Annotated in this window: 68 protein-coding genes, 11 tRNA genes, 1 rRNA gene and 1 riboswitch; of the genes, 18 read left to right on the top strand and 62 right to left on the bottom strand. The window is 48.9% G+C overall.

The genetic code is table 11. From position 1 onward, the window contains the following. Positions 1 to 83: 83 nt before the first annotated feature. The 10 genes from CXK86_RS22400 to CXK86_RS22355 form a co-directional block, all read right to left on the bottom strand. Positions 84 to 485: a MerR family transcriptional regulator gene (locus tag CXK86_RS22400; RefSeq protein ID WP_076253544.1), complete on the bottom strand. Its 402-nt coding sequence runs from the start codon at positions 483 to 485 to the stop codon at positions 84 to 86. Positions 486 to 511: 26 nt separating this feature from the next. Beyond that, positions 512 to 1,996: an alpha/beta hydrolase family protein gene (locus CXK86_RS22395; RefSeq protein WP_076253543.1), complete on the bottom strand. Its 1,485-nt coding sequence runs from the start codon at positions 1,994 to 1,996 to the stop codon at positions 512 to 514. An 84-nt stretch (positions 1,997 to 2,080) separates the two neighbouring features. Continuing rightward, on the bottom strand, positions 2,081 to 3,643 hold the full coding sequence (locus CXK86_RS22390) for a glycoside hydrolase family 32 protein (protein WP_083684894.1): 1,563 nt from the start codon (positions 3,641 to 3,643) through the stop codon (positions 2,081 to 2,083). Positions 3,644 to 3,685: 42 nt separating this feature from the next. Then, positions 3,686 to 4,513 (bottom strand): carbohydrate ABC transporter permease, encoded by an 828-nt coding sequence (locus CXK86_RS22385; RefSeq protein ID WP_036607075.1) that lies wholly within the window; start codon positions 4,511 to 4,513, stop codon positions 3,686 to 3,688. After that, positions 4,513 to 5,397 carry a carbohydrate ABC transporter permease gene (locus CXK86_RS22380; RefSeq protein ID WP_036606829.1) on the bottom strand — a complete coding sequence of 295 codons (885 nt, stop codon included), beginning with the start codon at positions 5,395 to 5,397 and terminating at the stop codon, positions 4,513 to 4,515. Before CXK86_RS22380 ends, CXK86_RS22385 begins: the two co-directional genes overlap by 1 nt. Positions 5,398 to 5,544: 147 nt before the next feature. Next, positions 5,545 to 6,870, bottom strand: a complete 1,326-nt coding sequence (locus CXK86_RS22375; protein WP_083684891.1) for an ABC transporter substrate-binding protein — start codon at positions 6,868 to 6,870, stop codon at positions 5,545 to 5,547. Positions 6,871 to 7,031: 161 nt separating this feature from the next. Beyond that, a complete protein-coding gene (locus CXK86_RS22370; RefSeq protein ID WP_076253542.1) occupies positions 7,032 to 8,012 on the bottom strand; it encodes a LacI family DNA-binding transcriptional regulator in 981 nt (326 codons plus the stop codon). Between the two features lie 92 nt (positions 8,013 to 8,104). Further along, positions 8,105 to 8,548: a FixH family protein gene (locus CXK86_RS22365; protein WP_076253541.1), complete on the bottom strand. Its 444-nt coding sequence runs from the start codon at positions 8,546 to 8,548 to the stop codon at positions 8,105 to 8,107. Between the two features lie 19 nt (positions 8,549 to 8,567). Continuing rightward, positions 8,568 to 9,017 carry a disulfide oxidoreductase gene (locus tag CXK86_RS22360; RefSeq protein WP_047841622.1) on the bottom strand — a complete coding sequence of 150 codons (450 nt, stop codon included), beginning with the start codon at positions 9,015 to 9,017 and terminating at the stop codon, positions 8,568 to 8,570. Positions 9,018 to 9,204: 187 nt separating this feature from the next. Then, complete coding sequence (locus CXK86_RS22355) at positions 9,205 to 10,827, bottom strand: copper amine oxidase N-terminal domain-containing protein (protein WP_076253609.1); 1,623 nt, start codon at positions 10,825 to 10,827, stop codon at positions 9,205 to 9,207. A 336-nt stretch (positions 10,828 to 11,163) separates the two neighbouring features. Between CXK86_RS22355 and CXK86_RS22350 the strand changes: the two genes are divergently transcribed. Continuing rightward, on the top strand, positions 11,164 to 11,370 hold the full coding sequence (locus tag CXK86_RS22350; protein ID WP_017692174.1) for a hypothetical protein: 207 nt from the start codon (positions 11,164 to 11,166) through the stop codon (positions 11,368 to 11,370). Between the two features lie 202 nt (positions 11,371 to 11,572). Next, positions 11,573 to 12,676 carry a stalk domain-containing protein gene (locus CXK86_RS22345; protein ID WP_076253540.1) on the top strand — a complete coding sequence of 368 codons (1,104 nt, stop codon included), beginning with the start codon at positions 11,573 to 11,575 and terminating at the stop codon, positions 12,674 to 12,676. A gap of 142 nt (positions 12,677 to 12,818) precedes the next feature. Here CXK86_RS22345 and CXK86_RS22340 read toward each other — a convergent pair whose 3' ends face one another. Together CXK86_RS22340 and CXK86_RS22335 are read right to left on the bottom strand one after the other, a co-directional pair. After that, positions 12,819 to 13,871: a hypothetical protein gene (locus CXK86_RS22340; protein ID WP_144029828.1), complete on the bottom strand. Its 1,053-nt coding sequence runs from the start codon at positions 13,869 to 13,871 to the stop codon at positions 12,819 to 12,821. Positions 13,872 to 13,961: 90 nt separating this feature from the next. Next, entirely contained in the window at positions 13,962 to 15,680 is a 1,719-nt protein-coding gene (locus CXK86_RS22335; protein ID WP_101314581.1) for a DUF6138 family protein, read from the bottom strand. Between the two features lie 297 nt (positions 15,681 to 15,977). Between CXK86_RS22335 and CXK86_RS22330 the strand changes: the two genes are divergently transcribed. Then, entirely contained in the window at positions 15,978 to 16,220 is a 243-nt protein-coding gene (locus CXK86_RS22330; protein WP_036606815.1) for a DUF7662 domain-containing protein, read from the top strand. A gap of 122 nt (positions 16,221 to 16,342) precedes the next feature. Here the strand turns inward: CXK86_RS22330 and CXK86_RS22325 are convergent, their stop codons facing one another. From CXK86_RS22325 to CXK86_RS22315, 3 genes are all read right to left on the bottom strand, one after another. Further along, positions 16,343 to 17,995, bottom strand: a complete 1,653-nt coding sequence (locus CXK86_RS22325) for an extracellular solute-binding protein (RefSeq protein ID WP_076328860.1) — start codon at positions 17,993 to 17,995, stop codon at positions 16,343 to 16,345. Positions 17,996 to 18,115: 120 nt separating this feature from the next. Continuing rightward, a complete protein-coding gene (locus tag CXK86_RS22320) occupies positions 18,116 to 19,708 on the bottom strand; it encodes a response regulator transcription factor (protein WP_101314580.1) in 1,593 nt (530 codons plus the stop codon). Next, a complete protein-coding gene (locus CXK86_RS22315) occupies positions 19,683 to 21,443 on the bottom strand; it encodes a sensor histidine kinase (RefSeq protein WP_101314579.1) in 1,761 nt (586 codons plus the stop codon). Before CXK86_RS22315 ends, CXK86_RS22320 begins: the two co-directional genes overlap by 26 nt. Positions 21,444 to 21,758: 315 nt before the next feature. Between CXK86_RS22315 and CXK86_RS22310 the strand changes: the two genes are divergently transcribed. Then, positions 21,759 to 22,679 (top strand): ABC transporter permease, encoded by a 921-nt coding sequence (locus CXK86_RS22310; RefSeq protein WP_101314588.1) that lies wholly within the window; start codon positions 21,759 to 21,761, stop codon positions 22,677 to 22,679. A 132-nt stretch (positions 22,680 to 22,811) separates the two neighbouring features. Then, positions 22,812 to 23,690, top strand: coding sequence for a carbohydrate ABC transporter permease (locus tag CXK86_RS22305; protein ID WP_036606808.1), 879 nt, complete (start codon positions 22,812 to 22,814; stop codon positions 23,688 to 23,690). 45 nt (positions 23,691 to 23,735) lie between these two features. On the opposite strand, the gene CXK86_RS22300 is transcribed toward CXK86_RS22305, so the two are convergent. The 6 genes from CXK86_RS22300 to CXK86_RS22275 form a co-directional block, all read right to left on the bottom strand. Then, positions 23,736 to 23,927, bottom strand: a complete 192-nt coding sequence (locus tag CXK86_RS22300) for an aspartyl-phosphate phosphatase Spo0E family protein (protein WP_036606805.1) — start codon at positions 23,925 to 23,927, stop codon at positions 23,736 to 23,738. A gap of 246 nt (positions 23,928 to 24,173) precedes the next feature. Then, positions 24,174 to 25,190, bottom strand: coding sequence for a hypothetical protein (locus tag CXK86_RS22295; protein WP_101314578.1), 1,017 nt, complete (start codon positions 25,188 to 25,190; stop codon positions 24,174 to 24,176). Positions 25,191 to 25,216: 26 nt separating this feature from the next. Continuing rightward, the gene (locus CXK86_RS22290; protein WP_257468050.1) at positions 25,217 to 26,215 is read right to left on the bottom strand and encodes a C39 family peptidase; all 999 of its coding nucleotides are present in this window, start codon (positions 26,213 to 26,215) and stop codon (positions 25,217 to 25,219) included. Between the two features lie 28 nt (positions 26,216 to 26,243). Further along, a complete protein-coding gene (locus CXK86_RS22285) occupies positions 26,244 to 27,164 on the bottom strand; it encodes a helix-turn-helix transcriptional regulator (RefSeq protein ID WP_036668108.1) in 921 nt (306 codons plus the stop codon). 83 nt (positions 27,165 to 27,247) lie between these two features. Beyond that, complete coding sequence (locus CXK86_RS32745; protein ID WP_076253532.1) at positions 27,248 to 27,436, bottom strand: hypothetical protein; 189 nt, start codon at positions 27,434 to 27,436, stop codon at positions 27,248 to 27,250. A gap of 142 nt (positions 27,437 to 27,578) precedes the next feature. Continuing rightward, a complete protein-coding gene (locus CXK86_RS22275; RefSeq protein ID WP_036606795.1) occupies positions 27,579 to 27,902 on the bottom strand; it encodes an ArsR/SmtB family transcription factor in 324 nt (107 codons plus the stop codon). A gap of 205 nt (positions 27,903 to 28,107) precedes the next feature. Here CXK86_RS22275 and CXK86_RS22270 point away from each other — a divergent pair, with 205 nt between their 5' ends. Further along, positions 28,108 to 29,487: an MFS transporter gene (locus tag CXK86_RS22270; protein ID WP_076253531.1), complete on the top strand. Its 1,380-nt coding sequence runs from the start codon at positions 28,108 to 28,110 to the stop codon at positions 29,485 to 29,487. 202 nt (positions 29,488 to 29,689) lie between these two features. Here CXK86_RS22270 and CXK86_RS22265 read toward each other — a convergent pair whose 3' ends face one another. From CXK86_RS22265 to CXK86_RS22255, 3 genes are all read right to left on the bottom strand, one after another. Continuing rightward, entirely contained in the window at positions 29,690 to 30,139 is a 450-nt protein-coding gene (locus CXK86_RS22265; protein ID WP_074096526.1) for a nuclear transport factor 2 family protein, read from the bottom strand. 165 nt (positions 30,140 to 30,304) lie between these two features. Beyond that, a complete protein-coding gene (locus CXK86_RS22260; RefSeq protein WP_017692155.1) occupies positions 30,305 to 30,712 on the bottom strand; it encodes an RrF2 family transcriptional regulator in 408 nt (135 codons plus the stop codon). A 106-nt stretch (positions 30,713 to 30,818) separates the two neighbouring features. Then, the gene (locus CXK86_RS22255; protein WP_091019159.1) at positions 30,819 to 31,658 is read right to left on the bottom strand and encodes an AraC family transcriptional regulator; all 840 of its coding nucleotides are present in this window, start codon (positions 31,656 to 31,658) and stop codon (positions 30,819 to 30,821) included. 118 nt (positions 31,659 to 31,776) lie between these two features. On the opposite strand from CXK86_RS22255, the gene CXK86_RS22250 reads away from it, so the two are divergent. Together CXK86_RS22250 and CXK86_RS22245 are read left to right on the top strand one after the other, a co-directional pair. After that, positions 31,777 to 32,781: a Gfo/Idh/MocA family protein gene (locus tag CXK86_RS22250; RefSeq protein ID WP_101314577.1), complete on the top strand. Its 1,005-nt coding sequence runs from the start codon at positions 31,777 to 31,779 to the stop codon at positions 32,779 to 32,781. 20 nt (positions 32,782 to 32,801) lie between these two features. Next, complete coding sequence (locus CXK86_RS22245) at positions 32,802 to 33,749, top strand: aldo/keto reductase (protein ID WP_101314576.1); 948 nt, start codon at positions 32,802 to 32,804, stop codon at positions 33,747 to 33,749. A gap of 271 nt (positions 33,750 to 34,020) precedes the next feature. On the opposite strand, the gene CXK86_RS22240 is transcribed toward CXK86_RS22245, so the two are convergent. Together CXK86_RS22240 and CXK86_RS22235 are read right to left on the bottom strand one after the other, a co-directional pair. Then, the gene (locus CXK86_RS22240; protein ID WP_036668128.1) at positions 34,021 to 35,040 is read right to left on the bottom strand and encodes a Gfo/Idh/MocA family protein; all 1,020 of its coding nucleotides are present in this window, start codon (positions 35,038 to 35,040) and stop codon (positions 34,021 to 34,023) included. Positions 35,041 to 35,095: 55 nt separating this feature from the next. Continuing rightward, positions 35,096 to 35,872: a sugar phosphate isomerase/epimerase family protein gene (locus CXK86_RS22235; RefSeq protein WP_101314575.1), complete on the bottom strand. Its 777-nt coding sequence runs from the start codon at positions 35,870 to 35,872 to the stop codon at positions 35,096 to 35,098. Between the two features lie 375 nt (positions 35,873 to 36,247). On the opposite strand from CXK86_RS22235, the gene CXK86_RS22230 reads away from it, so the two are divergent. The 5 genes from CXK86_RS22230 to CXK86_RS22210 all read left to right on the top strand — a co-directional run bounded on the left by CXK86_RS22230 (position 36,248) and on the right by CXK86_RS22210 (position 42,747). Further along, entirely contained in the window at positions 36,248 to 37,078 is an 831-nt protein-coding gene (locus CXK86_RS22230) for a helix-turn-helix domain-containing protein (RefSeq protein WP_036668130.1), read from the top strand. Positions 37,079 to 37,315: 237 nt separating this feature from the next. Continuing rightward, entirely contained in the window at positions 37,316 to 38,017 is a 702-nt protein-coding gene (locus tag CXK86_RS22225; protein WP_101314574.1) for a response regulator transcription factor, read from the top strand. Between the two features lie 20 nt (positions 38,018 to 38,037). Next, positions 38,038 to 39,480 (top strand): HAMP domain-containing sensor histidine kinase, encoded by a 1,443-nt coding sequence (locus CXK86_RS22220; protein WP_101314573.1) that lies wholly within the window; start codon positions 38,038 to 38,040, stop codon positions 39,478 to 39,480. A 103-nt stretch (positions 39,481 to 39,583) separates the two neighbouring features. After that, on the top strand, positions 39,584 to 40,342 hold the full coding sequence (locus CXK86_RS22215; protein WP_101314572.1) for an ABC transporter ATP-binding protein: 759 nt from the start codon (positions 39,584 to 39,586) through the stop codon (positions 40,340 to 40,342). Positions 40,343 to 40,344: 2 nt separating this feature from the next. Further along, a complete protein-coding gene (locus tag CXK86_RS22210; RefSeq protein ID WP_101314571.1) occupies positions 40,345 to 42,747 on the top strand; it encodes an ABC transporter permease in 2,403 nt (800 codons plus the stop codon). A gap of 83 nt (positions 42,748 to 42,830) precedes the next feature. On the opposite strand, the gene mmuM is transcribed toward CXK86_RS22210, so the two are convergent. From mmuM to CXK86_RS22170, 8 genes are all read right to left on the bottom strand, one after another. Beyond that, entirely contained in the window at positions 42,831 to 43,898 is a 1,068-nt protein-coding gene (mmuM, locus tag CXK86_RS22205; protein ID WP_101314570.1) for a homocysteine S-methyltransferase, read from the bottom strand. Next, on the bottom strand, positions 43,876 to 45,288 hold the full coding sequence (gene mmuP, locus CXK86_RS22200) for an S-methylmethionine permease (RefSeq protein ID WP_076253521.1): 1,413 nt from the start codon (positions 45,286 to 45,288) through the stop codon (positions 43,876 to 43,878). Before mmuP ends, mmuM begins: the two co-directional genes overlap by 23 nt. A 92-nt stretch (positions 45,289 to 45,380) precedes the next feature. Beyond that, positions 45,381 to 45,482: riboswitch (SAM riboswitch) on the bottom strand. Between the two features lie 70 nt (positions 45,483 to 45,552). Next, positions 45,553 to 46,755: a Ger(x)C family spore germination protein gene (locus CXK86_RS22195; protein WP_076253520.1), complete on the bottom strand. Its 1,203-nt coding sequence runs from the start codon at positions 46,753 to 46,755 to the stop codon at positions 45,553 to 45,555. Next, positions 46,752 to 47,852, bottom strand: a complete 1,101-nt coding sequence (locus CXK86_RS22190) for a spore germination protein (protein ID WP_076253519.1) — start codon at positions 47,850 to 47,852, stop codon at positions 46,752 to 46,754. The genes CXK86_RS22195 and CXK86_RS22190 overlap by 4 nt, the downstream gene beginning before the upstream one ends. A gap of 38 nt (positions 47,853 to 47,890) precedes the next feature. Then, the gene (locus tag CXK86_RS22185) at positions 47,891 to 49,603 is read right to left on the bottom strand and encodes a spore germination protein (RefSeq protein WP_047841651.1); all 1,713 of its coding nucleotides are present in this window, start codon (positions 49,601 to 49,603) and stop codon (positions 47,891 to 47,893) included. A gap of 149 nt (positions 49,604 to 49,752) precedes the next feature. Continuing rightward, positions 49,753 to 50,658, bottom strand: coding sequence for a methyl-accepting chemotaxis protein (locus CXK86_RS22180; protein WP_036607056.1), 906 nt, complete (start codon positions 50,656 to 50,658; stop codon positions 49,753 to 49,755). Positions 50,659 to 51,145: 487 nt separating this feature from the next. Then, entirely contained in the window at positions 51,146 to 51,670 is a 525-nt protein-coding gene (locus tag CXK86_RS22175) for a VOC family protein (RefSeq protein ID WP_180361849.1), read from the bottom strand. Between the two features lie 227 nt (positions 51,671 to 51,897). Then, a complete protein-coding gene (locus tag CXK86_RS22170) occupies positions 51,898 to 52,341 on the bottom strand; it encodes a VOC family protein (protein ID WP_101314569.1) in 444 nt (147 codons plus the stop codon). An 87-nt stretch (positions 52,342 to 52,428) separates the two neighbouring features. On the opposite strand from CXK86_RS22170, the gene CXK86_RS22165 reads away from it, so the two are divergent. Beyond that, entirely contained in the window at positions 52,429 to 53,397 is a 969-nt protein-coding gene (locus CXK86_RS22165; RefSeq protein ID WP_101314568.1) for a helix-turn-helix transcriptional regulator, read from the top strand. 38 nt (positions 53,398 to 53,435) lie between these two features. On the opposite strand, the gene CXK86_RS22160 is transcribed toward CXK86_RS22165, so the two are convergent. Beyond that, the gene (locus CXK86_RS22160; RefSeq protein WP_101314567.1) at positions 53,436 to 54,617 is read right to left on the bottom strand and encodes an MFS transporter; all 1,182 of its coding nucleotides are present in this window, start codon (positions 54,615 to 54,617) and stop codon (positions 53,436 to 53,438) included. A 168-nt stretch (positions 54,618 to 54,785) separates the two neighbouring features. Between CXK86_RS22160 and CXK86_RS22155 the strand changes: the two genes are divergently transcribed. Together CXK86_RS22155 and CXK86_RS22150 are read left to right on the top strand one after the other, a co-directional pair. After that, a complete protein-coding gene (locus CXK86_RS22155; RefSeq protein WP_101314566.1) occupies positions 54,786 to 55,667 on the top strand; it encodes a LysR family transcriptional regulator in 882 nt (293 codons plus the stop codon). Positions 55,668 to 55,688: 21 nt separating this feature from the next. Then, complete coding sequence (locus CXK86_RS22150; protein WP_101314565.1) at positions 55,689 to 56,363, top strand: VOC family protein; 675 nt, start codon at positions 55,689 to 55,691, stop codon at positions 56,361 to 56,363. 43 nt (positions 56,364 to 56,406) lie between these two features. Here CXK86_RS22150 and CXK86_RS22145 read toward each other — a convergent pair whose 3' ends face one another. After that, a complete protein-coding gene (locus tag CXK86_RS22145; RefSeq protein ID WP_164783186.1) occupies positions 56,407 to 56,772 on the bottom strand; it encodes a MerR family transcriptional regulator in 366 nt (121 codons plus the stop codon). A 129-nt stretch (positions 56,773 to 56,901) separates the two neighbouring features. Here CXK86_RS22145 and CXK86_RS22140 point away from each other — a divergent pair, with 129 nt between their 5' ends. Next, the gene (locus CXK86_RS22140) at positions 56,902 to 57,552 is read left to right on the top strand and encodes a nitroreductase family protein (protein ID WP_101314564.1); all 651 of its coding nucleotides are present in this window, start codon (positions 56,902 to 56,904) and stop codon (positions 57,550 to 57,552) included. 269 nt (positions 57,553 to 57,821) lie between these two features. Here the strand turns inward: CXK86_RS22140 and CXK86_RS22135 are convergent, their stop codons facing one another. The 14 genes from CXK86_RS22135 to ppc all read right to left on the bottom strand — a co-directional run bounded on the left by CXK86_RS22135 (position 57,822) and on the right by ppc (position 113,059). Then, on the bottom strand, positions 57,822 to 76,703 hold the full coding sequence (locus tag CXK86_RS22135) for a non-ribosomal peptide synthetase (protein ID WP_101314563.1): 18,882 nt from the start codon (positions 76,701 to 76,703) through the stop codon (positions 57,822 to 57,824). A gap of 85 nt (positions 76,704 to 76,788) precedes the next feature. Next, entirely contained in the window at positions 76,789 to 78,522 is a 1,734-nt protein-coding gene (locus CXK86_RS22130; protein ID WP_076254971.1) for an ABC transporter ATP-binding protein, read from the bottom strand. Continuing rightward, positions 78,519 to 80,345: an ABC transporter ATP-binding protein gene (locus CXK86_RS22125; RefSeq protein WP_101314562.1), complete on the bottom strand. Its 1,827-nt coding sequence runs from the start codon at positions 80,343 to 80,345 to the stop codon at positions 78,519 to 78,521. Before CXK86_RS22125 ends, CXK86_RS22130 begins: the two co-directional genes overlap by 4 nt. Next, positions 80,335 to 83,613 (bottom strand): non-ribosomal peptide synthetase, encoded by a 3,279-nt coding sequence (locus CXK86_RS22120; RefSeq protein ID WP_076254967.1) that lies wholly within the window; start codon positions 83,611 to 83,613, stop codon positions 80,335 to 80,337. The genes CXK86_RS22125 and CXK86_RS22120 overlap by 11 nt, the downstream gene beginning before the upstream one ends. A 165-nt stretch (positions 83,614 to 83,778) precedes the next feature. After that, positions 83,779 to 98,826 carry a non-ribosomal peptide synthetase gene (locus CXK86_RS22115; RefSeq protein ID WP_101314561.1) on the bottom strand — a complete coding sequence of 5,016 codons (15,048 nt, stop codon included), beginning with the start codon at positions 98,824 to 98,826 and terminating at the stop codon, positions 83,779 to 83,781. A gap of 125 nt (positions 98,827 to 98,951) precedes the next feature. Further along, positions 98,952 to 99,074, bottom strand: a complete 123-nt coding sequence (locus CXK86_RS32740) for a hypothetical protein (RefSeq protein ID WP_257468042.1) — start codon at positions 99,072 to 99,074, stop codon at positions 98,952 to 98,954. A 440-nt stretch (positions 99,075 to 99,514) separates the two neighbouring features. Beyond that, the gene (gene ectB, locus CXK86_RS22110) at positions 99,515 to 100,798 is read right to left on the bottom strand and encodes a diaminobutyrate--2-oxoglutarate transaminase (RefSeq protein ID WP_101314560.1); all 1,284 of its coding nucleotides are present in this window, start codon (positions 100,796 to 100,798) and stop codon (positions 99,515 to 99,517) included. A 1,306-nt stretch (positions 100,799 to 102,104) separates the two neighbouring features. Next, the gene (gene glmS / locus CXK86_RS22100) at positions 102,105 to 103,937 is read right to left on the bottom strand and encodes a glutamine--fructose-6-phosphate transaminase (isomerizing) (protein WP_036668148.1); all 1,833 of its coding nucleotides are present in this window, start codon (positions 103,935 to 103,937) and stop codon (positions 102,105 to 102,107) included. Positions 103,938 to 104,638: 701 nt separating this feature from the next. Further along, positions 104,639 to 105,979 (bottom strand): phosphoglucosamine mutase, encoded by a 1,341-nt coding sequence (gene glmM, locus CXK86_RS22095; RefSeq protein ID WP_017692121.1) that lies wholly within the window; start codon positions 105,977 to 105,979, stop codon positions 104,639 to 104,641. Between the two features lie 72 nt (positions 105,980 to 106,051). Continuing rightward, complete coding sequence (locus CXK86_RS22090; protein WP_180361848.1) at positions 106,052 to 107,545, bottom strand: CdaR family protein; 1,494 nt, start codon at positions 107,543 to 107,545, stop codon at positions 106,052 to 106,054. Next, on the bottom strand, positions 107,538 to 108,374 hold the full coding sequence (gene cdaA, locus CXK86_RS22085) for a diadenylate cyclase CdaA (RefSeq protein WP_047841664.1): 837 nt from the start codon (positions 108,372 to 108,374) through the stop codon (positions 107,538 to 107,540). The genes CXK86_RS22090 and cdaA overlap by 8 nt, the downstream gene beginning before the upstream one ends. A gap of 314 nt (positions 108,375 to 108,688) precedes the next feature. Continuing rightward, on the bottom strand, positions 108,689 to 109,303 hold the full coding sequence (locus CXK86_RS22080; protein ID WP_036614042.1) for a zf-HC2 domain-containing protein: 615 nt from the start codon (positions 109,301 to 109,303) through the stop codon (positions 108,689 to 108,691). Between the two features lie 136 nt (positions 109,304 to 109,439). After that, positions 109,440 to 110,006, bottom strand: coding sequence for an RNA polymerase sigma factor SigW (gene sigW / locus CXK86_RS22075; RefSeq protein ID WP_036614044.1), 567 nt, complete (start codon positions 110,004 to 110,006; stop codon positions 109,440 to 109,442). A 260-nt stretch (positions 110,007 to 110,266) separates the two neighbouring features. Next, complete coding sequence (gene ppc / locus CXK86_RS22070) at positions 110,267 to 113,059, bottom strand: phosphoenolpyruvate carboxylase (protein WP_101314558.1); 2,793 nt, start codon at positions 113,057 to 113,059, stop codon at positions 110,267 to 110,269. A gap of 577 nt (positions 113,060 to 113,636) precedes the next feature. On the opposite strand from ppc, the gene CXK86_RS22065 reads away from it, so the two are divergent. Next, the gene (locus tag CXK86_RS22065; RefSeq protein ID WP_076328832.1) at positions 113,637 to 113,984 is read left to right on the top strand and encodes a WGxxGxxG family protein; all 348 of its coding nucleotides are present in this window, start codon (positions 113,637 to 113,639) and stop codon (positions 113,982 to 113,984) included. Positions 113,985 to 114,218: 234 nt separating this feature from the next. On the opposite strand, the gene CXK86_RS22060 is transcribed toward CXK86_RS22065, so the two are convergent. The 12 genes from CXK86_RS22060 to rrf form a co-directional block, all read right to left on the bottom strand. After that, positions 114,219 to 114,289 (bottom strand) — tRNA-Gly (locus CXK86_RS22060). A 10-nt stretch (positions 114,290 to 114,299) separates the two neighbouring features. Continuing rightward, positions 114,300 to 114,373: transfer RNA gene (locus CXK86_RS22055), tRNA-Pro, on the bottom strand. A gap of 15 nt (positions 114,374 to 114,388) precedes the next feature. Beyond that, positions 114,389 to 114,465 (bottom strand) — tRNA-Arg (locus CXK86_RS22050). An 8-nt stretch (positions 114,466 to 114,473) separates the two neighbouring features. Then, positions 114,474 to 114,548, bottom strand: a tRNA-Gly gene (locus CXK86_RS22045). 10 nt (positions 114,549 to 114,558) lie between these two features. After that, positions 114,559 to 114,639, bottom strand: a tRNA-Leu gene (locus CXK86_RS22040). Positions 114,640 to 114,645: 6 nt separating this feature from the next. Then, a tRNA-Lys gene (locus tag CXK86_RS22035) sits at positions 114,646 to 114,721 on the bottom strand. 9 nt (positions 114,722 to 114,730) lie between these two features. Next, a tRNA-Gln gene (locus CXK86_RS22030) sits at positions 114,731 to 114,805 on the bottom strand. A gap of 9 nt (positions 114,806 to 114,814) precedes the next feature. Next, a tRNA-Val gene (locus tag CXK86_RS22025) sits at positions 114,815 to 114,890 on the bottom strand. Between the two features lie 7 nt (positions 114,891 to 114,897). Beyond that, positions 114,898 to 114,969, bottom strand: a tRNA-Glu gene (locus CXK86_RS22020). A 10-nt stretch (positions 114,970 to 114,979) separates the two neighbouring features. Then, positions 114,980 to 115,052 (bottom strand) — tRNA-Thr (locus tag CXK86_RS22015). 3 nt (positions 115,053 to 115,055) lie between these two features. Beyond that, positions 115,056 to 115,131: transfer RNA gene (locus tag CXK86_RS22010), tRNA-Asn, on the bottom strand. An 84-nt stretch (positions 115,132 to 115,215) separates the two neighbouring features. Next, positions 115,216 to 115,332: ribosomal RNA gene (gene rrf / locus CXK86_RS22005) — 5S ribosomal RNA — on the bottom strand. Between the last annotated feature and the right edge of the window lie 11 nt (positions 115,333 to 115,343).

Raw genomic sequence — 115,343 nt, 5'->3', positions numbered from 1 at the left:
TACACTATGTATTCTTTCTAAATCTCCGAATCCCTGCTCGTTAGTCAACTCCTGTTTTCTGCTAAACAGGGAAAGAGCCGCGATTACGGCTCTTTCTTTTGCACCCTGAACGATTGAATATAATTGTCGATATCGTCCTCCGGTGTATGCAACAGTCGTGCCAGATTAATCTGCAGCTGTTCCAGATGGTCAATATGCTTCTGAATGTCAGTGATGCGTTCGCGTACAAGGGTTTTTAACGTTTCCTTTTCCATGTCTTCCTGACTGAGTAACTGTAACGTATCCTGTATTTCCTTTAGAGAGTAACCCAGCGACTGGGCATCCTTAATAAATTTAATCTTCACCAAATAATCCTCAGTATACACCCGGTATCCGTTGGAGGAACGACGGGGAGCAGGAAGAATTCCACTATCTTCGTAATAACGGAGGGTTGCCATACTTACACCGGTACGCTTGGCCAACATTCCTCTTGTCATGGTTTCCATACCTACGCCTCCATCCTTCTGCAGATTTATTGTGTTTGTTCGTTGCGTATCTTAGTATATGTGGCATCATAGGTGGCCTCGGGAAATTGTGCTGAAGACCCTTGCAGCAATGGCTGCTCTTTCCCTTTCAGATAACGGTCAAAGAATGCCAGCGCATAGGATCTGGTTATATCCACATTATGTTCTGGCGTCATGCCTCTGGCAAACATTTTTGGTGAAATTAACGAAATATCCGTAAAGCTTTGATGAAATAAATTCTCCACTGTCAGATAATAGGTATCATTAAGACTGTTTGACATCACCCGATCCAAATCAGGCTCAAACTCGGGATAAAATACTTTATCCTTGGCAGTGGCGTCCGGGTCCAGACTTTTGGCTGTCCCACCCGACATGATATACATAAACGGCTGTTTCAAGGCTGTTGTGGATACTTTACCCCAGAAACCGCCTTCCAAACTAAGTCCTGCTTTGAAACGGTCATCCTGAGCCAGCGCTTCCGCCGTGGTTGCACCGCCGTAGGAGTGACCAAAGATACCGACAGAATCCAGATCAAGCTTGCCTTCGAGCAATTGATTCGGATCATGTGAATTCCACTGTGTGAGAGTGTCCAGTACAAAGCTTGCATCCTCTGCACGAATACCTATACCTTTTATATTATATTGATATAGTTCTTTGGAGGTTGGGAAGTCAGGGTCCGGCTGATAAGAAGCGACATCGCCATCCGAGAATGTAACTTGTGCAGATGTATACGGATGGTCGATACCAACCACAATGTAGCCGTTGCTCACAAGTTCCTCAATCGCGGTCATACTTTGAAAGCGAGTAGAACGTATCCCTGGTGAAAACAGTAAAACAGGATACTTGCTCTGTGCGGCAGATACCTCGGCACCTTTAACAACATGCGTCGGAATCGTGTCAAGGTAACTGAATACCACTGGTGGAATACCAAATACCAGGCTGATCGCCTCTCCCAATTCGGCAGGATAATGCTCTAGCGGCAATCCTTTGGCTGTTTCCTGATCTACAGGATACCAGACATTGATCATGAGTTCCCGCTTGTCGCCCGGTTCAACCGATTTCGTTTCTTCCCGGGAATCATCCGTTAACTGCTGCGAAAAGGTTCCTATGGCAAATGAACCCGTCGATTCGGGCATCGTGAATGCAGGGAATAACGACGTCAACACCATTGTACCTGCACTAAGAGCCAGCACCAGAATGGATGCCAGAATGATTTTGAACCACGATCGACGTTTCTGTTTCTGTTTCTGTGTATTCTGAATATTGCGCCGTGACTTCCATAATTGAACGGACAATACAATCAGTAAAACAAAGGCCACGATATAGGTAGGCAGCAACTGCAAACGAAAATGATCCATTCCCCCATGCAAAAGGATAGCCAGTGCCAGTGCCGACAACGTACCGCCCCCCACTACCCGATGTTTGGGAGCCACCCAAATAACCACTGCGCTAATAACTGTCACGATTACCAAAATCCATTCTAAAATTCTCATTATTCAGCCTCCAATATTTCTTGATAAAAAAAGAATAAACCTTGAAGTATACTTCAAGGTCAAGGCTGTATTTTAGAAAAGATTTTATCGACGAATTCGTAAATCCCATTTCCGAAGTTCGGTCAACGTGCACGTTCCGGACGAGAAAGCCTTAATACCTGTTGAGTTCGGCCCAGGATAGATCCGTCCTGTCATCACTTGCTCCCCCTGCTGAATGAACACCTCAATGGAGCTGACATCCATAAAGATATGAAGTTCCAGTTTCCCGTCAAGCAGTTCCACTGTTGCAGCTCGTTCTCCGCCCGGCCCTTGTCCGGCCTGCTCGCGATTCAAGCATAAACGACGCTGCTCTACATCATAGGAAATCACGGTTTCTTCATCCTCACCCGTGCGCAGCTTTAACCCAAAGTGTTGTGCCTGTTCCGCTTCGAATACAGCATACAGTTCGTAACGGTCTCCACTGATTCCAAGATCAAAATCATGTTCATCACCATTTAAATGTATACCATACTGCTCGGTGCCTTCCGACCTGTACTGTATAAGTTCGGAAAGAGGCTGGAATATCAATCGTTCTCCCCTACGAATCAATTGTCTTGGCAACGTCATCGCTCCAGCCCAGGCATGGGACTGTTGTGTCGGGATTTCCGTTTCCCACGTATCCATCCAAGCCACCATGATTCGTCGTCCCTGTGCATCCTCCATCGTCTGAGGTGCGTAAAAGTCGAAGCCACAGTCCAACGGAACGTACTGCTCGTACTTCAACACACCCTGGTCTTCATCCAGCGTTCCCATCATATAAACGGTCGAATGCAAGTTGCGATAGTTATCTCCCTGAGCAGGCATGCGTTGCGGAGACATGATCAGAATATCTCGGCCATCCAGTGTGAACAGATCGGGACATTCCCAATTGTCGCCAAGCGTCCCGTCACTCTGGGCCATAATGTTGACATAACTCCAATCCAGCAAGTCCGTTGAGCGGTATAACAGAATGACACCTTTGCCCGCAGCATCATTCGATCCAAGGACGCAATAGTACACACTGTTTCGTTCAAACACTTTCGGATCACGGAAGTCCTTCGTACTCGTATGCTCCGGAATCTGATCCAGCCGAATGACCGGATTCATCGTGCTTTTGACAAAATCAATCCCATTGTCCGAGACAGCGATATTCTGTGTCTGCAAGTAATCGTTATCCTTGTCAGGTCCAGTCACGACATGTCCCGTGTACATCAGCACCAACTTGCCATCCTGCACGATTGCACTTCCGGAGAAACAGCCTCCACTGTCGTAGCTCTGATCGGGCGCCAGTGCAACAGGCAGGTAAGACCACGTAACCAAATCACGGCTCACCGCATGGCCCCAGTGCATCGGCCCCCATACCGGTTCATAGGGATAATGCTGATAGAACAAATGATACATCCCACCGAAGTATATGAAGCCGTTGGGATCATTCATCCAGCCCACCTCTGGCATCAAATGATAGGCCATTCGATAGGTTGGATCAACCTGATGTCGATGCGCCTTGATATATGCGTTGGCCCGGGCGAGTGTATACCTCTCCTTTGTTTGAGCCGAAGAACTCGTCAGTCCAAGGTCTGTCTCTTGCCTTGTGTCTATTTCCTGCTTCTCGTGTCGTTCCTGGTTCATATGTCCTTCACTCCTGTCTCTCTCTATATCACCCGACTGAACTTATTTGATTGCCCCTTGCATGACCCCCTGAATAATGTACTTCTGCGCAAACAGATAAACGATCAGGACAGGTAGCAGGGTCAACACCAGACCAGCCATCAATGGACCGTAATCCACTGTATATGTCCCATAAAAATAAAACGTGGACAACGGCAGCGTACGCTGCTCGGATGAAGTCAGTACTAGAGAAGGCAGCAAAAAATCATTCCATATCCACAATACATTCAGCACGCTAATCGTTACGGTTGTTGGCAGTAACACTGGCAGTACGATACGGAAAAAGGTCTGCACTCTGCCGCAGCCATCCATTAGAGCCGCTTCTTCAAGCTCCAGGGGAATACTTTTGATAAAGCCATGGTAGATAAATACGGCGAGCGGACTGCCAAAGCCAATATACATGTAGATCAGCGACCACTTGTTATCCAGCAGGCTGAGCGAGCCGTATATTTTAACCAATGGAATCATAATGGCCTGGAACGGAATAATCATCGCAGCTACCATCAGGAAAAAGAGATACTGATTCACCTTGCTTTTGTGACGAACAAAGTAATGGGCTGTCATCGCCGCAAAAAGAGCAATCAGTAATACACCTGCAATGGTAATGAGCAACGAATTGCTGAATGCGGATACATATCCCATTTTGTCAAACGCATTGACGTAATTATCGAATTGAAAGGAGCTTGGCAAGCCCAGCGGATCGGAGGTAATTGCCTGGTTAGCCTTGAACGAATTGACGATTAGAAGCACAAACGGAAATACAAACAAAATCATCACAATGATTAATGCAATAAACTTCATCCAGTTGAGAATGCGCGATTGTCCAGCCATCATGCCTCGACCTCCAGTTTTTTGCTGAAATAGACCTGGAGCAATGTAATGGCGGCTACAAGGATAAACAGAACAAAGGCTTCTGCCTGACCCAATCCGTAGTCACGAGCAAGAAAGGCCTGCTCATAAACATGCATGGATACCATCTCTGTGCTCTTGAAGGGCCCGCCACTGGTCAAAGAGACGTTCAGATCATACACCATGAATCCCCGTTGCAGTGACAAAAAGATGCATACAATAAACGAAGGAACCATCAGTGGCAATACAATGCGCGCCAGCATTTTGCGATTACTTGCCCCATCAATACTGGCTGCCTCCATAACATCCTTCGGCACATTCATCAGTCCTGCAATGTAGATAACCATCATATAACCGGCATACTGCCAAACGGTCACCACAACGAGAGCCCAGAACGCTTTATCCGGATCAGCTAACCAAGAGGTGGAGAACAGCGTGAGATTCATTTTTTGTCCTGCAAAGACGAGTACCTGATTAAAAATAAACTGCCAGATGAAACCAAGCACGATTCCACCCACCAGATTTGGCAGGAAAAATCCAGCCCGAAACCAGCCCTGTGCCTTCATTCCCCGAGTTACAACGTAAGCGAGCAGGAAGGCAACCGCATTGGTCAGCACAACGGTAATAAATACGTACTCCAGCGTCATCCCAAATGATTTCCAGAACACGGTGTCCTTGAACACACCGATGTAATTATCCCAGCCAACAAAGTTTTGATCGATGGCAATGCCATCCCAGTTCGTAAACGTCAAATAAATACCATACAAAAATGGAATAATCATCACCGTAGCAAACGCAAATAATGTCGGGCCAGTAAAGATCAGGCGGGTGCGCAGACGTGTCCATAATCCTTTTTCGGTCAGCATTGTCAACCTCCACTCTATCCAAATGATTAGCCTGGCGGTTATACCGGAAACAAGTCGAACAGACCTCGTGTGGAAGCTGTATGTTCACCATCTCCGGCGTACCGCAAGTCTCTCTCTATGTGCTGCACAGGGCTATGATTAATTCCTTTATTTCACGTTGCTCCAGTATGCCTGAATTTCACTGGCAAGTCCGGCACGGTCAATGACGTCAGCCAAATATTTCTGCATGGATGCACCCAGTTTGGACCAGTGATCCGCAGGAAGTGTGCTCATTGATTCCTCGATTTTGCCTGCCTTGATGTATTCACTAATGGATTTGCCAAGTGGATCGGTTGGCTCCAATGTAATGTTGCTGAATGCCGGAATAATACTGGCTTGATTCACCAGGAAATCCTGACCTTTTTCGTTATAAACGATCCAGTCCAAAAATTTCTTCGCTGCTTCCTGCTGCGCTGGTGTGCTCTTTTCCTTATCCAGCAATATTCGTTTGGATACGGCAGCAGAGATTTGCGTATTACCGAAATCATCTGGATTATTGCTCACAGGTACCGGGAGGAAGCCATATTTTCCATCTGCTGTATCAAAGCTTGAAATTTGTGGCCATGCCCAGTTGCCCTGGAACCAGATACCTACCTCACCCTTGCCAAGCACTTCAGGTCCACGCTCATAGGTTCCGGACAGTGGAGAAGCCTTGTCAATATTGTAGGTTTTCATCAGATCAAATGTATCTAACAAGCCATTAAACACGGCATTGGAAGCAAGGTCCACTTGACCTGCCTTCAGATCAGTAATGAATTGATCCACCTTCGCACGGTCTGAAGACTGCCCACCATATGCAAGCCCCAGATAATGCGCACCAAGCGACCAATCCATCGGAGATACAATCAAAGGTGATTTTCCAGTAGCAGCGATCTTTTGGAACAACTCATCAAGCTGTGCAGTGGTCTGTACAGACTTTGGATCGAATGTCCCACCTACCGCCTGATCCAAGACATTCTGGTTATAGATGAATCCATATCCTTCAATAGAGAACGGGAAGGCATAATTTTTGCCATCAAACGTTGTAGCCGCTGTGCTATTCTCCACAGCATCCTTCATCCAAGACTCGGATGTGAGGTCCAGAACACGATCTTTGAATTTCTCGACATCCCCTGTATCCAGCATCATCATCGTTGTAGGGCTGCCAGAGGCATACAAAGCAGACGCTTTTTCAAACGGAGACTGTCCACTGCCTACAGGTACAATTTCAAGTGTTATATTTGGATTTTCGGCATGAAAGTCTTTAGCCGCTTGTTCCAACTGACTGTTAATTTCCGACTTTGAATTAAGCAAGGTGATTTTGACACTCTCACTGTTGCTACCCTCTGAGGAGGAGTTGGACTCCGTCGCTGCTTTACCTCCACATGCCGACAATACAAGCATCATAATCAATGACAATACCGATAATTTCATCCATCTCTGTTCTCTTTTCATCTTGTTATGGCCCCCGATCAATAGTTTAAAAGGAAACGCTTACAAATCGAATTATAATGTCAAAGGTTTGACATGTCAATCGTTTGACATACCATTCAAAAAAAATTTCTACGACTTCATTTTTCCGTTGCAAAAGGACGAATATGAAAAAACGACCTGTATCAGGTCGTCTCTCTCTCCACGATGGTAACCGGCAAAATATGCTCCATTCCGATCTTCTCTTCCGCGAGTTGGCGCCGAATCAGATCAATCGCCAGCTTAGCCATGGCCTCCACCGGCTGCCTGATCGTTGTTATGCCAGGCATCGTATACGCTGCCGCACGACTGTCATCATAACCTATAATAGCGATATCGTCGGGTACCTTGCGCCCACCTAACACGATCTGCTTCAGCGCATGCACCGCCATCAGATCACTCGTTACAAAGAGACCGTCCACCTCCGGGTGCTGTACAAGCAGCTTATCCACCAATTCTGTATACTGATGCTGATCAAACACATTCAGATCGGTTTCATGAATCATGACCGGTTTGACTCCATGAGCCTGCAAGGTATCAACGAAACCTGTCGTCCGGCGATTGGACAGCATTTGCAATTCCAAATTACCGCAGATATGTGCCAAATGTCGTCTGTTCTTCGAGAGCAGCAATTCAGCAGCCATAACCCCTCCCTGATAGTTATCAGATGAGATAAACGGGATGTCTTCACCGATCTTACGATCAAAGGTCACGATTGGGGAATGCAGATTCATATACTCATCAACTTCCAGTGTATGACTTCCCATAATAATGCCATCCACGCGATTACCCTTAAGCATTTCCACATATTCACGCTCTTTGGAAGGGTCCATGTGGGAATTGCATAACATAATTTTAAATCCATTCTGGTAAGCATGATACTCAACATAGCTAGCCAGTTCTCCAAAAAACGGATGGGATACATCGGGAATAATCAAGCCTATTACATTTGATTGCTTACGCAGAAGAGAACGGGCAATTTCATTGGGTCGATAGTTCAGTTCGTCCATGGTTTGATACACTTTGTCCCGAGTCTTCTGACTGATATATCCCCGGTTGTTTAATACACGCGAGACGGTAGTTACAGAAACTCCTGCCCTGAGTGCAACATCATGAATAGTTGCCATAACAGCCTCTTTTCCTACAACATTCTTCATACCTTTAACATTATAAACCTATTGCTAAACCTGAACCAAAGCCTTGGTACCCGCCTGCTGCTTCATTCCGCTACAATTCTCGCTCTCGGCATGCTATGCATAGCTCCGTGCGTAACATGGACCTGTACCACATACGTACCTGGTTCTTCAAAGGTATGCTGGATTTCATACTGCCCTTCCTCTGCCTCCTTGGCAGTTATAGCCCCCTGATTCTCCAGTTCGTCCGCTGTCATCATACCTTGCTCCGGAGATACAGAAGGCGGATCATCAAGCTCATTCCAGATCTGAAATTGCACATGGTCAGCATGACTTAACGGTGCATCTCCCTGTGTAAGCTTCACCTGCAACCGTGTTGGTTCATGAAGAGAAGCTTTCTCTGGAACGTCAAGTTTCACTTTGATCATCTCCGGCATCTCGCCCGATTGTGACTGTTCTTCATAAGAGCATCCCACCGTCAGGAGGAGCAGAATAACGAAGGGCATGAACCAACGAGCTTGTCCGCTCATCACCATCTATCCTTTCTTATTAAGAAGATTTTGGTGTTTTGCCGATACCCCATAGCATCACGATGATGATAATAAAGGCGATCAGTGCCAGTAATGGAATCGTGATGAAACCAAACCAGTTCAAATAGTCGGTATAACATGGAACCTTACCGCACGCGACGGCATTACCTGTAGCCGAAAAAATACGCTGGATCGTTACATGATACAACGAAATGCCACCACCGACGAAACTAAGTGGGAGTACGTATTTGGTGATACCCACGTCATCCTTAAAGTAGGCAATGCCCAGCAAAATCGTTAGTGGATACATGAATATGCGCTGGTACCAGCACAGATCACATGGAAGAAAGCCCTTGATCTCACTGAAATAGAGACTCCCCCCTGTTGCGATAACGGAAACGGCCCAAGCGACAAATAACCGGGTATCCACATTTCTCGCTGGGCGCTCCGATTTTGATGATGTACTCATTCCTCTGTCCCCCTCTTCATTTTGCTTATACCAAATTATCATACATCATTCTAGACTCCATCGGCTATTCAAGCTGTTATGTAGGTCATTACTCGATGATTATACCAAATATTTGAACTTTTGGGTGAATACAAAAAAGCTGCCGTATGGGGCAGCTCTTTTGTTTGATTCATATGAAAACTTTATATTACATCGATTTAGTCAGCGTAATGGAACCATCTTTTTGTGCCCATTTCACGTCCCAGTTCAGAAGTTCAGCAATGAAGCGCAGAGGAACTTGCGTACGTCCATCTTTGTTTACAAATACAGTTGCACCCACATTTTTCTTCACGCCGTTTACTTCCATAACGTTGTTGTTCACCCAGAATTCAAGGGTATCATCGCCAGCCATTACCGTTACTTGTTGTGCTTTTTTGTCCCATTTCACCGTTGCACCGATACCTTCACTCAGGAAACGCAATGGAATGTATGTTGTGTTTTTCCAAAGCACTGGTGTGGTATCCATGTTGGTTGTTTTATCGTTAATTTTCAGCATTTTGCTGTTCAGTTGCATCCACACCGTTGTCATATCTGGCGCTGGTGCTGGTGTTGCTGGCTCTTGGAATTTGTCGTTGAATTGAGTCACGATGGCGTTACCCAGAGCTTGACCTACACCAAACATCACTTTGAAGCCTTCACGATTTGTTGTGTAAGAAGCATCATAGTTACCTGCTGCATATTGATTCAATACGTTTTGTACTTGATTTTCATGCGTTGTCAGCGCTTGTTGTCCTGCTGCTTTTGGCAGATTGCCAGCTGTTGCTGAATCCAGGAATGTAGCAAATTCTGTTGTAAATCCATCAATACGTTTCTCTACTGCTGCACGAGCCGCAGCATCGTTGTTTTTAACAGCTTTTACATAGTCGCTTTGTGCGTTAACGTGGTTCGTTACCCAAATTTTCTCGAAAGCATTGGCACCATCGTTACCGTAAACGGAAGCAATTGCTGCTTTGAAGTCAGCTGTGTTTCCAGCTTCAGTTGTAATCAGTGCGTTGGAAGCGGCTGTACGTCCATCAAATTGCTCTTGCATTTGCAGAGCCGAAAGCGCAAAGTGTTCGGAAGCCAAGTGGTTGAGTGCAGATCTCAGATCAGCTGCTTTTGTATCTGCTTTGGTATTTTCGAATTTCTCAGGCATTTGTGTAGTAATCGCTGTGGAGAGTGCTTTACTTACGTCGAACATTTCTTTGAAGCCTTCACGGTAAGCCTTGTATGCATCAGCGTAATCTCCAGCTACATACTCATCAAATACTTTTTGCACGAGATCTTCATGCACTTGCAGAGCCTGTTTAGCTGCTGCTTTTGGCAACTTGCCTTCGGTTGCTGTGCTCAGGAATGTGGAGAACTCATCCACGAAACCGTTGATGTTTGCCTGTGCTTGTTTGATTCCAGCCTGGTTGCCCATTTTGGTTGCTTTCACCAGATCATCTGTGTATTTGTTATGAGCGCGGAAGATGCGTTCGAATTCTTTGGCACCTGCGTCACCATATAGGGAAGCGATTGCTGGTTGCATATCCAGTGCATTCTGGTCGAGTGCTTTGTAGGCTGCATCTGCATCTTTTGCTCCGTCATATGCTTTGGCCATTGCCGTTACGGCGAGTGCAAAGTGCTCGGACAACAGGTGGTCCAGGTTTGCTCTCAGGTCAGCCGCAGGTGTGTTCACGGATGCTTTCATCATGGTCATTGGTGTCTGTGGTGCGGCAGCTGCTCCAGCGATCCCCGGCATCAACAGTGTCAAGCTAAGTACAGGTGCGATAAACTTCTTCATTTTCATTTTCATTACGTGTTCACTCCTCGATTATGTTGTGTGTATAATTTCTTTCCTCGTCGTCGTCTTCATAGGGTGTAACGCAGGGTTCTCTATTCTGGATCACTCTGTGGGCAAAAAAAGTTCACAGCTTTCAGTGAAGAAAGCTGCGAACTCCTGTTGTATCAAGGTTTTTTTGAATTAAAAAAATATAAAATTGTAGTGATCTTTCCGATCCAAGACCACATACATACTGTAATATAGATACTTCATTTTCCTTTATTTCTCAACTAAAGCTTACATCAAAGGTTATCCTGAAGTACAATAAAGACATATCATATTATTCGCGAAGGAGGTCCATTCATGACCTGGTTGCCTTATGTTTTAATTGTGGGTATCGCCTTGTTTGGAGGTATTGCTACCATGATCATCGGAAATTCCAAAGCCAATCAGACCAGCAACCCCGAATATGACCGCCGCACAAAGCAAAACCTTAGCAAACTTTCCTATGTATACGTTGGTGCGATTGTACTTGGTTTTGGCGGACTAATCCTCTATCTTTTTAACTAAAATGTTTCGATTCGGCAAAGAATACGTTCAACACACCAAGCAGCTTCCGTTTTCGTTCTACATTCTCCGTTTATATACACATGTTTACAAGTTGGAGATAATTCAGAATTATTCTGGATATGTTCGGGGTTTAATATAAAGCCATAAGGGACAGCGAGCCCATTAAACAAAACTAACCCCCAACTTGAAGGAGAGATATATGATGAAAAAAAACATGAAGAAATCCGTAGCAACGATGATGGTACTGGGCATGACATTAACAGGAGCAACGGGTGTATTTGCCGGAACGCAACTGGAGAAAATCTCTGCATACCTTAACCATGGAATCAGCTTTAATGTCGATGGCGCGGCTTACTCACCAACGGATGGCAATGGCAACAAACTTGCGCCAATTACTTATAACAACTCTACTTATCTGCCCGTACGAGCGCTTGCCGATGCACTGCATGTGCCTGTATCCTATGACGGCAAAAAAGGACAGGTCATTATCGGCCAAGCAACAAGCAATCCATCAGCTTTGACAAATGTAACGTATAGCGCAGCACAAAAAGAGGCGATCCAAAAAGCTTTTTCACAATTCGATGGGTTCGAGACCGCTTATGCACCTCAGCAGATGATCGCAGGTGACACGTTCAAAAGCGTAGGTGCGGGTGGCGACGGCGTCAGTTTTGTTTTCAACCATATGAAAGTGGATGTGTCTCCAAGAGATTATTCGGACGGTTATACGAGCAAAGACGTGAAACTGCCCAATGGTGTTATTGCCAAATGGTACACACCAGATCAAACGGGCATGCTCACATTCCAACTGGATGATCGCTACGTTACCCTTAGCTCCCCGGATCATAAGCTGAGCCAAGCTCAGTTGCAACAAGTCGCTGTCTCTGTTCAAAAAGCCAACAGCAACAATGAAGGGATCACTGCATTTGCAGATGTGAACTATAGCAAAAAACAATTGGATAACATTCGCAAAGCATTTGCGAAGTTTGACGGGTTCACAACAGCCTATGCCCCACAACATATGGTTGCTGGAGATACGTTCAAAAGCGTAGGTGCAGGCGGTGATGGTGTAAACTTTGTTTTCAATCGTATGAATGTAACGGTATCCCCTAAAGATTACTCGTTCAGCTATGATGGTAAAACGGTAAAACTGCCTAATGGCGTATCAGCCAAATGGTATACACCGGACCAAACGGATATGCTCACGTTCAAGCTGGACGATCGTTATGTAACCATCAGCTCGCCGAATAACCAATTGACTCACGCTCAACTGGAGCAAATGGCGGTATCTGTACAAAAAGTGAAATAAACAAAAATAAACACATCATTTCGGTCCCACTCTATGAGCTAGGGCTGATTTGATGTGTGTTTTGTATGCTCAAGCTTTGCAACAAAGGGCTCTTCCCCATCTGTATATGCAACTATAGCTTGATAGATACGTTTCGTCATAATTACAGTGTCATTTCCGTTAAACGAATAACCCTGCGATACATCATCGCATCCATCAAATCCTCCCAGTCAAGTTCACTGGCATTAACGTCTTGATAATAGACCGCAGCAGCAGGCATGAAACCAACCAGCGGCCCTGTACCACCACATATCAGGCTCCCGCCGTCTCCGCCTTTGGGCATCACATCTCCAACCGAATCCAGTGTAAGCTCATTCTTGTAGGGATCACCGGCAAATTGCACTCCGAAGAAATTTGGCAGTTCCAGATCATAAGGACGATCATCCTTTTCTTCAACCCGTGAAGAGGCCGTCTCTGCCAATCCATCCACAATTTCATCCACGCCTTCCAGACTTCCAAAGTGCTTCAATCTCATCGTATAGTCGAAGCTGTCACCCCAGGGAAATAACGTGCGACAACCGCCGCCATAGATATACTCCCATTCGTCTTCGGTTAATAAACCAAAACCCGCTGCAGCTTCCTCCCTCACAACGTCTTCCAACTCTATTCCTTCGTTGAACCACAGGATTCGGACTTCATTCTCACTTTGGCGAATCAGACGAAACTGTTGATGCAGTTCATATTCACGGATCTCCGACTGCTTAAACTGCTCCAGTGCTGAAGGGAAATCAGGATTTTCCTGTGCAAATGCTTCCTCCTTGGATACTTCAATCCAGCCAAGTGAGATCAGTTCGCATTCAACAAGCATCGGCGCAATGTTGACCGTTCTTACAGGTGACATTTGACTCGCCAGAAACGAATCTACGTCCTCCACACCATACTCACTGACCGTTTCATGCAGGTCGGCTGAGGTCTCTTCGTTCATACCATGCTGCCAACGATCCCAGCCGAGCGTTACCCGATCCCCAGGCACAAACACAAATCTCAGCCCATCCTCCGTAAATACACCTGTCTCCATCCGCTGACCAAATCGTTCAAATGTCTCGAGACCCTCATATACCATACCGTCTGGTAACTGACGAACAAGCTTACGCATCCAAGCCTCTTTGTCCTGAGCATTCAACGCCTGCCACATGTCTCGTCTCAATGCCTCCACAACTTCCCCCACCTTTCCTTATGCACTTTCACTTCTCTAAAATGTTTTACTAGCTGGCACAGCACAATCTTACTTGTGTTGTTTACATTTTCACTTCCCTGCAGCCTGCAACAGTTCCAGCAATAATTCCTTCCGTCTCCCCTCGGCCTTGCGAGCAAGCGTTGAGAGCTTCTCCACCTTGCCAAAGATCGGATAGAGTACACGTTCCGCTTCATAATGCTCAAGTTCTTGAATTTGTCTAACCAGCAGTTCGAGTATTTCCTCATTCTCCAGTTCGGGCTGAATCTTCAGCTTCAGACTATCGGTCGAACGACGCAAGCTGGCGACTAACGCAGGTATGGCTTGAGCCGTGACACCCTGTTGTTCTACAAATGCCGCAATGAACTTATCCTGAATCAACTGATGCTCATCATCCACTTCACCCATGTAATATTCAACCAACGGGAAATACTGCTCATCCACAAGCCCCAGTCCAAAGGTTGCATAACTGCCCGGCATACAGCTTTTCTCTCCCTCGGTATCCTCGTAGAACTCAAACTCTTGGATAGCCTCACGCGCATACTCTTCCAGGAGTGGATGTAGCTCCGGGTACTCCAGTGCATTGGCAAAGAATCGGTGGGTATCCGACTTCGCGAGCCCTTTGATCGGCAAATACTGCTTTACGCTGGACTTGAGCTTGATCTTATAACTTTTCGGAAAGCCCTGTTTCAATAAATGAGTGATAAAGGTAAGTGCCTGTTGATAGGCACCAGCCTCTTCCTTACGAATGTGAATAGTCATCAGAGCAAATACATCATTTGCTTTGCATTCTACTTCTTCCGTTTTCACATGAATATCGTCCTTCGCATACGTTCCGCTACCTTCTGTCATCATACGTGCCGCACGTTTGCTACCGAGTTGCTTCGCGAGTTCCAGAAAAGTCACACCTTTGGATTTACTATAACTGGGCTCAAAACGTAGAATCATGACCGCCGCATATAATAGCAGATCGATTGATTGAGTTTCGGATGTTTGCGCCTTCCTAGGCTCGTCCAAATGTTGGCCTTCCTGTGTCTCAACGTTCGACTCCAGCGTTGCTCCTGGTTTTAGTGAATACTCATTGGTACGATAAGGCGAAGACTGAACATCATAATACTGTGGCAAAAACTGATTCTCCGCCCATGCCGTCACTGCAGAAGTTATCTCACCACGATGTTCCGCAAGTGCCTCCGGACGCCCCTGATTCAACTCTTGTATCCGGTCATACTGCCTGATCGTCCATGCTACATCCAACTCCGGGAACAACTTTGGATCGAGCAGATGACTTGTCAAAAAGAAGGATTCCAATGGCTTCGTTGGATATGTACTGTTCTCCAGATTCTTGTCCACATAGGTATGAATACGCTCAAGGAGCAGCTTTCTTTTCTCTGCGTTGATCCATTCCAATAAAGTCAGTTGCAGCTTGCCTTCGGTTGTTGGGAATTTCCCTCGCAAGGTGAAGCGGTAGTCAATCAACGGAGTATCTGCCAACTTGTCCAATCTTCCCTGAACAACCTCTACAAGCTTAGGCCCGATCTCGTTACGTACCTCTTCCTCGGTAAAGACTCCTGCCTGCTTTGATTTCACATCATCATCATCCAAACCCAGATCCAGGCTGTCTACCGTGGTCCGTCCAGGTTTGTAATCCAGTACAATATCATTAAAAATACCCATTTGCAGTGTGGTTCGCTTCACAACACTTTCCAAGTCATCCCGCTTTTCCTGTTCATCAAACCATTCATGGATCGTCGTCATCATCTCTTCCATCGCCTGATCATAAAGTGTACTCATCTAATCTCCTGCCTTCCCATGCATCTTATGATGTTCATCAAACACACTTGAACCTCTATGAATCCCGGGTCAATCCGGGACATCTATGTTATACATACGTATTGATGTTCGTATACTACCTATTATTTTACTCTCTCAAGTACAACGGAACAATAAGGCTTACGCACGGTTGCTTGCTAGTAAGAGAGATCTACGGATTCCTTTTTTTTCATATCTATGTACGCTCTCGGCATGCCCTCGCTATCGTCATCCCCACGTTGTATAATCATTGTATTCCTTTTCAGGAGGTCTGACTAAATGAGCTACAGCAAATACTTCCCCTTGGAAAACTATTTGAATCAAGTTTCAATCACCCTTACATACGCAGAGCTTGAGGAGATTCTCGGATTTACGTTACCCCCTACAGCGTATAATCGCGAACAATGGTGGGTGAATAATTCCAATAATCATACACAAGCACTATCCTGGTTAAATGCCGGATGGAAGGTTGAGAATGTGATTCTAGGAAAACAAGTAACTTTTGTCCGCTGCGAGTCATAATCGATCTGTACGATATAGATTAATAGTTATAACTCCAAAGGTTCTATTTTCCATAAATGTTATTCGAGACAAAAAAAGCAGGGTAGACTGATGAATTCATCAGTTCTCCCCTGCTTTGTAAATTAATTAACTGTCTTATACCACTCGTTCACTTCGGCGGTAATATCATCGCCGCCCATGGATTTCCACTTCGTCACAAACGCATCAAATTCCTCAATGCCTACCTGACCATAGATGATCTTGCTGAACGTATCTTTCTCCAACTTGTCGATTGCGTCCTTCTTCATTTTCATCGTCTCGGTTGGTGCCCCGGTGAACTTATTCTTAATGGCGTTATCTTTATTCGCAACGACCACCTCAGCGGCTACAAATACTTCCGGTTTGTTGGCAATCTTCGTATTTTTCTCAAAAGGAGTCTCCGGTTCCTTGCCCTTCGCAAGTTCCGCCAGCGTATCCATCATGAGATTCGGAATCCGTGCACCATCATACGTAATCGTATATTTGAGTGGTGATACGCCGTCCTTCACTTCAGCTTCACCAACGACTTTGCCATCCACGATGTCATAATCATATCCTTGTGCGAAGCCATGTTCGAACTCGCTTCCCACTTCCGGATTAGCAAAGTTGTCGAACAGATAATTTTGGTACGTGAAGAAAATCTCCGGGTTCGCCATGTCTTTGTTAATCAGTACAACGCCGTTACTTGCACCAGAACCATGCTGGTGGCTCTCACCTGTTGGTCCTGTAGGTAAAGCAATGGCCTTGTACGTGGCACCGTCCACATTTTTCTTCACATCATCAATCGGCCAGTTTGGCATCCAATGTGGTCCCACAATAATGCCTGCTTTACCTGCGGTGAACAATTCTGCTGCCTTGATCTCGTCATAGACACCCGCTTCTTTGGGCAGGTAACCTTTGGACAACCAATCTTTCATCGTTGCAAGGCCTTCCTTCACACCTGGCTGAATGGAGCCATATTGCAGTGTTCCGTCTCCGGCATCATTCCACTGTCCAGGCATCGTGTTGTACATGCCGAAGATCCAGCCGGATTCCGTCATCCAGGTATTGAGCGCATTTTTCATGCCCACGGTCAGACCATACGTATCTTTCTTACCGTTCCCATCCGGGTCCTGATTCGTAAAAGCATCCATGACCGTAACCAGTTCATCCATGGTTTTTGGTTCTTCCAGTCCCAGCTTCTTCAGCCAGTCTTCCCGGATAAACATGACCGAATCGCCGTTGTAGGCATAATCGAAGATTGGAATGCCATAACGCTCGCCCTCATACATGTATGGATACCATTCCTCGGATGCTGATTCGGATGCCTGTTTCCATGTGTCTGAAGCGTATTTGTCAAACAACTCGCCTGCATTGGCAAATTTGCCGGACTCAATTAATTCCCGGACCAGATTGTAGTCTCCCCGAATGGAGACGATATCCGGCAGTTCTTCGTTAGCGGACAGGGACAAGCGTAATTTCGTGTAAAATGCATCATTGGTCACCGATACAGCCCATGGCGTAGTCAGATCGATGCCAAGCCGTTCCTTGGCCCATTTGGTATGCACATTGTTCTGGGCTGTTTCCCCGTTCTTGAATTTCGTATCATCATTCCAGGCCCGCAAATAACTCATCTGTACCGCCGGTTCATACTTCCCATCTTGCAGAGCAAGTGGTGCAGCGGCTTCCTTCGCCGGTTCTTCCTTGGCCCCCGAACTACATGCCGTTACAGCAACCATCGTGATTGCGAGCAATGCCGTCATCATTTTTCTATACATGAACTAACCCCTCCTCAGGTAACTTGGATACCCTTACGTGCCAAATGCACCTTACATGAAAAGGATAGTGCAGCCGGGGAGGCAAACATATATCACAATTTCAATGTTCATATCGATTTGTTAACCGTTCCGAAAATCTTGCGGGGTCAGTCCATAATGTTTGCGGAACACCTGAATGAAATAAGGTGTATTATTGTACCCCACTTCCTGACCAACTTCATAGATCTTCATCGCCGTATGCTTCAGCAAATGAACCGCACGTTCCATTCTGGAACGGATAATATAATCACTAATGCCTTCACCTGTGGATTGTTTGTACATTTTCGACAGATAGACGGGGTGCAGATGCACCTCTCCTGCAATGACTTGTAACGATAAATCCTCGCCAAGATGATGGTCAATCCATTGCTGTACCTGCCTAATCAGCGTTGATCCGGCATCCTGTCCCACATCGCTTGTGCTCTCTGCCCACTGCTGCATTACAGACCGAGTCCACGTTTCCAGACTACGCAGCGAGATACCATAACCATCCTTGAGCAACTGCTGGTACTGCTCCCCAAGCACTTCGGCTAACTGTCTTCCTTCCCGATGAGCCATATAGGAGAATGCTGCCGCCAGATAATGAAAAGCCACATACACATGTTCCGGGAACACACTGTTCGACAGTTCGGCAAAGATCTGATCAATCTTGCGGTGTGCATCCTCCATGCGCCCGGCTTCCAGTAACGTCGTCAGACCCGGTGGTTCATACAGCGCTGCAAGAGACTTCAACGTGGCCCCATTGGTTCCTGCCGCCGCATTCAAATGTAATCTTTTGCCCGCCTCGGCCTGCTTGCGAAGTGCACTCACAGCTTGATGATATAGCTGCGGCACCTGATCTGGGAAACGCCCCCTACGACTAACGGACAGGGAAATGGTCGCGTTCAGATACTGCCTCACACTGTGGATCAACCGCTCTCCAAGTCGGCCCATTAACATTTCTGGTTCGGCCTGAGTTTGTTTGGGACTGGCCATGAAGACCAGATCATCATAGGCATCATCCGTATGGCAGAGATGATAGGTACTGCCGTAGATCTCTTCCACTACATTCGAGATGGCGTACTTCATCAATCGAAACGCTTTATGTGTAGGTTGATGGTCATCATACCGGATGAGCAGCAGTTGCATTTTATCCTGTGGACGGAACTCAATCTCCAATTGCTCCAGCTTGCCTTGGAGTTCAGCATCCGCAAATTTATGGCCTAACAATACATCCTTCATCAGTTCCGCCCGCTTCTCGGGCAGATGTTCCCTCACGGAATACATGGCCCGCTGATGCAGCATTTGTTTCTCACCCTCAAGGCGAATCTGCACTACGGCCTGCTGCACGGATTCGATCAGTTCCTCATCTCGGACCGGCTTGAGCAGATAACTGACTGTCCCATGTTTGAGTGCCTGCTTCGCATAATCGAAGGAAGCATGCCCCGATAAAATAATACATTTGGTCTGTTCCCACTTTTGGCGGATGTGACTGACCAGATCCAGACCGGACATACCCGGCATACGGATATCCGTGATAATAATATGGACCTGATGTGATGCCATATGTTCCAAGGCTTCTTTGACTGAATAGGCTTTGAATACTTGACCAATCCCGTGTTCTCTCCACGGTATCGAGACAGCGATCGACTCGACTGCCGAATGTTCATCATCCACGACCATCAGATTCATCATGCGGTTGTTCCTCCTCAAACCATCGAATTTCTACACTAAGTCCACCATAGGGAATCGCTCCAAAATGAAGCCCCGACGACATCCCATATCGCGTAACGAGACGCTGGTGCACATTCCACGTGCCTGTTCCAATCTCCTCACCCATCGGTTCATTGATCTCCCGTTCCAATTCGGCAATCTCTTCCGCTGTCAGCGTGACACCATCATTGTCAACAAACAGGCTATATCTTGTATATTTCCGACCCTCAATATGTTCGGGTACCGCCATCCCCGTTACGACGACATGCCCACTGCCCTCCATCGGCTCAATGCCATGGATCACCGCATTCTCTACGATGGGTTGAATGAGCAGTCGCGGAATGTGAAGCTGCATCAGTTGCTGCGGTACGGCAATCTCGTAGGTCAGCCGGTTGGTCCGCATCTGTTGAATGGACAGATAATGGTCCAGCAGCCGAATCTCTTCTTCCACTGTTGTCATGTCATTCTCGCCCCGCGTAATGTAGCGATAGTAGTCTCCCAGACTTAGCGACATGGCAATAACCGCTTCACGGTTGCCAAGCTGGGTCATATTTTTGATATAAAACAGGCAGTTGTACAGGAAATGGGGATTGATCTGTGATTGTAGATGTTTCAATGTGGCTTCCCGTGAACGGATACGTTCCTCATATACCTTCTCGATCAGTTCCTGAATCTGCTCTGCCATATGGTTGAAGCTCTGGGTGAGATACGCGAATTCATCACGGGAGTGATCGACCGGAATCCGTGTAGACAGCTGCCCTTTGCGAATCTGTTGCAGCCCTCTCATCAAACGATGGATGGGCACCTGAACTTTTCGATACAAAAGCAGTGCAGCCCCGATACTCAGCACGAGCAGTAACAAAATGGAGGTAATAAACATATTTCGGCTCTTGTCCATCGGGGTTAACAAATCATCCAATACCACCGGGTTCACGTATACCGCTTGCAGTTGTTTGGAGTGCACATAGCTGACCAGATATTGTTTACCGCCCACCTCCAATTGATGATTGCCTTCCCTCTCCGGCCCGTTAAAGGGCATATCACGCATAATCGCTTCGACCAGTTCGGGGTCCGCCATACGATTCAGCAACGGATCGTTACCTGGTACCAGCAAGAAAGGATCTCCGCCTTGTGTCTCTTTGAAATCATCCAACATGGCAACCACGTTCATCGGGTCAAAATTAATCTCCATCACCGTTCGCACGCCTGTATTCACCGGTTTTTCATTCCACTCGTAGTTATCCGTGAAAAAGTAGGTGAAACTCCCCTTCTCCAGCTGCCATTGGCCAGGTTGCGGAAACGTCAACATCTTCTCATCGTAGACCGTCCGGCTGGACATGGTGGATAACACAAGTTCCGCTTGTGGCAGGACAATGGTAATATCGTTCTTCCAGCGGCTGGTGGACTGGTACAACGATAATTTGTCGAGAATATCCAGATAGATACTGTTCTTCTCATATTGGCTGGTGGAGTCCGTCATGTAACGGTAATGCAGGATACTCGGATCTCGCAGCAATGTCAGGCCATACAGCGAGAGCTGCTCGATATTTTTATCCACCTGCGAACTGAAATAATTGAACTGGTTCAGACTCGACTGTTGTTTCTCTTCAACGACCATGTCCACATTTGCCTGGTTCGCGTATGTATACAGCAGCAGAATGGGTACGAGCAGGCAGATTAAGAGAATGACCGTCTTCGCAAATACTGTGAATTTCATCGTTTCACCCTGTCCCTAAATTTGGAGTCGTTCTACACCGAAGTCCTATTTTATATTGAAAGCCCTTACAATTCTATATGATTTTTTGTTCTCCCGTTTTCCTGTGACTTGAAAACCTCTGTTTCCTCAACAAGTTAATATTTCAACATCCGCATTGAAATGTTGTTCTATAGTCGACCTTTCTCCGTTGCTATAATTCAGTTGCTCCACTCTGTACAGAGGCTTATTCGCCTCACTTTCAGGGCTGGACGAGATAAAGGAGGGACCCTGATGGCTATAGAACAACCGTTAACAACCAATACGCCGGTGCGAAAAATGACACCCCATCCACGCAAACGTACCCGCTGGAATTTCAAACGCACATGGCCGCTGCATCTAATGCTGTTGCCTGCTGTACTGCTCACATTACTGTTCGCCTATGTGCCCATGGGCGGCATTATTATTGCTTTTCAAGACTTCAAACCGTGGCTGGGATTCACTGGATCCAAATGGGTGGGCTGGGACAACTTCCGGTTCATGTTTGAATATCCCGACAGCGTTCAGGTCATCTGGAACACGGTGCTGATTGCTTCGATGAAAATTGTGGCCGGACTTGTGGCCCCCGTGGTGTTCGCCATTTTGCTAAATGAGGTTCGGAACTCTACATTCAAACGTTTCTCACAGACCTTGGTGTATCTGCCCCATTTCCTGTCCTGGGTTGTCCTGGGCGGCATTCTGCTCGATATGTTATCACCGGAAGGTGGGCTGGTAAACCAGGTTTTAGCCGCGGCTAGTGTTGAACCGATCTTTTTTCTGGGAGATGGCGACTGGTTCCGTGTAACGGTGGTTGTCAGTGATGTGTGGAAGGAGTTTGGATTCGGAACGATTGTATTTCTGGCAGCACTGGCGGGTATTAACCCGGCATTGTATGAGGCTTCGGAGGTGGATGGGGCAACACGGCTTAGACAGACATTACATATTACCCTGCCTGCACTCGTACCGATGATTATCGTGGTAGGTACGTTATCGCTGGGCAACATCCTGAATGCAGGTTTTGACCAGATCTTTAACCTGTACAATCCGCTGGTATATGAGAAAGGCGATATTATCGATACCTTTGTCTACCGGATGGGAATTCTGAATGGCAAAATGAGCTTTGCGACCGCTGTTGGACTATTCAAATCATTTGTCGCGATGTTCCTGGTCATCTCTGCGTACCGGATGGCGTACAAAATCGCCAATTACCGTATTTTTTAAGAAGCATTTTGCATAAATCCAGACAGCGACTTTCAATAAGAAAGATAGAGATCGAAATGGTTCAGTTCGTCTATATCTTGTACACGCGAGCGATTCAAATCGAATTATGCAAAATGCAGAGGAGGAATCAAGGTGTATCACAAAACAACCGGGTACCGTATATTCAATGGTTTCAACCTGATATTCATCGCGGCCGTCTCGATCCTGTGCATCCTGCCGCTCGTCCATATTCTGGCGGTTTCCTTCAGTGGTAAAGCGGCAGCATCCGCCAATCTGGTAACACTATGGCCGATTGATTTTACGGTGGACGCCTATACCAAAACATTTGGTAACAGTAACTTTATCAGCGCACTCTGGATTTCAGTCCAACGTACCGTTCTTGGCACACTGCTCAGTATGACACTTGTTTTCCTGACGGCTTATCCGTTATCCAAGGAGAGTCTGCACTTTAAAGGACGTTCGTTATATGCGTGGTTTTTCATCTTCACGATGCTGTTCAGCGGGGGATTGATTCCATCCTATATTTTGATCCAGAAGCTTGGATTGATGAATACGATGTGGGCTCTCATTTTGCCGGGAGCGGTGGCTGTCTGGAACCTGATTCTCATGATGAACTTTTTCCGCAACGTGCCAAAAGAGCTGGAAGAAGCCGCATTTATCGATGGAGCCAACCATATCACAACCCTGTTCAAAATCTATCTGCCTGTTTCCATGCCCGCCATTGCCACGATCTCCTTATTCACCATGGTAGGTCAATGGAATTCCTGGTTTGACGGTTTGATCTATATGAATGATGCTTCCAAATATCCACTCGCCACGTTAATGCAGACCATAATTGTACAGCAAGATTTCTCCAACATGAACGTGGATGCAACGCAGCTCCAGAACATGTCTCAACGTACGGTGAACGCGGCTCAGATCTTTATTGGGGCTCTGCCGATTCTGCTCGTATATCCGTTCTTGCAGCGTTTCTTCGTAAAGGGGATTGTGCTCGGGGCGGTAAAAGAGTAAGGCAAACACACGGAATCCCTTCTTGGAATTCTTTGTTCAGAAAGATCATGATTTCAGTTGATTCGAGATCGTTCTCCCGCGAGTTGCATTGTTATATTCATTAATTAACTCATCCAGCACCATGGATTGGCGAATAACCTCCGGATGCCATAGTTCCGGGTATTGAGCTGCAATCTGGTAGAGCCTTTGCCGTGCATGTTCGATACATTCCTGAATGGTTTCCGGATTATGTACCATACTCCCGCCCCCTGTTGTCCTTGAATATCATCATCCAAAAAAGACCATCTAATATAATATTCGGAACAAGAGGGGATTTGGATTACCCCAAAATTAAAATTTTGGTTATTTTTCTTTTAAAAGTTATTATTAGCGTGGATCACATGAGTTGATGTGTATATATGTTCAATACAAATAAACCGGATCGGCTGCGCCTGTCCGGTTTTATTCCTGCTGAGTTTTTCAATTTTCTCTATCATGCTCCATTCATCTTAATCCAACATCCTTAAAACGATTGCCTATCGTCTCTGGAAAGGCACGTTTAATCGCATCAATGGCACGTTGTTCCGTAGCCCCTGCCTTCCGGATAAGCTCAATTACTCTTTGCACACATTCCGGTTCTCTCGAATCCCAAGAGATGGAGTTGTCTATTTCCTCAATGATCATTGTGTACAGGTTTGCGAGTAGCTCATACTCGTCTATGAGCTGGTCCATTTGAATGGACAGATGCTTAAGTCCTGCAACATAAGAGGCAATATCCAATCTTGATTTGGCATAATAGCGAAGTACAGTTGCCGCTTGTTCTGCGTCATATGTTCCTGACTGCAAAGCAGCAGCAATAGCGGCATACGCAGCCGCTCCACAGGCGTAATCTTGGGGCGGCAGCATATAGTCATGGGTTTCCCATTTGTACACGGCCTGGATTAACGATTCCTTGCAGACTTCCCATAAATCGATAGGTGCACAGGCTTCCAGAACCTGATAATACCAGTAGGGTGTACTGTTCCTCCCAAACGAATCATAGGGCAGACGAATGATTTCATTACCTTTACTTTCACAGATGAATAACACCCGTTCCGCATCATCATATCCAATAACAATGACAAATTGATCGTGCCAGAGAATCGCACCTACGCCCCGGTCAATGGAAGCTTTGATATCCAGCAGAGCCTGCTTCTGATAGAGCGGAAAAGTCGGTTCAAATGAAAATCCACCATGTTGTCCCGTTGTCACACCAATGAAGTCTGCTGCGACAAAGTTCTCTGTCATCCAATTGTATGCGGAGATTGACTCTGACGTCAGACGCCGATCCACCACTAATCGGAATGCACTTGCTGTCATGCCTGCAATCATGTGGTGTGGCAAAACTGTCCACTGTTTATGTAATAAAATGCGAAACAACGCATCTGTATATGCGCTCACACCGCTCCATGATCTATATTCATCCGCAGAGGTTGGGGCTTGCGGGAAGCGAATAAAGTCCTGCAATACTTTGGCTGCCATCATCCGTCACTCCTTCCTCCCTCATTCTATCGTGCTGAATGTGCCCCCCACCGTGGTACAGTGGACCGTTTACGGTCAGGATACTTCCTGGATATCACTCGAAAATAATCAATAGCCTGCTCTTCCAATGCTTTTGCCTTCACTAGTACCCGTGCTAGATCTTCTGTCGTATCTGGTCGCAAGACACATCTATTTTCCTGCTGAACTATATATCCTTTTATTTGCTCAATTAACGTCCCAAGCTGTTCATAACATGCATAAGCCTGGTCCAGTTCGTTCCATATCCCTCCAACATCCTGCAAATACATCCTTATTTCAGTTCGAGCATGGCAGAAGGATTCCAAAATATAAGCCGCACCGGATTCATCAAAATCCCCACTCCGTAGGGCCTCCACCCACACATCATATGCCTTTCTACCTGAAGCAATATTCTGATCAGGTAACAGTCGATAGGGAATATCCCAATCCTCAATCGCCAGTCTCAGGGATTCCAGCAGCATCTGTTGTTCAGGGATGCGGACCTGATCACCAAATACCTGACAATACCAAAATCCGGTAAAGTTCAAGCCAAAATTGTCATACAACAAAATCTGCGGTTCCTTGCTCCATCCGTCTTGCACATAAAAGATGCGGTCACTGTCATCATATCCATGAATAACACCGAACTCAGGAATCCAGTAAATCACACCAGTGCCTTCATCAATACTCCGTCTCACCCAATTCACTGCATCCTGCTGATAATAACCGAACGTGGAATGACGTGTACGTCCCCCATCCCAGATCGTGAATATCCCCAGGTTATCGACTCCGGGACGATGTGCTTCCCCCCATTGTCCATACGCTGTAACCGACATGGGAAGTAGTCTGCGATGTACCGACAGCTTGAAAGCCATGCCCGTATATCCGGCAAGTACAACCTTGGAACCTTGAAACTGGCCTGTATGGGTTAGTATCGCATGCAGACTATCCACGTACGATTTGGATTCCCGCTTCATGATGAGGTTATCTAAAATGTTCTCAGCCAAGGATGGATCTTCTCCTCTCTACACTGGTTTATTCCACGTTTTGCTTACCTTGTATCGCGAGCCTGTCAATTAATCCTTCTGCGCTTTGCTGAAGCTTGCGTCTAAGCCACCCAGGAGACAAAAGTTCCTCCCATTCACTAACAAACAAATGCTGCAAGAAAGCGTCCGTGTCATAAAATTCAATTGAATAAATCTGATCTTGCCTAGCCCGAATACGATACCCTTCCCATAGGTCCATTTGCTGCAATTCCTTCAAGCGAATCTCAGCTACAAACGGTTTACGCACAGGCAGTGTTTCTTCCCATCCACTTAGGAGAGCATCTGACTTGTACTCAAATCTCTCATTCAAGATCGATACATGAACAATGCCCTCCAAGCGAATGGCCACTTGCTGTACAGGGTCTGCTTCATAACCCACCACGTAATCGGCGTTAAACTGGGATATCATCTTTAATGGACACAAGGAAAACTGCCGTTCTCCATCGTGATCCCTGTAATGAATATGTACTCTGCGCAAGTCAGTTATGGCGTGGGACAACAATTCAAAGAATTGCAGTTGCTTCGGTTGCGCCGAAAATACTGGGAGCTCACTACTTACCATCTGTTGTTCCTCCAACGTAAAACGCTCCAGCAAATGCGCTACACGTTTCACCGCGTCCGATTGATCATAATCGTAATGCCGGTAACGATGCGCCAGATATTTCAGCACACGCTGCTCTTCTTCGGTCATATACAAATGGGGCAATCGAAAAGTCTGATCCTCATAACAATAGCCCCGATATTTTGCCATATACACCAAAGGGGCTCGCAAGGAACTTGCCATATATTCAATATCACGCTGAGCCTGACGACGGGAGATTTCAAATTCACGGGCAAGCCAGCTGCTATTCGGAAAACGTCCACCCCGAATCTGTTCGTCAAACCAGTGAATCCGATGCATGTTACTCATCTTCCCGCCCCCATCTCATCCATTCCTAATATATTCGATTATATCAAAAGACATGGCCCGTTCCGAAGAACAGGCCAGTTATGTTATACATGTGCCTTATCCACTCTGGATTGCACGGCTTTGGAGCATTTCTTGCATACTTTCAGACTTGTACCGTCTGTTTTTGTTTGCGTATACAACAATTTAATTCGGGTACTGCTACACACCGGGCATGTTCCCCGGCCCCTGGAAGGAAGACTCCACAAAACGCGTCCTCTTTTAGTTTTTGCCAATGGTTGTGAACCTCTTTTCGATATGGTTTGTGTGTTCACCGTTATTATATAGGGCATGGTACGACACAGAATGTCGCATCAGTATTAGAAGTATTTCAAAAAATAAAAATGTCCCCTCTTCGACCTGAAGAAAGGACAACATTTAGGAAGGATCTGTGCTCGACTGAGCTGCGGCCTGCAATAACGGTTGCAGGAGTCCTGGAAAGCGCGTTTCCAAATCATCGGATCGCAGGGTGAGAAAATGCTGTGTGCCCTGCACTCTGACCCGAATGACTCCAGCTTCTCGCAGGGTCCGAATGTGATGCGACATCGTTGACTTCACAACAGGTGCATGAAAATGACTGCACGGCTGCTCCCCGCTTCTCGCTGCTTCGGCAACAATCCCAAGACGGGTCGGGTCGCTTAATGCGTACAATACGGAGGAAAGTTCAATATCTGATACTTGTGGATGATGTAAAATCTTCATATTGTAGTCTCCTTTTTTCAGACTATCCATTGTATTTTAACACAGATCCATGATATATTTCTAATGTTCGACACCAATCGAACTTTAATGATTTCGTTATGTAACCCCTGCTGTTAGGCACGGGATTGACATCATACTACATTTTGCAAATGTTACACACCGTTTCTGAAATGTTGCGAAATACACATCACTCTAGGAGGTTTTTATGAACAACACCGCAACCGCATCATCAGGGGAACGGACCGGAATACAGGAAGGTTTAATTGTAAGCTTGCTTGGCTTCACCGTTGTACTCGTTGTGATGAATACAATGATGTTTAATCTGGCCCTGCCCAAAATTGCAGCCGAATTTATGCTTACATCCGTCGCTTCCTCATGGATTGTTACAGGGTATTCCATTGTATTTGCCATTTCTTCGATTACGTTCTCACGTCTATCGGATTTCATACCTATTCGTACATTATTCACGACCGGGCTTACGTTACTTGGTGCGGCATCCGTTCTCGGGTTCTTCAGTAATCATTTCATCATTTTGCTCATTGCACGTCTGATCCAGGCTGCGGGTGCTGCTTCGGTTCCGGGGCTTGCCATTGTGCTAATTACCCGGTACATTCCGAATGATCGCCGGGGTAAATCGATGGCTGTCATCATGTCCGCCAGTTCACTTGGTCTTGGACTCGGTCCCGTCATCGGCGGAAGTATTACTCAGTTTCTGGGATGGCATGATCTGTTTATCGTTACAGGATTAACGTTATTCTTGATTCCTGTATTTTTCAAACTGCTTCCTCGGGAAACACCGCAAAAAGGTTCATTTGACCTGCTGGGTGCCGTGCTTCTCGCCATCGGTACTACCGGTGTGCTGTTATTCCTGACTTCCCGTCAGTGGTTCACGCTTGTCATCGGTGCTGCGGCACTGCTTCTGTTCTGGCTCCGAATTCGGCGCGCGGCAGATCCGTTTGTTCAACCTGCTTTGTTTAAAGACAAAAAATATATGATGCTCAGCTCGCTGGGGATTGTATCGTACATTAATAACTTCTCAACGTTGTTCCTGTTACCTCAAATTTTGGCGCATCTATATGGACTGACACCTGCTCAATCGGGACTCGTCATCTTCCCGGGTGCAGTCGTGTCCATGCTGCTGTCCAACCGGATCGGCCGCATGATTGACCGACATGGCAATACGTTGCTACTGAAGTTTGCCCCATGGCTACTACTGGCAGCTGCCGGACTATTCGCCTTATTTGCAGACAATAACATCTACGCCATCATGGCCGTGTATGTCCTGCTCAGCGTAGGCTTCTCTTCCCTAACCACCAGCGTGTCCAATGAATTGTCTGGAAATCTGACTATGGATCAGGTGGGCGCAGGTATGGGGCTGTTCCAACTCAGTCAGTTCTTCAGCGGTGCTTTCAGTGTTGCTGTTACTGGCGTAGCATTAACGGCGATGCAAAACATGCCACTGTCCTCAGCGTACACCAATATTTTCTGGGGCATGACTGTGGTCGCACTGGCATCCGTTATTTTCTCTCAGGTGTATCTGAGAATGCAGTCACGGAAAGTCACGAAAACAAGTCATCAGATTTAATATCATAACTAACCAAAAGAAGTCAGCAAGGGACCCTCGGGTTCTGAACCTGGCTTTTTTTCTACCTATTTTCTATGCATGATGCATGTGTCAGCTGCCCTCTTCCACTAACACAAAACAGCCCCAAGGATGCGTTCATCACACTCCTCGGGGCTATTATTTTATGGTTGACCAACTTCTCTATTCTTCTAAACTGAGTATACTATTCAAACAGGTCCAAACGAAGACGTTTCAGACTTGTATGTTTGATGTACCACTGGCCGTCGATTTTGACAAAAGTTTCGTGGTAGTGCCCAAATCCGTGGAAGGATTTGTTCTCATTGCCCTCCGGGAACGTAACCCAATCTTCCATTGGGGAGATGACCTTTGCTTCGTTCTCAGATACAAATTCAACTTCGGCGCTATGAACATGATGCACGGTTACGGCAACATCCACCAGATCACGGAATACTTGTACGATCGTATCACGGCCTGTTAATACCGGAATTGGGTTGCCCTCTGTACTGAAATCGGCCACTGCATCCGGAGCAAACACATCGCCCAAAGTATCCCATTGCTTCGTATCAATATAGCGGCAATAACGTGCCTTGGTGTTCCGAATGTTTTCAAGCGCGAGCAATTGTTCCAGTCCTGTGATCGTTGATTGGCTCATGTGTTGTCCCTCCAGAGATGTAAAATGTGATGTAAGATTAGGATCATGTATGTATGCATACTATACCTTCCTTATTGTACCATTCGCCTTCTATTAGGTACAACGATACAAAAAAATCTTTCCTTACCTCTCACGAGGTTGGGGAAAGATCACTTCTAGTGCAAGTTACAGGGAATGTGCACCCTTCATCTGGGAAGCCAGTTCCGACATTTTCTTATTGTTCAAAAAACTTTCCATCTCTTCTTCCGCCTGCACCATCACCTGCTGGATCAAACAGCCTGCGTTATGATTCTGGGAACATTCGAACAGGGACGCTTGACCTTCAATCGCATGAATGATCTCCAGGAAAGAAGGATCTGGATTTTTACGACTAAGCCGGTAACCACCATTGGCGCCAGAAGTTGATTCGATCATGCCCGCCTTAACCAATTTGGTCAATATTTTGGACAGATAGGTTGGTGATACCTTCTGCAATTCTGCAAGTTGGTGTACACTAACCAGCTGTTCGGGGGCAGTGCTTACAAGATGAAGCATCGTATGCAAAGCATAATTTGTCGCTTTTGAATATTTCATGAGGGCACCTCATTATACACGGATTTAATTTATCCATAATAGACTTGATTGAGCTCTGTGTCAAACCACTATACCTCAAGCGCTGGCAACATCGAAAGGATACGGGTTAATTATGATACAATCCGCGGTAATCCGTAGGTGTCATCCCCTCATGAGCCATGAACTGTCGGTTAAAATAACTGGCATTGGGATATCCCGCTTCCTCCGCGATTTGTCCAATGTTGGCCGTAGGACGTTCGAGTAACCATTGCTTCGCCATCTGTAGTCGTGAACGAGTGATAAATTCCATGGGCGTCATCTCCACAGCACTCTTGAACATTTTGCAAAAGTAATACGAACTCACACCTGCGAGATCCGCCCAATCCTGTAACAGGAAAGGTTGACAGGCCTCTTGCTGCATCTGTGGAAGAAGTGCAAGAACCCGACTCTCCGCCTTACTTGTGGTACGTGTGCTCTTTAAAGGTACTGCATGCTGCACGAACTCGGCAAGTACGGCATAGGTCAGTGTGGATAGCTGAGCTGGACGCAGCATGGTGTTCTGTTCCGCTTCAGTGAGCAAGGCCAGATGAGCCTCTTCCCAAGAGCTGCGTTGCCGCAGTGTCCACAATAGATTGCGATGTAACCCCCGCTCGATCATATAATCATGCAGACGTTCACCGTAAAAATGAACCCATCGTACATCCCATGGATCATCTTCACTACTATAATAATGCTGCCGCTGCTGCGGGAAATAGAGAAACGCCTGACCTGCGCGAAGCTCATGCACCACCCCGTCCACTTCCACATATCCCTTGCCCGAAGCGACGTAGTGAATATTAAAGTTGTTCAGTGCGCCAGCCTCACGCAACACGGAATGCTGGACGTGGTCCATATAATGTCCGACGGACTCGGGATAACAAAAATATGGAATATCCTGCAGGGTAAGCAATACGGTTTGTCTCATCATAGCCGGTTCTCCTTGATCAACAATATTGTGTTAACTAACCTCAATATATTATCATTTTAATTCATTGGTCTATTCTTTATAATCACAATATACATTCATAAACGGGAGGATACAACACATGAATTCAGTTCAAAAATTGCGTTGGGGCATTCTTGGTAGCGCTAGCATTGCTGTGGAATCCGTCATTCCAGGCCTGCAGCAATCCGAGTTAAATGAAGTAACCGCGATTGCCAGTCGAGACGAAGATAAAGCCAAACAGACGGCCGAACAACTTGGGATCGACAAGGCTTATGGCAGTTATGAAGCTTTGCTCGCTGATGATTCCATTGATGCCGTATATATCCCACTGCCGAATCATCTTCATCGGGAATGGACGATCCGGGCTGCTGAAGCAGGCAAACATATTTTGTGCGAAAAACCACTGGCTCTGACAGAACAGGAAGCTCAGGAGATGGTTCAAGCTTGTGCAGATGCAGGTGTGCATCTGGCTGAAGCATTCATGTACCGCCATCATCCAAGATATGAGCAGATCCGAGATATCATTGCCAGCGGTGAGATTGGTGAGATTCGTGGTATGCACAGCACATTTTCATTTAATAACTCCAATGCATCCGGCAATGTCCGCTTTCGGCGGGATTGGGGCGGAGGTGCACTGTATGATATCGGATGTTATTCCATCAGCGTAGCACGTCTGCTACTTGGTCAAGAACCAAGTGCAGCCACTGTTATTGGCATGTTCTCCCCACAGCATGATCAAGTCGATATGATGGCTTCCGGACTGCTGGAATTCGATAATCACGTTGGCGTGACCTTTGACAGCAGCATGTGGGCAGCCTTCCGCAACACGCTGGAGGTATTGGGATCCGACGGGATTATTGAAGTCCCTTCGGCATTTATCAGCGGACAGGACCGCAGTTCCAACTTCTATGTAACGGCTGGTGGTGAACGCAGAGAGATTGAAGTCCCGCAAGTGAACCACTACTCTCTACAGGGAGATGATATGGCACGTGCTGTACTTCAGGGCAAGGATTTGCGCTTCGCCCCTTCCGATGCGGTAGCTAATATGAAAGTACTGGAAGCTTGCCTTCGTTCAGCGGAAGAGCGTACACGAATTACACTATAATTGAGAGGATGAACTGACTTATGGAATATATCGAAATTGCTGGTGCAGGTAAACGTGTCTCCAGATTGATTAAAGGAACCGATTATTTCGTGCATAATGCCTACGATAAAGCAGCTACGAACATGGATGCTTTTCTGTCGATTGGCGGTAACACTGTAGATACAGCACATATTTATTGTGGTGGACAGAGTGAAGAAGTCCTTGGTCGTTACATGAAGGAACGTGGTAACCGCGACCAGATCGTCATTCTCACCAAAGGCGCGCATCATGACCAGAATGGGCCACGTGTGAACGCTGATGCCATCCGCAGTGACTTGATGGAAAGTCTGGAGCGTCTTCAGACAGATCACGTAGAGATGTATGCCTTGCACCGCGATGATCCCAATACCCCTGTCAGTGTTATTCTTGAAGCACTGAATGAACATATTGATTCCGGCAAAATCGGCGCAATTGGCGCCTCCAACTGGACCTGGCAGCGGCTCGAAGAAGCCAATGCATACGCTGCGGCGAATGGCCTGAAGGGCTTCACATTCAGCAGTCCAAATCTCAGTCTCGCCAAAGCAAACGAACCGTTCTGGGAAGGCTGTGTGTCAGCAGATGCAGAGACGCTGGCATGGCATGAGCAAACCAAACTACCATTGCTATCCTGGTCCTCCCAAGCGCGTGGTTTCTTCACTGGAAGATTCACACCTGAAGTTCGGGATAACGAAGATCTGGTGCGTGTATTCTACAGTGATGATAACTGGGAACGGTTGCATCGGGCTGAACAATTGGCTAATTCCAAGAAAACAACACCAATCCAGATTGCACTTGCTTATGTATTGAATCAGACGTTCCCAACCTGTGCGCTGATCGGAGCCCAGAATCAGGCAGAACTGCTCTCCTGTGACGAAGGATCACGCATCACGCTTACTCCTGCTGAAATCGCATGGTTGGATCTGGGCAGTGATGTACCGGCTGGCATCTAAAGAAAATTAATCATTCCATCATTCAATTTAATGACTCCAAGAGGCTGATATTCCGCGATAGCGTGAAATGTCAGTCTCTTTCTGTTCTGAACAAGCGATCAGATGCTTTAACCTTGTTGCACAAATTACCATATATACTGTTCACTTTTCCCCACTTGCCCGGGAACAAATAAAGAAGGACTTACCCCAGAACACTTCTCTGAAGATAAGTCCCTTATATCATAGATTAAGCCATTTAGAATGTTAGAAATTGCACTGTCATTCGTATGGGTTACAGTTTAACGATCTGACCTGTTTTCTCGGATTCGAATGCTGCCAAGATCACTTGCAGAGAACGCAAGCCCTCTTCCCCTGAAATCGCTGGAGGTGTTTGAGTGACAATCGACTCTACAAATGCGTCAATTACACCACTCGGCACTTGTTTCTCGTTGGTAGCCATGGCACCAACTTTGTACGTCTCAACTGTACCATTGGTCAGCTCAACGATAACTTCATCGCCTTCCACTGTTCCGATCTTCATAACACCATTCTCACACCACAGCACTGTACTGTTGTCTCCAGCTCTGTATTGTGTCCAGCTCGCTACGAGCGTTCCGATCGCTCCGCTCTTCATACGCAGCAAACAAGTTGCGTTATCGTCAACTTTAGTGCCTTCCTTGTGCAGTGTGCTGATGAAACCAGCCACTTCAGATACTTCATCATTCAGCAGATAACGGATGAAGTCGGATTTGTGCACGCCCAGATCGCCCATTGCGCCCATAATCGCTTCTTCTTTACGGAAGAACCAGCTTTCAGCTCCGTCCACACTCCATCCTTCCGGACCCGGGTGACCAAACGATGTACGGAAATTCAGGACTTTACCGAGTTTGCCGGATTCGAGAATTTCTTTTGCTTTTACGTGAGGAGGCATCAAACGCTGGTTGTGACCAACCATCAAATACACGCCATTTTTCTTGGCAGCTTCGATCATTTGCTCGCCTTCTTCAGTGGATACTGCCATTGGTTTCTCAACCAATACATGCTTGCCTGCATTTGCAGCAGCAATCGCCATTGGCGCATGCAGATAGTTTGGTGTACACACACTAACGGCATCCACTGTTTCGTTTGCAAGCAATTCTTCGTAACTGGAATACGCTTTACCGCCGTAAGTCTCGGCCATCTTCTCCGCACGCTCCACAACCGGATCGGCAAAAGCGACAAGTTCTACGTTCTCATTGGCAGCGTACTCTGGAATATGTCTGCGCTCGGCAATGGCTCCACAGCCGAATACAGCAACTTTAATTTTACTCATGTACATAAGTCTCCTTTGACAAATAGATTAGCATTTTTCATGGTTCGATGGTCCATTAGAATTGATTCAGGTAGTTTTCTTTCAACCAGTTGTAGCTGTTGGATACGCTCTCAAACGGAGGATTCTGACATACGTCTTGTTCCACGATCAGCCATTCCACGCCTGCATTCGTAGCGCCTTCAATAACAGCTGGCAGGTCAACCGAACCTTGTCCCAATTCCAGTGTTTTCATCTGGCCCTGTTCGTCTTTGCTGAAGTCCTTCAGATGAAGCAGCGGCAAGCGACCCGCATATTGTTTAATATACTCGATCGGATTTTGTCCCGCAAATTGTACCCAACATACGTCCATTTCCACTTTTACCGCTTCCGGTGATGTTTGAGCGAACATGGCATCAAAGGCATTGGCATCGCCAACCTGGCCATGGAATTCAAAGTCATGGTTATGGTATCCGAAGATCAACCCTTGTTTCGCTGCTTCAGCTCCATATTGTTGTAACTCAGCGAATAGCTTGGTCCAACCTTCTGCATTCTCAGGACGATCTTCTGGCATCAGGTAAGGACAAATGATATATTGTGCACCAATTGTTTTCAGGTAATCGATTTGTTTTTGCAAGTCTTCGCGCATCGCATGTAGTGAAACGTGGCTGCTGAATCCTTTCAGTCCAAGTTCATCTAGTAGCGCTTTCATTTCCTCAGCTGGAATATCGCCATATCCGGCAAACTCCACACCTTCATATCCAAGGGCCGCTACCTTACGCAACGTACCACGAAAATCTGTTGCAGTTTCATCACGGAGTGTAAACAATTGCAAACCAATATTAAGTTTTTTCATGTAGGATACACCTCTGTTCTCAAATTTGCTTTCATTGCTCTATCTGGTATCATCCTAACGCAAAACAGGCTAGAATGAACATATACAATATAGTCAGAACATGAACTATCTGATCAAATTTTATTTCCATCATTTTGCATCAATTGAATGTAGCTAATTTCAACTGAAGATATTTACACTGGCACTCCGATGACAGAACAACCTTCCGATCGCTGTTATCCCCAGATTTTTTTGATTTCCTTTTCAAAAGGATAAAATCCGGAGATAAAGGCGAACACTTCGTTTCTTCAGGTTCTTTCTGTCCTCTCCGTTTTCGTGTAAATGTTAAGTTAAACTTATGATGTAAAAGGATGTACATATTGGGGGATTTTATCTTTGGATACGTTAGAGACATCTGTACTGATCTGTGACTACTCATACCACTATAAAGCGTTCACTCATAATATGAAGGGCGAGTTGCAAACCTATCTGTTCCGTCTGCAGACCGAAGGCTCGTGCAAAGTGTATGTACAGGATGAAGAATTCAGGATGACTAGCGGGGATTTGCTGCTCTTAAAGCCTGGTGACGACTACCATCTCGTTGTAGATGAACCACATAAGGAAGGACGCTTGTCTAGCGGAGATTATTATCTGTTCTGCGAGGGCAGCTGGATCGAGAACTGGTGGAAACGGCAGCATCGATCTACCGTGAGCCGGATTGGACTTGATGACAAGCTCATCAGCCTGTGGAGAAATATGTTACTTGAGAAACGTCGCGGACCTCTTGAGGAAAATGCGGAGCTAAAGGATGCGTTACTGCGCGGATTATGTCTATATATTGACCGGGCAATTAAAGAGAATATTCAGACCGATCGGGCAGTCTCCTCTGCGCTGAAGTTAAAACGTTTTATTGAGGAGCATGCCACGGTCACGTTCAAGCTTGATGAAGCGGCTCGTTATGCAGGGCTCAGTCTGTCACGTGCAGTCCGTTTATTTAAGGAGCACTACAATCAGACCATGATTCAATATGCGATTGAGATCCGTCTGAATGCGGCATTGGAACGAATGAAATACAGTGAAATGACACTGGAGCATATTGCCGAATCCTGCGGTTTTGCAAGTTACTCCTATTTCCACCGGGTATTCCGGGCGCACTTCGGTGTATCTCCGGCGGAATATCTCAAATCCAAGCAGCATGAGCCTATCGATGATCTGGAGCATGTATGATGTTCAGTTCCAGAAACCCATGACCTTAAAGAGGTTCATGGGTTATTTTGATACATTGAACTGTAATCAACTTTCAGTACGACTGGAAGTCAGAACGTTTTATATAAGAATGAAGTTCACTTCAATATTTTTTTCATGTGACTCCTACAGAACAAGACTGTACAATTATAGAGACAGTCACTTTACAAATTCATACATATCCATTAAATTCACATTTATCATACTGGAGCGATACATATGCTAACCCACCAGCGCAAAGTCCTCATCATCGAGGATGAACCAGATATTTCGCGCATTCTGCGAGATTATTTAACCAAAAATCAATATGAAGCCGCCGTGGCAGCCACTGGACAAGATGGACTTCAGATTATGGAGCTTATTCAACCAGACTATATCATTCTGGACATTATGCTTCCGGACATGGACGGGATCGAGGTCTGTCGAGAGATCAGAAGGCGCAACAATATCCCCATCCTCATTCTAAGTGCCAGAGGCAGTGATACCGATAAGGTACTTGGTCTTGGCTTTGGAGCAGACGACTATATGACCAAGCCCTTCTCGCTGAGCGAATTGTTAGCACGAATTAATGCCCACTTCAGGCGTTATGACAGTATGACATCCGTTGGAGACAGAACAGATCTGTTGCATCTTGGAAACCTGGTGATTGATAAAAAAGCCTATAAAGTTACACTAAACGGATCGGAAGTTTCTCTGTCTGCCAAGGAATTCGAATTACTTCATTACTTGGCAAGCCATAAGAATCAGGTATTCTCCAAAGCCCAGTTGCTCGACGCCATCTGGGGATATGCAACCTACGGTGATGAAAATACCGTAACCGTATACATTCGCAGACTACGTGAAAAGATTGAGGCAGATGCCTCGCATCCGACCGTTCTGAAGACGGTATGGGGTGTCGGTTACAAATTCAATTACGAATAAGTGAGATTGGAGGCACCCACATGTCATTGAACAGCTGGTCCAAACGCTGGTTGTTAACAACACTTGGGCTTCTCATTATTATCGTTTTAAGTATCCTTGTACTGTCGATGATACTGTTACAAGATCGAAATTCAGGCGAATCCAATCTGTCCTTGAATCAGGTTCGACTCAAGGTCAATCCGATCTTACTCGCTTTGGAGCAAAATTATCAGCATCTTAATGAACAAAATATTCGTGAAGACATACGTTCCATCGCAAGAGAGACCGGGGTTCTGCTTACCTATCTAAACTTGGATGGAAAAGTCATTCTGTCCTCCGACCCCACCTCTGAAGGGACGCAAGTTAATCTACGTACAGCTCTTCATTATGATCTGCATCATGCCACTCAGGCCGCGGATGGTAACGATTTGCTTGATTTGGCGTTTCCTGTGATGGACGGACCCACGGGAAGTCAGATCGGCAATGCCATCTTTTCCATCCCCCAAGCCATGGTTACGGTTCAGCAATCGATGACTTTTCCGGTTATATTGATTAGCGCACTCCTGCTCCTGTCACTGATTCTGAGCTTATTTCTATTCTGGATGAAACGAAAACTGGACAAACACCTGCTCTCTCCCATCCATCAATTGAAGCAACATGCGGAATCCATGCTTAAAGGCAATTATGAAGAACAAATCCAGTACAACCGGAACGATGAATTGCTCGAAGTATATGCCATGTTTGATCTCATGCGCACAGAGATTAAACATATGAGCGAGCAGCGTATTCAGCAGGAACAAGCACAAAAAGAACTCATCACCAATATATCTCATGACATTAAAACACCAATTACCACGATAAAAGCATACATAGAAGCTATTGAGGAAGGACTATGCAACGATCAGGAGACGCTGATGGAATATATGGGAGTGATGCGAACCCATACGGATAAAACAGCCCGCCTTGTGGAGGATCTGCTAGTTCATGCACTTCAGGAATTGGGGCAAATTTCGGTGGAAACCCGTGAGTTGTACAGTGGGCCTATACTGGAGACGATGTTGAAACCTATTGAACATGTTGCTCTAACAAAGGGGCTTATCTATAAAGGACCCAACTACATCCCCAATGTGTTAATCGCTATCGACCCCACTCGAATTGAACAGGTGATCTCCAATCTTGCCGCCAATGCCCTCAAGCATACAGCTCCAGGAGACACGATACGTATAGATATGGAACTGGAATCTGAGCATTTGAATGTGACGATCGCCGATTCGGGTCAGGGAATACGTGTACAGGACATGCCGTTTGTTTTTCAGCGTTACTTCAGAGGCCAGGCGAGTCATGCAGAACAACGTGTTCAGGAAGGTACAGGGCTGGGCCTTTCTATCTGCCAAAGCATTATTGAAGCACATGGAGGCCATATTTCCTTTACTAGTAAAGAAGGACAAGGTACAACCTTCCGGTTCTATCTGCCGATCTGCTGAGCCCACACTCAACAGCTGTAATACTTTATTCATAATTTGATAAGGCTTCCTCAACATCCCTCCTCTAGAATAAATCCTATATTACACTCGGGAGTGATTCGAATTGTCCAAAAAGGTGATTATCCGTGCACAGAATCTGTGCAAAACGTACAACAGCGGAAGTGAACAACATCATGCCATCCGTAATGTTGATCTTGATATCTATGAAGGGGAATTCACGGTCATCATGGGTAACTCTGGTTCTGGCAAATCAACCCTCTTATATCTGCTAAGCGGACTGGATCAGATTACAGCAGGTGAGGTCTATTTTCGCGACCAGCGGATTGACGCTTACAGTGAACGTCAAATGTCCGATTTCCGCACCCGCCGGATCGGTTATATCTATCAAAGTATCAATCTGGTCCCAGACCTTTCCATCAAAGAGAACATTGCTTTACCGGGATATATTGCAGGAAACAAAAAGAAGGACATCCTATCCCGCGCTGCTGAGCTGATGAATGCCATGGATATTGATGGACAGCGTAACCGCCTCCCATCCCAAACTTCCGGAGGACAGCAGCAACGAGCTGCGATTGCACGGGCTTTGATCAATTCGCCGGATATCATTTTTGCGGATGAACCGACCGGAAGCTTAAATATGGAACATGGCACAGCCGTTCTCGATATCCTTACAGATATTCATCGAAAAGGACAGTCTGTTGTTATGGTGACGCATGATATCAAGGCCGCCTGTCGGGCAGATCGCCTGATCTATATTCAAGACGGCAAGATTGGCGGAATCCTTGAGTTTGACACCTATGACGAACATCAAATTCAGGATCGTGAAGCGATTATCTTCGCTTTGGTTACGGGGAAGGAATAACGATGGCAGTCATATTTAAACTTAGCTTGTCGTATCTGAGTAGGAACAAAATACAAAATGCGTTGATTGCGCTGCTCCTGCTTCTCTCGACACTTCTTGTATCTACAGCTACTGTCATTCTGGCGAACACCGGCAATCAGTTTTATGAAATGCATACCCGAACCCATGGATCTCATCAGATCCTGACGTTTGAAAAAGGACTGAATGACCCTGACGCTGTGCACAACTGGTGGGCTTCTCAGGATGGAGTTCAGGTGTCCCCTTTGCTAACGTATCGTACATTTTCAGGCATCATTTTGAATGAAACTCACATCCCTAACATCTACCTGTACATGTTTAATACGCCTCCACCGCCATGGGGTGTGGATGAACTGATTTTCTCAAGCGGGACGCCCGACACAGTTCCCGAACAAGGCTCCGTCTGGATTCCAACGTCCATGGCGAATGCTTATCATATCTCGGTAGGTGATACCATTGGCTTCAAAACCGGCTCAAGCACACTTGAATTGAATGTATCGGGCATTGTCATCGATGTACCATACGGGGCACCCTTCTCCAATACAGCACGGGTCTGGATGAATCCTGCCGATTATCAACATGATCTCGCTACACTTGCTGGCAACGAGAATCGTATGATGGGCATCCATTTTAACGATTACAGCATGAATTCGGTGTATTGGGAACGGTACAATCGTGAGACAGGTATTCCGTTTCTGGAATCCAAAATGGAGTTCGAGGCCATTGCCTCTTTTTATCTGATCATCAATCAGGTTATTGGATTCATCATGATATTCATGGGTGTTGTCATGCTCTCTATCGCCCTGATGACCATCGGATTTACGATTGCGGATGCCATCCTGGCCAATTACAGAACGATAGGAATCCTCAAATCACTAGGTCTGACTTCCCGAAAAACGATAGGCACCTATGTTATTCAATATGCATTGATATCCATCGTAGCCATTATCCCTGGACTTGCACTCAGTATATGGATATCCAAATGGATCATTAATATTTCTGTATCCTCTCTTCGAGTGGGGAATCAGAACATTCCAGTTCAAGGATTGGATGCGGCCATACTGGCCGGCGTACTACTATTTACTCTAGTGATTCTGTTCACTGTGTTACATGCCAAAAAGGCACGCAGCATACAGCCCGTGCAGGCTATTCGTTATGGTATGTCGGAGACAGATCACAGCCGGATGGCTGGCAAAATGAATTCGCCATTGGCGCACTGGATCGGGTTCACACGACTGCCTGTGACCGCCGTGCTTGGATTCCGACATGTGTTCAAAAACACCAAAAGCTCTGTTCTAACAATCCTGCTGACTACCATGGCTTCCTCCGTACTAGTTTTGGGGTATGTTCTGCTGACCAGTATAAACGGAATTGAACAGACCGCAGCTAAATGGGGGTATGACAATGCCAATATCGCAGCAGTCGTAGTGAACAAAAGTAACTTCCCCAAGGCTGAACTAAAGCACGTGTTAGCGCAGGATTCGAGGATCAGCAATGTAGGCTGGCAAGGGAACACAACGGGTGTAATTAGCCCGGAGTCTTTGGCAGCAGTAGAGGGCCAATCCATCAGTCTCAACTTGAGTGTACTGGACGGGAGTTATCAGGAACTTGGATTCGAAACGTTAAAAGGGGTTAACCCACAACATGCGAATGAAATTGCCATTGGTGTAAGTGTAGCCAAAACATCAAATAAAGATCTCGGTGATCTTATCGATATCTATATTGAAGGAGAAAAGCGTACATTCCTCATCACAGGCATCTATCAGGCGTTCGCCAACATGTCTGTTTCAGGCAGAATCACCATTGATGCCATGAGAAGTGTGAACCCGGATTATAGTGAATTTGATGTTATCTTCATCAATGTGAACGATATGGCACAAGCGGGTAAGGTTGCCTCTGAATTAAATGAGCAATTTAAAGATTTTGCTTCGGTAGTCACTCAGAAGACTTTGCTTGATTCGGTTTACGCAGAAGCCGCTAACATCCTGATCTATCCGATGAGCCTGATCGGATTTCTGTTTATCATTGTGACGTTCATCATTATTTTCAGTACCTGTAGAATCAATATCCGTAAAGAAAGCAGAACGTACGGGATATACAAATCGCTGGGAATGACATCTCGCCAAATCCGGTTGTCGCTCACCATGGGAATGTTCATACTGTCCTCCGTGGGAGCCATACTGGGTATTTTCGTCGGCGTATACCTGCTGCCTCTTCTACTCGAAATGGTCCTTTCCGGTTATGGTATCGTACAGCTTCCACTGATCCTGCATTGGGGTGGAATGGTACTGTTCACCTGTCTAAGCATCATTGCAGCCAGTCTTGGCTCGTGGTTCTCTTCGAGAATCATTCGGGAAGCATCGCCACGTATACTGGTTATCGAATAATGTAATCAGAATGCCTTAACACAATAAAACAAGCCCTTCCATACCTCTATAGGATGTGGAAGGGCTTGTTATCATGATATGAACTAATTCCGCCATTTCTTCACAAGTGCACCAATCTGATGTGGCGTAGTGCGGCAACAGCCGCCAATAATCTGCGCGCCCGCAGCAACCCACTGCTCCGAAGCATCACTCATGCTGCCACAGGTACCCTGTCCGCTCCACGTCTTCGTTGCTGCATCATATACTTCTCCCGAGTTCGGATACACAATAACAGGTTTATCGCTGGTACAGCTCAAAATACCCACTGCTTCCGTCACCACTTCCATCGGAGCACAGTTCAGGCCAATCGCCGCAACCTGCGGCTCGGAGCCAAACTTCTGTGCACATACCTCAAGCGGTGTGCCCTCGCTGATGCTTGTCCCGTCTTTTAAAGAAAAGGATAACCAGGCATACGCATGAGGAAACTCCTTCAGTAAATCAACCAGCACTTGTGCTTCCTGCAACGAAGGAATTGTCTCAAACGCCAAAATGTCAGCACCCGCTTCAATCAGCGCCGCCATACGCGGACGGTGAAATGCGGCCAGCGTCTCATCCGACACGCCGTAATGTCCCACATACTCTGAACCATCCGCCAGATAGGCGCCGTACGGACCAACGGACCCGGCAATAATTGGACGTGGACGAAAACTGTCCCCTTCGCGATCTACTGTACGATCTGTTATATGCTCCTCATTCTCTACGTTCTCGGAACGTACCGAAGGAGCTTCTACAAGCTGACCTGTCGAGCTTTCTCTCCCTACTAAACTACTCTGCACTTCTGCCCACACGTCATCTCTCGCCTGTACAGCCAGTTCCACCGTCTTCCGGATCAGCTCCAGTGCTGCCTGTTCACCAATCCCTCTCTTGCGGAAACCATCCACCGTCGCCTGATAACTGGATGTAATCGCACAGTCGGCTCCTGCTCGAAAATAATCTGCATGGACCTGAACAATAACATCCGGATTCTCAAGCAACACACGAGCAGACCATAGTGGATCATCGAGATCACATCCATGCTGTTCGAGTTCCGTAGCCAACGCTCCATCCAGAATCATGACCGGATGTTCACGAAGGATCTGTTCCATGGGGTTAGTCTGTTGTTCTTGCGTCATGTACTTGTCCTCTTTTCTTATTCACACGTTCTGTCAGATAATAAGCAGCGTAACATACTGCGATAAACGGAACCCCACAATACAGCGCAATTCGCTGTGTCGGGTCAAAGGCAATACCTATGCATGAAGCCAGGCATAATATAAATGAAACAATTGGTACCACCGGATACAGTGGTGTGCGGTAGACCAGATCTTTGACCGCATGTCCTTCCCGGATATATTGTCTGCGGAACATGTATTGGGAGGCACTGATACTCATCCATACTGCAACGACAGCCAGACCTGAAATGGAAACCAGCGTAATATACACCGTACCTGGCGCAATGATGCTGGACAGCAAGGCCAGCGCACCACCCACCATACTAATCAGAAGTGCATTCAGCGGTACTCCGCTTTTGGTCAATTTGGCAAACCACGGAGAGATCGTTCTTTTGTCAGCCAGAGACCAGAGCATACGTGAAGATGCATACAGGCCTGAATTGGCAGCAGAGAGAATCGCCGTCAGAATAACAAAGTTCATAATGTCTGCTGCATAGGGTACACCCACCCGCTCCATTACCGCTACAAACGGACTTTCCAGTACACTGGCATCCGACATGGGCAGCAAGGCCGACAAGATAATAATCGTTCCGATGAAGAAAATAACCAAACGCCACAGCGTTGTATGAATAGCCTTTGGTATCGTCTTTTCCGGGTTCTCCGTCTCACCGGCGGCAATGCCGATTAACTCGGTGCCTGAGAAGGCAAAGTTTACAGCAAGCATGGTCATCAATATCGCTGTAGCCCCATGAGGGAACCACCCGGATGCGGTAATATTCGATAGAAATGGAGCCGGTTCAGAATCCGCCATGGGAATGAACCCAAACATGGCTGCGCCACCGATAATAATGAAGATTACGATAGTCACTACTTTTACAGATGAGAACCAGAACTCGGATTCCGCAAAAAATTTCACCGTTAGAGCGTTAAACAGAAAGATCATCAGTGCAAAAACCGCGCTCCATATCCATACGTTTACCGATGGGAACCAGCGCTGCATAAGCAATCCGGCGGCTGTGAATTCGGAGCCAAGCGCAACAGTCCAGGTTAACCAGTATAACCAAGCCACCGTGTAACCTGTTGCCGGTCCGATATATTTGGCTGCATAACTATGAAATGCTCCCGTCTCTGGCATATGAACAGACAGTTCACCAAGACAGAGCATCACCAGATACACAACGATGGCTCCAATCAGATAGGACAGAATGGTTCCCAGTGGTCCCGCCTGCTGAATGGTGTAACCTGAGCTGAGGAATAATCCCGTTCCAATGACTCCTCCGAGAGAGAGCATGACCACATGCCGTGCCTGCATTTTCCGCTGAAAATGCCCTTTGTCGTTGTTGTTCTCCATACCTGCTGCTCCCCTACTTCTTCATCCAGAAAAAACAAAAAAGACCCACTCTGCCTAAAGAGTGCGCCGTTACTGACAAATAAAAACAAACGCTCCTATCTATCAGGCTTTCACCCGCTGGAATTAGCACAGTATCCTTCAGATCTGTTGCTGAGGTTTCTAAGGGCCAGTCCCTCCACCTCTCTGGATAAGAAAATGATTTTTTACTAATATAGCGATCTATCATGAATGTGTCAACAATTAAATAATATATGGCACACCTCGCTATTCGGTGGAAGACCCCGGATTCGTGATGGTGGTCTTTACCTCATAGGTGATCGGCACGGTGCTAAAAATTTTATCCCAATCGTCTTTGACTTTTTTCCATGTTTTAGGTTCTTTAATACGCAAGCTATCCCGAAAATCCGCAACATCTACTTTATAGGTATGCTGCAGTTTGTATAACAACTGTCGAATCTGTTGTTTGGCAAGTTCAGCAAATTCTTTTTCCAATTCACTGAGATACGCACCTTTTTCCTCTTCCTCGGGAGCACGCCAATCCTCCATCAACCAGCCTTCGGATTCAGTTTTCACATGGAATGAAATATCATCGCCAACCACTTTTGGAATTATTGTTGTTTTTTTCTTCTTCATTTCATATACAACAGTGAACCCCTCTTTATTGTATGTCTTCAAGATACCTCCTTTTTCTTTAGGTCTGAGCCAAGATAGCCCTTCTAGATCCGTTTGGCTGAGTTCCCCGATGAATTTTGTTGTTTTCCCATCAAAGATACTGGCACCGGAGAACTTGTCCTCTCCATTGAAGTTCAGTACATTCTGGAGCAAAAAGCTGGAGCCGGATTGCATTTGTGCATCTAATTTGGAGAGTAGAACGGGGTCCAGGATTTTATTGGACAAGTATGAATTACCGGTAATACCTGTAAGATAAAATGCTGGAATCCGGGAAGGATCATCTGAAGTCAGTACATCAACAGCGCGATGATGGCTAATCAACACCAGACAGTTAGGACGAATATCGTTATCCCGAAGTACAAAATCCAGCAGCTGGTCCAGACCATACTTTTTGGCGATATCCTTGGACACAACGATAACCTTCAGATGATGTCCGATGAGCGGATGATCTCGTCTCAGTGCAAACTGACGAAAGATTTGCAGCAAGGAATCTCCGGTAAGCTGTTCATTGGAATAGGACGTTTTACCAGAAGCAGGCGAACCGGATTGTTGGCTCTTCTGACTGCTGGAATTACCCGGAGCAATCTGTACCGTGGCTGTCACATTGTTCTGCTTGGAATACCCTCCTCCCTGATTGGCGATGTTCTCCTCAAATTCCGTCTCTTTGCCGATATCGATCCCGAGACCAACGTAGACACTTAGATCCTCTATCTCTCGACTGCTCCAACATCCGGATATCGTTAAGAGAATGCATAATACAGTGGCTAAGCGTAACAACATGCGGAATGTAATCATGCATGCTTGCCTCCTTTTTTGCGAATCAGACTTAACAACAGTAGTACCAGAGGTAAAATGCCAAACAAAAATACGGACACATTGCCTAGCATATCTCCTAGTACGAAGGTATCATCCACTGTTTTGGGTATCATTGCTGTCAGATAAATGAACGGCAGCAGGCCGTACATGATGCCTTTGATTTTTTTGGAACGAAACAAATCACGAATACCCACCGAAGCGCAGTAATGTGTAATTGCTGTAGTCGAAAAGATTTGCATAATCCAGATGACCAGCAATAAGGATTCAAAACGCTCGAATATCAGACCCTGGATTTCGAAGCTTCTTACCAAATCCAGCGTTGGCCAGGTTCGAGTTTTGATGCCATCGAGCGATAAACTGCCTATAACCATCACCACCGTGATCAAGTAGATAATAGTGGATATGAGTATCCCCCAGGTCATCGCTTTATTGCTCTTCTTCGGATTTTTCATATAGGCAGTCATGATTAACATCACCTCATAGCCCGTATAAGATAATAGTGAAGGCTTCAACCCTTGGAAAACGGGCATAATCCCATCACCGAGGACGGGTCTCAGATTGCCAATCTCGAATAGCTGATTACTAAGCAAAATTTCAATCACAAATATAATAATCGTAATCGGAAGGATGATCTCAAACACACGTACGATAACGCCAAGCCCGCCTGAAATCATATATACACCGATCCACATGAAGACCATCACAATCGCCCAGGTGGGGGTGCGTTCGAGCAGATACATCCCAGTTACTTCAGCCATAACTCTGATTTCGAATGCGGCAATAACTATGAAATACATAATCATAGACAATCCCAGTATGTAAGCAATCCAGCTGCCCGTAATCTCACGGGTGAACTGGAAGACGGTTTTCTCCGGAAATCTGCGACACAGGGTAACCAGAATTATTCCGACACCTATGATAATGAATCCAGATAGGATAATGGAAATCCAGACATCCGGTGTTCCGACAGCTTTGCTGGTCGTTCGAGGTAACGTCAATATCCCGGCACCAAGCATGTAATTGACAATAATTACAACAGCCTGTGTCGTGGTTAGCTTTCCTTGGGAGCCATTCACTTAGTTCACCTCCAGACCTTCAGTAGATGGAATTCCATTTATTTTTTCCGATCATCATCGATCGGATTAGTCATTTTGGGACGCATTCTCATCATATTTAGCGGTGCACGGATAACAAAATCCTTCCATTCATTCATGTGATAGGGAACGGCTGGTGCAACATAAGGTACGCCAAAGCTTGAGAGTCGTGCCAGATGTGTACACACAAGCAGAAAGAACATAACCACGCCAAACAATCCGAGTACGGCTGCGCTGAACATAGCGGCAAATCGTAGAATCCTTAGCGTTAATCCCGCACTATAGACCGGAATCGTAAAGGAAGAGATGGCTGTTACCGCAACGACAATGACCAGAAATTGGCTTATTATTCCCGCTTGCACCGCTGCTTGTCCAATAATCAGACCTCCTACGATACCCATCGCTGGCGCAATCGGTTTGGGCAAGCGTATCCCGGCCTCCCTCAAGATTTCAATTGAAAGCTCCATGATGAGTACCTCAATAATTGAGGGGAATGGAACTCCGGTACGCGTTTCAATAATCGTCAATACCAGCTTGGTTGGAATAAGACCCGGATGGAACGAGATAAACGAGATATAGAGCGCAGGAGCAAGCAATGCCAGCATCGCGGCCATAAAACGTAGCACTCGCAAAAATGTTCCAGGAATCCAGCGTTCATAATAATCCTCGGGAGACTGAAGCAACATGCTAAAGGTCACCGGTACAATTAATACAAATGGCGTTCCATCCAACAAAATTGCCACTCGGCCTTCCAGAAGAGCACCCATCACCCGGTCAGGTCTTTCCGTATTCAGTACCTGCTGAAAAGGACTCAGTGTATTATCTTCGATGAGTTGTTCCACATAACCTGATTCGAGCATTGAATCCATATCCATCTCTTCAATTCGCTTGCATACTTCAGCAACGAGATCTGGATCGGCAATATCCTGAATATAGGCTATCGCCAAATCTTTTTTGATCCGTGAACCCACTTCATACTTCTTAATAAACAGGCTCTGATCACTTCCATAACGACGTAAAATGCCTGTATTATCGCTTAATTGCTCTGTAAAACCAATACGAGGCCCACGAAGCAGTCCCTCTGACAAGGGTTCATTCATACCTCTTGTTTTGATCTTATGAGCTCCAATTAATAAAGCACCTGGCAAACCATCAACCAGCAGTGCATTTTTCCCAAACAACACACCAACTGCGAGTTCTTGGAGGGACTTCGTCTCCTCAACCAGACTGACAGGAAGTAATTGATCTTGCAGATATGCCGACAGTAAGTGTGCGTTGTCTGGATGAAGGAAACCCTCCTGCTTAAGTAGAGGAACACCTTCGAACATCAACGGTGTAATCAAGTGATCATCAACTAAGTCTTGATCTACCAGGCCTTCGGTATAAATGACCGCAGCCCGTGTATTCGTTCCCCTAATAATAAATTCCCGAATATGCACGTCTGCATTGAGTCCAAAGCTTTCTTTCACACTCGTCAGATTTATGCTGTACTTTTCGGTTAATTTAATATTGGCATAGTGGCCTGTTTCGGTCCCTTCACCCTGCCCTTTGGCTGCTGGCGAGATATCCTTCGAGGATATGGACGATGGCTTCGAACGAGAGAAGCTTCCGCGCTTAATGGCAGCATTGATCCAGCGCATGCTCAATGTAATACCAATTGGAATGATGAAGACCAAGAATGCCTGAATCCATATGGACCAATCCGGCACGTAGGATACAATTGTTGACCACATGTTCCCACCCCAACATTTCTCTGCATGACATAGCTGCAGGTATTCCCAAGTATTGTGTCCCCGTTTGATCACAATAATTCCCGTTTTTTTGAGTACTGAACGACAAAAAAAACGGTTCCTGTGCAAGGAACCGCTATTACTATATATTGTTATACGATTCTGGTCACATGCTCCGCTTTGGCATCCAACAAGTGAGCTGAAGCAGCAATTGCTGTAAAATCATTCAATGCGATCTCGATCTGCTTCTGGCTCTGCTCCACATATTCTTCTACTTTTTTGGTACCACCCGTGATATTACCAATCTCCTTGGTTATTCCAGTCACGCTATCACGAATCTCATTAATCGAACTCTCCACCATTGCGGATAGTTTCTTAACTTCCTTGGCCACGATATCAAATCCTCGTCCGTATTCTCCTGCATGTGCAGCCTCAATGGCAGCATTCAACGCGAGCAGTTGCGTCTGTGATGAAATCTCGCGTATCGTTCGTACCACGCCCTGAATCGATCCGGCCTGTTCCTGCAAATGAGTCAGCGTTGCACGGTTAGAAGTCGACACCTCTGAGATATAGGAGATACTGGACATTAATTCCTGGCTCCGTTCAATGCCTACATCTGCCTGCCCATTCAGTTCATGAGACATCGTTTTCAGCTCATTCACTACGACCGAAATGTTGTTCTGACGGTTGGTAATGTTGGTGGCGATTTTGGAGACACCCAGTATCTTCTGATTCGTCTCATCGTACACCGGCATATATGTCGCTTCAAGCCATACAGAATTCCCCTTTGCATCCTTGCGTTCAACCTTGTCCTGGAAGCTGACACCATTAAATATGCTATTCCAAAAAGCATCATATTCCGGAGTATTTGCAAATTGACCGAAGCACAGTTGCTGATGCTTCATGCCGTACATCTCATCTACCGTATATCCCATCGTCTGGGCAAAGACTTCATTCACGTAGGTTACCCGGCGATCCAGATCGAATCGAATGATAGCAAGACTTTTCTCCATCGCCTTGATGACCATTGCATCGGTGACAACATCTTTCTTTTCCATATCTAATATAGACACTTGATAACCCCCACAGTTCATTCCATAATAGACAGCCTTTAACTAGCAAAAAACAATCATAACAACATATGTATCCATCAGGTTCTAGATGGCTCTACTATGGATACCCGATTTGCAGCATTTTGGATCACCTGTTGTTATTTATTTTTATTGCAACCCTGTGAAGTCAAAATATATAGTTGTTCCTTCGTTTCAATGCTTCTTCAATATCCTGGATAAAAGGGTTCCATCAACATACTTTCGGAGCATATTCATCGTCCAGAAAAGAGACGTTATAACTTATCTTATCCGTAAAATATCTCTGTATCTACTAGTACGTATCGTAACATAAGGCAAAGAGGTATACACTTCTGTATTTGTAACGTATTTGTAACATAATTTCTGTTTTTTAATAACCGTTTAACCCCTATATACAAGAAAAACAGAACGATTTGTCATGCATCGTCCTGTTTCTTATCCAGTCTCATCTTTATTATTTTTTTCGTGGTGTCCAGCGCTTCGTTTCACTGTGATTTGGATACTGAATGCCCGCAGGATAGGAGATCAGCTCGATCAGCATCCCCCAAGGTACTCTTCCATACACAAACTGATTGCCTTCTCCACCTTCAATATGACCGGTCAACGCCCCAGGCTCTGTTAGCAACACCCCGCCCGCTTCCTCGAAGTGTCGTGCAGCTTCTTGCATATCGTCCACATACAACGCCATATGCTGCAATCCGTAATCTGATGCCCTAACTGGCTCCGATTGCGCTGTATTCGCGTACTGAAATAACTCTATACTGGCGCTCTCCCCGAGCGATAACATCCGAATATGAATAACCTTTGCTCCTGAACGCAGTCCTAATTTAAGCTCTGCCTCGGGTCCTTCCTGTGGGGGATCATCCGGCGTTACATGGTCATAGGCAAGTTGAGCTCCAAACGCCTGTTGTAGAAATAGTGTCGCCTGCTCCATGTCCGGTACAGTTATTCCAATATGGTCAATTCCTCTCGTAATCATGTTATCCCTTCTTTCCTTTATCCATTGAACTTGCTTGTACACAGCGACATCCGTACCTATATGATTTACACGAAAAGAGGTCCGCTATAACCATCGGTTGCTCGAACAACCTTGTATAGAAACCGAAGAAAGAAGAGCGCATGATATCCATGGCTCTTCTTTCTTGATGTTTTTAAGTTAGTTACAGGTTTACATACCGAGTGCTTAACCGGGGGCCTGAACTCATTTTAAAAATCGTGTACAGTTACACATAGCTGAATCGCAATGCCGAATGGGTCCCGTACAATCCCATAACCTGGGCTGAATTCATTTTGTTCATACGGTACCAGTATCTTCACACCCTCATGTTTCATCAGAGAATGATACAGTTGATCGATGGTATCTTTATCTTTGGACTGAATACATAGTGACGTGCTGTTCCCCAGCTGCCATGCTCTCTCCGTGTCCATTGCTTCTTCCGCAATCATGACTTTGTTAACCCCAATCTCCAGCACCGAATGTGTAATATACTCATCTTGACCGGCAGGGTACTCGAAACCCGGGTTCATTTCCTTCATCTCTTTATAACTTTTCTTGAATATCACCTTGGCGCCCAGAAACTCTTCATAAAAAGCAATGGCTGCCGCCGCATCCCCGTTCATCGACAAAAATGGTATCACTTCAAAATTCATTATATTGCCTCCTTGTTCCTATTGGATTACACTTATCACTATAACAACTAAAGGTGCCAATCTATGGCACCATTAAGAGGGTTTGATATGAAAAAATCAGAACGTATGAACCAGATGCTGCGCTTCATTAATCAAAAACAACAGTTCACCCTGCAAGATCTCATGCAGGAGTTCCAGATCTCCAAACGAACCGCGTTAAGAGATATCACTTCATTGGAAGAGTTAGGTGCGCCCATCTATGTCGAATATGGACGCTACGGCGGATATCGACTGCTGCAACAGATGCAGTTACCTCCCATTTCGTTTAATACGGGGGAGCTTCATGCCCTTTATTTTGCGATGCAGGCTCTCCGCAGCTTCTCCAGCTTACCCTTTCAAGTCTCTTTCCGGACCATTCATGAGAAATTTATGAGCGCGTTATCCGACAAGCAACGACAGGATATTGAGAACATCCAACACCGGGTTTACTTCCAACATACCGAGCAGATCCGCGACAGTGCACATTTGGAGTTTCTGTTGATGGCTGCTGTTCAGAATATAGTGATCCAAATTACGTACGCTAATCAGCGTAGATCCTCTGATCAAAGGCCATCTTCTGCAAACACCAATATCCGCACCATTCAACCCATCGCGCTCTATGCCAGGAAAGGCTATTGGTATTGTCAGGCCTATGATCTGCATAAACAAGCTTATCGTGTATTCCGCTGCGACCGCATCATTTCAGCCGAAACAACGGAGATTGAACCTTTAACTCATGTAAAGGAACTCTATTCACAGGATGCCCAATCTCTATGGAAACCATCGGAACAAGCAATTCCATTCAATTGTCTGATTGATGAAGCCGGGATTGAGCTGTTCCAGCAAGAACATTTCCCATCTATGCAGATCATCGAGCAGATGGGACACATGTATCTTGTCGGTTCGTATGAACCTCACGAGCTTGATTTCATAGTGAGATATCTTGCAGGCTATGGTAAATCGATTAAGATTATGGAGCCCGTCATCTTACAGAAAGCATTAAGGCAGTACTATCTGGACTTGTTGGATCATGTCTAAAGATCATATTTCTATATCCATTTTACTTCACATGCCTTTTAGCTCTGCTCCCGGCTAACTTTTAAACTTTTTTTATTGCCAATAGCCAATTGAACGATAATCTGCAACACGATGATGATAGCCAAACCATAAAATGCTTGCACGAAGCTGCCTGTTAGATCGCGGAGCCAACCAATCGCCAGCGGTCCAAGTGCTCCAAGAATGTAGCCACCAGATTGAGTCATAGCCGACCAGCTACTCGCTTCCTGAGCATTGTTTGTCTCATCAATCGGCAACATGAGTGCAATTGGGAACAGTCCACCTGCACCAATACCGAGCGGAATCGCAGCGAGCCACGGACTGACAGAGAGATTCAGCATCAGGACACCTATTAACTCCAACATCGCACATCCAACAAGCCAGAAGACACGTCTTTGGTACCGATGTACAAGCATGGGAATGAATAACGTTGAGGGCAATGATATCAATGTAAATAACGTTTGGATGTTGCCAGCAGTCTCTTGGCTATATCCATGGCTCTGAATGGCTGGCGCAAGCCAGGCGGTTAATGAATAGAAGATCGCGGCCATCAGTCCAAAGAACAGTGTCAGCACCCATGCACGCCTGTTCTTCACCGGAAGTGATGCGTGGACTACAGCCGAAGTTTGTCCGGATTGCCGCTCTGTACGCGCAGACCAAGCTAATTTTAACCAGATCGGCAATGCAATGGCTGCGAGTAATGCCCATGTAGCCAAAGAACCTCTCCAAGATCCACCCAACGTCTGCTGAAGCGGGACCGATAATCCCACACTAATGCTGGCCCCCATCACCATTGCTGTAGAGTAGATGCCGACCATGGCTGCCACTCGGTTAGGGAAATACTGCTTAATGAAGCTGGACAACAGCGGCCCTGCCAATGCAATCCCTACACCTGACAGAAAAGAAGTGAACATCATCAATGGAGTTGCGCCTACGAACAATCGTAATCCCGTACCTATCCCAATAAGGATTAAAGCCAGCACAATGGCTCCTTCGTTCCCCCACCTTCTACTTAGTCTTACAGAGAATGGAGCGAATATGCCCATACATAATACCGGTAGTGTAGTTAACAGACTGGCGGTCATGCCGCTCAAACCTAGATCATTCTGTATGGTACTCATCAGAGGAGAAACGGAAGTAATCGGTGGTCTTAAGTTCAGTGAAGCCAGAATAAGCGCCAATACAATATAAAAAAGTTTCATTATGGATCACCTCATGGGAGTAGTATTCTTGCCTTCACCAAAGATCCTATTTGTTAATGTCAGGATCTTTGAGTGTTGCACGATTAAGTATAGATTCATTATAATGATTGAACAATACTATTGTTTCTATTAAAATGATTACTAAAACCAATGATTAGAGGTGAATTCATGGAGATTCGTCAAATGGAAAACTTTATTACGGTGTGTGAGGAGCTTCATTTTACACGGGCAGCTGAGAAACTTGGCATATCTCAACCTACGTTGAGTCAACAAATACGTGGGTTGGAGGATGAACTTGGTGTTCCTTTGTTTGACCGCGTCGGCAAAAAGATTGTGATGACCCAGGCAGGCACTCTGTTTCTGGAGCACTGTGTACAGATGATCCGGCATTTACAGAATACCCAGGATGCGCTAGCTGAATTTCGGAATGATCAGCGGGGACGATTGGTTATTGGTGTTCTTCCATCCGATTTGGATTACCGTATTACTCCGCTGCTCGTTGATTTTCATGCCCGATTCCCCAAGGTACAATTGAAGGTTATCTCTTCGATCTATGTAGTAAATCAAGTGTTGGAAAATGAAGTCGACATCGGCATCGAGATCACGTCTGCCCCTGATAGGCGACTTATGCGCATTCCTTTGTGCAGTGAAGAATATGTACTCGTCGTTTCCGAGAATCATGATTGGGCTGAACGAAGCACAATTGAAATTCAGGAGTTGCGTGATATCCAAACGGTGATGTTCCCCGAAGGATTCACAGGCAGAGAATTGGTGGACGGCTATTGCCGTAAATATGGATTTAGCCTAAATACCATTATGGAGACCAGTTCAGCAACCTCCATCATTAGCCTGGTCAAAGCCAACGTCGGAGGAACACTGCTGCCTTATCCTCTGATCAAAGCCATGAATGAGCCCACGCTACGTTGCATCCGAATTACAGACGATCCGCCATACCGGCACTTTGAGATCATCCATCGGTCCGACCGTTACCTGACGCAATCGGCCAAGGCATTTATTGAGAAAACAATCGAGTATTTCAATCAAAGGTAAGATTAAAAGGAGGATATTGAAATGATAATAAGAGAAGTTGGTTTGTTGACACATCAGGTCGAGGCCATAAAAGAGTTTTACGGTACACTACTGGGATTGAATCTTGTGGAGGATAATGCAACATGCGTTTCATTCCGTGCGGGGAACTCGGTACTATCTTTCAAGAAGGCACCAGAACAAGAGAAGCCATACTATCATGTAGCGTTTACGATTCCAACGAATAAACTTGCTGATGCAAAAAGATGGGCTCAAGACCGTAACATTTCATTGCTCTCCAAAGATGGACAAGATGAATTTTATTTCCCCTACTGGGATGCAACAGCCTTCTATTTTTATGATCCAAGCGGCAACTTGATGGAATTTATCGCTCACCATTCACTCGATAATGGAGTTGATGAAGCTTTTGAAGCGAAGCATCTGTTATGTATTAGTGAAATCGGTCTGCCTGTCGATGATGTTCCTGAGACAATGAACACATTGAATGAGCATTATCAACTTGAACCATTTGCCGGAGACGGAAAACAATTCTCCCCCACGGGTGATGCAGAAGGCATGTTTATTGTCATTGATAAACAGAAGCCCTGGTTCCCAGACGGACGCATGCCTGGTGTATTTGTTACAGAGGTGAAGGTGGAAACTGGGCAACCCGGTAATCTGCGTATACAGGACGATATGTACTCGATTGAATCGATATGATGTAAGAACGTACTGAATGAAAACCTTAAGAGGGACTTCCGGCTTAATACTTACCAAAACCATCCTCACACGTGATATCCGATTTAAGAATTTCGTACAGATTTTGTTTGGAATTCTCTAATTTATTTTGTATTTCTTCAATTTCTGATATTTTCGCTTGGATAACGCTTGCTTGATCATTACTTGAAAACCCATGTTTAGAGATCATAGATTGGATCTCATGGATCGTAAAACCAACAGCTAAACATTGTTTGACCACTTCCAGATGCTGAATAATGCTCTGCGCATATATTCGATAGTTATTATGATCTCTCAGCATATGTTCATCCGGGATCATACCTATTTTCTCGTAGTAACGAATCGTGGATATCGGAAGGTTTACATGGTTCGCTACTTCACTAATCTTCATATGGATTTCCCCCGTTTCTTCTTCTTGCTATAAAGTATACTTCATAGTTTACAATCCTCATAGTGAGACAGATGGAGATATAATTTATACCCTACTCTCACCAATATAGATATGAGGAGAGATTTCAATATGAACACAATTACCGGTCAATTCAACAAAACAAATGATTTTGATACCATCGTCTTGGAGCGCCATTCCGTTAAAGCCTACGACCCTGAAGTGAAGATCAGCCGCGAGGAGATGACCGAAATACTGGCGAAAGCTTCACGTGCCCCTTCGGCCATTAACATGCAACCTTGGCGTTTTCTTGTTATCGACAGTGCCGAAGGCAAAGAGAAGCTTGCACCACTGGCCTCTTTTAACCAGACACAGGCACTAACGTCTTCCGCTGTCATTGCCGTATTTTACGATGCCAACAACGTTGAATACATGGAAGAGATTTTCAGCAAATCAGTGGAACTTGGGTACATGCCCCAAGACATCATGGATATGCAGATGCAGCAGGTAAAACCTTATTATGCGAACATAAACGCATCCGAATTGCGTGACATGAACCTCATTGACTCAGGCCTCATATCCATGCAACTCATGCTCATTGCCCGTGCCCATGGTTATGATACCAACCCTATGGCCGGTTATGACAAAGGCCAGATCGCCGAAGCGTTCGGCCTGGATAAAGAACGGTTCCAGCCCGTGATGTTGATCTCCATAGGGAAAGCAGCCAAAGATGGCTATCCTTCCTATCGTCTCCCGGTTGAAACGATTACAACTTGGGCATAATCAACAACTACTCTCAAGACTAAAATGACTATGGATGATGCTATAATAAATACTAAGTCTGAAAAATAGATGAAAATCAATGTGCATCCCATAATATCAGAGTACTCATCCTATATCAGTTAAAGGCTTTCATTATAATAGCCTCATACTGATTTGGACATAGGAACATTAATTATACGTTCATAAACAAAGGGTCCTGATGACAACTGTCATCAGGACCCTTTGTTACATAACTTAAATACCCATTTTCACCCAAGCCGGGTAAAGGATTAGAAAATAATATCAATAGCCTCTAGCTCATCTTGCTCCTGTTCGGATTGCCCGTTCAGGGAAATATCCTTGAGCAGCACCGAAGGCTGTTCGCCAATTTGGGTGATGATCACGAGCAGGTCCTGAGCGAAATTGTCGATCAGATTGCGCGTAAACAACTTGGTAGCATATTCAAACTGCCCGTTCATTCCCTCATCCAGCAACGAAATGACCAAGGTAAGGTCAAATTGAGCAACCGCATGCGTTTCCGGATAAGATTCGATCTGGATATCCCCGAAGCTTTGAACGTTATCTTCCTTCGTTTCCAGCGCAAACATGACATCAAATACAGGATTGCGGCTTTGATCTCGCGGCACCTGCAGCTTTTTCACAAGCTCTTCAAACGGATAATCCTGGTGGTCGTAGGCCCCCAGCATCGTTTCTTTGACTTCGTTCAAGTAAGCAAGGAACGTCTTCTCCCCGGATGGATAATGACGAATCGCCAACGTGTTGACAAACATTCCGATGAGCGGCTCCAGGTCGGCATGTGTGCGGCCTGAAACCGGTGTGCCTACAATGAAGTCTTCTTGTCCCGAGTACTTGCTGAGCAGGATTGAATAGGCCGCCGATAACACCATATATAGGGTAGCACCGTTCTCATCGGCAATGCGCTGCAAGTTGTCAGTCATCTGCTTGTCGATACTGAAAGGCAGCACATCTCCCTCAAAGCTGCGAGCGGCAGGTCTGACAAAGTCCGTAGGTAGCTCAAGCGTTGGCAGTTCACCTTCCAGCATGTCCAGCCAGTAGGCTTCCTGGCGTTTCAGCCGTTCTTTTACAGGTTCGGACTGCTGCCAAGTGGCAAATTCCTTGTATTGAATCCGAAGCGGTTCCAGCGTCTCACCGTTATACAGGCGTAGCAGCTCTTCGATGAAGATACCCATCGACATGCCATCCGTGACGATATGATGAATGTCCAGCATAAGCAGATGACGTTCCGCTTCCCATTCAACTAAGCCCACACGCAGCAGCGGCGGCTGCTCCAAATCAAAGACACGTACAAAGGCATCCGCAATGCTTTTCGTTTCACTTTCCGTCGCCTTTGTATACTCGACGGCAAACTCCAAGTCCGAATAAATCCGTTGTACCGGTTCGCCGTCGACCATTTCGAAGCCGGTTCGCAAAACTTCGTGACGAGCGATTAATCCTTTGAGCGCCGCCTCGAATTGATTCCGCTCCAAGCGCCCGACGAGAACCGTCATGCCGGACATGTTGTAACTAAGCTCGGCCCCTTCCATCTGCTGCTGGATGTAAAGCCGCTTTTGCACAGAGGAAAGCGGATAATACTCCCTTTTATCCAGAACCGGAATGGAAAGAAACTCCTGCTGCTCCAATCGGCTAATCACTTCAGCCATCGCTTCAATAGTCGAGTACCGGAATACATCGCGCAGTGGCAGGTCCACGTGCAGCTCCTTGTGCACCTTGCTGACCAGCGTCGTCGCCCGCAGCGAATGACCGCCGAGGTCGAAGAAGTTGTCCGTCACACCAATCGTAACTGACCCAAGCACGTCCTGCCAGATGGAGACCAGTTTCGTCTCCAGATCGGTGCGCGGCGCCACGTATTCGCGCCCTGCACTTGCTCCCTCTTCCGGCGCCGGCAGCGCTTTCCGGTCGATTTTCCCGTTTGGTGTTAGAGGTAAATGCTCCAGCTCCACAAAGTACGACGGGATCATATAACCTGGCAGCTCGCTGGAGATCGCTCGTTTCAGGTCGGCCGCCGTCAGTTCGATATCCGTTGTGTAGTATACGCACAGTGCCTTTTGCCCGTTCGCATCACTTCGAACCAGCACCACCGCTTCGCGTATACCTACCACCCGCAGCAGCTGCGACTCAATCTCACCCGTTTCGATCCGGTAGCCCCGGATTTTCGCTTGATTGTCGATCCGGCCGATGAAATCCACGTTTCCGTCCTCCATCCACCTCGCCAAATCTCCCGTGCGATATAACCGCTCACCCGCGGTGAAAGGGCTGTCTACAAACTTCTCTTCCGTCAGCTCTGGACGGTTCAAGTACCCACGTGCTACGCCAACGCCGCCGATGACCAGCTCGCCCAGCACACCGACGGGTACGGGATTCAGATGTGCATCCACGATGTAAAACTTCGCATTCAACCACGCTTTGCCAATCGGCACATGGCCTGTTTGCGGCAGTTTCTCCAACTGCTCGTCATAGAAACTGGAGTCAATTGCCGCTTCCGTCACACCGTAGGCGTTAATAATGCGGAACGACGAGCCAAACCGTTCCTGTAAGGTTCGGTAATCTGCCACACTGCAACTGTCCGAGCTTGTGATCAACAGTTCCATCCCGTTCAACTCCAGCCCCTGCTCATGCACGTACTCCATAAACGGTACGATCAGTGCCGGCGTTGATTCAAAGATCGACACTTGCTCCCGCTCTATCCAGTAGTGCAGACGAGACGGATCGATCCGGTCGTCCTTCGTTACAATGACCATGGTACCGCCGTTGTACAACGTCCGCGCGATATCGCCCACAAACACGTCAAACGAGAAGCTGGCGAGCTGCAGCAGCCGCACCGGGAACTGATCCAACCGGTATTCCCGTCGGTAGCCCGCTGCCGTGTTCACTAGGCTGCGATGCTCGATCATCACGCCTTTTGGCTTGCCCGTCGTTCCCGACGTGTAGATGACGTACGCCAGATCCTCCGGACGGGCTTCATGGAAGCTGTCCATACCGACAACATCAACATCATTTGGATGACTCTCGCCACCACCGTTCACAGCCCCCGTTAGCTTGCCGTTGACTCGATCGGGAGCACTGTTGGAGCCTTGGGGCACATTGCTTCGTTCCTCGCTGTATGACGTTTCGTCGTCGAGATACAGCACCGTCGCCAGTGCCAGTTCCTCTTCACCGAGCCAGGCTTCGGCACGCTCTCGCAGCGGCGTTTGTGTCAGCAGCACCTTCGCTCCGCTGTCTTCCAGCATAAACCGCACGCGGTCCGCCGGATAATCCGGGTCAAGCGGCACATACGCCCCTCCCGCTTTCCAGACGGCCATCACGGCCACCAGCAAATCGACCGAACGCTCGGCGAGAATGCCGACGATTGACTCCCGGCCGATGCCGCTTGTGCGCAGCGTGGCCGACAGGCGGTTCGCCCGCTCGTTCAGCTCCACATACGTCAGCCGATCGTTTTCGTAAACGACAGCTTCAGCTTCCGGCGTGTGTTCCACCTGTTCCTCGAACAATCGATGGAACGCTGCCACAGGAACCTCTTCCGGTTGCGCAGGGTTAAACGCGCCGACAATCTGCTCTTTTTCCTCTGCCGTTAACAAGTTCAGCTCGGCAATAGTCGCCGACGGGTTGCAGAGAATGGATTCAAGCAGCTGCAAGTAGTGAACAGCCAATTTCTCCACCGTTTCGGTTTTGTATAGAGCTGTGGCGTATTCAAACAGATATTCCAAGCCGTCCTCAATCTCCGTAACGTCCAAGCTGAGATCGAATTTGGAAACAATTTCTTCGCTGGCATACGTCGACAAATGCAGTCCCGGAAGCTGGATTTCCACATTTTCTGTATTCTGCAAAGCAAACATCGTATCGAACAGTGGATGACGGCGTAGATCACGAGCCACGTTTACCTTATCCACCAGTTCCTCAAACGGATAATTCTGATGTTCAAAAGCACTCAGCGTTGTCTCCTTGATCTCCTTCAAGTAGTCAAGGAACGTTTTACCGGCAGCCGGGTAACTTCGGATGGCCAAAGTATTAACGAACATCCCGATCAGCGGTTGAACGTCGCTATGATTTCTGCCCGCAATCGGCGTACCTACCACCACGTCTTCCTGACCTGAATATTTATGCAGAAGCACGTTATATGCCGCAAGCAAAACCATGTAAAGCGTTGCGCCGTTTTCAGCTGCAAGCCGTTTCAGACCTTCGCTTTTCTCAATATTCATAAACAATTGCAGCGTGCGGCCCTCATAGCTCTGCATAGCAGGGCGCGGATAGTCCGTCGGCATTTCCAGAACTGGCAGTTCTCCGCGGAACATGTCAATCCAGTAGGCTTCCTGCTTGGCAAGCTGAGTTTTCTGCTCGTCCGATTGCTGCCATACTGCATAATCTTTGTACTGAATGCGGAGTGGCTTGAGCGGCTCCCCGCTGTACAAGTGCACAAACTCTTCGATCAGTACGTCCATTGAAACGCCGTCCGATACGATATGATGTGTATCGAACATCAGGATGTGCCGGTCCGGCGCGAGTTCGGCAATGCCCACCCGCAGAAGTGGTGGCTTGGCTAGATCAAACGCACGAACAAATTGGCGCACCGTTTCTTCCGCCTGCTCCCCGCTGATCTGCACATATTCCACCTGGAAGGTGACTTCTTCGTAAATCCGCTGAACCGCTTCGCCCTCAACCATCTCAAAGCCGGTACGCAGCGTTTCATGACGAGCTACAAGCCCGCGGAATGCTTCTTCAAACTGCTGCCGGTTGAGCTGCCCTTCGAGCAGCATAGCTCCTGGTATGTTGTAGCTCAGCTCGCCTCCTTCCAGCTGGTTCAAGATATAGAGACGTTTCTGCGCAGAAGAGAGCGGATAATACTCGCTAGGTTCCGCAGCCGGAATAGCCATAAACGAGCCGATCTCCAAATGCTCCATAGCCACAGCCATTTCCTCAACTGTCGAGTAGCGGAATACGTCGCGAAGCGGGAATTGGGCGCCCAGCTCCTTATGCATTTTGCTGACAAGTGTTGTCGCCCGCAGGGAGTGTCCTCCGAGGTCGAAGAAGTTGTCCGTTACGCCTACCGCCTTCTCCCGAACAAGTACCTCCTGCCAAATGGCGGCCAGTTTTGCCTCCAGTTCGGTGCGCGGTGCCACGTATTCGCGGCCTCCGCCTGCTCCCCCTGCCGGCGCTGGCAGCGCCTTCCGGTCAATTTTCCCATTTGGCGTTAGAGGCAATTGCTCCAGTTCGACGAAATACGACGGAATCATGTATCCCGGTAGCTCGCTGGAGATCGCCCGTTTCAAATCTGCCGCCGTCAAGCCTTTTTCCACTGTATAATAAGCGCACAACGCTTTCTGCCCTTCTTGATCTTCCCTGACAACAACGACCGCTTCCTTCACGCCACCTACACTCAGCAACTTTGCTTCGACTTCGCCCGTCTCGATCCGGTAGCCCCGGATTTTTGCCTGGTTATCGATCCGCCCGATGAAGTCCACGTTGCCGTCCTCCATCCACCGCGCCAAGTCTCCTGTGCGATACAGTCGCTCACCAGCGGTGAAAGGACTGTCTACAAACTTCTCATCCGTCAGCTCTGGACGGTTCAAGTACCCGCGCGCCACACTGACTCCGCCGATAACCAATTCGCCCAGCACGCCGACTGGCACCGGGTTCAGATGTGCATCCACGATGTAAAACTTCGCATTCAACCACGCTTTGCCAATCGGCACATGGCCTGTCTGCGGCAGTTTCGCCAACTGCTCGTCATAGAAACTGGAGTCAATTGCCGCTTCCGTCACGCCGTAGGCGTTGATGATGCGGAACAACGAGCCAAACCGTTCCTGTAAGGTCCGGTAATCTGCCACACTGCAGCTGTCCGAGCTTGTAATCAACAGCTCCATACTGCTTAACTCTAGCCCCTGCTCATGTACGTATTCCATGAACGGCACGATCAGTGCTGGTGTTGATTCAAAGATCGTAACTTGCTCCCGCTCTAACCAGTAGTGCAGACGAGACGGATCAACCCGATCGTCCTTCGGTACAATGACCATCGTGCCGCCGTTGTACAACGTCCGCGCGATATCGCCCACGAATACGTCAAACGAGAAGCTGGCGAGCTGCAACAGCCTTACCGGGAACTGATCCAACCGGTATTCCCGCCGGTAACCCGCCGCCGTGTTCACTAGACTGCGGTGCTCAATCATCACGCCTTTTGGCTTGCCCGTCGTTCCCGACGTGTAGATGACATACGCCAAGTCCTCAGGACGGGCTTCATGGAAGCTGTCCATGCCCACAACATCAACATCATTTGGATGGCTCTCATTACGGTCGTTCACAGCACCCGTCAGCTCGCTGGAGATCAGACCTGAAACCATGCTGGAGCCTTGGCCGAAGTCCATTGGTGCATTCGCTCGATCTTCGCTGTATGACGTTTCGTCATCGAGATACAGCACCTTCTCCAGTGCTAGTTCCTCTTCGCCGAGCCAGGATTCGGCACGCTCTCGCAGCAGCGTTTGTGTCAGCAGTACCTTCGCTCCGCTGTCTTCCAGCATGAACCGCACGCGGTCCGCCGGATAATCCGGGTCAAGCGGTACATACGCCCCTCCCGCTTTCCAGACGGCCATCACGGCCACCAGCAAATCGACCGAACGCTCAGCGAGAATGCCAACGATGGTCTCTCGGCCGATGCCGCTTGCACGCAACGTTGCCGACAGGCGGTTCGCCCGCTCGTTCAACTCCGCATACGTCAGCCGATCGTTCTCGTACACGACGGCTTCCTCTTCCGGTGTGCGCTCCGCCTGTTGCTCGAACAGTCGATGGAACGCTGCAACAGGAGCCATTTCCGGCTGCACCGGATTAAACGCGCCGACAATTTCTTCTTTTTCCGCCGCCGTCAAAAGCTCTAACTCATGTACACGAACATTCGGATTAGCCGCAACCTGCTCCAATGCACGGGCAAAATGACCGTGGATCTGCCTGATGTCATGTTCTCTGAACGTCAGTGCGTTGTACGTAAACCGAAGCAAAATACGCTCTTCCGGAATGACCGTAATGTCCAGATCGTAGTTCGTTTGTTCCGGCGATTGGATATTAGCGATTTTCAGCGCTTCTTGGCCTCCGCCGACAACCTGCTCAATCTGTTCTTCCATCGGATAATTTTCAAAGACCATAATATGGTTGATCAAGTCGCGCTTTTGCTCGCTCAGCGACTGAATTTCGAACAGCGGGAACGTTTCGTAAGCTCCCGATGTCAGCGCTTGATCCTGGGTTTTTCTCAAAATATCGGCTACCGTCTCCTCGGCTTTACCTTGAATACGGACGGGGATCGTATTAATAAACAGACCGATCATGCTTTCGATACCCGGAATCTCCGCTGGACGCCCGGATACGACGGAGCCAAATACAACATCATCGCTGTTGTTGTATACCTGCAGAACCAGTCCCCATACGGTCTGCATGAATGTATTAAGCGTCACCTGATGCTGGCGCGCCACCCGCTCGATTTGCCCAGTCAGTTCCTTGCTGAGTTCCACATCGATCTCAGCCATTTCAAAAGTATGCTGTTTCACCTGCGTTCTCTCCTGCGGCAGCTTGGTCTGCTGATCGTAACCCGCCAAATACTCCGACCAGTAACCCGAAGCTTTTGCGGCATCTTGAGCTTCCAGCCATTCGATATACCGAGAGTACGAGGTAACCGGAGGAAGCTCCAGCGTCCGTTGCTCCTGGAACGCGAAGTAGGTGTCGAACACTTCCTTGATCATTAAAGACATGCACCAGCCGTCCAACAAAATGTGATGGTGACTCCAGATCACTTGGTAGGACTCGTCGCCCGTACGCAAAACTGTAACGCGCATCAGCGAGCCTTGGGCCAAATCGAACTTGTTCGCTTTATCCGCGCTGACAAAATCGGCTATCGTCTTCTCCGGGTGTTCATCTCTTGCCGAGCGAATATCTTCAAAGTACACTTCACACTTCCGCTCGCGGAATACCACTTGAATCGGCTCGTCTCTCCAGCCGGTAATAAAATTGGTCCGCAGCGCCTCATTTCGCTGTACCAGCGTATCCAATCCGCGGGTGAAGGCTTCCACATTCAGGCTTCCATACAGATCGAAGGTCACCTGTTCGAAGTAGGCTTCCGAATCGGCATCCAGCAAGCTGTGGAACAACATCCCTTTTTGCAGCGGAGTCAGGGTGTATACATTCTCCAGTTCGCCGAGTGCCGTCGTATGTTCGGACAGCCGCTCCAGTTCCTCCACCGTCACATCTTGAAGCAGTACGTCACTAGGCGTAAGCTCCGGCCGCTCTTTCGATACGCAATGGCTGATGACTTCATGCAAACTCGATTGAAGCAGGGTGCCCAGGCGCTCAACCGTCTCCCGTTGATACTGGGTTTCCCCATAACGGATCGCAAGTTCCAACACGCCTTCCGATACCATACCGTTGATATCGAGGACATAATTCATCACAGCATTCGGGCTTGAATCGGAGCCCGGACTGAACGGAGACGGCTGCGAGCCGCTGCTTTCGTAATCCTGGTCGAACTGACCCAGATAGTTGAAACTGATCTCCGGCTCTAAAGCAAAGCGCTCGCCGTCATGCGGCGCCGACAAATAACGCAGGATGCCGTAGCCGATTCCTTTGTTCGGAATGCGGCGCAAGTTTTCTTTCACCTGTTTCACCTGATGACCGAGCGCCTGGACGTGACCCGGCTCCAGAACGACAGGGAATTGGCTTGTAAACCAGCCTACCGTCCGCGTAATGTCCACATCCGGCAAAAGTTCTTCCCGACCGTGGCCTTCGAGATTCACCAGCACGCGTTCCCGACCGCTCCAAGCTTGTACCGCGAGGCCAAGCGCGGCAAGCAACAAATCGTTCATTTCCGTATGGTAAGCACGGTGTGCCTGCTTCAGCAGCTGTTCGGTTTCCTCAGCCGTCCAGCGGACGGTCACGAGCCTGCTGTCCTTCAGCTTGGATGTGCCTTGTTCAAAATCTTTCGGAAGCGGCTCATAGGTCAATTGCTCGATATGCTGCCAATACGCTCTCTCGCTTTCCATCGCCGGACCGTTCGCATAATCAGCGAGCTGTTTCGCCCACGTTTGGAATGAGTCCGTTTTGAGCGGCAGACGGATCAGCTTCCCTTGCAGCGCCTGCTCATAGCCGGCAGCAAAATCCTCAAGCAGAATCCGCCAGGATACGCCGTCTACGACCAAGTGGTGGATCGCGATCAGCAGATGATCTCCATCCGCACAACGGAACAAGCCGAGCTTCAGCAAAGGCCCTGCCTGCAGGTCAATGCTACGCTGAAGCTCGTTCGCCTTGGCTTCGATCGCCTGCGCGCAGCCCGTCATTCCTCGGAAATCGATCACTTCCAGGCTGTAGAGTTCGCCAGCGCTTTCCGCGATGCCCCGGTTCCATGCCGCATACCCGCTCTCTGTCCGGCGGAAGACGAGGCGCAGCGCATCGTGATGCTCGGCCAGCTTCCGCATGGCCTGACGAAGCGCCGCTTCGTCATAGCCTTCCTCCCGGTACAGCATCACCGCCTGGTTAAAGTGGTGCAGCTCGGCGAAAGACTGCTCGAAGAACCAGCGCTGAATCGGCGTCAGCCCCGTCTCTCCAGTAGCTGCCACCTGATCGGCGCGTCTTAAGACCGACTGGAGATACGGGCTTAATTCCGCTACGGTCGGATATTTGAACAAATGCTTAATTTCCAGCTTGTACCCGGCCTGATGTAGCCTGGACGACACCTGGATCGATTTAATTGAATCCCCGCCGAGCTCGAAGAAATTGTCCATCACGCCGATCGGACGACCCGTTCCCAGCACCTTTTGCCACACCGCAACCAACGTCTGCTCCGCCGCCGTCCGGGGCGCCACGTATTCCGTTCCAACGAGCATACTGCTCTCCGGTGCGGGCAGCGCCTTACGGTCGAGCTTCCCGCTGTGTGTGAGGGGCATCCGCTCCAGCTGCACGAAGTAGGACGGAATCATGTACGCAGGCAGATCCTCCGCCAGCGCGCTTCGCAGCTCGCTCGCCGCAAGCGGCTTGTCTGCCACGAAGTACGCGCAGAGCTGCTTCTGACCGGCTTCGTCCTCTCTGGCGATGACAACCCCCTCTTGGACGGACGCCGCTTTCAGGACCTGCGCCTCCACCTCGCCGAGTTCGATCCGGTACCCGCGGATTTTCACCTGATGGTCGATCCGGCCCATATACTCGATGTTGCCGTCCGGCAGCCATCTGGCCAGATCGCCCGTCCGGTACATCCGCCCGCCCGGCGCAAACGGACACTCCACGAATTTCTCCGCGGTCAGCTCGGGACGGTTCAAGTAGCCTCTAGCCAGACCTTCGCCCGCGATGCACAGCTCGCCCGGCACGCCGACCGGCTGCAGCGCTGTCGTCCCTTCCTTGACAATATACAGCCGGATGTTCGAGATCGGCTTGCCGATCGGCACCGATACATACGCCTCTTCTGGTCCGCAATCGTAGTACGAGACATCAACCGTCGCTTCCGTAGGCCCATAAAGGTTGATCAGCTGCGCTTGATTCACGGATGACGAAATCCACTGCCAGAACCGGCTCACATGCGACGTCGCCAGCGCTTCCCCGCTTGCAAACACCCGTTTCAGCGAAGACAGCTTGTTACCCAGTTCTTCGCTCGGCTGACGCTCGACATATTCGAGGAAGGCGTGCAGCATCGACGGCACAAAGTGCATCGTGGTGACGGCTTGCCGTTCGATCGTGTCCAGAATCGTCTCGGGATTCTTCTCTCCGCCCGGCGGCAGCAAGCAAACTTTGGCCCCCGTCCAAGCCCACCAAAACAGCTCCCACACGGAAACGTCGAAGGTGATCGCCGTCTTTTGCAGAATCGTATCCCTGGAGTCAATCGGATAAGCATTCTGCATCCACAGCAGCCGGTTGATCACCGGACGGTGCTCCACCATGACGCCTTTGGGCTTGCCTGTCGAGCCCGATGTGTAAATGACGTAGGCCAGATGCTCCGGTCCACTCGCCGGCTCCAGGTTCGAGCCGTCTTCGTCATACGCGGATGGATCGTTCAGATCGACGAGCGATAGACCGCCAAGTGGCTCGGTCCCAGCAAATGACGCGCTTTCCCGCAAACGGCTCTGAATCAGCAGCAGCCTAGCGCCCGAATCTTCGAGCATGTAGCGGATGCGCTCCTGCGGGAATTGCGGGTCGATCGGCACGTAGGCGCCCCCGGCCTTCAAGATCGCATAGATGCCCACGATCATCTCCAGCGAGCGCTCGGCCATGATCGCGATCGGCTGATCGGCCTGCGCGCCAGAGGCACGCAAGGATCGCGCCAGCCGGTTCGCCCGCTCGTTCAACTCCCGGTAAGTCAGGCGGCTGTCCTCATAGACAACGGCCACCTGCTCCGGCGTTCGCTCTGCTTGCTCCTCGAACAGCTCGTGGATCGTTCTCTCTCTCCACGACTCATCCGCTTCCAAGCCTGGACCCTCTGAGGCGGATTGCTTCGCCAGAGCCGAAGACGACACGGCAAACCCGACCAGTAAATCATGCTTTTCGCTGTCCTTCAAGATGTTCAAATCCGAGATCCTCGCACCCGGCTGAGCTAGGATCGATGCCAAAAGCTGCTCGTAATGACCCGCCAGCCGTACCATCGTTTCCTGTCTAAACAACGAGGTAGCGTACTCGATCTTGCAAACCAGCTCGTTACCCTCTTCCACGATATCCAGGCTAAGATCAAACTTTGCTCTCTTTTCCTCGATGTCAAACAGCGACCATTGCAAGCCTTCCAGGGCTAAATCCAGGCTTTCGTGCTTTTGCAAAGAAAACATGGTGTCAAACAGCGGATTCCGGCTTAAATTCCGGCTCACCTGAAGAGCTTCTACCAGCTCCTCGAACGGATAGTCCTGGTGCTCGTAGGCTCCAAGCGTCGTTTCCTTCACATCCTGCAAGTAATCCAGGAACGTCTGCTCTGCCGTCGGACCCAAGCGAAGGGCCAGCGTATTTACAAACATGCCGATAATCGGTTGCAGGTCGGCGTGAGAACGAGCGGCAATCGGAGTGCCGACTACGATATCTTCCTGTCCCGCGTATTTATGAAGCAATACGGAGTATGCAGCCAGCAGAAGCATGTACAGCGTCGCCCCCGAATCTCCGGCAAGCCGTTTTAGAGCTTCGCTTTTCTCCGCATCCAGCGCAAACGTGAGCGTTTGACCGTCAAACTGCCGGACGGCTGGGCGGGAAAAGTCAAGAGGCAGCTCAAGAACCGGAAGCTCGGAGCTGAATACCCCGCGCCAGTATTCCTCCTGCCGTTTGATACGCTGACATTGCTCGTCGGATTGCTGCCAAACGGCGTAATCCTTGTATTGAATCCGCAGCTCCGGCAATTCTTCCCCATTGTAAAGCCCCACAAATTCGCGTAGCAGCACGTCCATGGAAAGACCGTCGGAACCAATATGATGCATATCCAGCGCAAGCAGGAATTTCTCTTTCTCAAGTATGATCAGCAGGGCGCGCAGCAAAGGCGGCTGGGTCAAGTCAAAAGGCTGAATGAAACCTTCCAGAATGGCCGCGACCTGATCTTTGCTTGCTTGAAGCTTCTCGACCTTGAAATCTACGAGCGGATGAATACGCTGAACCGGCTCTCCATTCACGATTTCAAAACCGGTGCGCAGCATATCGTGCCGGGCCACCAAAGTAGTCAGCGCCTTTTCCACTTTGGCCTCGTTCAAATTCCCTTTCAATTGCAAGGCGCTCGGGATGTTGTAATTCAGCTCCGAGCTATCTAGCTGGTGCAGGACATACAGCCTTTTTTGCGCAGAGGAAACTGGATAGTACGCTTTCTCTTCCGCTTTTGGAATCGAGCTGTGCTGCGATTCTTTCAAGCTGGTAATAGCCTCTGCCATAGATTCTACCGTCATATAGCGGAACACATCGCGCAGCGGAAGTTCAACGTTCATTTCCTTCCGAATCTTGCTGACAAGGTTTGTCGCCCGCAAGGAATGCCCTCCGAGCTCAAAGAAATTGTCCAGGACTCCAATGCCGGAGTTGCCCAGCACTTCCTCCCAGATCTTAACAAGCTGGGACTCCGTAAGGTTACGAGGGGCTACGTATTCGACGCCCGTTTGCAGGCTACCTTGCGGCTCCGGCAGCGCTTGGCGGTCCACTTTGCCGTTAGACGTCAGCGGCATGCGCTCCAGCTGCACGAAATACGACGGGATCATGTATACCGGCATTCCCTGTGCCAGCGAGGTTCTCATTTCGCTGACTGTCAGCGTCCGGTCTGCAACAAAGTAGGCAACAAGTGCCTTCTCTCCCTCGTTGTCCTGACGGGCGAGCACCACCGCTTCTTCCACGCCCTCCACGTTCAGAAGTTGCGTCTCGATTTCGTCCAGCTCGATCCGGTACCCGCGGATTTTGACCTGATGGTCGATCCGGCCGAGGTATTCAATGTTGCCGTCCGGCAGCCAGGCCGCCAAGTCACCCGAACGGTACAGTTTTTCCCCCTCCGCAAACGGGGAATCAACGAACTTTTCCGCCGTCAAATCCGGGCGATTCAGGTATCCTCTCGCCAGGCCTTCTCCGGCTACGTACATTTCGCCTGCTACGCCGATCGGAACAGGACGACGGTTTTCATCCAGAACATACACGCTCAGCGTTGGGATCGGCTTGCCGATATTACTCTTTGCCGCCTCCATCTCGATCCATGTAATTTCCTTATACGTCACGTGAACCGTCGTCTCGGTAATACCGTACATATTGATCAGCTTTGTCTCCGGGTACTTCGTCTTGAAACCCTTGAGCAACAGCGGGCTGAGTGCTTCGCCGCCGAAGATGACGTTGCGAATCCGCAGATTGTACGGATGGTCCGCTAAAACCTCACGCAACAGTTGGTAGAAATATGTTGGCGTCTGGTTCAAAATCGTGACCCGTTCGCGGCTCAGCAGTGCCAGGAACTCGGCTGGATTTTTCGCCGTAAGCGGCGGTACGATAACCAGCTTTCCTCCATTCAGAAGTGCTCCGTACATCTCCCAGACGGAGAAATCGAAGCAGAACGAGTGGAATAACGTCCACGTGTCGGACGGCCCAAAGTCGAACAGGTTCTTGTCGTTGAACAAAAGGCGCACGACGTTTTTATGCTCAATCAACGTGCCTTTGGGTTTGCCGGTCGTTCCCGATGTGTAGATGACATAAGCCAAGTTACCCGGGCCAGAAATTGGTTCCAGATTCGAAGCGTCCAGTGCATCAGCGGAGTCCGCCCCTTTGTCGCCCCAAACGAAATCGTCCAATTCAAGGCGCGTTCCTGCGAAATCGGTCTTCTCATGCAAATGCTTTTGAATCAGCAATAACGGTGCGCCCGAATCCTCAATCATGAAGCGGATGCGTTCCTCCGGGTAGTCGGGATCGACAGGCACGTAGGCTCCGCCCGCTTTAAGAATCGCCAGAATGCCGACGACCATATCAAGTGAACGTTCGGCCAGAATCGCTACCAACTGATCCGCTTCGACTCCTGTCTCCCGCAGCTTACGCGCAAGGCGGTTGGATCGCTCGTTCAGTTCGTGGTAGCTCAACTGCCGCTCATTCATGACGGCGGCCACGTTATCCGGGTAAAGCTTCGCCTGCTCTTCGAACAAGCCATGAATCGTCTGCTGACGCGGGTAGTCTGCCTCCGAATCATTAAAACCGCGCACCAGTTCACGGATTTCCTGCTCGGTTAGCATTTCCAGCGAAGCAATATCCCCTTCCGGCGCTGTTGCGATAGTTTCGAGTAGCTTGTCATAATGTCTGGCGAACCGCTCCGCGGTCTCCTGTTTATACAAAGCCGTAGCGTACTCCAACCGGCATTCGAGCTGACCATCCAGCTCCGAAATATCCAGAAGCAGCTCGAACTTGGACGTTCGGTTTTCCAACGGATAAAACGATTGCTCTAGCCCCTCGATGACAATTTGCTCATTCTCCGTATTTTGCAGAGAGAAGAACGTATCAAAGAGCGGATTCCGGCCGGTCGCGCGCGGAATATGAAGACTTTCCACCAAATCTTCGAACAAATAATTTTGGTGTTCAAAAGCCCCGAGTGTGATTTCCTTCATTTCTTCCAGGTACTTAAGGTACGGCTTGGAACGCTCCGGATGGCTGCGAATGGCAAGCGTGTTGATAAACATACCTACGATTGGCTGCACTTCTTCCTGCGTTCTTCCGGCAATCGGCGTTCCCACGATCAGATCTTCCTGACCCGAATATTTATGCATAAGGATCGAGTAAGCAGACAACAGCACCATGTACAGGGTCGTGCCCGTCCGTGCGGCCAGTTCTTTCAGCTTTTCCGTCCGTTCTTTCCCAATATCAAACTTCACGGTCCGGCCGTCAAAACTTTGCACCGCAGGCCGCGGGAAGTCCGTCGGCAGTTCCAATACAGGCAGCTCGCCCGACAGCTGTTCCAGCCAGTACTCCTTCTGCGGCTGGATCAACTGCCCGTAGGCTTCGGAATGCTGCCAAACGGCATAATCTTTGTATTGAATACGCAACGGAGCCAGCTCCTCACCACGATACAGGCGGCTGAACTCGTCGAAAAGCAATGCTGTCGAGATGCCATCCGAGACGATGTGATGCATATCGAACAACAGGATGTGGCGATCCTCGGCGACTTCGATCAGGCCGATGCGAAGAAGTGGCGGCTTAGTCAGATCAAACGGGTGATAGTATGCTTCCACCACATGGTCCACTTCTAGCTCGCTCGCCTGGAAATAATCTACAGCAAACTCCACCTCGTCATAGATGCGCTGCACAAGCTCGCCTTGAACCTGCTCGATCCCGGTACGCAGCGTCTCATGGCGCTGAATCAACGCCCGGAATGCGTACTCTACGCGCGTGCGGTCCAGCTTGCCTTCGAGAAGAAGCGCCGCCGACATATTGTAGCTACGCTCGGCCGCGTCAAGCTGGCGCAGGACGTACAGACGCTTTTGCTCGGATGAAACCGGATAGTACTCGGTCTCTGCCGCCTTTGTAATCTCATAGGTTTCCTGCTGCTTTAAACCGCTAATTCTTTGGGCAAGCTGTTCGATCGTGGTGTAGCGGAAAACGTCCCGCAGCGGAACCTCGACTTGTAGCTCTTTTCGAATCTTGGAAACAAGCGCGGAGGCCCGCAAGGAATGACCACCCAGGTCAAAGAAATCGTCTTGGACTCCAACTCTCGCAATACCCAGCACCTGCTGCCAAATAAGAGCAAGTCTTGTTTCCAGCGTTGTGCGAGGAGCCACATACTCACGGCCGGCTTCTATCTCTCCGGTCGGCTCAGGTAGCGCTTTACGGTCAATCTTGCCGTTCGGTGTGAGCGGAAGCTGATCAAGAGACACCAACCGGGCCGGAACCATATGCGCAGGCAGCTCTTGTTTCAATTGGGACAACAGATCGCTCAGTTGCAAGGAAACATCCCCCGCCACGTAACCGCACAAATACTTTTGCCCCTGCTCATCCGTACGGTCAGTCACCACAGCCTGCTTGACCCCCGGGAAGCTGAGCAGGGCCGTTTCAATTTCGCCGAGTTCGATCCGGAACCCGCGAATTTTCACCTGATAGTCGATCCGGCCGATGAAGTCAACGTTGCCGTCTTCCAGCCAGCGGGCCAAATCTCCTGTCCGATACAGACGTTCTCCAGGCACAAACGGGCTGTCTGCAAACTTCTCGCTGGTTAGGTCCGGACGGTTCCAATACCCGCGCGCCACCCCGGCGCCGCCGATGACAAGCTCCCCCGGAATCCCTACAGGAACCGGCTTTAACCCGGCATCTACAATGTAAAACCGGGCGTTCAGCCAGGCTTTGCCGATCGGCACATGACCCAACGATGGCAGCTTGTCCAGCGGCTCATCGTAAAAGCTGCTGTCAATGGCCGCTTCGGTAACGCCGTAGCTGTTGATGATGCGGAATTGTCCGCCGAATCTTTCCTGCAGCAATCGGTAATCGGTGACACTGCAAGCATCCGAGCTGGTAATCAGCAAATGCATGGAGCTGACGTCCAGCCCTTCTTCATAAATATGCTGCATGAACGGTAGGATGAGCGCAGGTGTCGATTCAAATACCGTAATGTTTTGGTCCCGAATCCAGCCGTATAAGCGGTTCGGATCAAGCCGGTCATCCTTTGGCACAATTACCATCGTTCCTCCGTTATACAGCGTCCGCGCGATGTCTCCAACGAACACGTCAAACGAGAAGCTCGCCAGTTGCAACAACCGCACCGGGAACTGATCCAACCGGTACTCACGGCGGTACGCATCCGCCGTATTCACGAGACTACCATGCTCGATCATGACGCCTTTTGGCCGTCCCGTCGTACCGGAGGTGTAAATCACATAAGCCAAGTCATGTGGGGCACTGTCAGCGGATTCAAATTCCACGGCTGAGGTATCCTCGTTATACATCTGTTCATCGTCCATCGCATAGACAGCTTGAAGCTTCAGCCGGTCATCGGCCAGCCAACCTCCGGCCCCCTCCAACAGATGACGCTGCGTAAGCAGCACCGATGCTTCGCTATCGCTGAGCATGTACTCAATCCGCTCCGCTGGATAATCGGGGTCCAGCGGTACATAAGCTCCGCCGGCTTTCCATACGGCGAGCACACCGACCAGAAGTTCCACCGAACGCTCTGCCCAGATCCCCGTAATCGTCTCCCTTCCCACGCCCTGTTCACGAAGGAGCGCAGCCAGCCGCTCAGCGCGTTTGTTCAATTCGCCGTAAGTCAGCTTTTTGTCCATGTAAACAACTGCCGGGTGATCCGGAATGTCTCGGGCAAACTTTTCGACATACCGATGAAACGCTATTCCCTCGCTCAGTGCTGCCACCGGCGGGTTAAACACCTCCAGAATACGGTGTCTCTCCTCATCGCTCAACAGAGAAATCTCGCGCACCCGCAGTTCGGGAGTCTCAAGAAACTGGTCCAAAACGGTTACATACTGTTCCATAATGCGATCAATCTCGGTCGTCTCGAACAGGCCGGTACGATAGGAAGCATGGAGAATGACATGGCCTTCATTCAGCATATGGTCGAAGCGCAGCAGTAGATCGTCCATCTCGTGTCTAGCAAAGTGAGCCTCCAGACGTACCTTGATTTCTTCGTACTCCACGATTTTCAAAGGTAGATATTCCAGAGACGTGCGGAACAACTCCGAAAGATCGTTGCGGCCGTGTTGTTCGCGTAAATCCTGAATCAATTGGTTATAAGGATATTTCTGATGCCGCAGATCCGCCGTATTTTCCTTGGAAACCGTTTGGATCAAGGAAAGCACGGACTCAACTGGATTCAGGCTAATCCGCGTAGCCACGGTGCTGACGAACATACCGATCGTTTCTTTTTCCTTCTTGCTGGTGCGATTGGCAAACACCGTGCCGACTGGAACATCGGTGCTGTCGGTCAGCTTATACAATAAGACGTACATGGCGGACAAAAATAACGTATATAAACTAACCTGATATTGTTCGCTAAAAGCCAGAATGCGGTCATAGCGGGAACCATCCAAAGTGATGGAACGTTTATTCGATTCGCTGCCAATCGAGAATGGCGGAACCGATTTAATGCCGCTCGTTTCAGGCAAAGTGTTGTACTTGGTCAGCCAATATTCCTTGCCTTTTTGATAACGCTGCGATTGCTCATATTCATGCTCAGTTGAAATATAATCCAGATAGGATGGGGCCTGGTAACTCCTGAAGATGCCATTGCGAAGTTCCAGGTATTTTTCCATCACCGCATGCAGCAAAGCAGTGACGGACAAGCCATCGGCGATGATATGATTTATAGTCAAATTAAGCCATACTTGGCCGTTCGCAAAATGGATCATCGTAAATTGGTAGAGGTGTTCGTCGAACACACTGGCCGGTTTTTCGGTTACTTCTTTCACCCAAGCATAGAATTGTTCGGTCGTGCCTATTTCGAGGTGGCTTATCCTGGTTTGGACATTCTCCAGCTCTTCGAACCACTGCGTTGGATTTTGCATATCCCCGCTAATGCGGATTCGGAAAGCGTCATAGGTTTTGACAATCTCTGCAGCCGCTTGCTCAAGCAGCTTGGTGTCGATCTCGCCCGTAATCTGGTAGGTCGCGGAAAGCATCGTGATGGATGTGCCCGGATTCATAATTTCCATGAACCATATCCGGCGCTGGGCTTGCGTTAATCCATATTGCTTGTTCGTATTCTCTCTCACATCGACACACTCCCGTATTAGAGATTGTTTGTAGATAGGCTTTATACCTGAATATCAGCAGGAAGCCGCCCGCCGTAAAGCGGGTCTAGCCGTACAGCCGCGCGTAATAACCTCCGAGCGCCAGCAGGTCCTGATGGCGGCCCCGTTCCACGACCGTTCCTTGATTCATGACCGTAATCAAATCCGCATGTTCCACAGTGCTGAGACGGTGGGCAATCAGAATGGTGGTGCGCCCCTTCATCAATACGTTCAGGGCTTGCTGTACCCAATGCTGGGATTCGTTATCCAATGCAGAAGTCGCTTCGTCCAGCAGTAGAATCGGGGCGTTTTTGAGAATCGCCCGGGCGATCGCAATTCGCTGCCTTTGTCCACCTGACAACGACGCTCCTCTCTCTCCCACCGGCGTTTTATACTGTTCAGGAAGTTCCTGAATAAAATGGTGAGCGTACGCCGCTTTGGCCGCTTCAACCACTTCTTCATCCGTTGCATCCGGATTGCCATAGCGGATATTTTCCTCAATCGTGCCGGTAAACAAAAACGGCTCCTGCGGAACGTATGCAATCTGCCTGCGAATTTCGTCCAGCGTGTAATGGCCGAACGGTTTGCCCTGGAGCAGAATATCTCCGCTGTCCACAGGATAAAAGCCGAGCAGCAGCTTGATCAGCGTACTTTTACCGCTGCCGCTGGCTCCTACAATCGCAGCGACCTGACCAGGAAACACTTGCATGGACATGTCGACAAGTACCTTTTTATCCGCCTGATAGGAAAATTCCACATCGCGAAACTCCACCGCAGCCTCCGATAAAAGCTCGCTACGAGAAGATCCCAAACGCTCCGGTTCCTCTTCCTCACTTAGTACCTCTTGAATCCGGTGAGCGCCCGCGAGCGAATTTTGGGTCATCGACAGAACCATCCCCAGGTTCAACAAGGCGTGCGTCAGATTCACTTGCAAAACTGCCAGAGCGGCGACACTTCCCATTCCCATCAATCCGTAAGCATAAAGAAGACTGCCGATGACGATGATGCCGCAGAACGTGACGTAGCTGATAAAATGGTTCACCGCAGCCTGCATACCGTTCTTTTTCGCCGTTTGCCGAAGCGTTTGCGTCATTTGCTCGTTCAACGCCTCGTACTGGCCGTAAATCGTGCGGATGCGAAACAGCTTCACAATTTGAATGCCGCCCATAAAATCTTTAAATTTTTCGGTCATTTTACCGAGCGTACGCAAGCCTTGTTCGGACAAAGCGCGGATATCCCGTGCAAATTTCAGGCTGACCAGAGAGGACAGCAGCAGAATGACGAAGGATACGCCAGCAAACCGCCAATCAATCACCGCCATAGAGACAATGGAGCCGATGCAGAAGACAACTTGAAGCAGCAAAACGAAGTAAACCTGCGAGAATGTAAACTCAACGGTCGTTACGTCGTTGTTCACTCGCGACAGCAAGTCCCCATGGTGGTTCTGCTCCAGGAATCTCGGCCGCACCCGGCACAGCTTGTCATAAAGACGTTTGCGGATATTCAGCACAGTCAGCTCGACACTGCGCTGGTATAAGTAAATGAACCAGGGAGAAATTATATTTTCCAGGAACAGGGCCGCGCCCAAAATAACAAAAGCTTCTACCATCAGGGACGTATCTCGGGACACGGCGAAATCAACCAAGTTATGTACGACCAAGCTGAAGGCGATCAGAAACAATGTCTGGGTGAGCGCCGTTACAGCAAGGCCAATCGCGTACTGGGTTTTGCGCTTGCGGTTCATAAACGTCAGCAAGTAGCCGAGTTCTTTCACTTGTGATAGCCTTCCGCCCTTTTTCATGTGTACGACACCTCCCTGCGTTCGGCAGACTCGGTAAACTCCTGGTAATACGACTGGGCGTACAGTCCCTTCCTCTCGAGTAATTGTTCATGAGTGCCCTTTTCGACAATACTTCCTTGTTCCATAACCCAAATTTCATCGGCGTTTTGTACCGTAGAAAGCCGGTGGGCAATAACCATGGTCGTTCTCTTCTTCATCAATACGCCCAACGCTTCCTGAACCGCGCTTTCCGACTCCGGATCAAGTGCCGATGTGGGCTCGTCCAACAGCAGAACGGGAGCATCCTTCAGGAACGCCCGAGCCATTGCAATGCGCTGGCGTTGCCCACCGGACAAAAACCCGCCGCGCTCTCCGACATACGTCTGGTAACCGTCCTCAAACTGCATAATGAAAGAATGAGCCTGAGCGGCTTTGGCGGCTTCGATAATCTCGTCCATCGACGCTTCTTGCCGCCCATAGCCGATATTTTCGGCGATCGTACCGCTAAACAAATATGAATCTTGGGTTACCACGGAAAAATGCGACCGAAGCTGCTCGGGATCTGCACCGTGGATCAGGCTTCCGAACACGCGGATCTCGCCCTGATCCTCCGGAAGTGGATAAAAGCCGCATACCAGCTTAAACACCGTACTCTTCCCTCCGCCGCTCGCTCCGACAAGTGCAATCGTCTTGCCTTCCGGCACCGAGAAGCTAACATTCCGCAGAATCGGGGAACTCTCTTCATACCCGAAGGTTACGTTCTGAAACTGGATGGGGGCGGCGCTCGCTTTTGGAATCAAACGGCCATTTTCCATTTCGGTCGGCTGCTCGACGATTTCGGAGACCCTTCTCAGGGCACCGGTCATTTCAAACGTGCGCGTGATGAGCTCGGGAATATGCTCCAGCGGCTCCAGACACAGATTAAGCAAGTACAGGAAGGCGATCAGTTCTCCCGCGCCTAGCTGCCCGTTGTAGATCAAATAGCTTCCGTAACTGACGGCGAAAATGATCGGGCTAATCATCAGCGTAGAAAGCAGCGGGTTGACCCAGGCTTCCCGCTTTTTCACGGCCAGCTTTTTTTGAGCCGTCAATTGTAGCAGCACTTGGTAGGAGCGAGATAACATACCGGATAGCAGGTAGCTTTTTACAATAGGCATCCCCCCAAGCGTATCCTGGAGGTTGACGTTCATTCGGCCCATGTTCGCCTGGGCTTCCTCCGTCAACTGTTCCAACTGCTTGCCGATCCATTGGGAAACCAGCAGTGCTACGGGAAATAACAGCAGGCTGTACAGCATCAGCTCCCATTGGAGATACATCAAATAAGCGAAACAGCCGATAAATAATAGCGGATGATAAAACCACTGGGCGAGGTCCCGAATCATAAATTGCTGGATGAGCTGCAGATCGTTGTTGATCCGCGACAACACGTCGCCGGAGTGCTGCTTTTCCAAATAGGGGACCGGGAGTTTGCCGATATGACGCATGACATGGTTGCGGATATCCTGCACCGCAGAGGCACTGCTTCGCTCCACACCAAAGCTCATGAAAAACTTCGCCGGCACACCGATCAAGATGACCACAAAGACCGTGTACACGATCTGCAGAACGATAGGCCCCGCCCCATTCTCGGCCTGTGTGGTCAACTGCTCGACCAAACGTCCCGTCCATATCTCAATAACCGCGGCGGCAATTGCGGACAGGATACCGACGATCATCCAGCCTTTGTGACGGCTTACATAGGACATCAGCCAGCGGAACGCTTTCCAGGTGGCATAAGCGGTTCGGCGCTTGGAAGGCACCGCTGTGCCTTGTCCTTGAACAGACGTCTGCCGGTCAGCTCCCATGCAGGACCCCTGCCTCCGCTTCGATCTGCTGCTTGATTTGCACTAAGATGTCACGGATGACAACGGCCGTTTCGTCCACGCGCGCGAGTTCCAGTAACTCCTCGTGTGCGCCCTCCAGCCGGTAATCGGCGTAAGCTTGCGTCGTTGCCCTATGCCAAGACGGCAACTGGTGCTCCAGGCGGAACGCTTCACTGTCCTTCGCAATCAGTTCGTAAATCCGGGCAGTTATCGTTCCTGAATTAATAAGCTGCGCTTCGTACGTCAATGTGGCTTTGATCTTCCGATGAACACGCTCCCGCACGAGCGGATTGCTCATTAATTCCTTCTCTTCTTCGTCGAAATCCGCAAGCATCTCTTCAAGCTCTTTCTCAGACGTTTCATAAGGTGTGAGTGTGCCCTTAATCCACGAGTCCACCATGAGCACGTCCGTTACGGAATACCCTCTTCTTTCCATCGATTTGGCTACCTCGAACGTCAGGTTGCCTCCGAAGCAGTAACCGAGCAACACGTAAGGTCCTTCAGGCTGGATACGAACAATCTCATCCACATAACGGTTCAGCAGGGCCTCGTAATCGATGACATCGTCGATAAAATCAATGCCGTAAAGCACGAATCGGCCGTCTAGTCTGCTTGCAAGCTCTCGGTAACCGATGCCGAAGCCGCTGCCTGGAGGGAAGCAGAACACGTTCAGATCCCCTGTTTTATTTAGCTTAATGAAGGAGTCTCCCCCTTTATCCAGACCCAGATCCTCCTCTCCAAAAGCCATGGCTTCAACGGTTACATGATGGAATTGGCGATTCAGCGGTATCTCGATGCCCGTTTCATCGTAAACGGCTTGAACGAGCCTAATCAGACTTAAGGAATTGCCTCCCAACTCAAAAAAGTTATCCTTTACGCCGACCTGTGGAATGCCAAGTGTATCCTGCCAGACACGGGCGATCTTCATCTCGAGCAGTGTTCTCGGCGCAACATATTCCGTTCCTCCAGTGGCGGCTTCCTCTGGTGCGGGTAGCGCTTTGCGGTCGATTTTCCCGTTCGGGGTCAGCGGCATCCGCGAAAGCTGCACGAGGTACGAAGGAATCATATATCCCGGAAGCTGCTTGGCGAGCTGCTCCTTGAGTTCATGCACCGCCAGCCTCGTTTCCGCAACGTAATAAGCGACAAGCTGTTTATGGCCGTTTGCGTCGTCGCGGGCGAGCACCACCGCTTCTTGCATGGCGGCGATCTTCAGCAGCTGCTCTTCAATCTCGCCGATTTCGATCCGGTAGCCGCGGATTTTCACCTGATGATCGATCCGCCCCCGGTATTCGATGTTGCCGTCCGGCAGCCAGCGGGCGAGATCTCCCGTCCGGTAAAGGCGTTCTCCCGGCACAAACGGATGTTCCACAAACTTCTCTGCCGTTAGCTCCAGATGGTTCAGGTAACCTCTCGCAAGCCCTACGCCTGCCACGCATAACTCGCCGTCCACTCCCGGAGGCACAAGCTGCAGGTGGGCATCCAAAATAAAAATCTGATGATTAGACAGCGGGCGCCCGATCGGAATAACTCTGCGCTCTGGCTGCTGCTCATCCGCATCCCAAAGCGTTGTAACAATCGAAGCTTCGGTAGGCCCGTAAGCATTGAAATAGTGGACCTTCTCCTTCCACTGCTGCACAAATTCGGCCGATACCGCCGAACCTCCCGTTACAAGCTTCGTTAAGCTGGGAAGGCGGTCCGGGTTCAAATATGCGCTGTACGTCGGAGGCAAAATCGCCGCCGTAATCGTATGCTCGTTCATATAATTCTCGAACAGGCGGTTGTCGAGAATCGTCTCGGCTGTCGGGATGTACAAAGTCGCGCCAAAATAGAGCGCTTTGAACACTTCCCAGCAGGACGCGTCGAATGACAGGCTGGCGAATTGAACGATCCGGTCATGCTCCGTGATGCCCAGCCTGTCCGCGAACATCAGCTTCAAGCTGACCAAACCACGATGCTCCAGCATGACCCCTTTGGGTTTGCCCGTCGTACCTGATGTATAGATGACATAAGCCAGATCATTCGGACCACTGGCCGGCTCCAGATTCGAAGCATCCAGCACACCAGTGGATTCCGCCCCGCTATCGCCCCAAACAAAATCGTCTAATTCAAGGCGTGTTCCTTCAAAGTCGGTCTTCTCGTGCAGATGTTTTTGAATCAGCAATAACGGTGTGCCTGAATCCTCGATCATGAAGCGGATGCGCTCCTCTGGGTAGTCGGGATCGACAGGCACGAAGGCTCCGCCCGCTTTAAGAATTGCCAGAATGCCGACGACCATATCAAGCGAGCGTTCGACCAGAATTGCTACCAGCTGGTCTGCTTCTACTCCTTTTTCCCGCAGCTTCCGCGCAAGGCGGTTGGATCGCTCGTTCAGCTCGCGGTAGGTCAATTGCCGCTCGTTCATGACGACGGCCACGTTATCCGGGCGATGCTCCGCCTGTTCTTCGAACAAGCCATGAATCGTTTTCCCCCGCTCGAACTCGGTTTCGGTGTCATTAAATCCCTTGAGCAGCATCTCCCTCTCGACTGGGAACAGCATATCGACTTGTCCAAGCTCCAGATCTGGCTGAAATAAAAGCATGGACAGCAACCGAACAAGATGGTCGGCCGCCTGCTCCATAAATGCCCGCTCGTACCGCTGTCCGTCAAAGCTTATTTCCAGCTCGATGGAGTGGTTTTGGCGGTCGAAGCGAAAAACGGTATCAGCCGCCACACGGTTAACCAGCGGTCCCGGATGAATCGGGGCGAAGGATGCGATGGTGTTGACGACCGGGAGGCCATGCCCCGTATAGTCCAAATGGAGCGGCTCCACCATTTTTCGAAAAGGCAGGTGCTGATGCTCCAGCGCCTCGCCGATGGAGCCTTTGATGCCCCCAAGCAGCGTTTTCAGCGTAGTCTGGCTGCTTACCGATGTCTTGATCACCAAGATGTCATGCGGCGGCGTCTCGCCCTGGTCTGCGCTATACGAAGGCATGCCGACCAGCACTTGGTCCCGCCCGGTATATTTGAACAGCAGGGTTTTTACTCCTGCCAAAACAATCATGTACAGAGCCAAATCCGAACCGCTGGCGAGGCCAATGATTCTCTCCGAGAGTTCGCTCGGGAGAGTACGGTGAAGCAAGTCCGGCTCTGCCGCAGCTTCCCCGCCCTCGAATAATTTGGAGGATTGACTGTATGGAAGGAAGCTCAGGCTATCATCTGCGTCAAACTTGCCGCTCCAGTACCGTTCTTCCTTTTCAAATAAAGATTTCATTCGTACCTCCCCTAAAAATGAAGTGACCGCATACCCCGACGCAGGTCTGAAAAGGCTTGCTTTCGACCTGCGCGTTTACGGGCTTGATTTACGGACTTGCAAGTTGTTCGCCGTTTTTCTTGGATGCGCACCACTTTCGGTTGACGGTGGAGCGCGCTTGTATTATTAGAACGCGAATTCGATCGTATCGACGGCACTCTTTGCGCCTGCCGCCGGTTTATGACATTCAATTCGGCTTAGCTCGAGTTGTGGATTTTCCGCAATTTGAGACAGTACCCGCAAGTAATCCTCAGTCAAGGTGCGGATCATCGTTTCTTTGAACAGCTTGTTGGCGTAGAAGAAGCCCCCGCTCAACGCCCCTTCGTTTTCATACATAAACAGCGTCAGATCAAACTTCGCTTCTTCCAATGGGTCAAGCTCGTAATTCTTCAGGCTGACCCCTTCCAGTTCGGCGTCTCGTTCTTCGATATTTTGCAAGTCGAAAACGGCATCGAACAACGGGAAGCGGCCCGGCTCCCGCTTCACATTCAAACGCTCCACGAGATCCTCGAATGGATAATCCTGGTTCTCAAAAGCACCCAAAGCCGTTTCCTTCACTTCTTCCAGGTAGGACAAGAACGTTTTGTCGCCAGACGGACGATTGCGGAGCGCCAGCGTATTAACAAACATGCCGATGACCCGCTCCAAATCGGCGTTAGTTCTTCCAGCCACCGGGGTGCCCACGATCAAGTCCTCCTGACCGCTGTACTTGGACAGCAACACAGTATAGGCCGCAAGCAGCACCATGAACAGTGTGCTTTCACACTCGGCAGCCAATTCGCGCAACCGCGCCGAGAGAGAAGCTTCGACGTCGAACTCCACATGCGCGCCTTCGTAGCTACGAACGGCAGACCGTTCGTAGTCCATCGGCAGGTCCGCCGTCGGCAGTTCGCCTTCGAAGGTTTGCAGCCAGTACGCTTCCTGCCGCCCGATTCGCTCTCGGTGGGCCTTCGACTGCTGCCAAACGGCATAATCCTTGTAATGAATGCGCAGGGGTGGCAGCTGTTCTCCGGCGTAGAAACTCGAGAACTCCTCCATCACAATCGCCATCGATACACCGTCAGACACGATATGGTGCATATCGAAAAGGAGAATACGCAGGTGCGGCTCCAGCTCGATGACCCCGGCGCGCAGCAGCGGCGGTTGGCCGAGATCAAACGGACGAACGAAGTTCCGGACGATCTGCTCGATTTGATCTGAATCCTCTGTATCCGCTTGATGATGCTCGATAGCAAAATCGACCTGTGGGTATATCCGCTGAACCACTTCGCCCTTCATCATTTCAAAACCGGTGCGCAGCGATTCATGCCGTGTTATCAATTTCCGCAAGGCGGCTTCCAACCGGTCTAAATCAAACTCACCTTCCACCTGTACCAGTTCCGGCATGTTGTAAAGCTGATCTGCTCCATCCAGCGTGTGCTGAATGAACAGCCGTTTCTGCGCGGAGGACAGAGGGTAGTACTCTCTCTCTTCCGCTTGAGGAATGGCCTCATGCTCCCGCCGTTCCATCCGGGTGATCGCCTCGGCCATCGCCGCAATCGTTGAGTGACGGAATACGTCGCGCAGCGGCAGGTTGACGTTTAATTCCTTAAATACCTTACCTGCCAGTGACGTCGCTCGCAGGGAGTGGCCGCCGATGTCGAAGAAGTTGTCGTAAACGCCAATCTCCTTCGTAAGCCCCAGCACCTCCTGCCAAATTACCGCCAGCTTCATTTCCAGCTCATTGCGCGGTGCGACATACTCCGTTCCGCTTCCCGCTTCCCCTTCCGGCGCTGGCAGCGCCCTCCGGTCTATTTTCCCGTTCGGTGTCAGAGGCAGACGCTCCAGCTCCACAAAGTACGACGGGATCATGTAACCCGGCAACTCCTGTGCCAGCGCACTGCGCAGATCGTTCACCAACAGCTTCGCACCGGTATCCGGCGTGTAATACGCACACAGCGCCTTCTGACCGTTCGCATCACTTCGAACCAGCACCACCGCTTCGCGCACACCTTCCACCCGCAGCAACTGCGACTCGATCTCACCCGCCTCGATCCGGTAGCCCCGGATTTTCGCCTGGTTGTCGATTCGGCCGATGAAGTCCACGTTGCCGTCCTCCATCCACCGCGCCAAGTCTCCTGTGCGGTACAGCCGCTCACCAGCGGTGAAGGGACTGTCTACAAACTTCTCTTCTGTCAGATCTGGACGGTTCAAGTACCCACGTGCTACCCCAACTCCACCGATAACCAATTCGCCCAGCACGCCGACTGGTACGGGATTCAGATGTGCGTCCACGATGTGAAATTTCGCATTCAGCCACGCTTTGCCGATCGGCACATGGCCTGTCTGCGGCAGCTTCGTCAGCGGTTCGTCATAGAAACTGGAGTCGATCGCCGCTTCCGTCACACCGTAAGCGTTAATGATGCGGAACGACGAGCCGAAGCGTTCCTGCAAGGTTCGGTAATCCGCCACACTGCAGCTGTCCGAGCTTGTAATCAACAGCTCCATCCCGCTGAACTCCAACCCCTGTTCATGTACGTATTCCATAAACGGCACGATCAGCGCCGGTGTTGATTCGAAGATCGTCACTCGCTCTCGCTCTATCCAGTAGTGCAGACGAGAAGGATCGATCCGGTCGTCCTTCGGCACAATCACCATCGTGCCTCCGTTGTACAGTGTCCGGGCAATGTCGCCCACGAACACGTCAAACGAGAAGCTGGCGAGCTGCAGCAACCGCACCGGGAACTGATCTAATCGGTATTCCCGCCGGTAACCCGCTGCCGTATTCACCAGGCTGCGGTGCTCAATCATCACGCCTTTCGGCTTGCCCGTCGTTCCGGACGTGTAGATGACGTATGCTAGGTCCTCAGGGCGGGCTTCATGGAAGCTGCCCATGCCAACATCATTGAAAACATCCAGATGGTTCCGATCCGCACCGTTCACAGCCCCCGTTAGTTTGCCAGAGTCCCGGCTGGAAGCCATGCTGGAGCCTTGATCAAAGCACATCGGGGCATTTGCCCGATCTTCGCTGTACGACGCTTCGTCGTCGAGGTACAGCACCGACATCAGCGCCAGCTCCTCTTCGCGGAGCCAGGCCTCGGCACGTTCTCGCAGCGGCGTTTGTGTCAGCAGTACCTTCGCTCCGCTGTCTTCGAGCATAAACCGCACGCGGTCCGCAGGATAATCCGGGTCGAGGGGTACATACGCCCCGCCGGCTTTCCAGACGGCCATCACGGCCACCAGCAAGTCCACCGAACGCTCGGCGAGAATGCCAACGATTGACTCTCGGCCGATGCTACTTGCACGCAGCGTGACCGCTAAGCAGTTCGCCCGCTCGTTCAGCTCCACATACGTTAGGCGATTATTTTCATACACAACGGCCTCCGCTTCCGGCGTACACTCTGCCTGTTTCTCAAACAGACGGTGGAACGTAGCCGCAGGAGCCGCTTCTAGCTGCGCTGGATTAAACGCATTGAGAACTTGTTCTTTTTCCTCTGCTGTCAGCAAGTTCAGCTCGGCAATCTTTGCATCTGGACGGTTTACAATTGTCAGGAGCAACTGCTCGTAATGTTTTGCCAGCCGTTCAATCGTCTCCCTTTTGTAAAGAGCTGTCGCATATTCAAAGCTGTAATCCAAGCCGCCGTTCTCCTCGCCCACATCCAAGCTGATATCAAACTTCGCAGTATCAAGTACGCTCGGATAAGGAATCAGGCGAAGCCCTTCCAGCTCAAATTGCTCGTTCTCCGTATTCTGCATCGTAAACATCGTGTCGAAGAGCGGATTGCGGCTTAAATCACGGGTGACTTGCACTTTGTCCACCAATTGTTCAAACGGATAGTTCTGATGCTCAAAGGCACGCAGAGTTGTTTCTTTGACTTCGTTCAGATATGACAGGAATGTTTTCTCCGAAGACGGATAACTGCGAATCGCCAGCGTGTTTAGGAAAATCCCGATCAACGGCTGCACATCTCCATGATTCCTTCCGGCAATCGGCGTACCAACGATTACGTCTTCCTGACCTGAATATTTATGCAAAAGCACGTTATACGCCGCAAGCAACACCATAAACAGCGTCGTGCCCGTTTCCGAAGCCAGCTGTTTCAGGCCGTCGGTTTTTGAAGCGTCGAAGGAAAACTCCAGCGTTTGACCTTCGTAGCTCTGTACAGCCGGACGTGGATAGTCGGTCGGCATTTCCAGCACCGGAAGCTCGCCCTGGAACATGTCCAGCCAATACGCCCCCTGATGCTGAAGCCGTTCCTGCTGCTCCTGCGAATGCTGCCAAACGGTGTAGTCTTTGTACTGAATGCGCAGCGGCTCCAATTGCTCTCCACCATACAAACGTACGAATTCTTCAACAAAGATTTCCATTGAAACGCCGTCAGAAATAATATGATGCATGTCGTACATCAGAATATGGCGTTCCGGAGCCAGCTCAACAAGGCCTACCCTCAACAGCGGTGGCTTAGCCAAGTCAAACGGACGGACGAAACCGTGAACCACCGCTTCGACCTCTTGCTCATCCGCTTGATAGAACTCCACCGCAAAATTCACGTCCTGGTAAACCCGCTGTGATGCTTCTCCATCCACCATTTCAAACCCGGTGCGCAACATTTCATGCCGCGCCACGAGCTTACGGAACGTTTCTTCGAACCTTGCCCGGTCCAAAGCACCCTCCAGCAGCATCGCTTCCGGCATGTTGTAGCTAAGCTCCGCAACTTCCAGCTGATTCAGAATAAAGAGACGTTTTTGAGCAAAAGATTGCGGGTACACCTCTCGGACATCCGTCACCGGAATGGAAACAAATATCTGCTGATCCAGCCGAGAAATGGCGGTAGCCATGCTCTCGATCGTGGAATGGCGGAACACTTCGCGCAGTGGCAGATCCACGTTCAACTCTTTATGAATCTTGCTGACCAACGTTGTCGCTCGCAGGGAGTGGCCGCCGATGTCGAAGAAGTTGTCGTAAACGCCAATCTCCTTCGTAAGCCCCAGCACCTCCTGCCAAATCACCGCCAGCTTCATTTCCAGCTCATTGCGCGGTGCGACATACTCCGTTCCACTTCCCGCTTCCCCTTCCGGCGAGGGCAGCGCCTTCCGGTCTATTTTCCCGTTTGGTGTCAGAGGCAAGCGCTCCAGCTCCACGAAGTACGACGGGATCATGTAACCCGGCAACTCCTGTGCCAGCGCACTGCGCAGATCGTTCACCAACAGCTTCGCACCGGTATCCGGCGTGTAATACGCACACAGCGCCTTCTGACCGTTCGCATCACTTCGAACCAGCACCACCGCTTCGCGCACACCTTCCACCCGCAGCAACTGCGACTCGATCTCACCCGCCTCGATCCGGTAGCCCCGGATTTTCGCCTGGTTGTCGATTCGGCCGATGAAGTCCACGTTGCCGTCCTCCATCCACCGCGCCAAGTCTCCTGTGCGGTACAGCCGCTCACCAGCGGTGAAGGGACTGTCTACAAACTTCTCTTCTGTCAGATCTGGACGGTTCAAGTAGCCTCGTGCCACGCCGACTCCGCCGATAACCAGCTCGCCCAACACCCCGACCGGTACTGGGTTCAGTTGTGCATCCACGATGTAGAAATTCGCATTCAGCCACGCTTTGCCAATCGGCACATGGCCTGTCTGCGGCAGCTCCTTCAATTCTTCGTCATAGAAACTGGAGTCAATTGCCGCTTCCGTCACGCCGTAGGCGTTAATAATGCGGAACGATGAGCCAAAACGCTCCTGCAAGGTCCGGTAATCCGCCACACTGCAGCTGTCCGAGCTTGTGATGAGCAGCTCCATCCCGCTCAACTCCACCCCTTGCTCGTGCACGTATTCCATAAACGGTACGATCAGTGCTGGTGTTGATTCAAAGATCGTCACTTGCTCCCGCTCTATCCAGTGGTGCAGGCGAGACGGATCAATCCGATCATCCTTCGGTACAATGACCATGGTGCCTCCGTTATACAACGTGCGTGCGATATCACCCACGAACACGTCAAACGAGAAGCTAGCGAGTTGCAGTAGCCGGACTGGGAACTGATCCAACCGGTATTCCCGCCGGTAGCCCGCTGCCGTGTTCACCAAGCTGCGGTGCTCAATCATTACACCCTTCGGCTTGCCTGTTGTCCCCGACGTGTAGATCACGTACGCTAGGTCCTCAGGACGAGCTTCATGAAAGCTGTCCAAGCCAGTAACCTTCAGATGACTCGGATCATCGCTGTTCACAGCACCCGTCAGCTCGCCGGAGACTTTACCGGAAACCATGCTGGAACCAAGCGGTGCATTCTCCCGGTTTTCGCTGTATGACATTTCGTCGTCGAGGTACAACACCTTTGCAAGTGCCAGCTCCTCTTGGCTGAGCCAGGCTTCAGCACGCTCTCTCAGCAGCGTTTGTGTCAGCAGCACCTTCGCTCCGCTGTCTTCAAGCATAAACCGCACGCGGTCCGCCGGATAATCCGGGTCAAGCGGTACATATGCCCCGCCTGCTTTCCAGACGGCCAGCACGGCCACCAGCAGGTCCACCGAGCGCTCGGCGAGAATGCCAACAATCTCCTCCCGGCCGATTCCACTTGCGCGCAGCGTGGCCGCTAAGCCGTTCGCCCGTACGTTCAGCTCCGCATACGTCAGCCGATCGTTCTCGTATACAACGGCTTCCGCTTCCGGAGTGCTCTCCGCCTGTTCCTCGAACAGTCGGTGGAACGCGGCCACAGGAGCCACTTCCGATTGCATCGGGTGAAACGCGCCGAGAATCTTCTCTTTTTCATCTGCCGTCAACAAGTTCAGATCAGCGATCTTTGCATTCGGATGGCTTACAATCGCCGCAAGCAAATGTCCAAAATGAATCGACAGCCGCCGGATCGTGCTTTCTTTATAAAGAGCCGTTGCGAATTCAAAGTTGCACTCCAGTCCGCCATTTTCTTCCGTAACATCCACACTCAGGTCGAACTTGGCCATACCATATTCGCTAGGGTACGGGGACAATTTCAGCCCTTCCAGCTCAAACTCTGACTCCTCCAGGTTTTGCAGGGAGAACATCGTGTCAAACAGCGGGTTGCGGCTCAAATCCCGGCTAACCTGCACTTTATCGACGAGTTCTTCGAACGGATAATTCTGATGCTCGTAAGCGCCTAAAGTCGTTTCTTTCACTTCTTCCAAATACGACAGGAAGGTCTTCTCCGAAGCCGGATAATTGCGGATCGCCAGCGTGTTGACGAACATTCCGATCAAAGGCTGCGTGTCGCCGTGCGTTCTGCCCGCAATCGACGTTCCGACGATCAAATCGTCCTGACCTGTGTATTTATGCAAAAGCACGGTATATGCGGCAAGCAACACCATATATAGCGTCGTTCCTCTTTGAGCGGCCAGCTGTTTCAAGCCTTCGTTCGTTGCCTCGTCCACGAAGGACGTCAGCGTATGTCCCTCATAGCTCTGTACAGCAGGACGCGGATAGTCCGTTGGCATTTCCAGAACCGGCAGCTCGCCCCGGTAACGGTCCAGCCAGTAAGCTTCCTCGCGGTTCAATTGCACTTTTTGCTCGTCCGATTGCTGCCATACCGCATAGTCCTTGTACTGAATGTGCAAAGGCTCTAATGACTCACCGCCATACAGACGAACGAGTTCCTCAACGAACACGTCCATCGAAACCCCGTCGGAGATGATATGGTGCATGTCAAACATCAGTAAATAACGATCGGCTGCCAGCTCTACGAGCTCGGCACGCAGCAACGGTGGCTTCGCCAAGTCGAAAGGTCTGATAAAAGCCTGCACGACTGCAGACGCTTCTTCCTCGTTCGCATGTCGACACACGACGGAAAAATCAACGCTCTCGTAAATACGCTGTACCGCTTCGCCTTGTACGACCTCAAATCCGGTTCGCAACGTTTCATGACGTTGGATCAGTCCGCGGAAAGCTTTCTCCAGCAGGCTATGGTCAATTGATCCTTCGAGCAGCAGCACACCCGGCATGTTATAGCTCTGCTCGGCTCCTTCCAGCTGATTCAGGATAAACAGCCGCTTCTGAGCTGAGGAAAGTGGATAATACGCTCTTGCGCCTACCAGCGGAATCGACGAGAACGAATGTTCTTCGATCCGGGAGAGGGCGAGAGCCATCTGTTCGATCGTTGAGTAGCGGAATACGTCGCGCAGAGGCAACTCGACGTTCAACTCCTGATGCACCTTGCTCACCAGTGTCGTTGCCCGCAGGGAATGGCCGCCCAAGTCAAAGAAGTTGTCATGAACCCCGATGCGCTCCAATCCAAGCACGCTTTTCCATATTTCAGCCAAGCTGGCTTCGAGCGGAGTCCGAGGCGGAGTATGTCCTTCGCCCGGTTGCAAGCTCTCCTCAGGTGCCGGGAGGGAGCGGCGGTCAACCTTGCCATTCGTCGTCAGCGGGAGACGCTCCAACTGGATCAGGTACGTCGGGATCATATAGGCCGGCAGTTCCTGAGACAGCACGCTCTTCAGCTCGGCCGCCGGAAGCTCACAGTCCGCTTCATAATAGGCGCAAAGCTGCTTTTCGCCGGACACGTTTTCCCGCGCAAATACTGTCGTTTTCCGAATTCCCTCCACTTTCTGAAGCTGAGTTTCGATCTCGCCCAGCTCTATGCGGAAGCCACGGATTTTCACTTGGTCGTCCGTTCGTCCCACATATTCAATCGTGCCGTCCGGTAGCCATTTCGCCAAATCCCCCGTCCGGTACATGCGCTCTCCTGACGTAAAAGGATTGTGCACAAATTTCTCCGCCGTCAGTTCCGGCCGGTTATTGTAGCCCCGTACCAAACCTTCTCCGCCGACACATAGCTCCCCGACCACGCCGATCGGCAGCAGCTTATTCCGGCTGTCGACGATATACACCGTCGTATTGCTGATTGGTCGTCCGATAGGAACGGTAAGCGCCGACTCATCAACGAAGTCGACCGGAAGGTACGTGGTAAATATCGTGCTTTCCGTCGGTCCGTATACATGGTTGAGCCTACCCGCTCCAAGATGGGCGAGTGCTTTACGTACATGACCAACCGAGACACGCTCTCCTCCAAACAAAATCGCCCGGACATCCCGAAAACAATTGACATTCACATCTACAAGCACGTTGAAGAAAGCCGTCGTAATAAACATGACCGATATGCGCTGGCGCTGGATGAGATCCGCCAGTAGACCAATTTCCAGCAACGTCTCGCGGGGAACCAGCACCAGCCGCGCCCCGTTGGTCAAAGCACCAAAAATATCGAAAATCGCTCCGTCGAACGAATAGCTCGAAAGCTGGAGGACATGATCGCGATTGGTGATGTCGATATAATTTGTATTTTGCACAACGCGCACGATGTTGCGGTGTGAAACAAGGTTTCCTTTTGGCTTGCCCGTCGTGCCTGACGTATAGATCACGCAGGCCAGATCTGTCGCTTCAATCCCTTGATTTAGGTTTGTTCCGTCCTCGTGATAGAAAGACTCGTCATCCAGTAAAATCACCGAGTCCAAACCCGCCAGTCGCTCGCGCAAGCGGCTTTGTGTCAGCATGACCTGCGCTCCTGAATCCTCTATCAAGAAACGGATACGCTCCTCTGGATATTCCGGGTCAATCGGTACGTAAGCGGCTCCGGCTTTGTGTGCTGCCAGTATACCTATAACCATTTCGATGGAACGCTCAGCCATAATGGCGACCAGACGTCCTTGGGATATCCCGTGGCTGCGCAAGGTACGGGCAAGGCGGTTGACACGTTCGTTCAGCTCGCGGTAAGTCATCTCTTGCTCATTAAAGGAAATGGCGGCTGCATCCGGGATGTACTCCGCCTGCTCTTCGAACAATTGAATGAGTGTCTTCCCGCGCGGAAATTCCGTCGTGGTGTCGTTAAAACGTCCGAGAAGTTCGGCCTTTTCTGCCTCGGTCACAAGTTCCAGCTCGCCCACGGTAATTTCCGGGTTATCCGTTACCTGCTCCAGCAGATGCACGAGATGCCCCTTGAGCCGCTCGATGCTGTCTTTATCAAACACTTCGGCGTTAAAGTCGAATCGAATTTCGATCTCGGCTCCCGGCATCACAGTCACGTTGAAGTTATAGTTCGTCTGCTCCTCCATCTGAACGTCAGCAATTGTCAGGCCGCCGTGCTGCTGGTCCCCCGCCTGCTCCATCTGTTCGTCCACCGGATAGTTCTCGAAAGCGATGATATGGTTGATCAGATTCTGCTTTTGCACGCTACGCGCTTGAATTTCATACAGCGGATAGTAATCATAACGCCCGGAATCCAGAGCCCGCTCTTGGAGCTTCGCCATCAGGTCGGCGAACACGGTGTCCACTTCGCTATTGACGCGGACCGGCACCGTATTGATGAACAGCCCGATCATAGACTCAATGCCCGGGATTTCCGCCGGTCTTCCGGCAACGACACTGCCGAATACGGCATCGTTTGTTCCGTTATATTTTTGCAGCATCACGCCCCAAACGGCTTGCAGCAGCGTATTGACTGTAACTAGGTGCTGTTTCGCCACCCGGTCCATCCGTTTGCTCAAGTCCTTGCCTAGTTCGGCGGTGACGTGATCAGCCGTAAATCTGCCGCTCGGCGCTGGTTCCTTTTGCCCCGGAAGTACGGTTTGCCCTTCGTAGCCTGCCAGGAACGCTGTCCAATAGCCGGATGCCGCCTGATCGTCCTGTTTCTCCAACCATTCGATATAATCGCCATAATCCGATCCTTTACCTCCCGCTGGCTGCTTCCCAGAGGTCAGGGCCGAGTATATCTCAAACAACTCCTGCGTCAGCTGAGCCAGGCACCAGCCGTCCATTAAAATATGTTGGAAACTCCACAGAACGTGATAACTTTGCTCTTCGGTGCGCAGAATCGTAAACCGAACGAGCGCATCATGTTCCATGTCGAAGCCACGAAGCTTGTCCTCCTCGGCCTTTTCATCCAAGTAAGCTTGTTTCTCATGTACCTGCAAATGAAGCAGCTCTTCATATTCAAAGCCGACTGGCTTATCGCGGTATATGATTTGCAGCGGCTCGCCCGCTGGTCCATTCACAAAATTCGCCCGCAGCACCAGATGACGTTTTGCAAGCTCCATCCAGCTCCTCTCAAAAAGCTGGACGTCGAGCGCTCCCCGCATCGTAAACCGCGTCTGCTCAAAGTAAGCTGCCGTTTGCCGGTCAAGCGCGCTGTGGAACCACATACCCTTTTGCATCGGCGTCAGCGAGTAAATATTTTCGATTTCCCCGAGATGACTCGAGCGCTGGGCGATTTGCTCCAATTCTGTGATGGTCAAGCCTTTAAATTGCACGTCGCTTGGCGTCATTTCGGTGTTCTCTTTGCCTGCGCAGTGGGTAATGAGCTCTCGGAGACTTTGCTCAAGCCGCTGAGCGAAGGCTTCCATCGTTTCCTTCCGATACTGCTTCCGGCTGTAGCTGAGATCGAGTGATAAAGCACCGTCCAGCACCATACCGTTGATATCCAGCACAAAGCTGCGGGCCTGCCGGTCGCTAGCCGGGCTGCCACTGGAATAAGAAGATATGCCGATCTCGCCCTGGTTGACATCATCGTCGAACTGGCCGAGGTAGTTAAAATTAATTTCCGGCTCTGCGCCCCAAACCAAGCCTTCCTCCGATTTCGAAAGATAGCGGCATATGCCGTACCCAAGCCCCTTGTTCGGAATGCGGCGCAAGTTTTCCTTGACCTGTTTAATCTGATAGGTCAAATCCCGGTCAGTTTCCGGCTCTAGGACGACCGGAAACTTGGTCGTAAACCAGCCGACTGTACGCGTGATATCGATATCCGTTCCGATCGATTCACGTCCGTGTCCTTCGAGATTGATCCGCACCCGTTCGTGCCCCGTCCATTTGCGTAAGGCTATGCCGAGCGCCGTTACCAAAATATCATTCATTTCGGTGTTGAAGGCACGGTGAACCCGCTTCAGTAGCAGCTCCGTTTCTTCGGGAGCCAAACGGACAAACAGCGATTCGCTGTCCTGCTGTGTCGTAACGTCCGCCTCCATATCCTTCGGCACGGCAGGAACCTCCATTTGATCCACGGCCTGCCAATAGGCCCGTTCCTTCTCCATCTCCGGGCTTTGCGCGTAAGCAGCCAACTGCTCGGACCAAGTGCGGTACGCATCTGTTTTCGCCGGGAAACGAATTTCTTCGCTTTTGCCAGTCTGCTCGTAACCTAGAGCGAAATCCTCCATTAAAATGCGCCAAGACACGCCATCTACCACAGCATGATGAACCCCGAGCAGCAAATGATCACCGTCCGCGCACTGGAATAGTCCCGCCTTCATGAGGGGCCCGTTCTCCAGATCGATGCCCGCTTGAATGTCCGTTGCCTTCGCTTCCACAGTCTGCGTGGGATTCTCCGCATCTTTGAAGTCGAACACGTCCAGCGTGAACATCTCGTCTTCCTGAATCGCGCGGGTCCGTGCGCTAAACCCTTGTTCCGTTTTGCGGAACACCATCCGTAAGGCGTCATGATGCTCGGCCAGCTTTTGCAGCACCTGACGTACCATCTCTTCGTCGAAGCGTTCCTTCCGGTACAGCATCACCGACTGGTTGAAATGATGCGGGTCCTTAAAGGAGCTCTCGAAAAACCAATGCTGAATCGGCGTCAGCGCCGTTTCACCCGTAATTTCGCCTTGATCGATGGTACGTCCGATCGGTATCACATGCAGGCTAAGCTGTGAGATTGTCGGATATTTGAACAAATCCCGAATTTCCAGCTTGTACCCGGCTTGATGAAGCCGCGAAGATACTTGAATGGACTTGATCGAATCTCCGCCCAGCTCGAAGAAATGATCCGTTACCCCAACGCGATCGGCGTTCAATACCGCCTGCCACACATCGGCAAGTGTCCGCTCGGCTTCATTGCGTGGAGCTACGTACTCGCCGCCGGTCAGTGCGTTTCCTTCCGGGGCAGGCAAAGCCTTGCGGTCGATTTTGTCGTTCGGCGTGAGCGGCATCCGCGGAAGCTGAACAAAATGCGCCGGAATCATGTAATTCGGCAATTTTTGCGCCAGCGCGCTTCTCAGCTCGCCGAGCGTAAGAGGGAGACTAGCCACCAGGTAAGCGCACAGTTCTTGCCCACTTTTGCCTTCCCGCGCAATCACAATCGTCTCCTGCACCGAGTCGATCTTCAGAAGCTGCTCTTCAATCTCACCGACCTCGATTCGGAATCCACGGATTTTCACCTGATGGTCGATCCGGCCCAAGTACTCCATATTACCGTCCGGCAGCCAGCGGGCGAGATCTCCTGTCCGATAAAGGCGTTCTCCCGGCGCAAACGGATGTTCCACGAACTTCTCTGCCGTCAGCTCCGGTTGGTTCAGGTAACCTCTCGCAAGCCCCACGCCTGCCACGCACAGCTCTCCGTCCACTCCCGGAGGAACAAGTTGCAGGTGGGCATCCAAAATAAAAATCTGATGATTAGACAGCGGGCGCCCAATCGGAATGACTCTGCGCTCCGGCTGCTGCTCATCCGCATCCCAAAGCGTCGTAACAATCGAAGCTTCGGTAGGGCCGTAAGCATTGAAATAGTGAACCTTCGCTTTCCACTGCTGCACGAATTCGGCCGATACCGCCGAACCTCCCGTTACAAGCTTTGTTAAGCTGGGAAGACGGTCAGGGTTCAAATGAGCGCTGTACGTCGGGGGCAGAATCGCCGCCGTAATCGCATGCTCGTTCATATAACTCTCGAACAGACGAGTGTCGAGAATTGTTTCCGCCGTCGGGATGTATAAAGCCGCTCCAAAATAGAGTGCTTTGAAAACCTCCCAGCAGGATGCGTCGAAGGACAAGCTCGCAAATTGAACGATCCGGTCATGCTCCGTGATACCCAGCCTGTCTGCGAACATCAGCTTCAAGCTGACCAAACCACGATGCTCCAGCATGACCCCTTTGGGTTTGCCTGTTGTACCTGACGTATAAATGACATAAGCAAGATCGTGTGGACCACTGGCCGCCTCCAGGTTCGAGCCATCATCGCTATAGGCCTGCTTGTCATCTAGCGCCAATACGGTCCCTTCGAACGGGACTTGCTGTAACAGCTCTCTTTGAGTCAATAACAGCTGCGCGTTCGAGTTCTCCAGAATGTAGCGGATACGTTCTTCCGGGTACTCCGGGTCGATCGGCACGTAGGCACCGCCAGCTTTCAGAACCGCCAAAATGCCAATGACCGTCTCCAGCGATCTCCTAACCATCAAGCCTACCAACTGATTGGGCAGCACACCGACCGATCGTAGCGTACGCGCCAGTTGGTTTGCCCGTTCGTTCAACTCTGCGTATGAAAGCCGCTGCCCCTCAAAAACAACCGCCGTCGCCTCGGGCACACGCTTCGCTTGCTCCTCCACAAGCTGATGAATCGTCCGATCACGAGGATAGTCCTTCTCGGTATCGTTGAAGCTTTGTATTAATTGAAATTTTTCGTCCTCCGACAGCATGTCCGCTCGCACGATGTCCAGCTCCAGCTCATGAAGCCCGACAGACAGCAGGCGATTCAGATGGCCGACGACCCGATTCATGAACTCGGAGTCATATAAGTGCTCGTTATATGACAGCGCTAGCTGTATCGTCCCGCCGGCTAAACTGAATTCAAACGAACAGTCTGTGACCACGTTTTTCCTAATTTCGTCCAGATGCAGCTCCTTAAGGGATACTAGCGTATGGACGAAGGGTATCCCTTCTGCATATTGCAGATCCAGCTTCTCCGTCATTTTCAAGAACGGAATATGTTGATGTTGAATGGCTTCCGGCAAGGAAGTCCTCAGTTCGCTCAGAAGCGTCTTAAAAGTTGCCCCCACCGAAAACGAGTTTTTCAAAATGACCGTATGATTAACGGATCGACGCATCTCCCCCTTTTTTGGCACAACCGGCATGCCGACCAGAATGTCTGAAGCACCTGTATATTTATGCAAGAGTGCCTGAACACCGGCGAGCAAAATCATAAAAGCAGCCAGCGGAGCACCCTTGCTCATTTGAAGGACCCGCTGCGCCGCTTCCTCCGAAAGCGAACCGCCAACGGTTTTCACATTGGGCACCAGGGAGTTTGGAGCCTTGCTGTAAGGCAACCGCGTCAAGGTATAATCGTCAATACCGAATTTTTCGTTCCAAAACAACGTTTCTTTTTCAAAAGCCATCTGGATCGTTCCCCTCTCTTCATCGGTAAAAGCAATCCGGCGGAGCATATGCCGAAGCAACGCTCCAGCCTCGCTCCTCTCTTTTTCAAACATCTGACAACAATATCAATGGCTTGCGCAACGTCACGCTTCGATTGCCCGGTTGATCGCATGCGGCAATCCTCTGCCTAGCAGCTGTACCGCTCGGCTCCCATGCGTTAAGGACAACAAACATCGTTCTACGCAAGAGATGCGGCTGCTTCGGACTCCTCTGCTTCAATATGATTGCCGCGGACGAGCCACCTGAAGACGGGATTTGGTTTAACATGGGTTTCGGAATTGGATTTGGGGATAGACGACAAGGAATGTTCCTCCTGTCGATGTAAGGCTTGCCGCAGGGTTCCGGCCGACCAGCAGGAAGTCGACCGTACCTCCTGATTTGGCACCCGAGCTGCCTTTGACGAAGCCTATGTTTAAGGGGTATTGATACACTCTATGTACGATTTGATTATTCCCCCACAGCCCTGGTGTGGATAAGTAAAGATTCGGCTGCGGGGTAGTGAGCTTTTCCTAACGATTAAATTTAACGAGGGCACTGCATGAGACTCAAGGAATGCTCCGTATAGCATGAACGGGACTGCCCTTGGATTGCGGAGAATTCCATGCTGATTGACGTTACCGCAGGAGCATAAGGAGAAAGTCTTCCACTTAGTTGAAAGCGCTACCTTAACATCAAGTCCGCACGCCCTCCGGAAGGCACTTTCATGCCTCTTGCCGGGGGCGGCCATCGGCTTGGCCAAGCTTAGGTCGTTACTAACAAATCCTTGGTCTCCTGAGAGATCACCCGCTGCATACTGGACTTGATAATGTCGCAGCCGGCGGCCAGATGCTCCATCGAGACGGTCAGCGGAGGCATGATCTTCAACACACAGTCTCCTCTGCCGGCTCTTTCAATGATGAGCCCGTTCTCGAAGCTGATATCCGTCACCCGCTTCGCCCCGGCTTCATCCATGAACCCCGAGACGTCAATGCCCCAGATCAGGCCGAGTCCGCGGATGGCGATGGACGGATGCAGAGGCTTAATTTCTTGATCAAGGAACGAGCGCACATATTCTTCCTTCTGCTTCACCTGAGCTTCCAGTTCGGTTCTGTCCCGGAACTCGAGAGCAGCCTTCGCGGCCACAAAAGCCAGCTGGTTGCCGCGGAAGGTGCCGTTGTGCTCGCCCGGCGTCCAGATATCCAGTTCGGGCTTCAGCAGCAGGAGGGACATTGGCAGGCCGTACCCGCTGATCGACTTCGACAGGGTAATGAGATCCGGCTCGATCCCCGCACGTTCGAAGGAGAAGAATTCGCCTGTCCGGCCGCATCCTACTTGAATCTCGTCTGTAATGAGCAGAATATCGTGCCTGCGGCAAATCTGCTGTAGCTCACGTAGCCACTGCGCGTCGACAACGTGAATTCCGCCTTCGGCTTGTACCGTTTCAAGCAGGATCGCGGCCGGCTTGTCGATTCCGGAGTGCGAATCAGTCAGGATATTCTCGATATAACCGAGCGTATCCATTTCTGCGAAAGCCCCGCTCGGGTGCGGCATGAACGTAACTCCGTCCAGAGGAAGCCCCGCCCCTTCTCTCATGGACTTGGAGCTTGTCGCCGACAGACTGCCGAGCGACATGCCGTGGAAGCCACCCATGAATGCGAATATTCCACTTCTCTTCTTCGCCTTGCGTGCGAGCTTCAGGGCCGCTTCCACCGCATTCGTCCCTGTTGGACCGCAGAATTGAAGCTTGTAATTCAGCTTCTTCGGCTCCAGGATCCGCTCGGAGAAGCTCTGGATGAATTCACGCTTGGCCATTGTATACATATCCAGACCGTGCATAATCCGGTCGGAGGTCAAGTAATCGAGAACCCGGTCTTTAATATAATCGTTGTTATGGCCGTAATTGAGTGCCCCGGCACCTGCAAAGAAATCAATATATGCTCTTCCGTCCTCAGAATATAAAAGGTCTCCCTTGGCCCGGTCGAATACCACCGGAAAGCTTCTGCAGTAAGATCTTACGTTGGATTCCAGCTTTTCAAAAATGCTCACTCGCTTCATCCTCCATCGGAATTGGGATAAGGTTGGCTCTATCTATCCGAACCTTCCTTTCTAAACCTTCTGACGTCATGGAGCAACATATTCTAGGCTGTCATTTTCCACAATTGTTGGTCCCCACATGCCGGCTTGTTGGTAAGCCAGTATACTGGTCTCTCGCACACAGCTTGGATGGGTATAAAAAACCCTACAATTCCATTTATTAGAATAATAGGGAATAAGACCTAGGTTGAATTATATCAAAATTTACAAGAATGTATAGTGAAATTTTTGTTAAATATAGTCATTATATTGTTAAATTTGGTTCATAAAACATTATGTGTTAACATTTTTCGTTAAAAATAGTGAATGGAGAAGAAACGTTGGGCATGATTTGACATCAATCAAGGAATTCGACGAGTGTTGACATTCAGTCATTTAACAGGTAAATTTGGTATATATTCCCTTTAAATATTCTTTGCCGGTGTTCCGATTCCTTGCACTTTGTAATAACTTAACATGATTACCTGACCAATTTCTGAAAGCCTGGCTGTAAACTGGCCACAGCGTCCGCACGGATGGTAGCCGACATAGTTTTGTATCACGCATTCTTCTCTACGCCTCTGTTAGAGTAAAGGGGAAATATATTCTGTTCCTCCTCGTCAAACCGTACGTGAAGTTTTCCCTTATACGCTTTCCGATGTCCTTCACTCATTTACATGCAGATTACAATAGCCTTCTGAATCCAAGTTGAACGGACAATGATTTCACTTAGTGTAATAAGCTTCTTCATCGAGCGCATTGTTGCTTCTTGGCATACCATTTTGTGAGTTGCTGAAAGATGTACTAGTCACGTTCAGTCATCTTCCTTTACCATTCAAATGATCTTTTATGCCCGATCCGCATCCTTCTTGGGGATATATTTGCACTTACGAGTTGCGAAGGTTAATGATTCTCTTTAAGAAGTTGATTACATTCGTGCACGAAGAATATTTCAAATGTGAGAATTACAAAAGGATACTCTTCCTAAGATACTTTATAATCTGATGGATTTTCGTCCAATGAATGATCGCAATTTACAATGCAAAAACACAAATAAGGTGGTTCTAATATTTAGAACCACCCACCTGAAACATCAAAAAAGCCCTGATGACTTAGAGTCATCAGGACCATTATTTTGTTTATACTGTATTAGTTTACTGAATCTATTGATCAACCCGTTAGCCATGTCATTGGACAATAGTTCGTGTAGTTCCATACTTTTGTTAATGGTTCTACACTTATTTATCATTGGACAATAAACTAATTTGTACAGAATACCTTACTCAACCGTTACACTTTTCGCCAGGTTACGTGGTTTATCTACATCATGACCCAGTGCCAGGGAAGCATAGTATGCCAGCAATTGCAGCGCAACTACAGACAAAGCAGGGCTAAGCAGTGGCAGCGTCTTAGGAATCGCAAACGCTTGGTCTACGGATTTCAGCAATGGTGCTACGTGCTCTTCATACGTAATTGCCAATACATCTGCGCCACGTGCTTTTACTTCCTTAATGTTGCTCACTGTTTTCTCAAGTACGTTCTCCTGCGTTGCCAGGGCAATAACAGGGATACCGTCTTCGATCAATGCAAGCGTACCATGTTTCAACTCACCCGCAGCATACGCCTCGGAGTGAATATAAGAGATCTCTTTCAGCTTCAAAGATCCTTCTTGAGCTACTGCATAGTCAAGACCACGGCCAATGAAGAAGAGATGTTCATGTTTGGAGATTTGCTCTGCATATCCTTTAATTGCTTCCGCTTGCTCCAACATGGATTCCACTTGCTCAGGCAATGCTTGCATTGCTGCCAGCGTGTGTTCAATCTCTTCTGCAGATTGAGTACCACGAACTTGTGCAAGGTACAGACCAAGCAAGTTAAACGCGATCAATTGCGAAGTATACGCTTTGGTAGAAGCTACTGCAATTTCAGGACCTGCCAATGTTGCGATAACATCATCTGCATCACGTGCAATGGAGCTGCCCACTACGTTTGTGATTGCCAGTACATGTGCCCCATTGGATTGTGCTTCACGCAATGCAGCAAGCGTATCGGCAGTTTCACCGGATTGGCTCACTACAATTACAAGTGTATCTTTGTGCACGATTGGGGAACGGTAACGGTACTCGGAAGCCACATCTGTTTCAACCGGAATACGTACCAATTGCTCAATCACTGTACGTCCAACCAGACCTGCATGGTACGCTGTACCACATGCAATAATTTGAACGTTACGGATATTTTTAATTTGTTCTTCAGTCATTTTCAACTCAGGAAGTTGAACTTTTTTGCCTTCATTATCGATGCGACCCAGCATAGTATCACGATATGCTTTTGGTTGCTCATGAATTTCTTTCAGCATGAAGTGCTCAAATCCGCCTTTTTCTGCGGTTACAGCATCCCAATCGACACGAATCATTTCCCGAGAAATAAAGTTGCCTTCAATCGTCATCAATTCGACAGCATCATGTGTCAATACAGCCATTTCCCCATCATTCAGAATGTACACGTTACGTGTATGTTCCAGAATTGCCGGGATGTCGGAACCAATGAAGTTCTCGCCTTCACCAATACCAATAATCAATGGGCTTGCTTGACGCACTGCTACGAGTTTCTCTGGCTCATGCTCTGTCAATACACCCAGTGCAAATGCGCCACGCAACAACGTGATCACTTTTTGAACTGTTTTGACGATATCACCATTGTATTCACGTGCGATCAGGTGAGAGATAACCTCAGTATCTGTCTCGGAAGTGAACGTGTGACCTTGAGCCATCAATTCGTCCTTCAGATCCAGATAGTTCTCAATAATACCGTTATGCACAACAGAGAACTTCTGGCTTCCATCTGTGTGTGGATGAGAGTTCTCATCCGATGGTTTACCATGAGTTGCCCAACGTGTATGTCCGATTCCGGCATTACCTACCAGTGGTGCACCATCCAGCTTGGCTTCAAGGTTCGCAAGACGACCAAGAGCTTTCGTGATTTGCAGACCTTCTGGTGTGAATACTGCGATACCTGCAGAATCATAACCACGATACTCGAGTTTCTTCAATCCTTCGACCAATACCGATTGAGTGTTCTTATTACCAATATATCCAACAATACCGCACATAATTTATTTCCTCCGTTTGTATATGAATACTGTGTCACGAAGAGAAACAGGCAGAGGCGGCATATCAGAAAAATGAATGATTGCCTAGCGTTTCATGAATACTTGGTACTTATTCAATTATCAATGATCAGAGCGACCTCGTGTCGCCCCGCTGTCATCATAAGCTGTAATGAATGCAATCATGAATGTACATCATTTTCCCGTCCGCGTACTGTTTACGCTCTTCACGCACATTCATTTGAATTTTAGTTTAACTCTTGCACCTGCACTGGCGCGTTGTGTGGACAGTCACCTATCCATTTTCCGCAATCCGGTTTACGGCTCTGGTGCTTCACCGGGAGGTCCCCGCCGAACAATCCGAACACCTCCACCTCGTCAGCTTGATTGCCGTTGATCTTAATCAGCCGTTCTTCAACCTAGAAGAAATCCTGATCAACATCATCCCGCGCAACTCCAAGCTCTGGCGCTTGTGTAACTGTAACCTTACGTTCCTCACTTTCTGTGTCTGAATGACGACTCCACTCATTATATGCACGTCAGGTCCATTTTGCAATGGAGCAAAGTACCTGTGACAATTTTAGCATATTTACCTACAACCCCGACCGGATAAACGGACCTATGGTCTCATCAGGTCGGGACGCAGGAATATCCATGCATAAGTCCTAAATCATGTTATATTAAGCCTCTTACATCTTCCAGTCCTATACCAGCTCTTTTTGCACCACATCTGCAATTTGAGACACAAATTGTTCAAGTTCGTCTTTATCTGGTCCTTCCGCCATAACACGGATCAGAGATTCAGTACCTGAAGCACGAACGAGTACACGTCCATTATCGCCGAGTTGCTGTTCTACTGTAGCAATAGCTTGCTCGATTGCAGCATTGCCCTCGTATTTACTCTTATCTTCAACACGTACATTCACCAATACTTGTGGGTACTGGGTCATTAGCGCTTTTAGTTCACTCAGTTTTTTACCGGAAGCCTTGAGCGTATCCACGAGTTGAATCGCAGTCAGCATACCGTCTCCAGTTGTATTGTAATCCAAGAAAATAACATGGCCAGATTGTTCTCCACCCAAGTTGTAACCGCCGCGACGCATTTCCTCCATCACATAACGATCACCTACTGCCGTTTTAGCTGTTTTCAGTGCAAGTTTCTCTGTTGCTTTGTAGAATCCGATGTTACTCATAACGGTCGATACAACAGTACTGTCCTTCAACTTGCCTGCACGATTCATCGCATCACCACAGATACACAGAATGAAGTCTCCATCCACCTCAGCGCCTGTCTCATCAATAGCAATCAGACGATCCGCATCCCCGTCAAAAGCAAGACCCAGATCTGCTTTATGTTTGAGCACTTCTTGTTTCAGGTTCTCTGGATGAGTTGATCCACATTGCTCATTAATATTAAGGCCGTTAGGCTCAGCGCCAATGGCAATGACTTCTGCACCTAGTTCACTGAACAATTTTGGTGCCAGTTCATAAGCTGCTCCGTTTGCACAGTCCAAAACAATTTTAAGTCCAGAGAACGACTCATTTACAGTCGTTTTCAGGAAATCAAGGTAACGATAACGGGATTCTTCATCTGTCGTTACAGTACCCAGCCCGCCACCAACTGGCCGTGGCAATTGATCTGTCTCCGCATCCATCAGTTCTTCAATCCGGTTCTCTGTTTCATCAGACAGCTTGAAGCCATCTCCACCAAAGAACTTGATTCCGTTATCCTCAACCGGATTGTGGGAAGCCGAGATCATCACGCCCGCGTCAGCTTTCAACAAACGTGCAATATACGCCACTCCCGGAGTGGATACAACGCCCAGACGGATCACATCAGCGCCAATGGACAACAGACCTGCAACCAGTGCGGATTCCAACATCAATCCCGAGATACGAGTATCCATGCCGATAACCACTTTTGGTCTTTCCACACCACCTGCAAGCACGTAACCACCACAACGTCCAATGCTGTAAGCCAGCTCTGCCGTTAACTCTTTATTGGCAACCCCTCTTACACCATCTGTACCAAAATATTTCCCCATGATTTAACTCCTTCTATTCGCATCATATACGAGCACTATTATTATTTTTTGAGAATTTTAAAATTAGAACGTTTACGGATTCGCGCCACTTTTACTGCCAGTACCGCTGTTATTATTATTTAAATTACCTCGACTGCTTGTGCTCCCCTGTTGACCCTGATCCTGAGTATCCGTATTCGATTCCGTTTCTTCTTCATCAGGAACAGGCTCTGTTTCCCCATTTTCAACCTCGGCTGGTGTTGGGTCAGGTGCTACCGTTCCCTCGTCCGTTGGTTCTTCGCCAGGAGTGGTCGTGGTATCTTCAGCCTTTTCGCTAATTTTGACCGTCGCACTCAATGCAGTGGATGATTCATCCAGTTTGGCATAACGGGGCAGGTCGGCTTCAAGCTTGATCTCATGCGTTCCGACCGCAAGTCCAGCAAGATCCCCGGTTAACGTGAGATCATCACTACTCAGACCCTCAAGCATACTTGCTGAGCCTGTAAGTGTGAGGTTCAGACCGCCGCTTCGAGGCGTAACCAGCGTCCCTTCCAGTCCATTCCCCGCACCGGTAAGTGTGATGGGGACGTTCGGAAAGACTTTGGTTGTCTCCTCTGCCTCGTCAAATGGTGATATGGTTACCTTGATCTGAATCGAACTAGGCTCGATTTTCTCAAAACCGGAAGGCGGCGTCAAGTCCACGTTAACTGTCGATGTACCCGACTGATCAAACTGTGTAAGATCAAGGGTTACTTGGTCGTAGGACTGTATACCCGCAAGCGCATCCTCTGATCCATAAACCGAGACTTCTTTCACGCTTGGCTCTACCGTGGAGAGTACCAGGCCTTCCGGAAGCTGTCCCGAATATTTGATTCTTAAGGGTACAGATGTATAGGGCTGATTGACCGGAACTCGGACTTCAACCGTTTGAGGCGTTATAATCGCATTTTCAAGGACCTTGCCTTCAGCATCGTATGCTTGAAGTTTCACTTTTTTCTGTATGACATCTTCCTTGGCATCTTTCACGCTCACACTGCCCTGGACCTTCGCTACAGCCTCGAGTTGCCCTTCGGGCAGAGTTACCTTAACCGGCGTCGAAGGTTCAGTTACGGGCGTTCCAGCGCTGTATCCGGCGGATGGTTCCCCTTCGGGTACAATATTCACATTGAAGGATTTGGTGCCCAATTTTTCTACGTTCACCGTAACCATGGAAGGTTCCATGCTGACCACTTCTACCCCGGAAGGCAAATCAGGTACAAGTGGCAGTGTATTGGACCCATCTTTCACCTGACTCAGATCGACCAGTACCTTGTAATCGTCATTCGTAAAGATCGATGTTAGCATCGAGCGCTGTCCTTTGATCTCCAGCCGGACCTCATCCGTACTTAATGAAGTGAGCACATAGCTATTGCTGTCTAATCCATAAGGTTGAACAGGCACCGTACGTTCCACAACCTTGTTGGTTGTCCCTGTTGTAATCGTAGGGGTGGTAGGTACTTCATCCAGATGAATCATGAACCAGAGCAGCAGGCTCACCGCAAGTGCAAGTATTTTGGCAAAGTTATTATTGTTAAACCACTTATCCATTGTTACGTCCTCCCTTCCGTTTCCAGAAGGTTGTCCAGCCATTCTTTTTCAGATTGGATGTAGGGCGCAACTCCTCATACAGTTTGGCAATCAGCGATTCTTCCTTAATATCACGAACGACCTGTCCATTCATTGCCAGTGACACTTGTCCTGTCTCTTCGGAGACAACCAAACAGATCGCATCTGCAACTTCGGTAATCCCGATTGCTGCACGGTGACGTGTTCCCAATTCCTTACTGATAAAAGGATTCTCTGATAATGGCAAATAACAAGCTGCCGCCGAAATCTGTTTTCCCTGTATAATAACGGCTCCATCATGGAGCGGTGTATTTGGAATAAAGATGTTAATCATCAGCTCCGAGCTGACCAGAGATTGCATCTTAATGCCCGATTCCGTGTAATCGTTCAGACCCGTTTCACGTTCAAATACGACCAAAGCGCCAATTTTACGCCGTGACAAATAATTAACTGACTTAATAATCTCACCAATTAACACGGTTAGTTCTTCATCACTCGCTGCCGCTGAACGTCCAAACAGCTTACCGCGTCCCAATTGCTCCAGACCACGACGCAGTTCCGGCTGAAAGATAATGAAGACCGCAACGACACCAAACGTAAACATCTGGTTCATTAACCATTTGAGCGTATACAAGTTTAGCCACGTACTTAATGCCCAGATCAACACAAGGAACAGAATCCCTTTTAGGAGCTGAACCGCACGTGTCCCCCGCACAAGCAAAATCAGTTTGTACATAATATAGGTAACGATCAATATATCGATAACGTCCTTAATGGACTCTGTCCACGTTAAGTCAGCAAAATAATTCATAAGCCAGCCCCCGCTATCCCCATTGATGAGTAAACCCTGATCTCATATTAACCCATTAGGATTTTATATAATCCTTTGTCTCCGCATTTTTGCATTATTTGATTTGTGCAAAATGCTTATCTATATGTAGTAGTATGTTCTCTTTAGTATCTAGGTTATAACGTTAACGTTCAGGTTGCAAGTTACGGCAGTCTCAAACTGCACATAAACATCACATTTACCATGAATTACAAAGTTTGCGTATAAAAAAAGAGTACCCCATGCAATCTGGAGGTACCCTGCTTGGTATATACCATTGAAGATTTTACCCTGTTCTAGCGATAAGCCACTTCATTTACCATATTGGTTATTTTGTACCAGAACCAGTCCAGCGCCTGATCAATACTTTTCACCTGACCTGAAATATGCGCCGTTGAAGCCTGAAACAGTTGTCCGTCGATAACCGTCAGATTGCCGTTCACATCACCATATACTTGTGCGGTTCCATTTTCTATCGTAAGATCGCCAGCAATTGACTTACCTTCAGGAACAATAACCGTGTTACCCTGAATCACGATCTGGTCCAGATTATTTCCCTTAACAACCATTTCGTTATTCTGATTCCAGAAATTCAAGGCGCTAAAGAGCATCACGACCAAAAAGAAGGCTGCCGCCGTCAGCGCGGGATGTCCTTTGACCCATTTGAGCCATGCTTGCTGTCTCTTGGGCTGGGGCAGAGCATTCATAATTCGATTGGTCAGCTCATCAGAGGCAGACGGTGAATAGTGTTTCATGGCAAAGAGTAACATTTCCGTCTGTTCCAACTCTTTAAAGCGCATGCGACAATCCGGACAGATCACAAGGTGACTTTTCAGTTCAACCTTCTGGGCCGGGGACAACGACTCATCCAAACATTCATGCATTAAAGAGACGGCCGAGTTGCAATCCATATGAGAGCCAATCCTTTCTTAAATCACTTAGTCCATGTGCCATTAAAAAGCACGCATAAGACTTGCATACATTACATACGCATCCGTTTCGGATATGTTTCAAATAATTTCGCCCATATTTAAAGGCGGTTAACATTTATAACTTATACTCCAATTTTTTACGTAGAAAATCACGGCCCCGATGAACGCGTGTCTTGATCGTTGTTACGGGCATACCTGTCACATCACTGATTTCCTGTAGCGACAAGTCCTGTAAATATCTCAGAATCATAACGGACTTATACTTGGCTGGCAAACTGTCAATGGCCTCACGAATGAGTGTCTGCGTTTCTGACAGGAGCGCTTCACTCTCAGGTGTACGATCATCACTCGGGAGCATCGCATAACCATCAGATCCTTCCTGATCATTCAGTTCAGCATCCAATGAGTATGAAGGTTTCTTCCTGCGCAGTCGGTCAATACACAGATTCGTTGCGATCCGGTAAATCCAGGTTGAGAACTTCTGGTTCGGGTCGTACTTCTCCATATTACGAAACACACGCAAAAACGTCTCCTGCACAACGTCTTCAGCTTCATGACGATTGTTCAGCATCCGGTATGCCAAATGAAATAGCTTGTCCTTATATAGTTCAACGATTTCTGCAAAGGCTCTCTGGTCGCCCTTGAGCACCAGTTTAATAAGCCTGTTCTCCAAATTGTCCACCCTTATTCCCCCAGACATGCTGATGGGTCTTCCGTCTTCTGATACCCGTCCACACTTGTAATTCACCAATCAAATCGTAAATCAACTTTGGTCAAAAATCAAGACTGTATGACAAATATCCGCCAAAAACAGTAAAAACGGGAACTCCCGCAGGAGTCCCGTTTCATCTCTTACTCCGTAGAGCAGAGAATGGAGCTTTTTAGTTAACAAAGTAATGGGTACTTTGTTACATATAATCATCATTCACAACAAATTGATAATCAACCTGTATTACGAAGTCCTGCAGCGATTCCATTGATTGTCAGCAACACTTCTCTAAGCAGTTCCGTATCATCCTCACCACGTTCACGCATATCTCTGAGCTCGCTCAGAAGTTGAACCTGCATGTAGGATAACGGATCCACATAAGGGTTACGAAGGCGGATGGATTCTTGAATAACCGGTACATCATCCAGAATTTCAGCTTCTCCGGTAATTTTCAGAATCAGCTCTTTTGTGAGCTTGAATTCGGCTTCAATCTGACCGTAGATGCGATCACGGGCTTCCTTGTTCGAAGTCATGGCTGAATATTCTTTGGCAATGACCAGATCAGCCTTGGCTACGGCCATCTGTACCGTATCAATTAATGTACGGAAGAATGGGAAGTTTGCATACATTTCTTTCAGGACAACCAGATTTTCCTCTTTATCCTGATAGTAACTTTGCAATCCTGTTCCTGCCGCATACCATGCCGGAAGCAGATAACGACTTTGAGTCCAGGCGAATACCCAAGGGATCGCTCTCAGATCTTCAAACTTATCGCTATTTTTACGCTTGGATGGACGAGAACCAATATTCAGCTCACCAACCTCCGGAAGCGGCGTTGATTCTTTGAAGAAGGTGAAGAAATCTGGATCACGGAAAATCAGATCCTGATATTTCGTCAGAGATACTTCCGAAATCTCTTTGATGATGCTGTCCCAATGACGTTCGGATGCTGACTCTTGCGGCTCAAGCCCATTAAGTGCTGCTGTGATTAGAGCCGAAGTTGCCTGCTCCAGACTGCGGTATGCAATCCCCTGAAGGGAATAACGGGAAGAAATAACCTCTCCCTGCTCCGTAATCTTGATGCCCCCACCAATCGTATGTGGTGGTTGAGCAAGAATACTGCGGTTGAGTGGCATGCCGCCACGTCCAAGAGCCCCGCCACGTCCATGGAAGAACTTCAGCTTAACGCCGTGTTCATTACCTACAGCCGTGATGGCATTCATTGCTACACGCAATTCCCAGTTGGCTGTAACCACGCCGCCATCCTTGTTACTATCTGAATAACCAAGCATGATTTCATGCAGTTCATTCCGTCCTTTTACGCTTGCGCGGTATACAGGAAGGTTGAACAGCTTCTGCATAATGTCCGAAGCCGCATGTAGATCATCAATCGTTTCAAACAGCGGTACCGCTTGAAGTGTAGATACAACGTCACCGTTGTGACCTTTGGTGAATAAGCCCACTTCTTTGGCAAATACCATAACCTCCAGCAAATCACTTGCGCCCTGCGTCATACTGATCAGGTAACTTGTGATACAGCCGTTCCCAAATTCGTTCTGGGCACGCTTGATGGTACGGAAGACATCCAGACACTCTTTGGTTCCCTCCGTGTATTGGTGATAAGGAGAAGTAAGCGGACGTGGATCATCCAGCAAACGAGCAAGCAGATCGATTTTACCGTCTTCAGTCAGACGCGCATAATCCTCTACAATGTTCATTTTCGCCAAAATCTCCGACATCGCATTTTCATGTTCCTTACTGTGCTGACGCACATCCAATGCTGCGGTATGGAAACCAAACAACTCGACTTGACGAATCATTTTGCGAATGGTCGTATCTGCTACGTAATCGGCAAAATGATGGCGCAGACTTCGATCAATAATCATCAGTTCATCAATCAAATCCTGTGCGCTATGATAACGGTCAGGCTGACCTAATTTGTTTTCATCCAGTACATTGTTCAGCTTGGCAATCATATAAGCCAATTTGATGCGGTATGGCTCTTTTTCATTCCGCCAGATATCCACTTTTTTCAATGTAACAGAATTACGATCCTGCTCAATCGACTGCACCAGCTCATCCGATACATGAATGATGTTTGTGCTGAAGCTGAGATGGCCCATAAGTTCAATCATAATCCGTTGGTATTCACGCAAAGCAAGCTTACGTTGCATCAACAGTGTCTGCCATGTTACATCTGAAGTTACCGAAGGATTTCCATCCCGGTCTCCACCGATCCAGGAACCGAACCGCAAATACGTCGGCACATGCCAGTCATGGTCAGGATAAAATTTGTTCAGGCAGCGTTCCAGCTCCTGATATACATCCGGAAGTACGTGGAACAACGTTTCATGAAAGTAATACATCCCGTTCCGCACTTCATCAAGCACAGTCGGTTTGCGGTCGCGAAGTTCATCTGTCTGCCAGAGTGTAATAACCTCATTCAGCAGCTTCTCACGCAACTGTTCACGTTCACGCAACGTCAGCGTAGGATTATCAAGTGACATGACATCTTCGGATATCCGTTTATGGATGTCCAGAATAACCCGGCGCATAGCTTCGGTTGGGTGAGCTGTCATAACGAGTTCCAACGACAAATCGTCGAGAATCTCTTCCACCTCTGTATGAGACAGTCCACGTTCCTTAAGATCCTGTACTGCTTTCTCAATCGATCCTGGCTGCACAGCGTCCCCAGCAGAACGTTCATAATCCCGTTTACGCCGGATCCGATGGTTTTGTTCAGCAATATTAACTAATTGAAAATAAATAGCGAAAGCCCGAATAACCTGGTGACGATTGTCCGAGTCTAATTCCTGGATCATCGTTTTGAACTCTGCATAGAGTTCTGGCAGAAATTCTGCACGCAACGATTTGCTCGTTTCCCGAATCTTCTCAACGATATCTAGAAGCTCCGTGCCGCCTTGATGGACAAGAACTTCTCCGAGTATATTGCCCAGGAACCGCACGTCTCGCCGAAGCAGGTTGTTGGATTGGCTTTTGCTGGCGGTTACCATAGTTTCAGTCATGCTTATCCTCCCATCTGATCGTTCCATTCGTACACGTAAATTTGACACCTTCATAACATCATACAATAAAATGGTACGAAAATCTTTATTTTTCTACTAGAAAAAATGGGGATTATCCCCGATTTACAGCACAAAAACACGCTTTTTTATTCATTTTCTTGTTCTGCTTCAATTAATGGTCATATACTGTCGCATGATACCTTTTTCACGTACTTTAGATAAATCAAAAGTCTCATACCTATTCTTAAAAACTCATAAATATACAGTTCTTTTAGATATGATCCCCTGTACCTGATATTAAGGTTAAACCGCATAATTTCATTGTTTGAGAACAGATGATATACAAAGAAACATGACCGGCAAAGCAAGCTTTCGTATACTTTACCACAGTGACGCAATAAATTAAAGATGTAATTATAATTTTCTTCCCACTACAGTCTGCTTACTAGGCAAGTTTCTTATGTATGTTGTTATTCAATTGGACTCAAAGGTATATCTTAACAGACTTTTTCTACATATTGTACTGGTCTTCTTGGGCAGATTAATCTGTAGCTCTTACTAAAAAGGAGGAATCCACATGATGAAGAAAGGTACAACAATTATTGCTTCCGTGCTTCTGGTGGCCGCGATGGCTGGCCCTGCTGCTGCTGATGGTCATATGTCCAAAGGAATGGATACAACCGGCTCACGTGTCCGGTCTTATCAGGACACCAACTACATGGACCGCACAAACACTAATTCCAACATGAATATGAACATGGATGGAAACTACCGCAACAATGGTGACTATCGTACCAACAATGTTCGGGCAAACGCCACAACAACCGACCGTGACAACGGCATGGATTGGGGCTGGCTTGGTTTGTTGGGACTGCTTGGATTAGCTGGCATGCGTAAAAGAGTGACGGACCACAACGAACGTTAAATTGTGCGCTCTTCACTATACAATAGCTGCTGCGTCTTAGAGGCAGCTCATCCACAAAGATAAACAGAAGAGCCAAGACCTCCCTATTTGGATAGTAAAGGGGTCTTGGCTCTTTTTTAAATAAACCTGTATTATACTTTACATAAATTATTATATAAAATAACTGCTGATTATTTCGTTAAATAAAATAAAAAAGCCTCTGCATCTGCAAAGGCTCTTTCATTATATTCTGTAAGCGGGTGATGGGAATCGAACCCACGCTATTAGCTTGGAAGGCTAAAGTTCTACCATTGAACTACACCCGCATAACAACAATCGGGATGACACGATTTGAACATGCGACCCCCTGGTCCCAAACCAGGTGCTCTACCAAGCTGAGCTACATCCCGATACTAAAAAAATAATGGCGCGCCCTGAGAGATTCGAACTCCCGGCCTTTTGATTCGTAGTCAAACGCTCTATCCAGCTGAGCTAAGGGCGCAAAAATATTGGAGCGGAAGACGGGAATCGAACCCGCGACCCTCGCCTTGGCAAGGCGATGCTCTACCGCTGAGCCACTTCCGCAAATAAAAGATGCGCGTGGAGGGACTTGAACCCCCACGTCAAAGACGCTAGATCCTAAGTCTAGTGCGTCTGCCAATTCCGCCACACGCGCATATGATGGTGAGTCATGAAGGGCTCGAACCTTCGACACCCTGATTAAAAGTCAGGTGCTCTACCAACTGAGCTAATGACTCATACTAAAATGGCTGGGGATATAGGATTTGAACCTATGCATGACGGAGTCAAAGTCCGTTGCCTTACCGCTTGGCTAATCCCCAATAAAAATATGGTGGAGGCTGAGGGGATCGAACCCCCGACCCTCTGCTTGTAAGGCAGATGCTCTCCCAGCTGAGCTAAGCCTCCATCTATATGACCCGTAGGGGATTCGAACCCCTGTTACCTCCGTGAAAGGGAGGTGTCTTAACCCCTTGACCAACGGGCCCCATTTCCAAAGCTCTCAACCGGGATCGAACCGGTGACCTCATCCTTACCATGGATGCACTCTACCTACTGAGCTATGAGAGCAAATGGCTCCCCGAACAGGGCTCGAACCTGTGACAACTCGATTAACAGTCGAGTGCTCTACCAACTGAGCTATCAGGGAATAATATGCATTTGCAGGGCAAATGCAATTCATCGTACAACGTCCACATGCAGAGCCTGTTTTCTATGTATGATGAAAGAGTTCGCTTGGCGGCGTCCTACTCTCCCAGGACCCTGCGGTCCAAGTACCATCGGCGCTAGAGGGCTTAACGGTCGTGTTCGGGATGGGTACGTGTGGAACCCCTCCGCCATCGCCACCAAACGCATAGCTTA

The organism is Paenibacillus sp. BGI2013 (assembly GCF_002843485.1).
GTDB lineage: Bacteria > Bacillota > Bacilli > Paenibacillales > Paenibacillaceae > Paenibacillus > Paenibacillus amylolyticus.
This window is presented reverse-complemented; position numbering and strand designations above follow the sequence as displayed.

What these genes read in the sequence shown, in the direction of transcription:
- CXK86_RS22400 (WP_076253544.1), bottom strand. Translation starts at nt 485, where the DNA reads ATGGAAACCATGACAAGAGGAATGTTGGCCAAGCGTACCGGTGTAAGT.
- CXK86_RS22395 (WP_076253543.1), bottom strand. Translation starts at nt 1,996, where the DNA reads ATGAGAATTTTAGAATGGATTTTGGTAATCGTGACAGTTATTAGCGCA.
- CXK86_RS22390 (WP_083684894.1), bottom strand. Translation starts at nt 3,643, where the DNA reads ATGAACCAGGAACGACACGAGAAGCAGGAAATAGACACAAGGCAAGAG.
- CXK86_RS22385 (WP_036607075.1), bottom strand. Translation starts at nt 4,513, where the DNA reads ATGGCTGGACAATCGCGCATTCTCAACTGGATGAAGTTTATTGCATTA.
- CXK86_RS22380 (WP_036606829.1), bottom strand. Translation starts at nt 5,397, where the DNA reads ATGCTGACCGAAAAAGGATTATGGACACGTCTGCGCACCCGCCTGATC.
- CXK86_RS22375 (WP_083684891.1), bottom strand. Translation starts at nt 6,870, where the DNA reads ATGAAAAGAGAACAGAGATGGATGAAATTATCGGTATTGTCATTGATT.
- CXK86_RS22370 (WP_076253542.1), bottom strand. Translation starts at nt 8,012, where the DNA reads ATGGCAACTATTCATGATGTTGCACTCAGGGCAGGAGTTTCTGTAACT.
- CXK86_RS22365 (WP_076253541.1), bottom strand. Translation starts at nt 8,548, where the DNA reads ATGAGCGGACAAGCTCGTTGGTTCATGCCCTTCGTTATTCTGCTCCTC.
- CXK86_RS22360 (WP_047841622.1), bottom strand. Translation starts at nt 9,017, where the DNA reads ATGAGTACATCATCAAAATCGGAGCGCCCAGCGAGAAATGTGGATACC.
- CXK86_RS22355 (WP_076253609.1), bottom strand. Translation starts at nt 10,827, where the DNA reads ATGAAAATGAAGAAGTTTATCGCACCTGTACTTAGCTTGACACTGTTG.
- CXK86_RS22350 (WP_017692174.1), top strand. Translation starts at nt 11,164, where the DNA reads ATGACCTGGTTGCCTTATGTTTTAATTGTGGGTATCGCCTTGTTTGGA.
- CXK86_RS22345 (WP_076253540.1), top strand. Translation starts at nt 11,573, where the DNA reads ATGAAAAAAAACATGAAGAAATCCGTAGCAACGATGATGGTACTGGGC.
- CXK86_RS22335 (WP_101314581.1), bottom strand. Translation starts at nt 15,680, where the DNA reads ATGAGTACACTTTATGATCAGGCGATGGAAGAGATGATGACGACGATC.
- CXK86_RS22330 (WP_036606815.1), top strand. Translation starts at nt 15,978, where the DNA reads ATGAGCTACAGCAAATACTTCCCCTTGGAAAACTATTTGAATCAAGTT.
- CXK86_RS22325 (WP_076328860.1), bottom strand. Translation starts at nt 17,995, where the DNA reads ATGTATAGAAAAATGATGACGGCATTGCTCGCAATCACGATGGTTGCT.
- CXK86_RS22320 (WP_101314580.1), bottom strand. Translation starts at nt 19,708, where the DNA reads ATGATGAATCTGATGGTCGTGGATGATGAACATTCGGCAGTCGAGTCG.
- CXK86_RS22315 (WP_101314579.1), bottom strand. Translation starts at nt 21,443, where the DNA reads ATGAAATTCACAGTATTTGCGAAGACGGTCATTCTCTTAATCTGCCTG.
- CXK86_RS22310 (WP_101314588.1), top strand. Translation starts at nt 21,759, where the DNA reads ATGACACCCCATCCACGCAAACGTACCCGCTGGAATTTCAAACGCACA.
- CXK86_RS22300 (WP_036606805.1), bottom strand. Translation starts at nt 23,927, where the DNA reads ATGGTACATAATCCGGAAACCATTCAGGAATGTATCGAACATGCACGG.
- CXK86_RS22295 (WP_101314578.1), bottom strand. Translation starts at nt 25,190, where the DNA reads ATGGCAGCCAAAGTATTGCAGGACTTTATTCGCTTCCCGCAAGCCCCA.
- CXK86_RS22285 (WP_036668108.1), bottom strand. Translation starts at nt 27,164, where the DNA reads ATGAGTAACATGCATCGGATTCACTGGTTTGACGAACAGATTCGGGGT.
- CXK86_RS22275 (WP_036606795.1), bottom strand. Translation starts at nt 27,902, where the DNA reads ATGAAGATTTTACATCATCCACAAGTATCAGATATTGAACTTTCCTCC.
- CXK86_RS22270 (WP_076253531.1), top strand. Translation starts at nt 28,108, where the DNA reads ATGAACAACACCGCAACCGCATCATCAGGGGAACGGACCGGAATACAG.
- CXK86_RS22265 (WP_074096526.1), bottom strand. Translation starts at nt 30,139, where the DNA reads ATGAGCCAATCAACGATCACAGGACTGGAACAATTGCTCGCGCTTGAA.
- CXK86_RS22260 (WP_017692155.1), bottom strand. Translation starts at nt 30,712, where the DNA reads ATGAAATATTCAAAAGCGACAAATTATGCTTTGCATACGATGCTTCAT.
- CXK86_RS22255 (WP_091019159.1), bottom strand. Translation starts at nt 31,658, where the DNA reads ATGATGAGACAAACCGTATTGCTTACCCTGCAGGATATTCCATATTTT.
- CXK86_RS22250 (WP_101314577.1), top strand. Translation starts at nt 31,777, where the DNA reads ATGAATTCAGTTCAAAAATTGCGTTGGGGCATTCTTGGTAGCGCTAGC.
- CXK86_RS22245 (WP_101314576.1), top strand. Translation starts at nt 32,802, where the DNA reads ATGGAATATATCGAAATTGCTGGTGCAGGTAAACGTGTCTCCAGATTG.
- CXK86_RS22240 (WP_036668128.1), bottom strand. Translation starts at nt 35,040, where the DNA reads ATGAGTAAAATTAAAGTTGCTGTATTCGGCTGTGGAGCCATTGCCGAG.
- CXK86_RS22235 (WP_101314575.1), bottom strand. Translation starts at nt 35,872, where the DNA reads ATGAAAAAACTTAATATTGGTTTGCAATTGTTTACACTCCGTGATGAA.
- CXK86_RS22225 (WP_101314574.1), top strand. Translation starts at nt 37,316, where the DNA reads ATGCTAACCCACCAGCGCAAAGTCCTCATCATCGAGGATGAACCAGAT.
- CXK86_RS22220 (WP_101314573.1), top strand. Translation starts at nt 38,038, where the DNA reads ATGTCATTGAACAGCTGGTCCAAACGCTGGTTGTTAACAACACTTGGG.
- CXK86_RS22210 (WP_101314571.1), top strand. Translation starts at nt 40,345, where the DNA reads ATGGCAGTCATATTTAAACTTAGCTTGTCGTATCTGAGTAGGAACAAA.
- mmuM (WP_101314570.1), bottom strand. Translation starts at nt 43,898, where the DNA reads ATGACGCAAGAACAACAGACTAACCCCATGGAACAGATCCTTCGTGAA.
- mmuP (WP_076253521.1), bottom strand. Translation starts at nt 45,288, where the DNA reads ATGGAGAACAACAACGACAAAGGGCATTTTCAGCGGAAAATGCAGGCA.
- CXK86_RS22195 (WP_076253520.1), bottom strand. Translation starts at nt 46,755, where the DNA reads ATGATTACATTCCGCATGTTGTTACGCTTAGCCACTGTATTATGCATT.
- CXK86_RS22185 (WP_047841651.1), bottom strand. Translation starts at nt 49,603, where the DNA reads ATGTGGTCAACAATTGTATCCTACGTGCCGGATTGGTCCATATGGATT.
- CXK86_RS22180 (WP_036607056.1), bottom strand. Translation starts at nt 50,658, where the DNA reads ATGGAAAAGAAAGATGTTGTCACCGATGCAATGGTCATCAAGGCGATG.
- CXK86_RS22175 (WP_180361849.1), bottom strand. Translation starts at nt 51,670, where the DNA reads ATGATTACGAGAGGAATTGACCATATTGGAATAACTGTACCGGACATG.
- CXK86_RS22170 (WP_101314569.1), bottom strand. Translation starts at nt 52,341, where the DNA reads ATGAATTTTGAAGTGATACCATTTTTGTCGATGAACGGGGATGCGGCG.
- CXK86_RS22165 (WP_101314568.1), top strand. Translation starts at nt 52,429, where the DNA reads ATGAAAAAATCAGAACGTATGAACCAGATGCTGCGCTTCATTAATCAA.
- CXK86_RS22160 (WP_101314567.1), bottom strand. Translation starts at nt 54,617, where the DNA reads ATGAAACTTTTTTATATTGTATTGGCGCTTATTCTGGCTTCACTGAAC.
- CXK86_RS22155 (WP_101314566.1), top strand. Translation starts at nt 54,786, where the DNA reads ATGGAGATTCGTCAAATGGAAAACTTTATTACGGTGTGTGAGGAGCTT.
- CXK86_RS22150 (WP_101314565.1), top strand. Translation starts at nt 55,689, where the DNA reads ATGATAATAAGAGAAGTTGGTTTGTTGACACATCAGGTCGAGGCCATA.
- CXK86_RS22145 (WP_164783186.1), bottom strand. Translation starts at nt 56,772, where the DNA reads ATGAAGATTAGTGAAGTAGCGAACCATGTAAACCTTCCGATATCCACG.
- CXK86_RS22140 (WP_101314564.1), top strand. Translation starts at nt 56,902, where the DNA reads ATGAACACAATTACCGGTCAATTCAACAAAACAAATGATTTTGATACC.
- CXK86_RS22130 (WP_076254971.1), bottom strand. Translation starts at nt 78,522, where the DNA reads ATGAAAAAGGGCGGAAGGCTATCACAAGTGAAAGAACTCGGCTACTTG.
- CXK86_RS22125 (WP_101314562.1), bottom strand. Translation starts at nt 80,345, where the DNA reads ATGGGAGCTGACCGGCAGACGTCTGTTCAAGGACAAGGCACAGCGGTG.
- CXK86_RS22120 (WP_076254967.1), bottom strand. Translation starts at nt 83,613, where the DNA reads ATGAAATCTTTATTTGAAAAGGAAGAACGGTACTGGAGCGGCAAGTTT.
- CXK86_RS22115 (WP_101314561.1), bottom strand. Translation starts at nt 98,826, where the DNA reads ATGTTTGAAAAAGAGAGGAGCGAGGCTGGAGCGTTGCTTCGGCATATG.
- glmS (WP_036668148.1), bottom strand. Translation starts at nt 103,937, where the DNA reads ATGTGCGGTATTGTTGGATATATTGGTAATAAGAACACTCAATCGGTA.
- glmM (WP_017692121.1), bottom strand. Translation starts at nt 105,979, where the DNA reads ATGGGGAAATATTTTGGTACAGATGGTGTAAGAGGGGTTGCCAATAAA.
- CXK86_RS22090 (WP_180361848.1), bottom strand. Translation starts at nt 107,545, where the DNA reads ATGGATAAGTGGTTTAACAATAATAACTTTGCCAAAATACTTGCACTT.
- cdaA (WP_047841664.1), bottom strand. Translation starts at nt 108,374, where the DNA reads ATGAATTATTTTGCTGACTTAACGTGGACAGAGTCCATTAAGGACGTT.
- CXK86_RS22080 (WP_036614042.1), bottom strand. Translation starts at nt 109,303, where the DNA reads ATGGATTGCAACTCGGCCGTCTCTTTAATGCATGAATGTTTGGATGAG.
- ppc (WP_101314558.1), bottom strand. Translation starts at nt 113,059, where the DNA reads ATGACTGAAACTATGGTAACCGCCAGCAAAAGCCAATCCAACAACCTG.
- CXK86_RS22065 (WP_076328832.1), top strand. Translation starts at nt 113,637, where the DNA reads ATGATGAAGAAAGGTACAACAATTATTGCTTCCGTGCTTCTGGTGGCC.